The sequence below is a fragment of the Daejeonella sp. JGW-45 genome (assembly GCF_029360805.1).
In the GTDB taxonomy this organism is placed as follows: domain Bacteria; phylum Bacteroidota; class Bacteroidia; order Sphingobacteriales; family Sphingobacteriaceae; genus Daejeonella.
In genome coordinates, this window is the sequence record NZ_JARKNC010000008.1 from 173,015 (window position 1) to 287,206 (window position 114,192).

Annotated in this window: 121 protein-coding genes (2 of these 121 only partly in view); 53 read left to right on the plus strand and 68 right to left on the minus strand. The window is 43.4% G+C overall.

All coding sequences use genetic code 11. The annotated features are described in order from the left end of the window. Positions 1-907 carry the 3' portion of a PAS domain S-box protein gene (locus P2W76_RS10190; RefSeq protein ID WP_276347712.1) on the plus strand. It extends 1,172 nt beyond the left edge of the window, so only the last 907 of its 2,079 coding nucleotides appear in the window; its start codon lies beyond the left edge, outside the window; it ends in the stop codon at positions 905-907. 39 nt (positions 908-946) lie between these two features. Here P2W76_RS10190 and P2W76_RS10195 read toward each other — a convergent pair whose 3' ends face one another. Next, the gene (locus P2W76_RS10195) at positions 947-2,194 is read right to left on the minus strand and encodes an ABC transporter permease (protein WP_276347713.1); all 1,248 of its coding nucleotides are present in this window, start codon (positions 2,192-2,194) and stop codon (positions 947-949) included. A gap of 115 nt (positions 2,195-2,309) precedes the next feature. Between P2W76_RS10195 and queA the strand changes: the two genes are divergently transcribed. After that, positions 2,310-3,359: a tRNA preQ1(34) S-adenosylmethionine ribosyltransferase-isomerase QueA gene (gene queA, locus P2W76_RS10200; RefSeq protein WP_276347714.1), complete on the plus strand. Its 1,050-nt coding sequence runs from the start codon at positions 2,310-2,312 to the stop codon at positions 3,357-3,359. Next, positions 3,359-4,036 carry a 2-C-methyl-D-erythritol 4-phosphate cytidylyltransferase gene (locus P2W76_RS10205; protein ID WP_276347715.1) on the plus strand — a complete coding sequence of 226 codons (678 nt, stop codon included), beginning with the start codon at positions 3,359-3,361 and terminating at the stop codon, positions 4,034-4,036. Before queA ends, P2W76_RS10205 begins: the two co-directional genes overlap by 1 nt. 47 nt (positions 4,037-4,083) lie before the next feature. Here P2W76_RS10205 and P2W76_RS10210 read toward each other — a convergent pair whose 3' ends face one another. The 6 genes from P2W76_RS10210 to P2W76_RS10235 form a co-directional block, all read right to left on the minus strand. After that, positions 4,084-4,239, minus strand: coding sequence for a lmo0937 family membrane protein (locus tag P2W76_RS10210; protein WP_139377382.1), 156 nt, complete (start codon positions 4,237-4,239; stop codon positions 4,084-4,086). A gap of 142 nt (positions 4,240-4,381) precedes the next feature. Beyond that, on the minus strand, positions 4,382-4,603 hold the full coding sequence (locus P2W76_RS10215; protein ID WP_002996718.1) for a DUF2795 domain-containing protein: 222 nt from the start codon (positions 4,601-4,603) through the stop codon (positions 4,382-4,384). An 80-nt stretch (positions 4,604-4,683) separates the two neighbouring features. After that, a complete protein-coding gene (locus P2W76_RS10220) occupies positions 4,684-5,232 on the minus strand; it encodes a cob(I)yrinic acid a,c-diamide adenosyltransferase (RefSeq protein ID WP_276347724.1) in 549 nt (182 codons plus the stop codon). Positions 5,233-5,337: 105 nt separating this feature from the next. Next, positions 5,338-6,099 (minus strand): ABC transporter ATP-binding protein, encoded by a 762-nt coding sequence (locus P2W76_RS10225; protein WP_276347725.1) that lies wholly within the window; start codon positions 6,097-6,099, stop codon positions 5,338-5,340. A gap of 51 nt (positions 6,100-6,150) precedes the next feature. Next, a complete protein-coding gene (gene gatC / locus P2W76_RS10230) occupies positions 6,151-6,444 on the minus strand; it encodes an Asp-tRNA(Asn)/Glu-tRNA(Gln) amidotransferase subunit GatC (RefSeq protein ID WP_276347726.1) in 294 nt (97 codons plus the stop codon). 30 nt (positions 6,445-6,474) lie between these two features. Then, a complete protein-coding gene (locus P2W76_RS10235; protein WP_276347727.1) occupies positions 6,475-7,221 on the minus strand; it encodes a lysophospholipid acyltransferase family protein in 747 nt (248 codons plus the stop codon). Between the two features lie 95 nt (positions 7,222-7,316). Here P2W76_RS10235 and trpS point away from each other — a divergent pair, with 95 nt between their 5' ends. The 7 genes from trpS to P2W76_RS10270 all read left to right on the plus strand — a co-directional run bounded on the left by trpS (position 7,317) and on the right by P2W76_RS10270 (position 13,113). Beyond that, entirely contained in the window at positions 7,317-8,312 is a 996-nt protein-coding gene (gene trpS / locus P2W76_RS10240) for a tryptophan--tRNA ligase (RefSeq protein ID WP_276347728.1), read from the plus strand. A gap of 78 nt (positions 8,313-8,390) precedes the next feature. Further along, a complete protein-coding gene (locus P2W76_RS10245) occupies positions 8,391-9,005 on the plus strand; it encodes a deoxynucleoside kinase (RefSeq protein WP_276347729.1) in 615 nt (204 codons plus the stop codon). Positions 9,006-9,025: 20 nt separating this feature from the next. Next, positions 9,026-9,772, plus strand: coding sequence for a 3-deoxy-manno-octulosonate cytidylyltransferase (gene kdsB / locus P2W76_RS10250; RefSeq protein WP_276347730.1), 747 nt, complete (start codon positions 9,026-9,028; stop codon positions 9,770-9,772). 14 nt (positions 9,773-9,786) lie between these two features. Continuing rightward, on the plus strand, positions 9,787-10,878 hold the full coding sequence (locus P2W76_RS10255; RefSeq protein WP_276347731.1) for a serine hydrolase domain-containing protein: 1,092 nt from the start codon (positions 9,787-9,789) through the stop codon (positions 10,876-10,878). A gap of 101 nt (positions 10,879-10,979) precedes the next feature. Beyond that, complete coding sequence (gene epsC, locus P2W76_RS10260; RefSeq protein ID WP_276347732.1) at positions 10,980-11,795, plus strand: serine O-acetyltransferase EpsC; 816 nt, start codon at positions 10,980-10,982, stop codon at positions 11,793-11,795. A 1-nt stretch (position 11,796) separates the two neighbouring features. Continuing rightward, positions 11,797-12,669: a cysteine synthase CysM gene (gene cysM / locus P2W76_RS10265; RefSeq protein ID WP_276347733.1), complete on the plus strand. Its 873-nt coding sequence runs from the start codon at positions 11,797-11,799 to the stop codon at positions 12,667-12,669. Positions 12,670-12,741: 72 nt separating this feature from the next. Beyond that, complete coding sequence (locus P2W76_RS10270; RefSeq protein ID WP_276347734.1) at positions 12,742-13,113, plus strand: VOC family protein; 372 nt, start codon at positions 12,742-12,744, stop codon at positions 13,111-13,113. Between the two features lie 6 nt (positions 13,114-13,119). On the opposite strand, the gene P2W76_RS10275 is transcribed toward P2W76_RS10270, so the two are convergent. After that, a complete protein-coding gene (locus P2W76_RS10275; RefSeq protein ID WP_276347735.1) occupies positions 13,120-14,142 on the minus strand; it encodes a glycosyltransferase family protein in 1,023 nt (340 codons plus the stop codon). A gap of 132 nt (positions 14,143-14,274) precedes the next feature. Here P2W76_RS10275 and P2W76_RS10280 point away from each other — a divergent pair, with 132 nt between their 5' ends. Next, positions 14,275-14,556 carry a pyrimidine/purine nucleoside phosphorylase gene (locus P2W76_RS10280; RefSeq protein WP_276347736.1) on the plus strand — a complete coding sequence of 94 codons (282 nt, stop codon included), beginning with the start codon at positions 14,275-14,277 and terminating at the stop codon, positions 14,554-14,556. A gap of 50 nt (positions 14,557-14,606) precedes the next feature. Here P2W76_RS10280 and P2W76_RS10285 read toward each other — a convergent pair whose 3' ends face one another. From P2W76_RS10285 to P2W76_RS10300, 4 genes are all read right to left on the minus strand, one after another. Then, complete coding sequence (locus tag P2W76_RS10285; RefSeq protein WP_276347737.1) at positions 14,607-14,915, minus strand: hypothetical protein; 309 nt, start codon at positions 14,913-14,915, stop codon at positions 14,607-14,609. Between the two features lie 138 nt (positions 14,916-15,053). Further along, the gene (locus P2W76_RS10290) at positions 15,054-16,448 is read right to left on the minus strand and encodes an exonuclease domain-containing protein (RefSeq protein WP_276347738.1); all 1,395 of its coding nucleotides are present in this window, start codon (positions 16,446-16,448) and stop codon (positions 15,054-15,056) included. Between the two features lie 70 nt (positions 16,449-16,518). Continuing rightward, entirely contained in the window at positions 16,519-16,695 is a 177-nt protein-coding gene (locus P2W76_RS10295) for a DUF3820 family protein (RefSeq protein ID WP_276348370.1), read from the minus strand. A gap of 19 nt (positions 16,696-16,714) precedes the next feature. Further along, positions 16,715-17,914, minus strand: a complete 1,200-nt coding sequence (locus P2W76_RS10300) for an MFS transporter (RefSeq protein WP_276347739.1) — start codon at positions 17,912-17,914, stop codon at positions 16,715-16,717. Positions 17,915-18,051: 137 nt separating this feature from the next. Between P2W76_RS10300 and P2W76_RS10305 the strand changes: the two genes are divergently transcribed. After that, a complete protein-coding gene (locus tag P2W76_RS10305; protein WP_276347740.1) occupies positions 18,052-19,308 on the plus strand; it encodes a peptidoglycan DD-metalloendopeptidase family protein in 1,257 nt (418 codons plus the stop codon). Positions 19,309-19,406: 98 nt separating this feature from the next. Then, entirely contained in the window at positions 19,407-20,042 is a 636-nt protein-coding gene (locus P2W76_RS10310) for a phosphatase PAP2-related protein (RefSeq protein ID WP_276347741.1), read from the plus strand. A 4-nt stretch (positions 20,043-20,046) separates the two neighbouring features. Here P2W76_RS10310 and P2W76_RS10315 read toward each other — a convergent pair whose 3' ends face one another. The 3 genes from P2W76_RS10315 to P2W76_RS10325 form a co-directional block, all read right to left on the minus strand. After that, the gene (locus P2W76_RS10315; RefSeq protein ID WP_276347742.1) at positions 20,047-20,928 is read right to left on the minus strand and encodes an ethanolamine ammonia-lyase reactivating factor EutA; all 882 of its coding nucleotides are present in this window, start codon (positions 20,926-20,928) and stop codon (positions 20,047-20,049) included. A 4-nt stretch (positions 20,929-20,932) separates the two neighbouring features. Continuing rightward, complete coding sequence (gene ppk1 / locus P2W76_RS10320; protein ID WP_276347743.1) at positions 20,933-22,987, minus strand: polyphosphate kinase 1; 2,055 nt, start codon at positions 22,985-22,987, stop codon at positions 20,933-20,935. Between the two features lie 111 nt (positions 22,988-23,098). Continuing rightward, entirely contained in the window at positions 23,099-23,755 is a 657-nt protein-coding gene (locus tag P2W76_RS10325) for a hypothetical protein (protein ID WP_276347744.1), read from the minus strand. A 72-nt stretch (positions 23,756-23,827) separates the two neighbouring features. Here P2W76_RS10325 and P2W76_RS10330 point away from each other — a divergent pair, with 72 nt between their 5' ends. Then, on the plus strand, positions 23,828-24,319 hold the full coding sequence (locus P2W76_RS10330; protein WP_276347745.1) for a YajQ family cyclic di-GMP-binding protein: 492 nt from the start codon (positions 23,828-23,830) through the stop codon (positions 24,317-24,319). Between the two features lie 102 nt (positions 24,320-24,421). Here the strand turns inward: P2W76_RS10330 and P2W76_RS10335 are convergent, their stop codons facing one another. After that, positions 24,422-25,732, minus strand: coding sequence for a nicotinamide mononucleotide adenylyltransferase (locus P2W76_RS10335; protein ID WP_276347746.1), 1,311 nt, complete (start codon positions 25,730-25,732; stop codon positions 24,422-24,424). Positions 25,733-25,830: 98 nt separating this feature from the next. Further along, entirely contained in the window at positions 25,831-26,280 is a 450-nt protein-coding gene (locus tag P2W76_RS10340; RefSeq protein WP_276347747.1) for an Hsp20/alpha crystallin family protein, read from the minus strand. Between the two features lie 139 nt (positions 26,281-26,419). On the opposite strand from P2W76_RS10340, the gene P2W76_RS10345 reads away from it, so the two are divergent. Continuing rightward, a complete protein-coding gene (locus tag P2W76_RS10345; protein WP_276347748.1) occupies positions 26,420-26,869 on the plus strand; it encodes an acyl-CoA thioesterase in 450 nt (149 codons plus the stop codon). Here the strand turns inward: P2W76_RS10345 and P2W76_RS10350 are convergent. Genes P2W76_RS10350 through folB form a run of 3 tightly spaced genes read right to left on the minus strand, consistent with a single transcriptional unit; the run spans position 26,838 to position 29,238 of the window. Beyond that, a complete protein-coding gene (locus P2W76_RS10350; protein WP_276347749.1) occupies positions 26,838-27,470 on the minus strand; it encodes an MgtC/SapB family protein in 633 nt (210 codons plus the stop codon). The genes P2W76_RS10345 and P2W76_RS10350 overlap by 32 nt on opposite strands. Before the next feature lie 2 nt (positions 27,471-27,472). Then, positions 27,473-28,870, minus strand: coding sequence for an FAD-linked oxidase C-terminal domain-containing protein (locus P2W76_RS10355; RefSeq protein WP_276347750.1), 1,398 nt, complete (start codon positions 28,868-28,870; stop codon positions 27,473-27,475). A gap of 2 nt (positions 28,871-28,872) precedes the next feature. After that, the gene (gene folB, locus P2W76_RS10360; RefSeq protein WP_276347751.1) at positions 28,873-29,238 is read right to left on the minus strand and encodes a dihydroneopterin aldolase; all 366 of its coding nucleotides are present in this window, start codon (positions 29,236-29,238) and stop codon (positions 28,873-28,875) included. A 70-nt stretch (positions 29,239-29,308) separates the two neighbouring features. Between folB and P2W76_RS10365 the strand changes: the two genes are divergently transcribed. The 3 genes from P2W76_RS10365 to P2W76_RS10375 all read left to right on the plus strand — a co-directional run bounded on the left by P2W76_RS10365 (position 29,309) and on the right by P2W76_RS10375 (position 32,439). After that, complete coding sequence (locus tag P2W76_RS10365) at positions 29,309-30,073, plus strand: DUF1080 domain-containing protein (protein ID WP_276347752.1); 765 nt, start codon at positions 29,309-29,311, stop codon at positions 30,071-30,073. A gap of 51 nt (positions 30,074-30,124) precedes the next feature. Continuing rightward, positions 30,125-30,895: a Ku protein gene (locus P2W76_RS10370; RefSeq protein WP_276347753.1), complete on the plus strand. Its 771-nt coding sequence runs from the start codon at positions 30,125-30,127 to the stop codon at positions 30,893-30,895. 92 nt (positions 30,896-30,987) lie between these two features. Next, a complete protein-coding gene (locus P2W76_RS10375; protein WP_276347754.1) occupies positions 30,988-32,439 on the plus strand; it encodes a M48 family metalloprotease in 1,452 nt (483 codons plus the stop codon). A 95-nt stretch (positions 32,440-32,534) separates the two neighbouring features. Here P2W76_RS10375 and P2W76_RS10380 read toward each other — a convergent pair whose 3' ends face one another. Then, positions 32,535-32,831: a hypothetical protein gene (locus tag P2W76_RS10380; protein ID WP_276347755.1), complete on the minus strand. Its 297-nt coding sequence runs from the start codon at positions 32,829-32,831 to the stop codon at positions 32,535-32,537. 135 nt (positions 32,832-32,966) lie between these two features. Between P2W76_RS10380 and P2W76_RS10385 the strand changes: the two genes are divergently transcribed. Beyond that, a complete protein-coding gene (locus P2W76_RS10385) occupies positions 32,967-34,244 on the plus strand; it encodes a HAMP domain-containing sensor histidine kinase (RefSeq protein ID WP_276347756.1) in 1,278 nt (425 codons plus the stop codon). Between the two features lie 16 nt (positions 34,245-34,260). On the opposite strand, the gene P2W76_RS10390 is transcribed toward P2W76_RS10385, so the two are convergent. From P2W76_RS10390 to P2W76_RS10400, 3 genes are all read right to left on the minus strand, one after another. After that, positions 34,261-35,178, minus strand: coding sequence for an SdiA-regulated domain-containing protein (locus P2W76_RS10390; protein WP_276347757.1), 918 nt, complete (start codon positions 35,176-35,178; stop codon positions 34,261-34,263). A gap of 20 nt (positions 35,179-35,198) precedes the next feature. Continuing rightward, a complete protein-coding gene (locus P2W76_RS10395) occupies positions 35,199-35,639 on the minus strand; it encodes a DUF2147 domain-containing protein (RefSeq protein WP_276347758.1) in 441 nt (146 codons plus the stop codon). A gap of 126 nt (positions 35,640-35,765) precedes the next feature. Next, the gene (locus P2W76_RS10400; protein ID WP_276347759.1) at positions 35,766-35,954 is read right to left on the minus strand and encodes a DUF551 domain-containing protein; all 189 of its coding nucleotides are present in this window, start codon (positions 35,952-35,954) and stop codon (positions 35,766-35,768) included. A 228-nt stretch (positions 35,955-36,182) separates the two neighbouring features. On the opposite strand from P2W76_RS10400, the gene P2W76_RS10405 reads away from it, so the two are divergent. Further along, positions 36,183-36,596, plus strand: a complete 414-nt coding sequence (locus P2W76_RS10405; protein ID WP_276347760.1) for a hypothetical protein — start codon at positions 36,183-36,185, stop codon at positions 36,594-36,596. Positions 36,597-36,648: 52 nt separating this feature from the next. Here the strand turns inward: P2W76_RS10405 and P2W76_RS10410 are convergent, their stop codons facing one another. Continuing rightward, positions 36,649-37,047: a hypothetical protein gene (locus P2W76_RS10410; protein ID WP_276347761.1), complete on the minus strand. Its 399-nt coding sequence runs from the start codon at positions 37,045-37,047 to the stop codon at positions 36,649-36,651. A gap of 222 nt (positions 37,048-37,269) precedes the next feature. Between P2W76_RS10410 and P2W76_RS10415 the strand changes: the two genes are divergently transcribed. Then, positions 37,270-38,490, plus strand: coding sequence for an acyl-CoA dehydrogenase family protein (locus P2W76_RS10415; RefSeq protein WP_276347762.1), 1,221 nt, complete (start codon positions 37,270-37,272; stop codon positions 38,488-38,490). Between the two features lie 310 nt (positions 38,491-38,800). Here the strand turns inward: P2W76_RS10415 and P2W76_RS10420 are convergent, their stop codons facing one another. The 3 genes from P2W76_RS10420 to P2W76_RS10430 all read right to left on the minus strand — a co-directional run bounded on the left by P2W76_RS10420 (position 38,801) and on the right by P2W76_RS10430 (position 42,003). Next, positions 38,801-39,115, minus strand: a complete 315-nt coding sequence (locus P2W76_RS10420) for a hypothetical protein (RefSeq protein WP_276347763.1) — start codon at positions 39,113-39,115, stop codon at positions 38,801-38,803. Positions 39,116-39,502: 387 nt separating this feature from the next. Next, positions 39,503-40,657: a diaminopimelate decarboxylase gene (gene lysA, locus P2W76_RS10425; RefSeq protein ID WP_276347764.1), complete on the minus strand. Its 1,155-nt coding sequence runs from the start codon at positions 40,655-40,657 to the stop codon at positions 39,503-39,505. Positions 40,658-40,689: 32 nt separating this feature from the next. After that, positions 40,690-42,003, minus strand: coding sequence for an aspartate kinase (locus P2W76_RS10430; protein ID WP_276347765.1), 1,314 nt, complete (start codon positions 42,001-42,003; stop codon positions 40,690-40,692). Positions 42,004-42,172: 169 nt separating this feature from the next. Between P2W76_RS10430 and P2W76_RS10435 the strand changes: the two genes are divergently transcribed. From P2W76_RS10435 to asnS, 4 genes are all read left to right on the plus strand, one after another. Then, the gene (locus P2W76_RS10435; RefSeq protein ID WP_276347766.1) at positions 42,173-43,909 is read left to right on the plus strand and encodes a phospho-sugar mutase; all 1,737 of its coding nucleotides are present in this window, start codon (positions 42,173-42,175) and stop codon (positions 43,907-43,909) included. A gap of 39 nt (positions 43,910-43,948) precedes the next feature. Then, on the plus strand, positions 43,949-44,599 hold the full coding sequence (locus tag P2W76_RS10440) for an SCO family protein (RefSeq protein ID WP_276347767.1): 651 nt from the start codon (positions 43,949-43,951) through the stop codon (positions 44,597-44,599). Further along, positions 44,589-44,978, plus strand: a complete 390-nt coding sequence (locus P2W76_RS10445) for a cytochrome c (protein WP_276347768.1) — start codon at positions 44,589-44,591, stop codon at positions 44,976-44,978. The genes P2W76_RS10440 and P2W76_RS10445 overlap by 11 nt, the downstream gene beginning before the upstream one ends. Positions 44,979-45,106: 128 nt before the next feature. Continuing rightward, on the plus strand, positions 45,107-46,555 hold the full coding sequence (gene asnS / locus P2W76_RS10450) for an asparagine--tRNA ligase (RefSeq protein ID WP_276347769.1): 1,449 nt from the start codon (positions 45,107-45,109) through the stop codon (positions 46,553-46,555). A gap of 73 nt (positions 46,556-46,628) precedes the next feature. On the opposite strand, the gene P2W76_RS10455 is transcribed toward asnS, so the two are convergent. Together P2W76_RS10455 and P2W76_RS10460 are read right to left on the minus strand one after the other, a co-directional pair. Continuing rightward, positions 46,629-47,156 carry an ORF6N domain-containing protein gene (locus P2W76_RS10455; protein WP_276347770.1) on the minus strand — a complete coding sequence of 176 codons (528 nt, stop codon included), beginning with the start codon at positions 47,154-47,156 and terminating at the stop codon, positions 46,629-46,631. Between the two features lie 103 nt (positions 47,157-47,259). Further along, positions 47,260-47,742, minus strand: coding sequence for a VOC family protein (locus P2W76_RS10460; protein ID WP_276347771.1), 483 nt, complete (start codon positions 47,740-47,742; stop codon positions 47,260-47,262). A 75-nt stretch (positions 47,743-47,817) separates the two neighbouring features. On the opposite strand from P2W76_RS10460, the gene P2W76_RS10465 reads away from it, so the two are divergent. Both P2W76_RS10465 and nhaA read left to right on the plus strand, forming a co-directional pair. Continuing rightward, positions 47,818-48,438: an L-threonylcarbamoyladenylate synthase gene (locus P2W76_RS10465; protein ID WP_276347772.1), complete on the plus strand. Its 621-nt coding sequence runs from the start codon at positions 47,818-47,820 to the stop codon at positions 48,436-48,438. Positions 48,439-48,516: 78 nt separating this feature from the next. Next, on the plus strand, positions 48,517-49,689 hold the full coding sequence (nhaA, locus tag P2W76_RS10470) for a Na+/H+ antiporter NhaA (protein WP_276347773.1): 1,173 nt from the start codon (positions 48,517-48,519) through the stop codon (positions 49,687-49,689). A 34-nt stretch (positions 49,690-49,723) separates the two neighbouring features. Here the strand turns inward: nhaA and trpA are convergent, their stop codons facing one another. From trpA to trpD, 4 genes are read right to left on the minus strand one after another with little or no spacing between them, the layout of a single operon-like run. Further along, entirely contained in the window at positions 49,724-50,494 is a 771-nt protein-coding gene (gene trpA, locus P2W76_RS10475; RefSeq protein WP_276347774.1) for a tryptophan synthase subunit alpha, read from the minus strand. A gap of 17 nt (positions 50,495-50,511) precedes the next feature. Further along, positions 50,512-51,720 (minus strand): tryptophan synthase subunit beta, encoded by a 1,209-nt coding sequence (gene trpB, locus P2W76_RS10480; protein WP_276347775.1) that lies wholly within the window; start codon positions 51,718-51,720, stop codon positions 50,512-50,514. Between the two features lie 38 nt (positions 51,721-51,758). Then, positions 51,759-52,409, minus strand: coding sequence for a phosphoribosylanthranilate isomerase (locus P2W76_RS10485; RefSeq protein ID WP_276347776.1), 651 nt, complete (start codon positions 52,407-52,409; stop codon positions 51,759-51,761). Then, positions 52,406-53,392 carry an anthranilate phosphoribosyltransferase gene (trpD, locus tag P2W76_RS10490; RefSeq protein ID WP_276347777.1) on the minus strand — a complete coding sequence of 329 codons (987 nt, stop codon included), beginning with the start codon at positions 53,390-53,392 and terminating at the stop codon, positions 52,406-52,408. The genes P2W76_RS10485 and trpD overlap by 4 nt, the downstream gene beginning before the upstream one ends. Before the next feature lie 212 nt (positions 53,393-53,604). Here trpD and P2W76_RS10495 point away from each other — a divergent pair, with 212 nt between their 5' ends. After that, on the plus strand, positions 53,605-54,504 hold the full coding sequence (locus tag P2W76_RS10495; RefSeq protein ID WP_276347778.1) for a YitT family protein: 900 nt from the start codon (positions 53,605-53,607) through the stop codon (positions 54,502-54,504). A 98-nt stretch (positions 54,505-54,602) separates the two neighbouring features. Here the strand turns inward: P2W76_RS10495 and P2W76_RS10500 are convergent, their stop codons facing one another. After that, a complete protein-coding gene (locus P2W76_RS10500; protein WP_276347779.1) occupies positions 54,603-54,893 on the minus strand; it encodes a DUF3817 domain-containing protein in 291 nt (96 codons plus the stop codon). 120 nt (positions 54,894-55,013) lie between these two features. Between P2W76_RS10500 and P2W76_RS10505 the strand changes: the two genes are divergently transcribed. Continuing rightward, a complete protein-coding gene (locus tag P2W76_RS10505; RefSeq protein WP_276347780.1) occupies positions 55,014-55,877 on the plus strand; it encodes an SDR family oxidoreductase in 864 nt (287 codons plus the stop codon). Between the two features lie 56 nt (positions 55,878-55,933). Here P2W76_RS10505 and P2W76_RS10510 read toward each other — a convergent pair whose 3' ends face one another. Together P2W76_RS10510 and recR are read right to left on the minus strand one after the other, a co-directional pair. After that, on the minus strand, positions 55,934-56,749 hold the full coding sequence (locus P2W76_RS10510) for an SDR family oxidoreductase (RefSeq protein WP_276347781.1): 816 nt from the start codon (positions 56,747-56,749) through the stop codon (positions 55,934-55,936). 17 nt (positions 56,750-56,766) lie between these two features. Continuing rightward, positions 56,767-57,384: a recombination mediator RecR gene (recR, locus tag P2W76_RS10515; RefSeq protein WP_276347782.1), complete on the minus strand. Its 618-nt coding sequence runs from the start codon at positions 57,382-57,384 to the stop codon at positions 56,767-56,769. Between the two features lie 139 nt (positions 57,385-57,523). Here recR and P2W76_RS10520 point away from each other — a divergent pair, with 139 nt between their 5' ends. Together P2W76_RS10520 and P2W76_RS10525 are read left to right on the plus strand one after the other, a co-directional pair. After that, a complete protein-coding gene (locus P2W76_RS10520) occupies positions 57,524-59,032 on the plus strand; it encodes a sodium:solute symporter (RefSeq protein ID WP_276347783.1) in 1,509 nt (502 codons plus the stop codon). 15 nt (positions 59,033-59,047) lie between these two features. Beyond that, positions 59,048-59,755 carry a TIGR00730 family Rossman fold protein gene (locus P2W76_RS10525; protein ID WP_276347784.1) on the plus strand — a complete coding sequence of 236 codons (708 nt, stop codon included), beginning with the start codon at positions 59,048-59,050 and terminating at the stop codon, positions 59,753-59,755. Between the two features lie 128 nt (positions 59,756-59,883). Here P2W76_RS10525 and P2W76_RS10530 read toward each other — a convergent pair whose 3' ends face one another. From P2W76_RS10530 to P2W76_RS10555, 6 genes are all read right to left on the minus strand, one after another. Further along, complete coding sequence (locus tag P2W76_RS10530; protein WP_276347785.1) at positions 59,884-60,666, minus strand: PhzF family phenazine biosynthesis protein; 783 nt, start codon at positions 60,664-60,666, stop codon at positions 59,884-59,886. 154 nt (positions 60,667-60,820) lie between these two features. Beyond that, complete coding sequence (locus P2W76_RS10535; RefSeq protein WP_079701860.1) at positions 60,821-61,681, minus strand: RNA polymerase sigma factor RpoD/SigA; 861 nt, start codon at positions 61,679-61,681, stop codon at positions 60,821-60,823. A 391-nt stretch (positions 61,682-62,072) separates the two neighbouring features. Beyond that, positions 62,073-62,657, minus strand: a complete 585-nt coding sequence (locus P2W76_RS10540; RefSeq protein ID WP_276347787.1) for a TIGR00730 family Rossman fold protein — start codon at positions 62,655-62,657, stop codon at positions 62,073-62,075. A gap of 8 nt (positions 62,658-62,665) precedes the next feature. Continuing rightward, positions 62,666-64,135 (minus strand): IMP dehydrogenase, encoded by a 1,470-nt coding sequence (gene guaB, locus P2W76_RS10545; protein ID WP_276347788.1) that lies wholly within the window; start codon positions 64,133-64,135, stop codon positions 62,666-62,668. A gap of 129 nt (positions 64,136-64,264) precedes the next feature. Further along, positions 64,265-65,542 (minus strand): pitrilysin family protein, encoded by a 1,278-nt coding sequence (locus P2W76_RS10550; protein WP_276347789.1) that lies wholly within the window; start codon positions 65,540-65,542, stop codon positions 64,265-64,267. 1 nt (position 65,543) lies between these two features. Continuing rightward, on the minus strand, positions 65,544-66,779 hold the full coding sequence (locus P2W76_RS10555; RefSeq protein WP_276347790.1) for a pitrilysin family protein: 1,236 nt from the start codon (positions 66,777-66,779) through the stop codon (positions 65,544-65,546). Positions 66,780-66,989: 210 nt separating this feature from the next. Here P2W76_RS10555 and mqnC point away from each other — a divergent pair, with 210 nt between their 5' ends. Beyond that, positions 66,990-68,114, plus strand: a complete 1,125-nt coding sequence (gene mqnC / locus P2W76_RS10560; protein WP_276347791.1) for a cyclic dehypoxanthinyl futalosine synthase — start codon at positions 66,990-66,992, stop codon at positions 68,112-68,114. A 91-nt stretch (positions 68,115-68,205) separates the two neighbouring features. Then, entirely contained in the window at positions 68,206-68,982 is a 777-nt protein-coding gene (locus P2W76_RS10565; protein WP_276347792.1) for a LytTR family DNA-binding domain-containing protein, read from the plus strand. Positions 68,983-69,079: 97 nt separating this feature from the next. On the opposite strand, the gene P2W76_RS10570 is transcribed toward P2W76_RS10565, so the two are convergent. From P2W76_RS10570 to P2W76_RS10585, 4 genes are all read right to left on the minus strand, one after another. Beyond that, the gene (locus tag P2W76_RS10570) at positions 69,080-70,987 is read right to left on the minus strand and encodes a long-chain fatty acid--CoA ligase (RefSeq protein WP_276347793.1); all 1,908 of its coding nucleotides are present in this window, start codon (positions 70,985-70,987) and stop codon (positions 69,080-69,082) included. A 155-nt stretch (positions 70,988-71,142) separates the two neighbouring features. After that, complete coding sequence (locus tag P2W76_RS10575) at positions 71,143-71,469, minus strand: iron-sulfur cluster assembly accessory protein (protein ID WP_276347794.1); 327 nt, start codon at positions 71,467-71,469, stop codon at positions 71,143-71,145. A 27-nt stretch (positions 71,470-71,496) separates the two neighbouring features. Next, positions 71,497-71,910: a Fe-S cluster assembly scaffold IscU gene (gene iscU, locus P2W76_RS10580; protein ID WP_276347795.1), complete on the minus strand. Its 414-nt coding sequence runs from the start codon at positions 71,908-71,910 to the stop codon at positions 71,497-71,499. 71 nt (positions 71,911-71,981) lie between these two features. Then, complete coding sequence (locus tag P2W76_RS10585; protein WP_276347796.1) at positions 71,982-73,193, minus strand: IscS subfamily cysteine desulfurase; 1,212 nt, start codon at positions 73,191-73,193, stop codon at positions 71,982-71,984. A gap of 124 nt (positions 73,194-73,317) precedes the next feature. On the opposite strand from P2W76_RS10585, the gene mce reads away from it, so the two are divergent. The 8 genes from mce (at position 73,318) to P2W76_RS10625 (ending at position 79,172) form a co-directional block, all read left to right on the plus strand. Next, complete coding sequence (gene mce / locus P2W76_RS10590; protein ID WP_276347797.1) at positions 73,318-73,740, plus strand: methylmalonyl-CoA epimerase; 423 nt, start codon at positions 73,318-73,320, stop codon at positions 73,738-73,740. Positions 73,741-73,770: 30 nt separating this feature from the next. After that, a complete protein-coding gene (locus P2W76_RS10595; RefSeq protein ID WP_276347798.1) occupies positions 73,771-74,457 on the plus strand; it encodes a hypothetical protein in 687 nt (228 codons plus the stop codon). Continuing rightward, positions 74,454-75,089 (plus strand): HAD family hydrolase, encoded by a 636-nt coding sequence (locus tag P2W76_RS10600; RefSeq protein WP_276347799.1) that lies wholly within the window; start codon positions 74,454-74,456, stop codon positions 75,087-75,089. The genes P2W76_RS10595 and P2W76_RS10600 overlap by 4 nt, the downstream gene beginning before the upstream one ends. A gap of 99 nt (positions 75,090-75,188) precedes the next feature. Beyond that, the gene (locus P2W76_RS10605) at positions 75,189-75,437 is read left to right on the plus strand and encodes a type B 50S ribosomal protein L31 (protein WP_079701873.1); all 249 of its coding nucleotides are present in this window, start codon (positions 75,189-75,191) and stop codon (positions 75,435-75,437) included. A gap of 65 nt (positions 75,438-75,502) precedes the next feature. After that, positions 75,503-76,687, plus strand: coding sequence for a GlmU family protein (locus tag P2W76_RS10610; RefSeq protein WP_276347801.1), 1,185 nt, complete (start codon positions 75,503-75,505; stop codon positions 76,685-76,687). Positions 76,688-76,779: 92 nt separating this feature from the next. Then, positions 76,780-77,547, plus strand: a complete 768-nt coding sequence (gene tpiA, locus P2W76_RS10615) for a triose-phosphate isomerase (RefSeq protein WP_276347802.1) — start codon at positions 76,780-76,782, stop codon at positions 77,545-77,547. Between the two features lie 37 nt (positions 77,548-77,584). Next, positions 77,585-78,427 (plus strand): 50S ribosomal protein L11 methyltransferase, encoded by an 843-nt coding sequence (prmA, locus tag P2W76_RS10620; protein ID WP_276347803.1) that lies wholly within the window; start codon positions 77,585-77,587, stop codon positions 78,425-78,427. Positions 78,428-78,836: 409 nt separating this feature from the next. Continuing rightward, positions 78,837-79,172: a helix-turn-helix transcriptional regulator gene (locus tag P2W76_RS10625; protein WP_276347805.1), complete on the plus strand. Its 336-nt coding sequence runs from the start codon at positions 78,837-78,839 to the stop codon at positions 79,170-79,172. A gap of 98 nt (positions 79,173-79,270) precedes the next feature. Here the strand turns inward: P2W76_RS10625 and P2W76_RS10630 are convergent, their stop codons facing one another. The 4 genes from P2W76_RS10630 to P2W76_RS10645 form a co-directional block, all read right to left on the minus strand. Beyond that, positions 79,271-80,392 (minus strand): GNAT family N-acetyltransferase, encoded by a 1,122-nt coding sequence (locus P2W76_RS10630; RefSeq protein WP_276347807.1) that lies wholly within the window; start codon positions 80,390-80,392, stop codon positions 79,271-79,273. 62 nt (positions 80,393-80,454) lie between these two features. Then, the gene (locus P2W76_RS10635; protein ID WP_276347808.1) at positions 80,455-80,676 is read right to left on the minus strand and encodes a hypothetical protein; all 222 of its coding nucleotides are present in this window, start codon (positions 80,674-80,676) and stop codon (positions 80,455-80,457) included. A gap of 94 nt (positions 80,677-80,770) precedes the next feature. Continuing rightward, the gene (gene scpB, locus P2W76_RS10640) at positions 80,771-81,337 is read right to left on the minus strand and encodes an SMC-Scp complex subunit ScpB (protein ID WP_276347809.1); all 567 of its coding nucleotides are present in this window, start codon (positions 81,335-81,337) and stop codon (positions 80,771-80,773) included. A gap of 138 nt (positions 81,338-81,475) precedes the next feature. Then, complete coding sequence (locus P2W76_RS10645) at positions 81,476-83,296, minus strand: tetratricopeptide repeat protein (protein ID WP_276347810.1); 1,821 nt, start codon at positions 83,294-83,296, stop codon at positions 81,476-81,478. A 336-nt stretch (positions 83,297-83,632) separates the two neighbouring features. Between P2W76_RS10645 and lysS the strand changes: the two genes are divergently transcribed. Both lysS and P2W76_RS10655 read left to right on the plus strand, forming a co-directional pair. Next, positions 83,633-85,354, plus strand: coding sequence for a lysine--tRNA ligase (gene lysS, locus P2W76_RS10650; protein ID WP_276347812.1), 1,722 nt, complete (start codon positions 83,633-83,635; stop codon positions 85,352-85,354). A gap of 174 nt (positions 85,355-85,528) precedes the next feature. Beyond that, entirely contained in the window at positions 85,529-85,744 is a 216-nt protein-coding gene (locus P2W76_RS10655) for a hypothetical protein (RefSeq protein WP_276347813.1), read from the plus strand. Positions 85,745-85,811: 67 nt separating this feature from the next. Here the strand turns inward: P2W76_RS10655 and P2W76_RS10660 are convergent, their stop codons facing one another. Then, a complete protein-coding gene (locus P2W76_RS10660) occupies positions 85,812-86,366 on the minus strand; it encodes a DUF2892 domain-containing protein (RefSeq protein WP_276347814.1) in 555 nt (184 codons plus the stop codon). A 74-nt stretch (positions 86,367-86,440) separates the two neighbouring features. Here P2W76_RS10660 and ung point away from each other — a divergent pair, with 74 nt between their 5' ends. Beyond that, a complete protein-coding gene (ung, locus tag P2W76_RS10665) occupies positions 86,441-87,118 on the plus strand; it encodes a uracil-DNA glycosylase (RefSeq protein WP_276347815.1) in 678 nt (225 codons plus the stop codon). A gap of 16 nt (positions 87,119-87,134) precedes the next feature. On the opposite strand, the gene P2W76_RS10670 is transcribed toward ung, so the two are convergent. Further along, positions 87,135-87,605 carry an Lrp/AsnC family transcriptional regulator gene (locus tag P2W76_RS10670; RefSeq protein WP_276347816.1) on the minus strand — a complete coding sequence of 157 codons (471 nt, stop codon included), beginning with the start codon at positions 87,603-87,605 and terminating at the stop codon, positions 87,135-87,137. 133 nt (positions 87,606-87,738) lie between these two features. Between P2W76_RS10670 and P2W76_RS10675 the strand changes: the two genes are divergently transcribed. Both P2W76_RS10675 and P2W76_RS10680 read left to right on the plus strand, forming a co-directional pair. Further along, positions 87,739-88,395: a metal-dependent transcriptional regulator gene (locus P2W76_RS10675; RefSeq protein WP_276347818.1), complete on the plus strand. Its 657-nt coding sequence runs from the start codon at positions 87,739-87,741 to the stop codon at positions 88,393-88,395. Continuing rightward, entirely contained in the window at positions 88,392-90,260 is a 1,869-nt protein-coding gene (locus P2W76_RS10680; protein ID WP_276347819.1) for an Nramp family divalent metal transporter, read from the plus strand. The genes P2W76_RS10675 and P2W76_RS10680 overlap by 4 nt, the downstream gene beginning before the upstream one ends. Positions 90,261-90,343: 83 nt before the next feature. Here the strand turns inward: P2W76_RS10680 and P2W76_RS10685 are convergent, their stop codons facing one another. Both P2W76_RS10685 and P2W76_RS10690 read right to left on the minus strand, forming a co-directional pair. Next, positions 90,344-90,799 (minus strand): thioredoxin family protein, encoded by a 456-nt coding sequence (locus P2W76_RS10685; RefSeq protein WP_276347820.1) that lies wholly within the window; start codon positions 90,797-90,799, stop codon positions 90,344-90,346. Position 90,800: 1 nt separating this feature from the next. After that, positions 90,801-93,086: a TonB-dependent receptor gene (locus P2W76_RS10690; protein ID WP_276347821.1), complete on the minus strand. Its 2,286-nt coding sequence runs from the start codon at positions 93,084-93,086 to the stop codon at positions 90,801-90,803. Between the two features lie 157 nt (positions 93,087-93,243). On the opposite strand from P2W76_RS10690, the gene smpB reads away from it, so the two are divergent. Further along, the gene (gene smpB, locus P2W76_RS10695; RefSeq protein WP_276347822.1) at positions 93,244-93,693 is read left to right on the plus strand and encodes an SsrA-binding protein SmpB; all 450 of its coding nucleotides are present in this window, start codon (positions 93,244-93,246) and stop codon (positions 93,691-93,693) included. 10 nt (positions 93,694-93,703) lie between these two features. Here the strand turns inward: smpB and P2W76_RS10700 are convergent, their stop codons facing one another. From P2W76_RS10700 to P2W76_RS10710, 3 genes are all read right to left on the minus strand, one after another. Further along, positions 93,704-94,360, minus strand: coding sequence for a protein-L-isoaspartate(D-aspartate) O-methyltransferase (locus P2W76_RS10700; protein ID WP_276347823.1), 657 nt, complete (start codon positions 94,358-94,360; stop codon positions 93,704-93,706). 166 nt (positions 94,361-94,526) lie between these two features. Beyond that, positions 94,527-97,010: a primosomal protein N' gene (gene priA, locus P2W76_RS10705; RefSeq protein WP_276347824.1), complete on the minus strand. Its 2,484-nt coding sequence runs from the start codon at positions 97,008-97,010 to the stop codon at positions 94,527-94,529. After that, positions 97,010-97,396, minus strand: a complete 387-nt coding sequence (locus P2W76_RS10710) for a DUF423 domain-containing protein (protein WP_276347825.1) — start codon at positions 97,394-97,396, stop codon at positions 97,010-97,012. The genes priA and P2W76_RS10710 overlap by 1 nt, the downstream gene beginning before the upstream one ends. Before the next feature lie 89 nt (positions 97,397-97,485). Here P2W76_RS10710 and P2W76_RS10715 point away from each other — a divergent pair, with 89 nt between their 5' ends. Further along, the gene (locus tag P2W76_RS10715) at positions 97,486-99,111 is read left to right on the plus strand and encodes a hypothetical protein (protein ID WP_276347826.1); all 1,626 of its coding nucleotides are present in this window, start codon (positions 97,486-97,488) and stop codon (positions 99,109-99,111) included. 51 nt (positions 99,112-99,162) lie between these two features. Beyond that, a complete protein-coding gene (locus P2W76_RS10720) occupies positions 99,163-100,548 on the plus strand; it encodes a DUF5723 family protein (RefSeq protein ID WP_276347827.1) in 1,386 nt (461 codons plus the stop codon). 34 nt (positions 100,549-100,582) lie between these two features. On the opposite strand, the gene tsaB is transcribed toward P2W76_RS10720, so the two are convergent. From tsaB to mscL, 5 genes are all read right to left on the minus strand, one after another. Continuing rightward, the gene (tsaB, locus tag P2W76_RS10725; protein WP_276347828.1) at positions 100,583-101,278 is read right to left on the minus strand and encodes a tRNA (adenosine(37)-N6)-threonylcarbamoyltransferase complex dimerization subunit type 1 TsaB; all 696 of its coding nucleotides are present in this window, start codon (positions 101,276-101,278) and stop codon (positions 100,583-100,585) included. A 15-nt stretch (positions 101,279-101,293) separates the two neighbouring features. Beyond that, positions 101,294-101,530 carry a membrane protein insertion efficiency factor YidD gene (gene yidD, locus P2W76_RS10730; protein WP_276347829.1) on the minus strand — a complete coding sequence of 79 codons (237 nt, stop codon included), beginning with the start codon at positions 101,528-101,530 and terminating at the stop codon, positions 101,294-101,296. Then, on the minus strand, positions 101,520-101,915 hold the full coding sequence (locus tag P2W76_RS10735; RefSeq protein WP_276347830.1) for a ribonuclease P protein component: 396 nt from the start codon (positions 101,913-101,915) through the stop codon (positions 101,520-101,522). The genes yidD and P2W76_RS10735 overlap by 11 nt, the downstream gene beginning before the upstream one ends. Before the next feature lie 76 nt (positions 101,916-101,991). Next, positions 101,992-102,150: a 50S ribosomal protein L34 gene (rpmH, locus tag P2W76_RS10740; RefSeq protein ID WP_079701901.1), complete on the minus strand. Its 159-nt coding sequence runs from the start codon at positions 102,148-102,150 to the stop codon at positions 101,992-101,994. Between the two features lie 113 nt (positions 102,151-102,263). Further along, entirely contained in the window at positions 102,264-102,677 is a 414-nt protein-coding gene (gene mscL, locus P2W76_RS10745) for a large-conductance mechanosensitive channel protein MscL (protein ID WP_276347831.1), read from the minus strand. Between the two features lie 164 nt (positions 102,678-102,841). On the opposite strand from mscL, the gene rpoN reads away from it, so the two are divergent. Then, positions 102,842-104,314 carry an RNA polymerase factor sigma-54 gene (gene rpoN, locus P2W76_RS10750; protein ID WP_276347832.1) on the plus strand — a complete coding sequence of 491 codons (1,473 nt, stop codon included), beginning with the start codon at positions 102,842-102,844 and terminating at the stop codon, positions 104,312-104,314. Between the two features lie 131 nt (positions 104,315-104,445). On the opposite strand, the gene P2W76_RS10755 is transcribed toward rpoN, so the two are convergent. From P2W76_RS10755 to P2W76_RS10765, 3 genes are all read right to left on the minus strand, one after another. Then, the gene (locus tag P2W76_RS10755) at positions 104,446-105,462 is read right to left on the minus strand and encodes a type IX secretion system membrane protein PorP/SprF (protein WP_346429831.1); all 1,017 of its coding nucleotides are present in this window, start codon (positions 105,460-105,462) and stop codon (positions 104,446-104,448) included. 166 nt (positions 105,463-105,628) lie between these two features. Then, entirely contained in the window at positions 105,629-108,400 is a 2,772-nt protein-coding gene (locus P2W76_RS10760) for a PKD domain-containing protein (protein ID WP_276347833.1), read from the minus strand. A 150-nt stretch (positions 108,401-108,550) separates the two neighbouring features. After that, complete coding sequence (locus tag P2W76_RS10765) at positions 108,551-109,213, minus strand: bifunctional 4-hydroxy-2-oxoglutarate aldolase/2-dehydro-3-deoxy-phosphogluconate aldolase (RefSeq protein WP_276347834.1); 663 nt, start codon at positions 109,211-109,213, stop codon at positions 108,551-108,553. 217 nt (positions 109,214-109,430) lie between these two features. On the opposite strand from P2W76_RS10765, the gene P2W76_RS10770 reads away from it, so the two are divergent. Together P2W76_RS10770 and P2W76_RS10775 are read left to right on the plus strand one after the other, a co-directional pair. Continuing rightward, the gene (locus tag P2W76_RS10770) at positions 109,431-110,456 is read left to right on the plus strand and encodes a sugar kinase (RefSeq protein ID WP_276347835.1); all 1,026 of its coding nucleotides are present in this window, start codon (positions 109,431-109,433) and stop codon (positions 110,454-110,456) included. Between the two features lie 69 nt (positions 110,457-110,525). After that, positions 110,526-110,975, plus strand: coding sequence for a YhcH/YjgK/YiaL family protein (locus tag P2W76_RS10775; RefSeq protein WP_276347836.1), 450 nt, complete (start codon positions 110,526-110,528; stop codon positions 110,973-110,975). A gap of 86 nt (positions 110,976-111,061) precedes the next feature. On the opposite strand, the gene P2W76_RS10780 is transcribed toward P2W76_RS10775, so the two are convergent. Beyond that, the gene (locus P2W76_RS10780) at positions 111,062-111,877 is read right to left on the minus strand and encodes an aminotransferase class IV (RefSeq protein WP_276347837.1); all 816 of its coding nucleotides are present in this window, start codon (positions 111,875-111,877) and stop codon (positions 111,062-111,064) included. An 8-nt stretch (positions 111,878-111,885) separates the two neighbouring features. Further along, positions 111,886-113,016, minus strand: a complete 1,131-nt coding sequence (locus P2W76_RS10785; RefSeq protein ID WP_276347838.1) for a P1 family peptidase — start codon at positions 113,014-113,016, stop codon at positions 111,886-111,888. 122 nt (positions 113,017-113,138) lie between these two features. Here P2W76_RS10785 and P2W76_RS10790 point away from each other — a divergent pair, with 122 nt between their 5' ends. Beyond that, positions 113,139-114,192, plus strand: the 5' portion of a protein-coding gene (locus P2W76_RS10790) for a D-alanyl-D-alanine carboxypeptidase (RefSeq protein ID WP_276347839.1). It continues 242 nt past the right edge of the window; only the first 1,054 of its 1,296 coding nucleotides appear in the window; the start codon lies at positions 113,139-113,141; its stop codon lies off the right edge, out of view.

Genomic DNA, 114,192 nt, shown 5'->3' on the forward strand with positions numbered 1-114,192 from the left:
CTACTCCTACGTGAGTCCGACTTCAAAATCAGTACTGGGCATTGAATACAGCGCCCTCATTAACCGAAATATCCTGTCATTTATTCACGAGGAAGACAAAAAGCTATTCGCCGGAAAACTGTTGCACATCAAACCTGGACAGCATGTTAAGATACCTCCTCTAAGATTTAAGGATGAAGATGGGAATTATCGCTGGATAGAAACCATTATTACCGATATGTCTGATGACCCGGCGATCTCAGGGATCATCGCCAACTCGCGGGATGTTACGCAGCGTATCGTAGATAACATGAAAACGAAAGAGAGTATTGACAGGCTTGACGTCCTCTCTAAAGCTACTACAGATGCTATCTGGGATTGGAGTTTTCTTACTGATGACCTAATATGGAACAACGCGCTTGCTACCAATTATGGCTACCCGGAACTTCGTTACTCTATGCAGTGGTGGTACGATAATTTGCATCCGGACGATAGCACGCAAGTGATTGAGCAGCTGGATACGATGATAAAAAACCGTGAGACAAATATGACATTCGAATATCGGTTCAGATGTTACGACGGAACATATAAAGATGTGCTCGACCGGGCATTTGTGATTTTCAATAATGAAGGCGAACCAATCCGCATGATCGGTTCCCTCCAGGATATTTCTGAGCGAAACAACTATATCAGGTCCATTGAAGATCAAAACCGCAGGCTGCGCGAAATAGCATGGGTCCAGTCCCACGTTGTGCGTGCGCCCTTGTCGCGTATTATGGGGCTCACTAAATTAATTTTCGATAAGAACACAAGTGACGAGTTGAAAAAGGAACTACTTACCCACTTGGATACTTCAGCAGAAGAGTTGGATGAGATCATCCGGGATATTATTAAAAAATCTGAAGAGATCAATTTACTTGAGTCCTGAAACTTCTCTTTCCCTGCTGGTAATCCCGCTGGTCCTAATTTATTTACTTCGGATGGCCTCTACAGGATCTAACCGGGAGGCATTATAAGCAGGTATAAAACCCGAAATCAAGCCTATAGCTGTCGACAGGATAATGGTGAGTATTACCTTACCGATATCCACAATAATAGTCAAGTCGAAGAATGTTTTAGAGACATAAGCTAGGATAAATACAATCCCCAGGCCGATCGCCCCACCCATAAGACACAGCATGACAGATTCGATGAGGAACTGAAGCATGATGAAATAATTCTTAGCTCCCAGTGATTTCTGGATACCAATGATATTAGTACGTTCTTTTACCGATACAAACATAATATTGGCAATTCCGAAACCTCCCACGAGTATAGAGAAACCTCCGATAAAAGCACCGGCAAAGTCTATAATACCGAAAAGCTGGTCAAGCTGAGCAGTCAGAATAGTAGTTTTATTCAGCGAAAAATCATCGTCCTCACCAGGCCCGAGGCGGTGAATGGACCGTAATGTACCCTTTAGCTCTGCTTCAAGTTCATTGACCGAAATATGTTCCTTGCCCTTTACAGTTATCTGCGGGTTATAACGCTCGTCCTCAACTTTGATAACTCCTTTTGCGAAATTAAGTGGCACGAGGACTGTCTTATCAGCAGATACACCGAGCATATCTTCACCCTCTTCTTTGAACACTCCCACAATCGTCACCTTTCTACCCAGAACAGTTATAACCTTACCAACAGGATCTATATTGGGGAATAAACCTTCTGCAATCTGGAAACCAATAATAGCCAGAGGTCTTCCGGCTTTTGATTCGCTGTCGGTAAAATACCGCCCGCTTTCGAAATCAAACTTCCAGACCTTGTAGTAATCATGAGCAGCGGCCGATATCTGCGCACCTTCTATACTATTATTCTTATACTTGATGGTGCGGTTACCTATGCCGATCTCATAAGAAATACCTTCGGCGCCCTGCAGGCGTTCGCTAAGCTTATCATAATCGCGCAGGGAAGGCTGCGGGCGGCTGATGTATTTCCACCAGGGAAAATCCGGTCCGCCTGTCCATGGCCATTTTTGAATATAAATGGTGTTACTCCCCAGCTTCTCAACACTGCTCTGGATATTATTTCGCAGCGTATCCACCGCCGAGAAAACACTCACAATGGTCATAATACCAATGGTAATGCCTAAGAGCGACAAGATAGTCCTGAGCTTATTTTGTCTTAATGCCTCGAAAGCAAAAAGAAAGCTCTCCTTAAGAAGTTTAAGAAAGATCATAGTCCGGTTTAGACCAAATTTAGGTAAAAACGTTACAGGTGATGCACGATTTAGGAATTTTCTCTTTCCCATTTTATTTATGTAAATTTGCGCCCTTAAATCCACACCAAAAAATATGAAATTATCACAGTTCAAGTTTGATTTACCCGAATCTTTAATAGCTCACAATCCATCGGAACAACGTGACGAAGCACGCCTGATGGTACTGGATAGAAAGACGGGAGCTATTGAGCACAAAATATTTAAAGATATTTTGGGATATTTTGGTGATAAAGACGTGATGATCTTGAATAATACCAAGGTTTTTCCAGCTCGTTTATATGGAAATAAAGAAAAAACCGGGGCTACTATTGAAGTGTTCTTGCTGCGCGAATTGAACAGGGAACTCCGTTTATGGGATGTCCTGGTGGATCCGGCACGCAAAATCCGCGTTGGAAACAAGCTGTACTTTGGCGATGATGATCTATTAGTAGCAGAAGTTGTGGACAATACCACCTCACGCGGACGTACGATCCGTTTTCTTTTTGACGGTACCGATGAGGAATTCCGTCGTAACATAGAGATCCTGGGTGAAACACCGCTGCCGAAATATATCAAGCGTAAAGCAACTGCCGAAGATAAAGAACGTTATCAAACGATCTTCGCCAAGAAAGAAGGTGCCGTAGCAGCCCCTACTGCCGGCCTGCACTTCAGCCGTGAGCTGATGAAACGCCTTGAATTAAAAGGAGTTGATTTTGCCGAAGTTACCCTGCACGTAGGGCTGGGAACGTTCAGGGCTGTAGAAGTAGAAGACCTGACCAAACACAAAATGGATTCTGAACAGTTCATCATTGAGCAAAAAGATGTGAACCTTGTAAATAGGGCCATTGAAAATAAACAAAAGGTCTGCGCTGTAGGCACCACCTCTATGCGCGCTATTGAATCAGCTGTATCAGCTGGCAGGGAACTAAAGGCAGCTAATGACTGGACAAGCAAATTCATTTTCCCTCCGTATGAGTTCAGCATTGCTAACTCTATGATCACCAACTTCCACACTCCTGAATCAACTCTACTGATGATGGTCGCAGCATTCGGGGGTTACGACCATGTAATGAAGGCATATGAAGTGGCTGTAAAAGAAAAATATCGCTTCTACAGCTATGGAGATGCCATGCTGATTATTTAATGCCTGAAAAAAAATACTTCGCTCTGATTGTTGGTGGCGGGTCGGGAAGCCGGATGCAGTCCGACATCCCTAAGCAGTTCATGCTGTTAAACGGAAGGCCTGTCCTGATGCATACCATACAGGCATTCCATACTTCGAGCTCAAATCCAGAAATAATCGTGGTACTTCATTCAGACTTTCATCAGTACTGGAGGGACCTTTGCCAACAATATAACTTCACAATTGCCCATAAGCTGGTAGCTGGCGGCGAACATCGATTTCACTCTGTTCGAAACGGACTTAAGGACATTAGAAGTGAAGCCATCGTTGCCGTACATGATGCCGTTCGGCCCTGTATAAGACCTTCCCTGATTGATGCTGCCTACACGCAGGCTAAAGTAAGCGGCAGCGCGGTTGCCGCCATCAAAAGCCGCGATTCGGTAAGGCAAAAAAGCCCGACCGGCAGTACCAGCTTAAAAAGGGAAAATATTTATTTGGTCCAGACACCCCAGGTTTTCGGCATAGAGGTGCTTAAAAAGGCTTACATGCAGGACTTCAATGAAGAATTCACTGACGATGCGTCGGTAGTAGAGAAGACCGGTGCAGAGATCAGGTTGATAGAAGGGGACGTGACAAATATAAAGATAACCTATCCTGACGATATCGGCATTGCCGGTATGTACCTGCCTCGGTCCTGAAAATTAAAACCGCACCCATTGCAATCAACAGGTGCGGTTAATATGGTTTAGACGGTGCCTCCGCGGATGACACGCAGTAAGATCGCTATGATCGCTATTACAAGAAGAATGTGAATAAGGTTACCGCCCATTGGCGAAATAAATGCTCCGAAGATCCAGAAAATGATCAAAATAACTGCGATCAAATAAAGTAGATTGCCCATAGTTTTAAGTTTTAGTTAATTAATAGCTGATTTAGTTATACCATTAATACTAAAACTGTACCGATTGTTTTAACAATCTGAAAAAACGGGTCCGGTGACTTGGTTCAACGAAAAAAAATCCCGCAATTGCGGGACCAGTTTTTTAGTATTCGTCTTCGTTAAAGAAGAAGTCGTCTTTAGTAGGATAATCAGGCCAGATTTCCTCGATATTCTCATAGGGCTCGCCGTCATCTTCCAAAGCCTGAAGATTTTCGATAACCTCGACAGGAGCACCGGAGCGGATTGCGTAATCAATAAGCTCATCCTTAGTAGCAGGCCATGGTGCGTCCTCTAAATGCGACGCTAATTCTAATGTCCAATACATATTCTTAGAATTTGATTTATACTTTTCTGCAAAAGTATAATAATTTATATAAGATTATTAATTAATTTTTAAGATGTTACCTAAAGCCTCGGTATCCATTTATTCTCTGGTAAATTTCTGTCGTGACAGATTTTCCGGGCAAGCACAAAGAGGAAATCGCTAAGACGGTTTAGATAAACAATAACTTTCTCGTCAACAAAGCTTTCTTCGCTAAGATGAACGGCAATCCGCTCAGCACGGCGGCATACACACCTGGAAATATGGCAGTACGATACTACGGTGTCGCCGCCGGGAAGGATAAAATGTTTCAGCTCAGGCAAGACTTCGTTCATTTCATCTATTTGGTTTTCAATAAATTCTATATCGGAAACGTGAAGATCCGGAACCTTCATCTTCGACTTCTCAGGATCTGATGCAAGCGCCGCGCCAATGGTAAAAAGCCTATCCTGTATTTCTTTTATGATATCCTTCAGTGATACAGGAATATCTTGATCACGAATCATCCCGATATAAGAATTCAGTTCATCGACAGTTCCGTAGCTCTCGATCCTGAGATCATACTTAGGAACCCTCGTACCTCCTATTAAAGACGTAAGGCCTTTATCTCCTGTTTTGGTGTAGATTTTCATCGGCTATGGGCTGGGCTATGGGCTTAGGGTTGTGAGCTCTGTAAATGATTGTTAAAGACTCGCACGGAGCTCATTTCTCAAAACTCAAAGCTCATTAATCACAGTTCATTCAATCTTCTCGAAATCACTTCCTTTCATCTTCATACCCTCCAGTCTTGGTGACACAGTTTTAATATTTTCATTAAGATAGTCGTTCTCTATCAGTCCGTCGCGCATCCTTACAATGCGGTGTGCATGCTGGGCGATATCTTCTTCGTGAGTTACCAGAATAATAGTGTTCCCTTTGGAGTGGATCTCTTCAAGCAGTCCCATAATCTCAACGGAAGTTTTGGTATCGAGGTTCCCTGTAGGTTCATCCGCCAGGATAATAGACGGATTGTTAACCAGCGCACGTGCAACGGCTACCCGCTGGCGCTGCCCTCCTGAGAGCTCGTTCGGCTTATGATGTACCCTGTTTCCAAGGCCTACACTTTCGAGTGCTTTTTGGGCTATATCCTCTCTTGATGACCGTCCCACACCTGCATATACCAACGGCAGGGCTACGTTTTCAAGTGAGGAAGAGCGCGGTAAAAGATTAAAAGTCTGAAAAACGAACCCGATTTCCTGGTTCCTGACTTCGGCGAGCTCGCTGTCGGTCATCTCACTCACGTGTTTACCATTTAAAACGTACACGCCTTTGGTCGGGGTATCCAGGCACCCCAGGATATTCATCAATGTAGATTTACCTGAACCCGAGGGCCCCATTAATGCTACGAACTCTCCCTTATTAATGGATAGCGTAACCGATTTCAAGGCATGGATGGTTTCGGCACCAATCACATATTTTCTACCGATATCTGTTAAAGTAATAAGAGGGTCTTTAGCCATGCGTTTATTTTTAGACTGCCCGTATGGATGTATTGTTACAGCCTGATGAAATTACTGTTTATTGATCACTTTAGCTACCCGGAAAAATTTCCCATCCTGTTTAGGCGCATTCTGCAGAGCTTCGTACCTGCTGATCACCTGCGTAACTTCATCCTCTCTAACTATATTTACCTCATCATTCATGTATACCAGCGGCTCGACGTCATCGGTGTTTACCTCGTTGAGCTTATCCATAAAACTGAGGATATTATTCATATCATCCAGAAGGCCTTGCTTATCTTCTTCTTTAACCTCCAGCCTTGCCAGGTGAGCTACTTTTTCTATGGTTTCGAGGTCTACTTTCATATCTAATCAAATTCTATTTATACGCAGTCTCTACCCCATCGATGAATGATGCCTTTTCAGTCGCCCATGGATCAGGTCATAAACCATCTCCCTGAGGCTTTCGGCATCCTGGGATTGCATCCCGGTTGTTTCGATTGGAGCGTGGATGTAAATATCGCAAATCCCGGGCTTACTTCCATACTTGTTGCCGTCATCCCACATTAATTCCCAGTTATCTACTATCGTAACAGGCAGAATTGCCACTCCCTGATCTATAGCAAGCTTAAACGGGCCGTTCTTAAACGGCTGAAGCACAGGCGGGTAAAACTCACTGATCATTCCTTCTGGAAATATAACCACGCTTTTACCTTCTTTTATGCTTTCTTCGGCTTTTTTAAATGCCCGGAAGGCTGACATCTTGCTTTCACGTTTCACCGGGATATCTATAGTTCGAAAATAGATCCCGGTGATGAAATTTTTAAGCAATTCCTCTTTTCCCATGAAAACGATGTTGTTCCCGGCCAGCAGGATGATGGCCGTAATATCGAGGTTAGAAGTGTGGTTGGCACAGATGATATAAGTTTTGCTCCAGTCGACCTTTTGTTCGTAGGTAAATTTGTAAAAAATACCCGACAGGCTTGTGCTGATGAAACTGAATGCCCAGCGGAGGCTGTTCATGCCTTTGAAGTTGACCGGACGACGCGAGAAGAAATAGATCAGCGGATACAACAGGATAAAAGCCAACGCCAGAACTACCAGGAAATAATACAGGTGCAGCTTTTTGAGAATTCCTTTCATTCTGATCAAAAATAGAAAAATCCGCAAGAATTTACGCGGCTTTTGAGGAGCACGGGTTCACCTGTTAGAGAAAAAATCCTTACTTTCGCCCCATTATGGAAACTGTTGTTAGTGGGATTCGCAGTACCGGAAAACTGCATTTAGGGAACTTTTACGGGGCTGTTAAGAACTTCGTACAGATGCAGCACGAGTACAATTGCTATTTTTTTATAGCAGATTACCACTCGTTAACCACCCATCCTACCCCACAGGATCTGCACGGCAACGTGAAACAGGTTCTGGTAGAGTACCTGGCCGCAGGTATTGACCCTGAACGTGCTACAATCTATGTGCAATCTGATGTTCCTGAAATAACAGAACTATACTTGTACTTAAACATGAACGCTTATATGGGTGAACTGGAAAGAAGTGCGTCGTTCAAAGATAAAGTGCGTGCACATCCCGATAATGTGAACGCCGGCCTTTTAACGTATCCGGTGCTGATGGCTGCAGATATACTGATCCATAAAGCGACCAAGGTCCCTGTTGGCAAAGACCAGGAGCAGCACCTGGAAATGGCGCGTACGTTCGGCAACCGTTTTAACAGGCTCTACAATAATGAATACTTCCCCGAGCCATACGCCTTCAGTTTTAGCGATAAACTGGTAAAGGTACCTGGCCTTGACGGAAAGGGTAAGATGGGAAAATCGGAGGGCGAGGGAAATGCTGTCTACCTTTCTGATGAGCCTGAAATTATCCGGAAGAAAGTGATGCGCGCTGTAACCGACAGCGGCCCGACAGAAGAAAATCAGCCTAAGCCCGAAGCCATTCAAAACTTGTTTGACTTGCTTAAGATAGTTTCGGCTGAAGATACATATTCTCATTTCGACCGGCTCTACAATAGCTGCCAGATCCGTTACGGTGACTTCAAAAAGCAGCTGGCAGAAGATATGATCATTGCTACGGCACCTATCCGTGAGAAGATAAATGCCATTGCCGCGGATGATACTTATTTGAGGGAGGTAGCACGCTTCGGCGCAGTTAAAGCCCGTGAAAGTGCTGCAACAACCATCCGGGAAGTCCGGGAGATCATCGGCTTTAAAACTTTCTAGCTTTTTGCCGGAATAAAAAAACAATTTGTATTTTCAAACTCGCTTTGCGCCTGCCGCTTTGCACTTACCTTATTTCTCATGCATATAGCTATCGTTGGAAACATTGGAGCCGGCAAAACTACTCTTACAGAACTGCTTGCCAAGCATCTCGGCTATGAAGCCCAGTTTGAAGCTGTTGATAATAATCCCTATTTAGAAGACTTTTACAGCGACATGAAAAGGTGGAGTTTCAACCTGCAGATCTATTTCCTTAACAGCCGTTTTCAGCAGATACTTGAGCTTCAGAAAACTAATAAGAACATTATTCAGGACCGTACAATCTACGAAGACGCCTACATCTTTGCTGAGAACCTACACGATATGGGACTGATGACGTCCCGTGATTACGATAATTATACCTCGATCTTCGAGAACATCACGGCGTTTATCAAACCACCCGATCTTTTAATCTTTCTGAAAGCATCGGTTCCTACACTGGTTAATAATATTCAGCGACGCGGAAGGGAATATGAAGCAGGTATCCGTTTGGACTATCTCTCCAAACTGAATGAGAAATACAAAAAGTGGATAGACTCTTATACGCAGGGTAAACTTCTTATTCTTGATAAGGATAAGCTTGATTTTGCGAACAAACCTGAGGATCTGGGTTTTGTAATCAATAGCATCGAACGCGAAATCCACGGCTTATTTTAAAGACAATGCCGGGAGGAAGGATGAAAATAATCGGAATCATACCAGCCCGCTACGCTTCCAGTCGCTTCCCTGGTAAACCCCTTGCCGACATAGCGGGTAAAAGCATGATTCGCAGGGTTTACGAGCAATGTCAAAAGTCCTCACAACTCGATAAAATTGTTGTTGCAACGGATGACAACAGGATATTTGATCACGTAGCAGGTTTTGGGGGAGACGTAATTATGACCTCCGAACGTCATCCCAGCGGAACAGACAGATGCAATGAAGTTGCAACGAAACTTCCGGGCTTCGACGTATGTATTAACATTCAGGGCGATGAACCGCTGATCAATCCCTCACAAATCGACTTGTTGTGTGCTTGCTTTAACGATGATGCCGTAGAACTCGCCACACTCGTTAAAAAGATCCATACGGAAGAAGAACTTTTTAATCAGAATACTCCAAAGGTGGTACTTAATCAGGAGATGGAAGCCGTGTACTTCAGCCGTGCAAGTATCCCTTTTCTTAGGGGCATCCAACAGGCAGACTGGATTCAAACTCACACGTTCTTTAAACATATAGGCATCTATGGATACAGAACAGCAACACTTTCAGCTATAACAACGCTGCAAACTTCAGTTCTTGAAATGGCAGAAGCTCTTGAACAACTACGCTGGATTGAGAACGGATATAAAATCAAAGTTGCCGTCACGGATTCAGAAAGTCAGGCAATAGATACACCCGAAGACCTTCAAAAGTTACTGGCTCACTTCAGCCCCGGTGCATAAACCAAATTCCAGTCATGAAATTATCCGCTCTATTCATTTGCTGCATCATGATCACTAACACAGCGCAGGCCCAGCTAGAGAAAAAACTCGATTCAATAATTGCAAACAGCATCCAACCGGGTGAGCCGGGAGTAGCATTATATGTTGAGAATAATGGCAAAGTTATTTACAAAAATGCGTTCGGTCTTACTGCTATCAATGGAAAAGAATTAGATGCATCTACTAATTTCCGTATGGCATCGGTATCCAAGCAGTTCACAGCGATGTGTATATTACTGTTGGAGAAAGATGGAAAGGTTTCGTTCGACGATCCGATCTCGCGTTTCTTTCCTGAGATCCCCGCGGTCGTTGCAAATAAGGTACTGTTAAGGCACCTGCTTACCCACTCATCAGGTGTGATCGACTATGAAAGCCTTATGGATGCTTCCGAAACAAGCCAGTTGCTTGACGCTGATGTGCTGGCCCTGCTTTCGAAGCAAGACACCACCTATTTCGCTCCCGGAAGCCAGTTCAGGTACAGCAATTCGGCATATGCTCTGCTGGCTTTAATAACCGAACGGGTTTCAGGACAATCCTTCCCTCAATTTATGAAAGAAAGGATCTTCAAGCCTCTTAAAATGAAGAATTCTTCGGTTTATGAGGCATCGTCTGATATAAAGAACCGTGCGATGGGTTTTGCAAGGAACCGGAATAAGGAACTTTTTGCAAACGATCAGAGCTCAACCAGTGCTGTCAAGGGTGACGGCGGTGTATATACTTCTCTAAACGATTACCGGAAATGGACGCATGCCCAATGGAGAAACACCCTCGTTGACCTTCCCCCGGTACTGAAGCGGTTAAATTACTCCATTAAAGAAGTTACGGGAAGCTATTACGGTCCGGGATTGTTTTACTTTGATAAGGCAGAGCCGTCCTTATTTCATTCGGGCAGTACCTGCGGATTCAGCACATTTTCGGTTAATATTCCAGGGCAAAAAACGTCTATAGTTTATTATTCAAACATTGCCAACAACGCTGTAACCTTCAAAAAAATATTGGAAATCCTGGCCAGCCACGGGATCGGCGATCCCGTACAAGTGTTTCAGTTGCATGAATTAACCCGCTAAGTGATAAAAAATCTAATCATCAACGACTTTTTACACGCAGCAAACATTCTTTTAGTTAAACTTGCAGTCTAATTAATGGCCCTGCGCCTACGCTTTAAACAATGAACGAGGATTTTTTCAGGCAAATATTTCAAAAACAAAAGGATGCGGAAGAAGTCCCCTCCAATAAGGAGATTGCACGTTGGGCTACCGAACTGATCCGGCTGATCTTTCCTGAACAATCCAAGCGGCCCTTTGCTTCGATCGACGACATTAAGGCTGAGTTCGGACAGCTGGAAAAAGAACTATCGAGGATAATGGTGGCTACAAAAGCCTGCGATCACTGCAATCACGAACAGTTATCACAAGATCTATTTGCACAGATACCCGAATTATACAGGGTATTGAAAACTGACATACAAGCGATATTTAATGGGGACCCGGCGGCAAAAAGCGAGTTTGAAGTCATACGCGCTTATCCGGGGTTCTATGCGATATCTTTTTATCGCCTTGCCCATGCCCTGTCGGTTCTCGATGTGCCGCTGATACCCCGCATTCTGACAGAATATGCCCATTCCAAGACAGGTATTGACATCCACCCCGGCGCAGATATCGACGAATACTTTCACATCGATCATGGAACCGGCATAGTTATCGGCGAGACCTGCAAGATCGGTAAACATGTGAAACTTTACCAGGGGGTTACCATGGGTGCCCTTAGCGTAGATAAGAGCATGGCGAACACAAAACGTCACCCTACTGTAGAGGACCATGTGGTTATCTATTCCGGAGCCACGATCTTAGGTGGAGAGACCGTAATAGGGCATCACAGCATAATAGGGGGCAATGTATGGCTCACCAAAAGTGTTCCCCCGGGATCCTCTGTATACAACACTGCCGATGTGGTAATTTCAACCGGCAGGAAAATTAATTTATAAAATGGCCGACCTTATAGATATTGTTGGTAATACACCGCAGGTTGAGATTAAACGATTGAATCCTAACCCGAACGTAAAGATCTTTGCAAAACTTGAAGGGAATAACCCAGGCGGCAGTGTAAAAGACCGGGCTGCATTGAATATGATCCGCAGTGCTATAGAGCGCGGAGAAATAAAGAAGAATATACCCCTTATTGAAGCTACCAGCGGCAATACCGGCATAGCGCTTGCCATGATGGCCAGGCTATATGATCTGGAAATTGAACTGGTCATGCCCTCCAGCTCGACAAAAGAGCGCACCCTTACGATGGAAGCTTATGGCGCCAAAGTAACGTTACTCGATAACATTGAGCTATGCCGCGATTATGCTGATGAAAAGGCTGCATCAGGAAAGAGTTTTATGCTTAACCAATTTGCTAATGCAGATAACTACCTGGCGCATTATAAGACTACGGCGCCTGAGATATGGAACGACACCCATGGGGCTATTACCCATTTTGTGAGTTCTATGGGTACAACCGGAACGATTATGGGATGCTCCATGTATTTCAAGGAGCAAAACCCTGCAATCACTATTGTGGGATGCCAGCCTACCGAAGACTCTTCAATACCAGGCATTCGCCGCTGGCCTCAGGCTTACCTCCCTAAAATATTTGATCCATCGCGCGTAGACCGGATTATGGATATATCTGAGAGCGAAGCGGTGTCGGTGACCAGGCAACTGGCCAGGAGCGAAGCTATCTTCGCAGGAATGAGCAGCGGAGGCGCCGCTTCTGCCGCAATACGATTAGCCAAGGAACTGGATAAGGGTGTGATCGTTTTCATTGTTTGCGACCGCGGAGACAGGTATTTATCGAGTGAACTGTTTGGTTAGAATTGGCAGCTATTTGACACTTTCGGATTTGGCCTAAAAATCCTATATTGAATTAACCAATTCAAATCGATCATGGATGAAAGCAAACCTGGGCAGATTCTCTGGCACGACCTCACTGTTGACAATGCTGAACTTGTAAGTGATTTTTATCATGGAGTTCTTGGATGGGAAAAGGAAGGCTTGAACATGAGCGGCTACGACGATTTTGTTATAAAAAGCTCTAAAGAAGGCGAAGTAGTTGCCGGCGTATGTCATGCGAAGGGCGTCAATAAAGATATCCCTCCCCAGTGGCTCATGTATGTAAAGGTATCCAACCTGGAAGAAAGCATTGCTAAATGCAGGGAACTCGGAGGAAAAACGCTTGGAAATAGACGAAAAATGGGCGAAGGGCATTACCAGCTTATTCAAGACCCCGCAGGTGCCTATATGATGCTGTGTGAGTAGGAGAAATTAGCTTATGTTCCTTAATCCGATAGCCTCAGGATGATTCATATTATCCTGAACGACGCGGTCAATTATTTCTTGGGTTATGTTAGGATAATCAACCTCAACCCGTCGTTCATTTTCAATCCAGCTGGCTATTACCATATCATATCTGTCTTTCAGGCTTCTAATTACAGGCACACCCATTTCTTTAAGTGCTGCGGCATTAAGCTGCTGTTCGTATTGATTTTTCATCGGAATAACTAACAGCTTCTTTTTCATAAAAAGTGCCTCTGCGGGAGTTTCGAAACCCGCACCGCACAACACGCCAGCGCTACCTGCCATGCTTTTGATAAACTTATCATTATGGATTGGCTGGATGGTGACGTTTTTAGCTCTATATGCCTTCTTATTATGCTTTGAAAATACATCCCAGACAACATTTTTGAACTGACTTAATTTCAAAATCAATCTTTTATCATCGTAAGCTGGCAAATAAACGGTATAGTGCCCACCTTCGGTCACTTTATGCTCCCGTATTTGTTTACGAATAACCGGGGTATAAATATCCTTGCCATAAGGTTTAAAGTGAAAACCATATTGTTTAGTATTGGGGGCATAATTTCTTAAAATAAGCTTCCCCATCATGTCAGTGACGTCAGGCTCAGGCGCTTCCTCTGCAAGTACGGCCGCCTGGTGACTGAGGCCTATGCAGGGAATATTCCTTGTATAGCAGGCCCAGGCAGAAACAGGTTCAAAATCATTGATAACGAGGTCATACTTTTCGATGGGCAATGCTTTGATTTCGCTGACAAGCTTACGGATATTAGACCTCACCAGGGTCTTCCACAGGTCTACGCCCCCACTTTTCCCGAAGATAAAGCTAAGTCCCCGGAATTTATATTTGATCGGATAAGGTATAGTCAAATCACTTTGAATACCGCTAACCAGTATATCAACCTCTCCATGCTGCATTAAACATGGTATCACGTCCATAGCTCGGCTTAGATGGCCATTTCCCGTGCCCTGAATAGCGTAAAGTATCTTCATTCTTGTATTCTTTGCTAAGTTATGTAATTAGAATGCTTATATAACCATTAGACCGGCTGGAAAGTTCTCTTTTACATCGTACAACCACCCTTTACGAAGAATATTTCTATTTTTACAGCCTAACGATTCATTATGATAACAGTAAACGAATATTTTGACGGCAATGTGAAATCTCTGGGATATAACTCGGTAGAAGGAAAATCAACAATAGGAATAATTGAGCAGGGGGAATATGAATTTGGCACATCCCAGCATGAAACTATGACGGTTATTGAAGGCGCCCTTCAAGTTTTACTACCCGGTGAATCCGCATGGGAATTAGTTAAGGCGGGCGAGTCGTTTGAAATCGACGCTGGCAGCTCTTTTAAAGTCCAGGCCGAACGTCAGACCTCATATTTGTGTAAATACAAATAAACCTACATAAAAAAGCCGCCTTTCCAGGCGGCTTTTTTTAGGTTACAACCTTATAAAAGCAATATTAATAATAAAATAATAATGATAATTGCTCCTACGGATAGATAAACTCCCCCGCTCAGTGCTTTAGCTTCTTTTTTCATTTCCTGCAGCTCATTGCGAAGTGCCTTACGTTCTTCCCTGCTTAGTTCAGATCTGTCCATGCTTTTGATCTCGTCAACTCTTCTTGTAATTTCAGCAAAACGGGCTTTTTGAGTCTCCGTCATATCAGGTTTAGACTTAGTGTCTTTCGCCATTACTGAAGGGGCTGATAACATTAACATTAATGCTGTAGCCAGGAGGTAAATTTTCTTTTTCATCGTGCTTGTTTTTAGGTGTTTTTCTTTAAACAGAAAGTTTTATAAAAAGTTTAAGAATTAAGTTACTTAACCCTGATACAAGTATTGTTCCACAAACCTAATTAAATAGAAACAAGAGAAAAAAAATTTCAAGAACAACTAAAATTCGGCTTCCTGAAGTGTTGAATCAAACGTTACAAGTTTTTGGGGGTACCTGAGTGAATGATTAATGACCATATTTCTAATATAATCATTTGATGGGTGTATAGTTAAAAGGTCTTTCAATTGCGAGATGTTATCGACTACCTGATCGTGGGAAACAAAGCCCATACCGTAAAAAATGCCTTTTTCAATGAGAACATAACTTTTTTCATCCGGGTTTCTTCCCTTATCAACAATCGCGAAACTGGGCAGTGTATTCTGGAGGTGGCTAGTTGAATCAATTACCCTTTGATTGTACGCTTCCTTTAGCTCCTTCTGTTCGCATGCGCCATAACATGATTGATCGTGAACCCCTGAGCATTGCTCGCTGTTCCTTTGAATGAAACACAATTTAGGACACAAATTGAATTCTGAAACTAAATGTTTAATTAAGCTGTAGCCCTCAGAGATCATGTTGAATGTATAGACCGGCTTAGAAAACTTGTTCCTTCTGTCGACAGCGAGCCTCAGATAACCGTTTTGGTCTTCAAATAAGTAGAGTCCGTAAGCATGTTCAAAACGCTTCAACGCCCGATTATGGGCCGGCCATAATCTTTTTATTTCTACAGCCTCCATGATAAATGAAATAAGCTCGGTGCCGCACTCCGCAAAAGATATATGATGTATGTCCCGAAGAAAATCCTGCTTCTGTCGCCCGGGTTTATTGTTTGCGAAGTGACTGTTCACACGCTTCCGGATATCAATAGCTTTGCCTACATATACGACCTTCGACTTGCTATTGTGAAAGTAATAAACTCCCGGCGCTGAAGGCAGCTTATCAATATCCTCCTTAGGCAGATGAGGCGGCAGGGATTGCTCTTTTGAACGCTGGCTTAACGCTTTACCTATATGCCCTTCAGCATCCTTATCAAGCAGCATTGAAAATAAACAGGCTGTTGCAGACGCATCCCCCATGGCCCTGTGCCGATCGATTAATTCTATGTTTACCTGGCTGCAGAGCTTTCCGAGACTGTAGGAGCTAAACCCGGGCATTATTTTCCTGCTAAGCCTGACTGTGCATAACTTTTTTGTCTGAAGCTGGTAGCCCGAAGCGGCCAGGTGATATCGCAAAAATGAAAAATCGAAATTCACATTATGTGCGACAAACACTTTGTCATGCAGCAAAGCAAAGATCTCTTCTGCTACATCCTTAAATAAAGGAGCAGTACGAACCATTTCATCACTTATACCCGTTAAAGCCTGGATATAAACCGGGATAGGTATTTGAGGATTTATAAGAGTAGTATACCGCTTAATGACCTCCCGGCCATCGTGGATCAGAATAGCTACCTCGGTAATGCCATTAGCACTGGCATGACCACCCGTAGTTTCAATATCGACAATGGCGTACATAGTTTATGTCTTCGAAGAAATATCAAATATAACGCAAAGTACACAAAGCTAATAATTTTAGCAGAAATGTTTACCTGTTATTTCTTAAAGGCTTTAACAAGTATTCCAGGCCATTTAACCTGATCTCATACATAGTTGAGAGAAGTACGCCTATTTTGCCTTCCGGAAAACCATTGCTTTCATACCAGGCCAGGTAATATTCGGGAATATCACAGATGAGCCTGCCTTTATATTTTCCATAGGGCATGTAGATACTGACCAGGTCATTAAGGATCTGAGGGTTTGCTAACGGATCGGACAAGCGGTTTACTTTTAAAGATGAACTGAAGATAAAGGAATGCCACAAGGGTTAACACTGAGATTAAATAAAGAACCGTTGGGATCATAGTGACGTCGCTAATATAGAGGCTACCCGCAAAGAATGCACCAATACCGATACCTGCCTCGAGGGCGATGTACATCGTCGCGACTGCTTTACCACGGTGGTCGGGATGGCTCATGTCTATTATGAAAGCTGTTAGTGCAGGTGAAAGCATGCCAGTGGCGACACCATATAGTGACGAAGCACACATCAGGTAAAACGGTGAGTTAGCCCGGCCTATCATCATTAGGGAGACAACCAATAAGATCAAAGAAATTTTTATGATCGTGACCCTTCCCATCCGGTCGGACATTTTGCCGGATACAAACCGTATGATCAAAGAAGAAACTGTGAATACCATAAAGAACAGCCCCTTGTTGGCAACACCGAGATGAGTTCCCCAATCGGAGATTACGGTAAGAATAACGCCATAGCTCAAATAGGACAAAAAAGTTATAAAGGAGCCCGAAAGAACCCTTTTCTCAATAATTTCTTTCCTGTTTATTTTCAGTAGGGCAAGTTTAAACCGTTCCTTCTTTACCAGTGTTTCTTTCATGTTCATCAAGATAACTATGGATAAAAGAGCGAAAAGAGAGGAGCAGTAGAAGAGGGCATTGATAGAAAACCGGGTTGAAAGCTCGCTCCCGATCGCAGGTCCAATGGCCAGACCTGTACTGAAGCAAAGCCCATGTATGCCCATTGCTTCCCCCCATCGTCCAGCAGGAACAATGTCGGCTACATATGCGGCAGTGGCTGTTGGTTTGAAACCTGTAGAGAATCCATGAAATAACCTCAGCAACAAAAAGCCAGCAATAGTTGTTAACAGCGGGTATAATAACCCGCATATCACGCAGACAAGGGAACCTACCGCCATAACGGGGACTCGTCCTATCTTATCTGTTAGCTTTCCGCTGAACGGACGGGAAATACCTGCCGTCAGTGTGAATAAGGCAATAATATAACCCTTATATTCCGCTCCGCCCAGGCTTGTGAGGTAAGAGGGAAGCTCCGGTATAAGCATATTAAAGCTCGCTGAGAACAGAAAGGAGCTCATGCACAACAGCCCGAACTGAAGATTGTAGATGGGGTGCTTGGGCTCAGACATAGAAACGGGGGTGTGCTGCAAAAATATAAAAAAGATACCTCTCTATTCGGCTATTGTTGATAGTTTTGCGCCGCTCAATGTTCTTTATGCTACTACCCAGGTTTTTATTAGTTCTCTTATTAGTTCTCAGCGTTCAAGTGTCTTACGGTCAAAGCAGTTCGGAATTAAAAAAACGGAAGAACGCTATTAACCGGGAGATCGAATCATTAAAGAAAACCCGCAGCAAAATTGATAAGAACAAGAAGCTGTCGCTTACACAGATAAATTTGCTAAATGCCCAGATAAAGCTCAGGGAAGAGAAGATCCAAACTATAAACTCTGAAATCAAAATGCTGGACAATAAGATATCAGCCAACACATCAGAGGTGAAAACACTTCAGTCGGACTTAAGCAGATTGAAGAAAGAATATGCAAAAATGATTCTGTTTGCATTCCGAAATCAGGGTGCTTACCATAAAATGATGTTCATTTTTGCTTCTGAAGATTTTAACCAGGCATATATGAGGCTAAAGTATATACAGCAGGTTGGAAGGGTCAGAAAGTCGCAGGCAAAATACATTGAAAACACTCAGGTATCACTCAAAAAGCAGATCACCATTCTGGATGAGAATAAAAAGGAAAAAAGCGACCTTCTTTTCGATCAGCTGAGCGAGAAAGAGACCCTGGGGAAAGACAAAGCACAGCAATCGAAGATTGTGAACAGTCTGACCAAGCAACAAAAAAGCCTGCAACAACAACTCACCAGAAAGCAAAAGGAGGCCACCAGCCTTAACAACGCTATTCAGGCAGCCATCCGTAAAGAAATACTCGCCGAGCAAAAAAGGGCTGCAGAACGGGCTCGCCTGGCCGAGCAGGCGAGGCTTGCAAAAATTGCGGCAGCCGCAAAAGCAAAAGCTAAAAGTTCTCCGGGTACCACAGCGTCAAAACCCGCAGTTGCAAAGCCTGTGGCAAGCGGCTCGTCAATCCTTGCTTCGAGCCCCGAAGATGCCAAGTTATCGTCCGGTTTCGCAGGCAACAGGGGCCGCTTGCAAAAACCAGCCCAAGGCATAATAACTCAGGGCTTCGGACAGTATAAATACAAATCCAACGTGACGCTATTCAATCCGGGAATTAATATAAAAACTGCTCCCGGTACACCGGTCTACGCTGTCTTCGAGGGGCAAGTGAGCCAGGTTTTTATGGTGTTAAACAATTATGCTGTCATGATCAGGCATGGCGAATACTTTTCGATCTACTCGAAACTCAAAAGCGTCAATGTTTCTGCAGGCCAAAAAGTGATTACCCGCCAGGCAATCGGTGTCGTAGCCAATGATCCTTCTGAAGGCATCAGCGAAATGCAGTTCCAGATCTGGAAGGGTAAAAGCCCGGTTAACCCGGCCGGATGGGTGAGGTAGCTAAACCTATGCCGTTAACAATTCGTTAACGTAACTTTCAAATTAATTTAAAGTCTAAACGTTTTAATGTTATTTTTGCGGGATTTTTAACAACTGAGATGCCGATAGAAGAGCGAAGTACCGTTGTAAGTTTATGGAGAAACAACTGGCAATCAACCGATTACAGGAAAAGATTAATTTCCGGACTAATAGTCGTTTCAATTATTCTTACTTCCCTTCCTTTTTTTTACCAGGCTATAGAGCAGCGAAATGGGATAAAGTTTAACGACTACCTGCTCCAATGGTTGCCAGCGTACGATCTTTCTCTATTTATCTTTATTACGATATGGTCGATGGCACTTCTCACCTTTCACCGGTTCAAACAAGACCCGCAGATATTTTTAACGTTCTTATGGGGCTTCATCCTGATAAACCTGTCGCGTTTCGTATCTATTGGCCTGGTTCCTTTGAACCCGCCTGACAGCCTGATTGCCATCCATGACCCGATAGCAAATTATTTCTACGGTCCTAAATTTATCACAAAAGACCTCTTCTTTTCCGGCCACACTGCGGCGATGTTCCTGATGTTCCTTTGCCTGAAAAAACGATCTGACAAGATTCTGGCCTTTATAGCTACTATAGTAATAGGCTTCGCCGTGCTAATCCAGCACGTACACTACACCATGGACGTGTTTATGGCCCCGGTTATCACTTATTTCCTATGGATAGGTGCGAAAAAGATCGCTGAGTCCTGACCGGTCAGGATTTAAAATTCTTGTCTATCAATAGCTGTATCACGCCATCTACGAGCCCTACCCTGGGCACGTAAATTTGTCTTACACCGCCCCATTTCATAACTGTCAGGTAAATTTCTGCGGCGGGAATGATAACATCTGCGCGGTCTGAATTAAGGCCTAAGACATTAATCCGGTCTTTAAGAGAAAAGGAATTGAGATATGTATACAATGACCGGAGTTTAGCGAAGGTTATCGGCGCGCTATCCTTTCCATCAGCCATCCGGAAAAGCTTGTTTATGTTGCCCCCCGTACCAATACCCGAAAGATTCTTATATTTCTGCACCTTATCTTTTACCCATTGTTTCATTTCCAGCCAGGTTTCCTCCTTGTCCTGGTTATCGAGGATACGTATACCGCCCAGATTGAAGGATCTGGAAGCAATGAGCTCACCATCGCTGAAAACCGACAGTTCTGTACTCCCCCCACCTACATCAATATAGAGATAGTTTTTTTTCTTTTCCAGTGTTTGCTCGATATGGCTCGCATAAATGATATTCGCTTCACGCTGGCCCTCAACAATTTCGAGATCAATTGAAGCTTCCGCTTTTATTTGGCGAACAAGGGCCTGACCGTTCGCCGCCTCCCGCATCGCCGAAGTAGCACAAGCCATGTAATCACTCACTTTGTATACATCCATCAAGTGGCGAAACGCAATCATGGTCTTGACTAGTTCCTCAGTCTTTTTCTTAGATAGGCGTTTTTCCAAAAAAGCATCATCGCCAAGACGCAAAGGAACCCGGATCAGGGTGTTTTTCTTGAATGAAACCTCTTTATCATTTTGTATAATGTCTGCTATAAGCAATCTCACAGCATTGGATCCTATATCTATTGCAGCGTATCTCAATGTTCTATTTCTTATATTTAAGGTAGTTATATATATCAAGCTGTGCCCTATACCTTGTCTTAGACCTGCTCCTTTTATACCGGTTATTATTCTGTTGAGTTATTTCCCTTGCCTTTGTATTGTCTCTGAGCTGAATATCAATGATATCCCTGATCTCAGCCTTTACTCCCGGATCAAGGATTGGGAAGCCAACTTCCACCCGGTGGTCGAGATTGCGTGGCATAAGATCGGCTGAAGATATAAAAACCTTTTCATCTCCACCGTTACCAAATATCCACACCCGGGCATGTTCCAGGAAACGGTCAACTATACTTATTACTTCTATATTCTCGCTGAAACCAGCCACACCGGGAACGAGACAGCACATGCCTCTGACAATAAGGTTGATCTTCACCCCTGCATTACTGGCATCATAAAGCTTACCGATAATATCTTCATCAGTTAAACTATTCATTTTGAGAATAATGTACGCCGCTTTGCCGTCTTTCGCGCACTTATTTTCAGCGTCAATCAGGTCATAAAGCTTTTGACGGCTTTCCAGGGGCGACACTACAAGTTCTACAAAACCCCGATAGAAAACCTTTTTCTCGAGCCCGTCGAATAGTTTAACCAGCTCTTTCGTAATTGCCGGATTAGCGGTAAAAACACTGTGGTCGCAATAAAGCGATGCTGTCTTTTCATTGAAGTTTCCGGTAGCGAGGTTTGCATAGTAAACCTTCTTGCCCTTTTCCAGCCTGCTGACAAGGCAAACTTTGGAATGTACCTTATAATCCAAAAGACCGTAGTTTACTTCAATACCTTCATCCTCCAATCTTTTTGTCCAGAATATATTAGCTTGCTCGTCAAAACGCGCCTTTAGCTCGACCAGGCAGTTGACTTTTTTTCCATTCTTTGCTGCATTGATCAAAGCGTGAATGACCCTCGAATTCTCAGCAAGCCTATACAAGGTTATATTGATTTCCCTGACCTTGGGATCTATTGCTGCCTCCCTTAAGAAATGAATAATATAGTCAAATGACTGATAAGGCAGATTAATCAGGTAATCACGGTTGGCAATCTGCGCAAAAATGCTCGTCACGCTCGAAAGCTCCTTAACGGGCAAGGCTGGAACTTTTGGATATTCCAGCTCCGGGCCGCCTACATTGGGAAAGCTAATGAAGTCCTTAAAGTTATGATAGCGGTTCCCGGGTATCAGGCCATCTGCGGAAAGATCAAGCTCTGCCACAAGATGGGTTAACATGTCCAAAGGCATGTCAGTATCGTAAAGAAGACGCATGGGTTTTCCTTTCCCACGCTTTTGAAGACTTTTAGATAGCGCATCAATAAATTTCTCACTAACATGCCGGTCAAGATCTAACTCGGCATCGCGTGTGAGCTGTATGGAGTATGCTTCTATCTTGTCATAATCGAATATAAAGAAGATATCATCCAGGCAATACCTTACTATATCATCAATGAGGGTAACAAATTTCAGGTTGTTCGTTTCCGGAAGAACAATGAAGCGGTTGGAGCCGTCGGTTGGAATTTCAATCAGTGCGAACCGGTGTTTTTCTTTGTTTCTGTTTTTAGTCAGCCTGACGAAAAAATAGATCGCCCTGTCCTTAAGCTCGGGAAAAGGAGCATCTTTATCTATCATCACGGGCACAAGGGTCGACAGCACTCTGTTCCTGAAATAGTCCCGGACAAATTGGCCCCGGGAAACGTTCATCTGCTTTTCGGTAATAATGAATATCTTCCGGCTTTCCAGTTCCTTAATAATATCGTCCTCATAGAGATGGTTAAACTTGCGTTCCTGCCTTACCACAAGGGTCTTAATCTGATTCAGGGTTTTCCGGGGGTTATATCCCAGGATCTCTTTTGACTTGGTGTTGAGATTAGAAAGACGGTTCAAGGTCGCCACCCTGACACGATAAAATTCATCAAGGTTAGATGAAAATATGGCAAGAAAGCGAATACGCTCAACCAGCGGTACTGTTTTATCAGCCGCCTCCTGCAATACGCGGTCGTTAAATGACAGCCAGCTAATCTCACGATTGATAAGCGGAATATTCTTGGGCATTTGATATAAATAAACAGTCCCGGAACAAGGGCCCGGGACTGTAAAAATCTCTATTCTATATTAAGTTAATATTAAAATCACATTAAGTCTGTTTCTAATTAAACAATTAGTTTACAGATTAGTTTGAGATTCAGTTGGCGCAGTAGCGGGGGTAGGCGGGGCTTCTGCAGGCTTGGCTTTAGGCGCTGCAGGCTTCCTTGGTGCCGAGGAAGTTTTAACTGCCGGCTTTTTAGCTGGTGCAGCTTTTTTAGTTGTTACCGACGGAGATGACCCTGCATTTCTAACAGCCGGCTTTGTAGCCGAGGTTCCTGCAGCCGCACTTTTTACCGCTGGCCTTGCAGAAGTCGTTTTGTTTACAGCAGCCCTGGGCGCAGCGCCAGGCTTTGAAGCAGTTTTATTAATTGGGACTTTAGCTCTGGCAGCAGCGCTCGTTGCCTTTGCTACAATTTTCTCAGCTTTAACAACCGCCGAGCTTACATTGCGCTTTGCCGAAGTAATAGGTTTCTTCTCTTTCTTTGCTTTAGGCTTTTTACTTTCAAGCTTTTCTTCGACGGCTGTCTTCACGTCACGATATCTATCTGAAAGCTTTTTCGCCAAAACCTTACTTGTCTTTTTTATTTCTTTAGACAACTTTCCCGCATCGTGTCCCAAGCCCTTTAACGCTTCCAGAAATTTGTCAGCTATAGAAGTCTCAAGTTCCTTTTTAACTGCACGCTTAGAAACTTTTTTTACGGCTTTCTTGGATGTTTTTGCTTTATTTGCTTTCATGACTAAGGTTTCTTTAAAGACTTAAGTTAAATATATTAACAAAAGTTCTATTAACCAATAAGAATAATAATTATGCCAACATTTGATATCGTGAGTAAAATTGACGGACAGACCCTCGATAACGCTATAAATACTGCAAAAAAAGAGATCTTGAACAGGTATGATTTCAACGATTCAAAGAGCAGTGTCGAACTGGATAAAAAGACGAACGAAGTAACTATCATTACAGAAAATGATATGCGTTTGAAAGCCATTCAGGATGCGATCATCTCCAGAATGGTTAAGCATAATCTCGATCCGGGTAGCATGGATCTTGGCAAGGAAGAATATGCTTCAGGAAATATGCTGCGCAAAGAGATTAAGATCCGGGAAGGGATCGATAAAGAGACCGCCAAGAAAATTGTTAAGAGTATCAAAGACAGCGGACTGAAAGTGCAGGCCTCAATTATGGAAGATCAGGTTCGTGTGCAAGGAAAAAAGATCGATGACCTTCAGGCTGTTATAGCACTCTGCCGTAAAGAAGATTTCGGACAACCGCTGCAATATATCAATATGAGGAATTAGTTAGTTGTAAGTTGTACGTTATAAGTTGTACGTTGTACGTTTCTAAACGCTGCATTATACGTTAACACAAGAACTTACAACCTAAAACTTATAACCTACAACTTATACCGTCTTTACGTCCTTCGTATCATACTCATCAATATCCGTTATATAGCCGTTCTGCACTAAGAATTCAAACAAGTGTTTAGCCTCTTTAGAAACAGGCATATTACGCGTAGTGATGATCTCGTTATTGTTCTTATCCAGATACGGGTAAGCATATAATTTAGCTTTTCTGCTGAAGAGATCGCTGATGTAAGCCAACAGCTCATCGGTGTAATTCTCCCCGTAATTACCGGAATTAAAAATATTTTTAAGATTGGCAATATTTGTAGATATCCCTACGCTTTTGGGATTACATCTCGAAAGGTATTGAGCCAGTTTATGATTACGCGCGAAATCCGAGACAATTACATGATTCCCTGTGGCGCATAACTCTTCGGCACGTTTAGCAAACTGTTCAAGGTCCTGGTTATTGAGCTCTGATTTATCGTCCAGAAAATTTGTCATGAGGATCTCAATAAGCACAATGACATTATTATCACTGACTTGCTGCGACCGTTTGAACTGCTCAACGGCCCTGTTAAACAGATCAAAATTAGGCGTGGATTTCTGACCAAATTTGGTTCGCAGGATCATAACATCCTTTTTGTAAAGAACATCCTTAGACTGCCGCGCCTCTCCTCTGGGATCGAATATTGCTGCACCTGAAAAACCCTTCGCAATAAGATATAAATTCACCAGCCTGTCGTTGGCGTTTTTGAACCGGGGGCCGTTTATACTAATTAGATCGATCTCGACAGAACCCACAGAAAGATTGTCTACGAGTGATTCGATCATCGCCTGAACATTATCATTGTAGTAGTAGGCTGCATAAACCAGGTTTACCCCTAATACCCCCAGAACATTCTGCTGCAGGTTAGAATCGCTATCGAGCAGCCGGACGTGAAAAACAATATCATTAGGCTCGCCGCCAGGGGTCAGTTGAAACCTGATACCCAGCCAACCGTGCGGGTCGTTGGTCTTATTAAAGTTGAGAGTAGTAACTGTATCGGCAAAAGCGAAAAAAGTCTTGTTTTCATATTGAGGTCCGTGAAGACGCTCAGATAATAAGCCGAATTCGTGACGGATCATTTTATCAAGCCGGGATTCTGAAACGTAGCGCCCTGACTCTTCAGTACCATAAATTGAATTACTAAATACCATGTCATAAGCCGACATCGTTTTGGCAATGGTACCTGAGGCAGCACCAGCGGTGAAGAAATTCCTGGCAACCTCCTGCCCTGCGCCTATCTCTGCAAAAGTTCCATAAATAGCTTCATCCAAATTTATCTTCAGTGCTTTTCGTTTAGTTTCTAAAATTTCTCTCACCATGCTGCAAATCTACAATTTTTGACTTGGACCAATCAGAAAAAAGAAAAGGCGGCCTGTAAAACAAGCCACCCTTCTAATCAACAAACCTAAACTTAAACTTATTTAACCGCGATCTCTCTAACCTGGATCTTAGCCTCTTCTTTTTTCGCTACTGTAATGAACAGAATTCCATCAGTATACTCCGCCTGGATCTTTGCCTGGTCAGCAGACTCCGGCAAGGTGAATGTCCTGGTAAAAGAATTATAATTAAATTCCCTCCTGTTATACTTTCTTGTATCCGCATTATCCTGATCTTCTTGCTTTTTATCTGCAGAAATACTTAACTGATCTTTTTCTACATTGATCTTGAAGTCGTCCTTCTTCAGACCCGGGACAGCAAGTTCAATACGAAACTCGCTTTCAGTCTCTCCGATATTAACCGCAGGAACTCTTGCCACAATGCTTTTGGCCAGGTAGGGCTCCGGGTTAAATAGTGAATTAAAGATGTCGGTATAAGGTGATTTCAAAGCACCATCTTTCTGTCCGTTTGTGAATTTTACTAAAGTCATTTTTATATCCTCCGTTTATATTTTATTTATTTTTCAGAGTGCAGAACAATAGGTGTACCATCGTGTTATCTGATTAGAAGCGACCGTTTTACAAGGACAAAATGGCATCTAATTTTATTTTAATAAGACAAATTGACACATGTGCACCATCGACGGCTATCACTACAAAACTTCTATCCCTATTCGCTTTGCCGATATCGATGCTTTTGGGCACGTAAATAATGCCATATACCTAACTTATTTCGAGATAGCACGATCGATTTACTGGAAAGAGATCATCAAGTGGGACTGGAATGAAATGGGCATAATCGTCCGGAGATCGGAAATAGAATACCTGAAGCCTATCAGACTTGAGGATGAAGTTTACGCATACGTGAGGACATCACGCATAGGACACAGTAGTTTCGATGTCGAATATATCCTCGTAAAAAAAACAAACGGAAAAGAAGAAATATGTACTACAGGGCTCACGGGCTGCGTAACCTATGATTATATATTGAACAAATCAGCTCCTATACCAATATATCAAAAAAATAAGATGCAGGCTTTCGAAGCACTCAATGTTCGATCCCCAGAATTTCAGGTTTAATCACTAATTGCTCTGTCAAAGCCGGAAAATGTTTCTTGTTTCCCTTCACTTCGAAGTCCACGATCAGTCTGTTATTAGATTTAGAAAGGTGCCTTACTGATGCCTGGAGCTTTTCTTCTTTTGCCAAAGCAACCAGCCGGTCGATGTTCTCCAGGTTATCGTCGGTAAATGTAATCCTGTAAGTTCGCTTATGATTTATAAAATCGATAACAAACTCTAGTTTTGCAAAGCCGCCAAGAACCAAAATCACAATAAATGAAAGGACAAAAGCCAGGTTATACTCCTCGACACCGATTACCATACCAATGGCTGCTGCTATCCAGATCACCGCGGCCGTGGTAAGTCCCTTAACATTGAAATTTTCCTTGAATATTACTCCTGCCCCAATAAAACCTATACCTGTAATTATATTAGCAGCTACACGGTCATCGCCGCCGCCGATACGCAATGAGATCATTGTGAATACAGTAGCTCCAAGACAGATCAGAACAATCGTCCGCAGTCCGGCAGATTTGTTCTGATACTCCCTTTCTATACCGAGCACACCACCACAAAGCACAGAGACCAGCATCGTTATAAGATCGTTCTGAGATATTTCCATAGCTAGAATATTTTACCGGGATTAAGTATTCCTTTAGGATCGAAAACGGCCTTTATACCTCTCATTAGATTGAGGTGAACCTCTGAATACTTGATATTCATAAATTCCCGCTGAACGGAGCCGATCCCATGCTCGCCAGATATTGTACCGCCCAGCGAGACTGTAAGTTCAAAGATCTCCCGGATGCCGTCCTTCAGTTTCGTGTTCCAATCTGCATCACTCATATTTCCCTTGATGATATTCACATGCAGGTTACCATCGCCAGCATGGCCGTAACATACGGAATCAAAACCGAAACGTGCACCTATCTGTTTTATTCCATAAATAAGTTTCGGCAATTCGGCACGGGGTACGACAGTATCCTCTTCCTTATAAATAGAGTTCGATTTGACCGATAGCGGCATCGTCCGCCTCATTCGCCACACTGCCTCCTTTTGGGCCGCCGTATCAGCAAGCAGAACGTCTGTGCACCCATGAGACTCGAGCACATCGTTAATCGTTTCGGCATCGCCCATTAACAGGCCCGGGTCATTGCCATCCAGCTCAATCATTAAAAATGCTTCAATGCCGGGTTTGAGGTCGAACTGGAAATGATCGTACTCCATTACCCATTCTACACCACATCTCTCCATAAATTCAAGCGTTGAAGGCACAACGCCCCGTACGAATATGGACGATACAGCCGCACAAGCCTGCTCGTTTGTACGAAATGAAGCCAACATGACAAGGCTGTGCATTGTCAGCGGTATTAACTTTAACACTATTTTTGTGATGATACCGAGCGTTCCCTCTGAACCGATCATCAACTGAGTAAGATTATATCCTGCAGCATATTTCAGTGTATTCGCCCCTGTCCAGAGAATTTCGCCATCGGGTAGCACCACTTCAAGATTTAATATATACTCCCTTATTGTGCCATATTTCACCACCCTTGGACCACCGCTTCCGTGAGCAATATTACCGCCTATAAAACAGGATCCTTTACTGGAAGGGTCTACAGGGTATTGCAATCCTTTTTCGGCGACTGCATTCATTAACTCCTCAGTAATTACCCCAGGCTCCAGAGTTGCCTGCAGGTTCCGTTCGTCAATTTCAATGATTTTATTGAACCTATCCAAGGATATAACAAGCCCCTCGTGCACGGCAAGAGCACCGCCACTTAATCCCGTACCTGCCCCGCGGGGAGTGACAGGAATCATATTTTCATTGCAGAGCTTCATGAGTGCCGAGATCTGAGAGGTATTCGCCGGCCTAACGACTGCTTGAGGGTAATAAACCAGGTCCTCCGTCTCGTCATGCGAGTACTTCTCTAACTGATCGCGGCTGGTGAGCAGGTTTTCTGCACCCACAATCTCTGACAAGCGTTCTAATACCGGTCCTGATATTCTATTGAATGACATCACTAACGGCTATAATTTACTTCAATTGCTGAATTTCTAACATCGCCTCCAAGAGGTGGATGCATTTTACGGATAAGCACCCGGATATTTTTAACCGCAAGAAACTCATGCCTTATTTCCGCGAGAATTGCATGAGCCACCGTTTCAAGTAACTTCCTGGGATTCTTCATTTCGGCAGCAACTATTTGAAACAGCCTTTCATAATTCACGGTATTGGATATTTCATCGTCTCCGGCCGAGAACACCTCCAGTTCTGTAACCACATCAACTATGAATTCGGTTCCCAGGACTTGCTCTTCGGGATAAAATCCGTGATATGCAAAGAATCGTATGCCCTCCAGGCTCACCTTTTGCTTGATCGTTCCCATAAAACAAAAATAAAGTATTTTGAGCAGAGTCTTCCCTTTCCTTATCTTGGGATGAATTAAATCTGAGATCATGAAACAAACCGTCTATATTTTAACAGTTATTCTATTATCAAGCCTAACTGCAAATGCACAGCGCCCCCAACCCAAAGACACCGAAGTATGGACACCTGTTCCCAAAGTCGTTGCTCCCCCGGCAAGCGCTGTATCTGCGCCTGCAGATGCGATTGTGTTGTTTGGCGGCAAGAATCTAGATGAATGGGTTTCGGTGAAAGATCAATCCCCTGCCCGGTGGACCGTTGCTGATAACATATTCACCGTGAAGAAAGGAACCGGAAATATCCAGACGAAAAGGTTATTTACTAATTACCAGTTACATATTGAGTGGAGAATACCCTCAGACATTAACGGCGAGGGACAGGGCCGTGGAAATAGCGGATTATTCCTGGCATCGACAGGCGGGGGAGACGACGGTTATGAATTACAGATCCTGGATTCATATAAAAACGCTACCTACAGCAATGGTCAGGCTGGCAGTATTTACAAACAATTTATCCCCCTCGTGAACGCTTCGAGAAAACCAGGCGAATGGCAGTCTTATGACGTAGTATGGACCGCGCCGCAATTTAACGATGACGGCTCGCTTAAATCAGCGGCAAGGCTAACGGCGTTCCACAACGGCATTCTCGTCCAAAACAATATAGCTCTAACGGGCGAAACCGTTTATATTGGCCCGCCTTCATACAAAAAGCATGGTCCAAGTCCCATTAAGCTGCAAGACCATGGCGACCCTAGTCCGGCAATCAGCTTTCGCAACATTTGGGTACGGGAGCTCTGATACCAAACCATTTCATTGCTGAAATGTTGATAGAATCTAAGGGTCTGAATTATGAGAGCGATCTGGAAAGGTTCAATAGGATTTGGTTTGGTAAATATTCCTGTGAAGTTATACTCGGCAGTACAGAACAGCACCCTCGATATGGACATGCTGGATGGCCGGGACCACTCGAGGATTAAGTTCCAGCGAATTAACGAGAAAACACGGAAGGAAGTACCTTACGAAAAGATCGTGAAGGGTTATGCTATAAATGATGATTACGTAATTCTGGATGATCAGGACTTTGAAGACGCCAGTCCCAAAAAATCCAAAATGATCGAATTGGAGAATTTCGTCAGTATGGATGAGATCAATCCAATCTATTATGAAACCTCCTACTATTCGGAACCGGAGACACAGGGCAGAAAGGCCTATGCCCTTTTGCATCAGGCCCTGACCAAATCCAAAAAGGCGGGTATAGGAAGATTTGTGCTACGTACCAGTGAAAATCTTTGTGTGCTGCATGCACTGGAGAAACTGATAGTTGTCAGCAAGATCCGTTTTGCTGAGGAGATCCGCTCGGCAGAAGAAATTTTAATACCCTCAGATATCAGCATTAACAAGAAGGAGCTTGATGTGGGTCTGGCATTAATCGACCAGTACACTTCCAAATTTAAGATAGATCAGTTCAAAGACGAGTACACAAGCGACCTGCTCAAGATCATCAAAGCAAAAGCAAAAGGCAAGCGGCCTTCAATTAAGAAGCTAAAACCCGAGAAAGCTTCAAGCGACGACCTGTATGCCCAACTTATGGAAAGCCTGAGTGCGCGTAAAGGCGCCTGATGCATGAGGCAGAAAATTTCAGCCGGGCACGCATGGCCAATTTGTAAGGTTAAGAATTTACATTTGTATTAACTAAATCACCCAAAACAAAGATGAAAGGTTTCGTTTTATTAAGTCTTTTTAGCACGTCGATATTCCTTATGAATGCCTGTGCTGTCAATCCCGTTACCGGGAAAAAGCAGATCGTTTTAATGTCTGAAGAGCAGGAAATTGCCATGGGAAAAGAATCAGACCCCCAGATAATTGCCCAGTATGGATTGTATGAGGATAAGGACCTTCAAGACTTCATCACTCAGAAAGGTAAGGCTATGGCGGCGGTATCTCACCGACCAAACCTTCAGTATGAGTTTAAAATTGTTGATTCGGATGTTGTAAATGCTTTTGCGGTTCCCGGAGGCTATGTTTATTTTACCAGGGGGATCATGGCACATTTTAATAATGAAGCCGAATTTGCAGGAGTGCTTGGCCATGAGATAGGTCATATCACTGCCAGGCATACGGTTTCTCAGCAAACAAAAGCGGTTCTCGGGCAAGTCGGCCTGATCGGGAGCATGATCCTGGTGCCGCAATTAGGTGAGTTTGCTGAACCTTTATCACAGGGTCTTGGAGTATTATTTTTGAAATTTGGCAGGGATGCTGAACGGCAGTCGGACGACCTGGGTGTTGAATATTCTTCCAGGATTGGCTATGATGCTCATGAAATGGCAGGTTTCTTTAATACGCTACAACGAAAAAGTGCAGGAACACAAGGCGGCGAGCTTCCCGACTTTCTTTCTACCCACCCCAACCCTGCAGACAGGAATGTTGCAGTTAACAACTTATCCATCGAATGGAAGAAAAAGTTAAATCTCACAAATCCGCAGATAAACAGGAATAGCTACCTGAAAAGGATCGATGGAATTATCTATGGCGAAGATCCTAAGGGTGGATACCTGGAAAGCAATGTATTCTACCATCCGGTATTAAAGCTCCAGTTCCCTGTACCGCAGAACTGGAACTACGAGAACACTCCGCAACGTGTGCAAATGGCTCCGAAAGATGGGAAAGCCTTAATGATGATGACTTTCGCACCAGGCAAAACACTGGACGAGGCCGCTAACTCGGTTGTACAGCAAAACAATCTTCAGGTAATTGAATCAGGCAGGGTTACTGTTAATGGCTTTAATGCTATTGCTATGACCGCGGATGTTAAGCCTCAACAACAAGGACAGGCATCTACAGCAAGAACCCTTACCTATCTGATCGAATATGGCGGCAACATTTATATGTTACTTGGCGCCTCGTCGCCTGCCGACTTCAACAATTACTCTCCGGCTTTCCTGCAAACGATGAGGAATTTCAGACAGCTGACCGACGCCCAGAAGATTAACAAGCTACCTGAGCGCGTCAGAATAAAGACCGTTAAGCAAACAGGCACCTTACGGCAAGCACTTGCCAACTATAAGGTTCCGGAGAAACGTATGGAAGAAACGTCTATATTGAATGGAATGAATTTAACAGACCAGGTTGCCCAAGGCTCACTTATCAAGGTACTGGAACAATAAACACAGACCACTGCTTATTGGCAGGCGCGTTCAGCGCACATAAAAAAGCTCAGCTATCCATTAACAGCTGAGCTTTTTGTATCCTGTGACGAGGGTTATTCCTTCTCGCTTTCTACCTTCTTTGTGTAGGTAACCCGGTCGGTAGTTCCTGCAGCAGACTTTGTGCTACTGCCACCGCGAACAAGTGCAACGATTATAATAATAAGCACGGCTGCACCTACTATCCATACCCATGGCTCAACTGTGGTGGTTTCTGTTGTAACAGAGCTGCTTGATCTGGTTGTTGTGGAAGTTGCGGTCGTATCCTGCGCATTGGCCATAAGCGTAGTTATGCTAAGGAACAATACTGCGTACAAATGTTTCAGGTTAATTTGTCTGTTTAGAGTTTTCATTGTTCGTTTGGTTAGTGATTAATAGTTATTAGCTGAACATCTATTTCAAAAAAATGTTTCCCTTCGTTTACATTCATATTCAATTATGAATTTTTTATCGCTTAATGCTTTTTATGCGATATATTTAAATCCTAAATGCCTCTCAAAAAAACCTTATACAATTTAACAGGAAGCTATTCTGACTTTTCGCTCGAGCACAGGATCTTCCATTCTTTCTGCATTGTCGCTATAATAACCCTGGCATATTGCATTCCCTTGAACTTCGCTTTGGACCTGCCTGTTTCAGCCTGGCTTTCCTTTGCGGGCATGCTGATTCAATGTCTTCTTTTTTACCTGTCGAGATACAGAAACAGGTCCAGGCTCAGCCTGATCCTCTCCCTGCTGATAATTCATGTGATCCTCATAGCTAATTATTATTATAACTCCGGGATCAGCGGACCATCTCTTTTACTTCTGCTTGCTGTTTTCTTCCTCGTAGCAGCGGTTTCTAAACCTGAATCGTACAAATACTGGCTGAGCCTTAACATCTTGATAGCCGTCGGTCTCCCCCTGTTCGAATACCTTAACCCTCCGGCAATTGAAATTGCATACGTAAGCAGGTTGTCCAGGTTTGGCGACATAGTGACAACCTATTGCCTCTGTGCGATGATCATATTAATCGGCCTGCACTACGTAAAACGCAACTACTACAGGTCGCAGGAGCTGTTGAAGGCAAAAGCGGAGGATCTGGAAAGGATCAATCAGACCAAGAACAAGATGTTCTCCATCGTATCGCATGATCTGCGTGCACCTATCGCATCTATCCAGAGCTACCTGGAGATCCTGACTGAGATGGACATAGATCATGAAGACAGCGAAAAAGTGAGGTGCAACCTGATGCAACTCACCCAGAATACCGACATGATGTTATCCAACCTGCTGATGTGGTCAAAGTCGCAGATGGAGGGTATAGTGATAAACAACAAATTGATAAACCTTGCCGAAGCGATAACTCCCGTGATCACTGTCTTCCAGCCTATCGCCGAACGTAAAGGCATTACGATGACCTATACCATAGACCCGGAAGCCATGTTGCTTGCTGATAAAAACATGCTTCAGCTTGTGATCCGTAATATATTGAGCAATGCCATCAAATTTACACATTCGGGAAATATGGTAAGCTTGGAGGCCAGACGCCATGATTCTGCCTGTGAAATTGTTATCAAAGATAATGGTGTCGGCATGGATGACAGAACTAAAGCAGCTGTGTTCAGTATCCGGGCCGAATCATCCTACGGTACAAATAATGAAAAAGGCGTGGGACTTGGGCTAAGCCTCAGTAAGGAATTTACCGAGCTGCAGAACGGAAAGATCAGGTTTGAAAGCACACCGGGCGCGGGGACTACTTTTTACATCATCATGCCCCTGTCCTAACCAGATACAGAACCTGTTATTTGCCTTTTTCTACTATTTCGACCTGCAGGATGTTCCCGGTGCCTTTATTCCCCTCGTTGGAGATATACATTTTACCATCCGGGCTAAACGCCAGCCCTTCCGGCTGAGAAAAGTCGCCGCCCTTAAGCTTATGCAGAGACAGCATCGCTCCTTTCTGATTCATTACCAGCAGCTTGGGCTTCGTACCTTCCAGGATGTAAATATCGCCGGTTTGCGGATGTATGTCTATGTCAGACGGGCTGATAGCATCTTTTGACTTTCCAGTATTTACTTCATTAAAGATCGGGTCGTTAAGCATTATCTTATAAACGGGCTGCGCAGACATGGTCTTGCTTCTTAAGTCGAAAGCATAAATTCCTTTATAATCATCGCTGCGCTTGTCGCGTGCCTTAACCGCTATCAGCAGCCTGTTGTTTTTTTTATCGAATGCGAGGCTCTCGCTATCTTCTTTCTTCGTTAACAGAGTTTTATACTGCCTTACTTTAGGCTTGGCGGCCGTAAAGTTGCTGATCTCGAAAATTACTCCATCCGCCCTTAAAACGTACATGGCATTACCAGCCACGGCAACGCCTTCATAGTCGCCGGTAGGACCAAATGGAATTCCTTTTTCTATCTTATTCAACCTGGTATTGAAGATGAATACTTTTCCAAGTTCATCCTGCACACAGGCAAAGCGGTCGCGGTCAAACCAGCTTATACCGGAAACCTCGAGCAATTCATCAGGCAGCAGCCAGCTAGTCAGAACCCTGACCTTAACATCATCATCCACACCCAATAATCCAATCTGATCCTCCTTATCGCCTTTCTTCTCTTTCTTATCCCGATCGTTAAAGTTGCTGAACTTAACCGCAACTGCCAGAGCTATGGGAATCACGATCAACGCAATAATTTTAATAGGTGTCTTATCTCTCATTCTGTTAACATTAGTTCAAATTATTTTACCCTGGACCATACCTGGGTTTTACCAATAAGGCTAATTCCCTTGAATGCCCGGATCTCAAGCTGGCCATTCCCGCTAAGGGAAAGTTTGCAACTGTACTTCTTACCTGACCTGGGATCGTACACGGTTCCGCCCTCCCATTCGCCATTATCACTATATGTGAAATCACTGAGCACTTCAAGCCCTTTAATCGGTTGCGACTTTAACGCCTCTGACGGATTATTTATATCCGTTTTAGGTTTCCCTGATTCATCCTTTTCATCCTTTAGCCAGACGATCCTGCCGTTGTAGCTTTCGCCTTCTTTGAAGACCTGGATCCTTCCGCTGCCGTGCTCACTTTGCCAGATACCCAATATAACGTCTGCAGACTGTGCGTAGGAATAACTTCCACGAGCAAAAATGGTCAGTAGTGTAAATATAATTTTAAATTTCATGGTTGATATAGTTAATTGCCGACCCCTCCCGAGCGCGGGCAAAAGCGGCGTTGGGCTGTTTATACAAAAACAATGCCGGGCAAATTAACTATCTCTATGAACCACCCTTAACCGGGTAACAGGGCGTCAGCCCTTGGGAGGGAATGGAGGCAAAGTCATCCAGTGGGTGAAGTCCTCAAGCGACACTTTATCATTAGCTACCACGAACTTGTGATATTTTTCACTGTAGTATCCAAAGTAAATCTGTCCGCCGTCAAACAAGAGCACATCTTTTGCCTGTTCAGGTAATTCGTCTTTTACTAATTTCCAAACCATATGTAAATATATAAACTATTTTGGGCTTTCAGTATAATGGGCTGTGAGCTTTGAGCTGTGAGCTATGGGCGGTCAGCTTTGGGTTGTGGGCTTTGGGCGTGTATAGAACAAATTCCGCTCGGTTTATTTGATTATCAATAGGTTAAGCACCTACAAAAGAGATAAATTCTTTGGATATCTCATACTTTAAGTCTAAATTTCTGTAACTAAACTCTTAACCACAAACGCATGAACACAAAAACTTTAATTAGCGGGATCGTAGCAGGAATTGTTACTTTCTTCGTGGGGTATCTGATCTACGGGATCATCATGGCCGATTATTTCATGTCTTCCATGCCTTCTTACCCCGGACTGACCAAAGAGCCTATGGAAATCTGGGCTATTGGTGTGGGAAACCTGATCTGGGGTATCCTGCTGGCCTGGAGCCTGAATGCTGCCGGCGCAATAACTGCGTCTAAAGGCGCTGTCTATGCAGCCACCGCATTCTTCCTCTACACCCTTGGGTCGGGCTTTATCGTATACGGCCAGATGAATATGTACACCATCCAGGGGATCTTCGTAGAAGGCCTGTGCACTGCAATCATGATGGGTATTGGCGGTGCTGCCGCGGGATGGATGCTGGGGAGAGGGCAGAAAAGCTGAAGGAACTGAAAGCTGAAAACTGAGAGCTTCAACTTTCAGTTTTCAGTTTCACCTATTTACGCGTCACAACCTCTGATGGCAGATCATCATCAGCATCTCCAAACTCGAAAGATGCTACCGGCACATCTGCATTTACGGCCTTAATGAATTGTAGACGGTAAGGTACATCACTTTCCGGTTCTCCATAAACGAAAGGCGCTAGAGGCACGATCATCTTAATGCTTACTTCTTCTTCCGGCGATCCCCATTCGAAAGGTGCTGCCGGAACTAAAGCGTTCTTAGCTTTCAGGTTACTTAACCACAACGGAGCAGTGGCTTCAGGTTCTCCCCAGGTAAATGGTGCCACCGCAACCGCTGTCGATTTTTCTTTGCTTTTTACCTTATCGTCGGCTGATGCGTTTAATGATAAAGCCAGAAGCAGTACTGTCGAAAGAGTGTATAAAGTTTTCATAATTGTATGTTTTTATTTTCTGTTTGTTTGATTTGTTGATCAAAAGTACCATTGAATTCAAGGCCGGCCTATCCTTAATTGGCAGGGTGAGGGAAGTATTCGGTGAAAGCAGGGATTTGTTCGGTAAAAGCGGAGAGCGGAAAGACACATCGCTCCCAGCTCATTGCTCAAAGCTCATTGCCCGTTATCCTAATTTTACTAGTTTTGAAAAAACGATTCCTTATGTCACTTGAAACTCAAAAGCAGAATGATATACACCGGTCGGCAAAGAAGGACCTGTATGAGGCGCCTGATTACTACCTGATCGATGAATTACTGAGTGATGAACATAAATTAATCCGCGACAGCGTCAGGAACTGGGTAAAAAAAGAAGTAAGTCCTATCATAGAAGACGCCGCTCAAAAAGCGCAGTTCCCTAAGCAGCTTATTCCCGGGCTGGCTGATATAGGTGCTTTCGGGCCTACCATCCCTGCCGAGTACGGCGGCGCGGGCCTCGACTATATCGCTTACGGCCTGATCATGCAGGAAATAGAACGCGGCGATTCAGGCATCCGCTCGACAGCATCGGTCCAAGGCTCCCTGGTCATGTATCCTATATATGCCTATGGCTCTGAGGAACAGAAGAAGAAATACCTGCCTAAACTTGCTGCGGGCGAGATGATCGGCTGCTTCGGACTGACCGAGCCGGATCATGGCTCCGATCCGGGAAGCATGATCACCAATATCAAGGATAAGGGCGATCACTATTTGCTAAACGGTGCCAAGATGTGGATCTCCAATTCGCCCTTTGCAGATATTGCCATTGTATGGGCAAAGAACGAGGAAGGCGTTATTAAAGGCCTGATCGTTGAAAAGGGAATGGAAGGCTTCTCAGCGCCGGAGATCCATGGAAAGTGGAGCTTAAGGGCTTCTGCCAGCGGTGAACTGGTATTCGATAATGTTAAAGTACCTAAGGAAAACCTGCTGCCAAATGCCTCGGGCTTAAAAGGCCCGCTGGGATGCCTTAACCAGGCACGTTATGGAATAGCCTGGGGAGCGCTGGGTGCCGCTATGGACTGCTATGACACTGCACTGCGTTATTCAAAAGAACGTAAGCAGTTCGGCCGCCCTATAGGGGGCTTCCAGCTGCAGCAAAAGAAGCTTGCCGAGATGATCACCGAGATCACCAAGGGGCAATTACTGGTATGGCGCCTGGGGGTTCTTAAGAATGAGAACCGGGCCACGCCAGCGCAGATCTCCATGGCCAAACGTAACAGCGTGGAGACCGCCATGAACATAGCACGCGAAGCACGCCAGATGCTAGGTGGGATGGGTATAACCGGCGAATACCCGGTAATGCGCCACATGATGAACTTAGAGTCGGTTGTTACCTACGAAGGAACGCATGATATTCACCTGCTGATCACGGGAATGGATGTTACGGGGATCAGTTCTTTTGAATAGCTATTTGGATCAGGAGCCAAGAATCAAGAGTTACTAGTGTCCGGTTAAAGATTTTACTTTTCGACCCCCGAAGGCGGTCGCATATTTATAGTACTCGATATTTCCGACAAATCGACCCCGAAGGTGGTCGCATGTGGAGTTTTCAAACACATACGACCACGACTTCTTATTTACACCCTCTTAAAGACAGGCCCTAAAGACCTCACAAAGTTATTCGACAGCCTCCACAACGCGGACCAGCGACAGGTACGATTCCGGTCTTAATTCTTTGCTCCTGAATCTTGGTTCTTGTCTCCCGCCTCTTTGCTCCTCACAACTCCTGGTCCTTTTTATTTTTGTGTTCTTTAAGGTAAGCGGAGATGGCGGCGTTGTAAACCCGACGCCCGGGCTCAAGGCTTGCCTGGAAAGCGGCTTTCTTTTCCGGGTCGCTGATAATTGAGCGGGCATAGGCAATAGCATCGGCAAACAAACCCTGCTCCGTCTTCTGGGATTCCGTAAATTTCACCTTGCTCATATCCGGGTATCGCGATATATAGGTCTTACCCCCATAATTCTTGAGCACCAGTTGCTGATTCAACTGACCGCTGGTACCCTTCATTAACAGATTAGTCTTAAAACGTGCCATAATAGATGATCTAATATCAAGGAAACCATTAAGCCATAGCTAAGGATGCCCCATCCTACGTTTATCCTACGTTTATCTTACGATTATCCTACGTTTATCCTACGTTCGATCATTAGCTAAGCGAGTGCTTCGGATATACTAATCCAATACATCTGAAGGCTAACGAATTAGATCTAATATAACGGCCTGAAGCGAGATTTACAAGAAATTTAAGGGAGAAAAAACGTGCATCAGAGGTCAGCTTCACTGATGATACACAAGACGATAGCTACGAAAGGTTCCAGCTTTCGCTGGATCCGATAGCTATCGGATGACACGCCTCCATAAGGTAATTATGGAGATTCCGGCCAGCCTGCGGTAGGTAGGCCTTCGCCCGGAATCTGAATTCTATTCTGAATACTCCGACCCCACAATATCCCTCAAATTATACCCCGACGCCATCACTTCCCCGTAAGCCCCCGCCGTACGGATGGCAATGAGATCGCCACGCTTTGAAAGGGGCAGCTCTACTTCCTTGCCCAGCCAGTCTGTGCTTTCGCAGATAGGTCCTACCACGTCGTATTTAACGAGGTCGCCGCTGGCATCAGCGCTGATATTCTCTATTTTATGGTATGCCTGGTACAGCGCCGGGCGCATCAGCTCGGTCATGCCCGCATCCAGGATAAGGAAATTCTTTTTCAGGCCGTTCTTGACATACAATACGCGGCTGATGAGATTGCCGCTTTGCGCCACAAGGGCCCTGCCAAGCTCGAAATGCACTTCCTGTCCGGGTTTACGCTCCAGGAACTTATCGAACACCTCGAAATAACTCGCGAAATCATTCACAGCCGAACCTTCCGGATCCTGATAATTAACTCCAAAGCCACCGCCCACGTTCAGGATCTGCAGCTGAAAACCATGGTCTTCGAACCACTGGCTTAGCTCATTAGCTCTTACACACAAACTGCGGAAGATCTCCAGGTTGGTGATCTGCGAACCGATATGAAAATGGATACCGATGAGCTTAAGGTTGGCCGATCTTCTCAGCTCTTCAGCGCAGGCCTTCAACTCCCACTGGTTTACACCGAACTTATTCTCCTCCAGTCCGGTAGTAATATAATGGTGGGTATGAGCATCCACGTTAGGGTTGATCCTGATAGCCACCCTGGCAATTTTACCGCGTTCGGCAGCGAGGCCGTTGATCACACCTAACTCCTGGACCGATTCGACATTAAAGCAATAAATATCATTATCCAGCGCCTGAATGATCTCTCTGTCTGATTTTCCCACGCCGGCAAACACCACTTTCTCGGGTGCAAACCCGATCTCGATGGCCTTTTTAACCTCATTACCGCTTACGCAGTCGGCACCAAAACCCACAGCCTGGATAGCCTGCAGTACGCGCTCGTTAAAATTGGCCTTAAAGGCATAGTGCACGTGGAAACCATACTTATCTGCGGCCGATTTGCACGACTGCAGTGTCTCACCAAGCAGCGCCAGGTCATAGTAATAAAACGGTGTTTCCAGATCCTGGAAACGCGCTAATGTGTTGTTATCAAACATATACAAAGATCTGCCAGCGGGGCTGAAGAATGTTATTCAAATAAACGGTTGTGCAATGAACGGAGAGCCTCTACCTTATGCTTATCGTCAAGCAATAAAGAGATATTATAGCTGCTTCCGCCGTAGGATATCATCCTGATCGGGATGTGCTTCAGCGCTTCGAACACACGGGCAGCGTACCCATGCTTATCCGCACCAAAATCGCCCACAACACATACGATGGTTTGGCTATTATCCACTTCCACTGACCCGAAGCTGTTCAACTCCTGCAGGATATCGTCCAGGTTGCGTGTCTCGTCGATAGTAACCGATACCGCCACCTCCGAAGTGGTGATCATATCTATCGGGGTTTTATATCGCTCAAAGACCTCAAATACACGCCGCAGAAATCCATAGGCAAGCAGCATACGGCTCGATTGTATCTTAATGGCCGTAATTCCATCCTTTGCAGCAATAGACTTGATCTTACCGCGTTCGCTATCATTGGTAATAAGCGTGCCGTGCGCTTCAGGTTCCATGGTGTTCAGCAAACGAACAGGAACCTTGTACTTCTGTGCCGGGAACACACTCTGCGGGTGCAGGATCTTTGCACCAAAGTAAGCCAGCTCGGCTGCTTCGTCGAACGACAGCTGCGCGATCGGTTTAGTGCCCTTTACGATCCGCGGGTCATTGTTATGCATCCCGTCAATGTCAGTCCAGATCTGAACCTCATCGGCGCCGATGGCCGCACCGATCAGTGAAGCGGTATAATCGCTTCCCCCGCGGCGCAGGTTATCTACCTCGCCAAAAGAATTCCGGCAGATATAACCCTGGGTGATGAAGAACGTCTCAGTAGGATCCTCATCGATCAGCGGCTTAAGGTGCTCGGTAATATATTCTACCACAGGCTCGTTATCTTCATCTATCTTCATAAAATCGAGTGCAGGAAGCAAGCGCGACCTCACCCCAATCTCTTTCAGGTAAATGTGATACAGGGTAGTCGAGATCAGTTCGCCCTGCGCCAGGATGATCTTCTCCTCGATAGTTGTAAAATGTTCATTGGCAAAAGAGGAAATGAGGCCAAAATGATAGTCGATCAGGTTTTTGCCATCCTCCAGGCCTTCCGGCGTAGAGAACAGTTCCTTTATAAAAACCTCATACTTGTCGTTAAGCGCCCTGGTTAGATCTGCCGCCTTCTGTTTATCTCCTGCAAGATAAGCCTGCGCTATCTCCAATAAGCTGTTTGTAGTACCCGAAACAGCAGATAACACAACGATCTGCTTCTCTTTCGGTTTAATAATGTCTAATAGTTTTTTAATCCTTTCGGGGCTTCCTACAGATGTTCCTCCGAACTTTAGTACCTTCATTTAATGTTCAATTTTAGATTGCAGCAAATGATTTCTATACTTGTGCAATGAGCTGCTAAAAATAGGAAAAAGTAGCTTAATTTTTGCCCTTGATCCAATTTAATTGCAACAATCAGGCAGATCCAGGGCTGTGTACCTATAACACTAACAGCAGTTTAAACGAATTCTTATGCAAACACTGGAACCTACAGTTTCAAACAAGATAGATCTATGGCTTAATGGCAGCTATGATCCCGACACAAAAGCTAGCATACAGTCGCTGATCGACGCTCAGTCTCACGTCGAGTTAACAGACTCGTTTTACCGCGACCTCGAGTTTGGCACCGGGGGCTTACGCGGAACAATGGGGCCCGGAACTAACCGTGTGAATAAGTATACCATTGGCGCAGCTACCCAGGGACTGTGTAATTACCTGTTGAAGAAGTATCCTGGTGAGGAGATTAAGGTTGCTGTTGCGCACGACAGCCGGAACTTGTCTGATTACCTGGCCAAGGTTACCGCCGAGGTGTTCTCGGCCAATGGTATCCACGTCTATTTTTTTAAGGAGCTGAGGCCTACGCCTGAGCTTTCATTTGCAATCCGGCAGTTGGGCTGCAAAAGCGGGGTAATGCTCACCGCTTCGCACAATCCCAAAGAATATAATGGTTACAAGGCCTACGGGGCAGATGGCGGGCAGTTCACTTCTCCCGACGACCGCATGGTGATGGACGAGGTTGCCGCTGTTGGCAGCATTGATAATGTGAAATTCGAGCGGGTAGATGCCAATATCGAATTGATCGGCGAAGATATAGACCGGCTTTACCTGGATAAGATCACAGAGCTTTCGGTGTCGCAGGATGCGATAAAACGCCAGCATGATCTTAAAATAGTTTATTCGCCGATCCATGGGACAGGCATCACGCTGGTGCCTAAAGCGCTGAAACAGTTCGGCTTTACGAATGTGGCCATCGTAGAGGAACAGGCTACGCCCGACGGTAATTTCCCAACAGTGGTTTACCCCAACCCGGAGGAGAAAGAAGCCCTGACACTGGCGCTTGCCAAGGCAGCTGAAATTGACGCCGACCTGGTTCTTGCCACCGACCCCGATGCCGATCGTGTGGGTATCGCTGTTAAGAATGACAAGGGCGAATTTATTCTTCTTAACGGCAACCAGACCGGCAGCCTGCTGATCAATTATATGCTGAGCGTGTGGGAGGAACAAGGCAAGCTGACCGGCAATGAATACATTGTTTCGACGATCGTAACCACCCCGCTTATCATTGATATAGCAAGATCTAAGAACGTAGAATTCTTTGAAACGCTGACGGGTTTTAAGTGGATTGGGGCTATCATGACGAAACTGCAGGGTAAGAAGACCTTTATTGCCGGCGGGGAAGAGAGTTACGGCTACCTGGTGGGCGACCTGGTGCGGGATAAGGACGCGGTGGTTTCGTGTGCCTTTATTGCCGAGATGACCGCCTATTATAAAGATAAGGGAAGCAGCCTTTACGAAGCGATGCTCAATATGTACCAGGAATACGGGTTCTATAAAGAAAAACTCGTGTCTATTACCATGAAGGGTAAATCCGGAGCAGAAGAGATCAAGGCCATGATGCAGCGGTTCAGAACAAATACTCCGGCAACGCTGGGAGGCTCGCGGGTAGTGGCCCTCAAGGATTACGAACTTGGAAAGCAGACTGATGTGCTCACCGGAACTTCTCAGGTTCTTGATTATCCCAAATCAGATGTCCTGCAGTTCATCACCGAAGATGGCTGCATTATATCCGCGCGCCCGTCGGGAACTGAGCCCAAGATCAAATTCTATTGCAGTGTGAAGACAGACCTGAACGACAAGAATGAGTTCGAAGTCAAAAATAGAATGCAGGACGAGAAAATAGACAAAATTATGGCAGATCTGACTGCCTGATGTAAGGTAATTGCCCGCTAAGCGAGTATATTTGCGGGTATGAAATATCTATTATTATTTGCTACTGCTATATGCTTCCTTCAAGCCTGTTCTAATAAGACTGAAAGTAAACTTCCCATATTAGGAGAGCGCGCACCGGTTGAAAAAATAGTTGATGGCAAGACCGTAGTGGATACAATCTACCAAACTATCGCCCCATTCGCATACCTGAATCAGGACAGCGTGGTTATTAGCGATAAGGACTTTGAGAATAAGATCTACGTGACGGACTTCTTCTTTACAGCCTGTAATACCATTTGCCCGGTAATGCACCGGAACATGATGGAGGTATACAAACAGTATAAGGACAATCCACACGTTAAGATACTCTCACACTCCATCGACGTGAAGTATGATGTGCCGTCGCGCCTGAAGGCTTATGCCGATAAGCTTGGGGTAGAAAGCGATAAATGGGCCTTCGTTCATGGCTCCCGTGATTCCATTTTTAATGTTGCTGCAAAAAGCTACCTGGTAGCGGCCTACGAGGATGCCAGCGATAAACAAGGGCTGGTACACCAGGGCTGGTTTGTTTTGGTCGATACAAAAAAACGGCTTCGCGGGGCATACGACGGTACTAAGCCCGACCAGGTAAAGCTGATGATGGCTGATATGGAGAAACTTCTTAAGGAAGAGAACCTGAATGAGAAATAGGATCATCTATATCCTGATGACCATCACGGCCGGAGCGGCCCTTTTTCAGTCGTGCAGCAGTGAGCAGCAGCTTGATTACCAACGTTATTTTGTGAATGGCAAGGGTATTTACGAGAAGAACTGCCAGAACTGCCACGGTGCGAACGGCGAGGGACTCGGCAAGTTATACCCTCCCCTTACAGATACGCTGAGCCTTACTAAAAACAAACCTGCTCTTGCTTGCATAATCAGGAACGGCCGTAATGAGATGCCAGCAAATCCGGCCCTGGCCGAAATTGATATCGCACAGGTGATTGTCTACATCACCAATTCGTTTGGGAATAAGCAGGGATTTTATGATCAGGAACGAGTTAAGGGGGATATGGAGGGGTGTAAGTGATCCGGACTTGGAGTTCCAGCTTACGCTGAATGACATCGCGCACCAATTGTCATTCCCGCGAAAGCGGGAACACTTTCCCCGTTGTGGTTAACAAACCGATTTGTATTTTTGCAGCTCAATAAAAACACATGGCTAAGCGTACACGGATTAAAGATCTTTTAAACACTACAGAGTTTGGGCAACAGGTAACTGTTATGGGCTGGGTTAAAACCTTCAGGAATAACCAATTTATTTCTATCAATGATGGTTCCAGCATCAATAATATCCAGGCTGTGGTTGATTTTAATTCGACAGACGAAAGTCTTCTTAAGCGGCTCTCTACCGGAGCTGCTGTATCTGTAAGCGGCGAACTGGTGGCTTCCATGGGCAAGGGGCAAAGAGTAGAGATCAAGGTTAGCGGACTGGAGATCCTGGGCGACAGCGATGCTGATAAGTTCCCCCTCCAGCCTAAGAAGCATAGCCTTGAGTTCTTGCGTGAGATAGCGCATCTGCGTTTTCGCACAAATACATTTAACGCCGTATTTAAAGTAAGACATGCACTGGCTTATGCCGTTCACAAGTTCTTTAATGATAGGGGTTTCGTTTATATGCATACCCCGATCATCACCGCTTCGGACGCGGAGGGCGCCGGTGAGATGTTCCGGGTTTCTACTATCGACCCGGATAACATCCCGAGGAATGAAGACGGCAGCATAAACTATAAGGAAGATTTCTTTGGTAAAGCTACCAACCTGACTGTTTCCGGGCAGCTTGAGGGTGAGCTTGCTGCAATGGCTTTCGGCGATATATATACTTTCGGGCCGACGTTCAGGGCAGAGAACTCAAACACTACCCGTCACCTGGCCGAGTTCTGGATGATAGAGCCCGAAATGGCTTTCTATGATCTGAAAGACAATATGGACCTGGCGGAAGAATTGTTAAAATACCTGATCCGCTATGCGATTGACAATTGTTCTGACGAGTTAGAGTTCCTGAGCACACGCCTGCAGGAGGAAGAGAAACAAAAACCGCAGAACGAACGTTCGGAGTTCGACCTCCTGGCTAAGCTCAATTTCTGTCTTGACAATGACTTTGAGCGCCTGACCTACACGGAAGCGATCAATATACTGCGGAACTCGAAGCCTAACCAGAAGAAGCAATTCAAATACCTTATTGAAGGCTGGGGTTCCGACCTGCAGTCGGAACATGAGCGTTACCTTGTTGAGAAACACTTTAAGAAACCGGTTATATTAACTGATTACCCTGCCGGGATCAAATCTTTTTATATGCGCATGAACGAGCCGGATGCTGAAGGTCGCCAGACGGTAGCTGCTATGGATATTCTTTTCCCCGGCATTGGTGAGATCGTCGGCGGATCACAGCGTGAGGAGCGCCTGGACAAATTGGAGGGCCGCATGGCAGACCTCCATATCCCTGCTGAAGAGATGTCGTGGTACCTGGATACCCGCCGTTTCGGTACTGCGCCGCATGCTGGCTTCGGGCTCGGGTTCGAACGCCTGGTGCTGTTTGTTACTGGTATGACGAATATCAGGGATGTGATCCCGTTCCCGAGGACTCCGAAGAATGCGGAGTTTTAAATGAGGTATTAGGGTTTAGGTATTAGGATTTGACGTAACAACCGAATGAATGTATAAATCCTAATACCTACTGCTAGATATCATCTGGCTTAAACCCAATTCGTTTGCGGGGGACATTGCCCTGTTTACTTTTATTAATTAATTCATCCAAATAGCCGAATACGACCTCCATATTCCTGTCATTATGATCGAGCTTGTTTTTGATCTTTGCTATTTCAGCTAGTAACTCTGCATTATTAACCAGCAGATTACGCATCCGTGTAAAAATTCGCATGATCTGAATATTCACACTAACAGCCCTTTCACTGTTAAGAACACTTGATAGCATCAAGACACCATGTTCTGTAAATACATAAGGAAGATATTTACGACCGCCCCTCTTTGAGGTCACATTTTGTGACCTCAAACTAATCCATTCTGTTTCATCGAGCTGGAACATGAAATCGTTTGGAAACCTTTTACTATTACGTGATACAGCCTGATTTAACGCTTTGGTCTCCACACCGTAGAGCTCAGCCAGATCGCTGTCAAGCATAACTTTATGATCTCTGAGGTAGTATATCTTGCTTAATACAATTTCGTCAGGTACTACTAGTTCCATTTTGATACGATTAGCCTGTCATTCTTATATATGGGAAAGCTAATTGTATTTTTCTCAACCCGCTGACCTCGCTTTAATTTGTATCTAACTAGTTAGCATCCGGTTAGATCGTCCCCAGCAACTCCTGCAAATCAAGCGCCTCCGTTACCATCATCAAATTCCCGTCTGAGTCAACCGGCCACTCCTCCTTCGGCCTGTCCCAATAAAGTTCCACGCCGTTTCCGTCGGGATCATCCATATACAAAGCTTCTGAAACACCATGATCAGACGCGCCTGTGAGGGGATAGCCGGCATCCAGCAGCTGTTTCAAAACCAGGGCAAGGTCTCTCCTTTCAGGATATAAAATAGCCGTATGGAACAAACCGGGGGCGTGTTTGGGTGCCGGAGCTGCATCCTTTGAGTACCATGTATTTAATCCGATATGATGATGATAGCCGCCGGCTGAGATAAAGACAGCCTGGCTGCCATAACGCTGCGTGATCTCAAACCCCAGGATGCCCTGGTAGAAGGAAAGCGAGCGCTCAATATCTGAAACCTTCAGATGTACGTGCCCTATGCGGGTCGAATCAGGAATTTTGTAGGTCATGCCTTTTTATATTTATTTGAACAAGTCGCCCTGTCTGCTGTTGTCCCAGCAGAAGTTAATTTAGTACTTTTAATCATGCTTATCAAGATCTACCCTGAGAACCCGAATGAGAAAAGCCTTCAGCAGGTGGTTGAAGTCCTCAGAAAAGGCGGTGTAATTATCTACCCTACCGATACGGTTTATGGACTGGGCTGCGACATCACCAATCAGAAAGCTATTGAACGGATTTGCAGGATACGTGGCATCAAACCCGAAAAAGCGAACTTTTCTTTTATCTGTTATGACCTCCGGCATATCTCAGATTATACCAAACCCATAGATAACGAAACCTACCGCATCCTGAAGAAGGCGTTGCCCGGCCCCTTTACGTTTATCTTTAACGCGAGCAAGAACGTACCTAAACTTCTGAGTTCAAATAAAAAGACGGTGGGTATCCGGGTGCCGGACAATAACATTGCCCGCTGCATCGTGGAGATGCTGGGTAATCCAATCATGTCTACCTCCATCCATGATGATGATGAGATCATCGAGTATTCTACAGACCCGGAGCTGATTCATGAGAAATATGAAAGCCTGGTCGACCTCGTTATTGACGGTGGCTATGGCGATAATCAGCCGTCCACCGTTGTTGACTGCAGTGAAGGTGCTTTCGAGATCATCCGCCAGGGAAAGGGCGACCTGGAGCTGTATCTTTAAGTTGTACGTGATACGTTTTAGCGTATCAAATATGAAGCAATATTTGATTTGTCGGCTTAAAGTGTATTTTTACAGCCAATGGCAAATCGTTTTAACCTAAAGGCATTTCAGGATTTCTTAAGATCCGGACAAATCGGGGGAGTGATCCTTCTTTTATGTGTAATTATCTCTTTAATTATAGCGAACTCGGCAGCGGGTGAATCGTTTCAGAACTTCCTGGATACCCAGATCGGGTTTAGTAACAGTACTCTTAGTCTGCGGTACCCGGTAATCCTCTGGATTAACGATGCCCTGATGGCTGTATTCTTCCTCCTGGTAGGATTAGAGATCAAACGGGAAATAATTGAAGGAGAGCTGTCATCACCACGAAAGGCAGCGATGCCTATATTCGCAGCCCTTGGAGGGATGTTGTTTCCTGCCGGGATCTATGCCGTTTTAAACCTTAATGGCTCCACGTCGGCCGGATGGGGAATCCCAATGGCAACAGATATTGCTTTTGCTCTGTGCGTTATTTCTTTGCTGGGCAAGAGCGTGCCCGCCTCTCTCAAAATATTCCTTGCTGCCCTGGCTATCGCTGATGACCTTGGGGCGATATTGGTGATCGCGGTGTTCTACACTAACGAACTGCACTGGAGCCAGCTCGCCTATTCTGCAGGCATCCTAGCATTACTTATTGCTATGAACCGGGCGGGTGTAACGAGGCTCATATTTTACATTATTCCGGGACTATTCTTGTGGTATTTTGTCCATCATTCAGGCATTCATGCCACTATTTCGGGAGTCCTGCTTGCCCTTACCATTCCGACGAATACAACGGCCAGTGAGTCCCCTCTGGAGAAGCTGGAACATCTCATAGCCCGGCCGGTTAACTTTTTTATCATGCCCATATTTGCCCTGGCGAATACAAATATCCGGTTTGAAAGCGCCATGCTGGACGGCTTAACCAGTCCATTAGGACTGGGTATTATCTGCGGCTTGATGATAGGAAAACCGCTGGGCGTAACTTTATTCTCCTGGCTGTCGGTTAGACTGGGCATGGCTTCTCTGCCTTCCGGAGCGGGGTGGAAGCATATTATAGGACTGGGAATGCTTGCCGGGATCGGATTTACAATGTCTATTTTTATAGCACTGTTGTCTTTCGCAGATCCTCTTTATCAAACTGAGGCAAAGTTTGCTATTCTGACAGCTTCTGTTGCCGCGGGTATACTGGGATTCGTTTACCTGAAAAGCTTAAGCGGAGCTAAGAAATAGGAAACCGGGATGACCGGTAGTTGCCGACTCTTACCTAAGCTCTTATTCCCTTCAAAAATTGCCCTACGTTTTCCAGGGCCTTATCTGTTGCGAGAAACTTCACGAAGGCGCTTCCGACAATAGCGCCTCGGGTATACTCGGCGGCTTTGTTAAAGCTCTTCTGATCAGATATACCAAATCCTATCATTGTAGGGTTTTTCAGGTTCATGTCTTTGATTCTCTTGAAATAGGCGTCAGCCTCATTTGACACTTTCAGGTCCTTGCCCGTAGTCGATGATGAGGACAGCAGGTAAATAAACCCGCTGCTGAGTTCGTCAATTTTCCTGATCCTTTCCTCAGAGGTTTGCGGGGTGACCAGGAAGATGTTACTTAGATTGTTTTCAAGGAAACAGCTCTTATATAAGTTTTCGTACTCATACATAGGGAGGTCAGGAACGATCACGCCATCCACGCCTACGTCGGCTGCCTTATTACAGAAATTTTCAATTCCGTACTGAAGAACAGGGTTTACGTAGCCCATTAACAGGATAGGTATAGAAACCCGCTTCCTGAGATCCTTTAACTGATCAAATAGTATGGACAACGTCATTCCATTATCCAGGGCGTGCTGTGAACTTGCCTGAATTACAGGGCCATCGGCAACCGGATCAGAGTAAGGAAAACCTATCTCTATAAAATCGGCACCACCCTTTTCCAGCGCTTCGGCTATATCCAGTGTACTGTCAAGGTTCGGATATCCGGCAGTATAGTAAATTGATAATATGGGTTCTTTCTTATTCTTAAAGAGTTCGTTAAGTCTGTTCATTCTGATTTGACTGGATTTTAAAGGTTGAAATGTTTCATGTAGTTATCCAGGTCTTTATCACCGCGTCCGGAAAGACAGATCACGACAGTTTCATTCCCTTCAAATTTCATTTTCTCTAAATGGGCAAGTGCATGCGCGCTTTCAATGGCAGGAATGATCCCTTCCAGTTCGGCCAGCAGTTTCCCGGCTTCCATCGCCTCGTCGTCTGTAGCACTTACATACTCCCCGCGCCCTGCTTTGAACAGGTGTGCGTGCTGCGGACCGATACCGGGATAGTCGAGGCCTGCTGAAATTGAGTAAGGCTCTACTACCTGGCCATCATCGGTCTGCATTAGTATAGACCGGCTGCCGTGAAGTACTCCCTCCTTACCAAGTGCTGTCGTCGCAGCTGATTCCCCGCTATCGACGCCCTTACCTGCTGCTTCTACAGCTATCAGTCGCACGTTTTCGTCGTCAAGGAAATGGTAGAACATCCCTATTGCATTGCTTCCTCCACCAACGCAGGCCATTACAATATCCGGATACTCGGATCCTGTTTTTTCTTTCAGCTGCAGTTTCGTTTCTTCAGAGATGATGGATTGGAACCGTGCTACCATGTCGGGATATGGGTGCGGACCTACCACCGATCCGATGATATAATGGGTATCCACCGGGTTGTTGATCCAATCACGCATAGCCTCGTTGGTAGCGTCCTTCAGGGTTTTACTGCCAGACGTAGCCGGAATAACAGTAGCCCCCATCATTTTCATTCTTGCTACATTGGGTGCCTGTCGCTGAATATCGACCTCACCCATATAAACCACGCATTCAAGACCAACAAGGGCACAAACCGTAGCCGTGGCAACTCCATGCTGCCCCGCACCGGTTTCAGCAATGATACGCTTTTTCCCGAGACGCTGCGCCAGAAGGATCTGCCCAACTGTGTTGTTTACCTTGTGGGCACCCGTATGATTAAGGTCTTCGCGCTTAAGGTATATCTTAGCCCCGTATTTGGCAGATAGTCGCTCGGCCGGGAATAATGGCGAAGGCCGCCCGACATAATCTTTGAGCAGGCGGTGAAACTCGTCCTGGAAGGACGGCTCGTAGATGATCTCCAGATATTTCTGCCTTAATTCCTCTACGTTTGGGTATAACATCTCGGGGATATACGCTCCTCCAAAATCACCGTAATAACCCTGGTCATTTACCCCCCAGTTCACTGAGCTCTTTATAAATTCTTTGTTCATATCTGTTGTGTCACTGTATTTATAGTGAATAGGACTTCTTAGTCTTTAATTCTTAATTCCTTAAACACTTCTCTCAAACCCTTTATATCCTTAAACGCCGGTGCTGTTTCAAATTTGCTGTTCAGATCAACGCCGTACAGCCTCGCATCCTTCAGCTTCTTTACTCCGGCTATATTTTCTGCACTAAGCCCTCCGCTTAAAAAATAGCCTTTCTTGCCATGATAATTTTCCAGTACACTCCAGTCGAACGAAATCCCTGAGCCACCATGCTCTGCCGTCCTGGTATCAAACAGGTAATAGTCCACAAAATCTTCATAGCCGGCCAGGATGCTAAAGTCGAAATCAGCTGAAATACCGAACGCCTTTATAATTTCGATGCGCTTGTTCGTCTGCATGTTCTGAATGAACTTCCTGAACGAGCGGCAGAATTCTGCTGTTTCCCTGCCATGCAGCTGAACCGCATCGAGGTTGTATTTTATAACCCGGTCAGCAATCTCATCCATTGCTTCGTCCACAAAAACACCTGTCTTTTTTATGCCGCTATCGATTGAAGCGAGCAGTTCGGCATCAGGCTCACCGACAAACCTTTTTGAATGCGGGTAGAATATAAAGCCCATATAATCAGGCTTAAGCTCCTGAAGTTCCCGGATATTAACCGCTTCCCGCATGCCACACACTTTAATGATCATGCTACCAATTTTTTAAAACTTGTCAGTGCCTTTTTACTTATCAGGGACTCTTCGGCTTCGTAGAAACAGTCGGCAAACGAAGTTTCTGGCTTGATAGTCCGGATGGCGATAGCAGCATTGCAGACCACCACACTATTTTGCTCTGCAGTGCCATCGCCGTTTAGTACGGCTTTGAATATGCCTGCTGAATCTTCTACTGTACTTCCTCCGCTGATCTTTAAAGGATCTATCTTTTCGAATCCAAGTTGCGAGATAGAATGAATGTGCTCCCCTTTTCCTGAGAAAGTCTTAAAATCGCAGGTTAGAGAGATCTCATCGTAACCCTCGAGGGCGTGGAGAATGGTATAATTTAATGATGACTTCTGATACAGATAGGCATATAAGCGTGCCAGTTCCAGGCTGAACACCCCCACCAACTGGTTCCTGGGCTGGGCGGGGTTAACCATAGGGCCCAGCATGTTAAAGAAAGTCTTTACGCCAAGCTCCTTACGTATAGGTGCAACGTTTTTCATCGCGGGGTGGAAGAGCGGTGCGTGCAGGAAGCAAATGCCCGCGTCATCCAGGTTTCGCCTGAGGTCGTCTGGCTTGTTTGTAAATGTATATCCCAGGAATTCCATCACGTTGGAGGATCCGCATCCCGAAGAGACTCCATAATTACCGTGTTTTGCGACATTATACCCCGCACCCGCCACGACAAATGAGGCAAGTGTTGAGATATTGAACGTGTCCTTACCATCGCCGCCGGTCCCGCAGAGATCTATCAGTTCATAGTCCTGAAGGTTAGGTTTCAGGCAGAGATCCAGCATCCCGTCTCTGAAGCCCTCAAGCTCCTCAACGGTTATATTCCTCATGCAGTAAGCTGCCATAAAGGCTGCCATCTGCGATTGATTGTATTTGCCCAACGCAATATTGGTCAGGATTTCTTTAGCTTCCTCCCGTCCAAACGTCTTTTGCTCAAACAAATGATTTAGTATTTTCTTCACTTCTTCAGTATTTTATTAAAAAAAAAGGGCTGCCCTTAGGCAACCCTTCATATTTAGTTTCTTTTATATTGAATACTATATACGCTCTATGATCGCCGATTGATTGTTAATCCGCCACCACCATTTTGTATATAAATTATTTGCGTTCATCTTATAAAGCAAATATGGATAATCTTTTCTTTAGCTGCAAACCTTTTAAGTAATTTTAGAAAATGAAAGCCACAAGAAGATCGAGAAGAAGACTGCAGTATAAGATTAATGCAGGCAAGGCATTTCTAATTTTACTTGGAGTGGCTCTCGCCTGTTTTGGACTAAAAGGCTTTCTGCTGCCGAATCACTTCATAGATGGCGGCATTACGGGCATATCATTATTAACATACCAGCTTACGTATGAGTCTACCGGTATTCCTGTTTCTGTCTGGCTGGTCCTTTTTAACACTCCCTTTATTATCCTGGGAGCCAGGCAGATCGGCAAGCGCTTTGCAATCGGCACCTCTATTGCCATTGTTGTACTCGCTGCAACTATATTTTTCGTAGACTTCCCCGTAATTACGGATGACAAGCTGCTCACTGCTATATTCGGCGGCTTTTTTCTTGGAGCTGGCATTGGACTTGCAATACGGGGCGGCTGTGTAATAGACGGCACAGAGATCCTGGCAGTTTATTTAAACAGGAAGAGTATCCTGAGCATGGGCGACATCATCCTGTTAATAAACGTTGTTATATTTCTTCTTGCAGCGTTCGTCCTGGGAATTGAGAATGCTCTTTACTCCATCCTGACGTACCTGTCAGCATCTAAAACAGTTGATTTTATTATTCAGGGAATCGAGGAGTATACCGGTGTAACTATTGTGTCTGCTAAAAGCGCTCAGATCAGGGAAGCCATAACCAAGAATCTGGGACGTGGAGTCACCGTTTATAAAGGTGAACGCGGATTTGAATCTGCCCAGTTCAAAAGCAAGGACATCGATATTATCTTTACTGTGATCACACGCTTGGAGGTGTCAAAACTAAAGCAGGAGATCGACCAGATCGATCATAAGGCTTTTATTGTAATGAGCACCATCAGTGATACCAAAGGCGGGATAATTAAACCGAGGCCGCTGCATTAGAGAAGTTCTACGTAATTGTTTTACGTTATAAGTTTCTAAACGCTGTTCTATTGCACTAATTGCTCCCCCTTCAACTCTCGTTTCTCACTTCTCACTTCTCATTCCCCGGCTCTAAACAACTTCTTGTCAGCATAAAAGGTTCCAAATGGAACAAGCGAAGCCAGAAAACCTAATGTCACCTTCATGAAGGACCATTTATATACATAGGCTACGTGCAATAACATCCCAACATATAATATGAAGAGAACGCCATGGGCCATACCAACAACATAGTTTGGACCGGGCATAGCGTATTTGTATTTAAGGATCATGGTTAATCCTATAAGAAGAAAAGAACAGCCCTCTAAAAAGGCTACAAGACGAAAACGGCTAAGGGGGGTTTCAAACATGACATTGAATAATAATTTAGGGACAAAAATAGGGATTATACGAGGGCTTAAGATCATGGAAAAGTAAGGATGCTATAGAAAAACACCCAAACAATAACAGGTCAGGTCCGTTTTCTAGGTATGAAAGCAAAGCCAAGATCTTTTTCCGGCAAAGAGAAGCAAAGTAAGCAACCTGGAATAGAGGAAAAAATGTCTCTAAAGCCAGAATATATCAATCCGGGATACAAGGCAGCCGGCAAGCTGATAAATAAGACGGCATTAATAACAGGCGGCGATAGCGGTATCGGCCGGGCTGTAGCGCTTCATTTTGCGATTGAGGGTGCAGATGTTGCTATTGCGTACCTTAACGAAGACACAGACGCCCTAGAAACGCAGAAGCTGGTTGAAGATGCTGGCAGGAAATGTATTCTCTTTAAAGGCGACGTCAGCAAGAAAGAGTTTTGCGACAGGATCATTAAACAGACCATATCAAAATTCGGCGAGCTGAATATACTCGTTAATAATGCCGCCCAGCAGTTTCCGCAGGATGATTTTTTGAAGATCAGTAAGCAACAACTGGAGAAAACATTCAACATTAATATCCTCCCTTATTTCTTTTTATCACAGGCTGCATTGAAGCACATGACAGAAGGAGACAATATCATAAACACCAGTTCAGTGACGGCCTACCGCGGCAGTCCTCACCTTATCGACTATTCCTCCACGAAAGGAGCCATAGTTAGCTTTACGCGCTCACTCAGCGAGAATCTCGCCCCAAAGATGATACGGGTGAACGCTGTCGCTCCCGGGCCGGTATGGACGCCCTTGATCGTTGCCAGTTTTGATGAAAAAGAGATCCGTGAGTTTGGTAAGAAAGTTCCTATGGGACGCGCTGGTCAGCCTTCTGAAATTGCCCCGGCTTATGTATTTCTTGCAAGTGAAGATGCATCCTATATAACCGGCCAGGTTGTACATGTTAACGGTGGAGAACTTATCAATGGGTAAATGAGGTATTAGGCAATAGGCTTTAGGGAAACTGCAGCTAAAAATGTAATTCTTAATTATCCTATCAACGGATCCTTCTCCTTAGTGAAGTGATTATAAACTAATCGATCAAGAAATGAAGGAAGGAATTTACTCAGGAACACGGTTAGTTTGCCCTGGCTGGTCATAATCAGTGAACGTTTCCTCTTTTCCACTCCATCAGCAATAATTACAGCGACTTCGCCGGACGTCATCATCTTCCCCTCTTCCATGCTGGTGTCGCCTTGCGCGCTTCCATCTTTTACCAGGGCCGAATAACGAATATTGGAGGCTGTAAATCCTGGTGATGCTACCATAACATGCAGGCCTGTTTTAAGGTTCTCCACTCTTAATGACTCCAAAAATCCGTTCAGAGCAAACTTGGAAGAGGAGTACCCGGTTCTGCCGGGCAAACCTTTATAACCAGCAATAGACGAAACCCCTACAACCGAGCCTCTATTCTTCAGCAACTCAGGCAGGGCATATTTAGTGCAATAAACCGCTCCCCAGAAGTTCACGTCCATCAGGTTACGTAAAACCCCGAGATCTACATCGGCAAAAAGCGCACGCATGGAAATTCCCGCATTATTGATCAGCACATCGATCCGCCCGAAGGTGGCCAGAGCTTGCGCAATTAGAGCTTTACAATCATCTTCCTTGGAAACATCACACTGGAGTGCAACCGCTTTTACACCATAACGCTTTTCGAGATCCTGCGCAATCTCACACAGGGTGACATACTGCCTGGCGCCCAGCATCAGGTTTGCGCCACGGCGGGCGAACTCTTCCGCACATGATTTTCCTATACCGGATGAAGCTCCGGTGATTATAACTGTTTTGTTTTTCAAATCCATCAGGGGGAGTTTACATACTATTTTGCAAGCGTATTTTCGTATGGGACACGGGTCGCGATAGACCTCCCGAGCGTTATTTCATCAACATATTCTAATTCGCCGCCAAAAGCGATGCCCCTGGCGATTGCGCTGATCTGGACGCCGCTATCTTTCAGCTTCTTATACAGATAAAATATTGTGGTGTCGCCTTCCATCGTCGTACTTAAAGCAAGTATCACTTCGGTAACTTCACCTTTCCGCACCCTGTCTGCGAGGCTTTCAATTTTAAGATCCGAGGGGCCGATGCCGTCCATTGGCGAAATTAGTCCGCCGAGCACATGATAAACACCATGATATTGACCAGTGTTTTCTATAGCCATCACATCCCTGGTATCTTCTACAATACAAATAAGCGATTTATCCCGCTTCACTGCGCTGCATATCTCGCAGATCTTCTGGTCTGAAATATTGTGGCAGACTTCGCAAAAACGGATCTCGTTTCTGAGTCGTAAAAGAGTGTCGCTGAATTTTTCGACTTCGGCTTGAGGCTGATTTAGAAGGTGTAGTACTAATCTTAATGCAGTCTTCTGTCCGATACCTGGTAATGTTGTAAATTCATTAACTGCATTCTCCAGCAGCTTTGAGGAAAAATTCATTTACAAATTTAATTCTAAAAAATAATCTTTCCGGATATTTAGCTCATAAATTTGCCACGCTAAACCAGTGAAACAATACCAGTCAATTAATTCGTATTAAGAACTTAATTATTAATTTAGCCCCTTATCTAAAATTAACATGGAGCCATCAATCTTATTAAGCTTTCTTGTAGCATACTTCCTGATGCTGATAGGTATATCGTATTTTACCTCTAAAAAGTCTTCGGATAATTCTACCTTTTTTACAGCCAACAGGAATTCCAAATGGTACCTGGTAGCTTTTGGAATGATTGGAACCGCGCTTTCGGGCGTTACATTTATTTCCGTCCCCGGGGAGGTTGGAAACCCGGCAGGTAATGAGTTCAAGTACTTTCAGTTCGTCCTTGGTAATGCTATTGGCTTCATAATTATCGCTACGGTCCTCCTGCCGCTTTATTACAGGATGAAACTGACCTCGATATATACCTATATTGAAGAAAGGCTGGGAACGTATAGTTATAAAACAGCTGCCAGTATATTCCTTTTGAGCCGCACGATCGGATCTGCATTCCGTTTGTACCTGGTCGTAATCGTATTACAGCGCTTTATTTTTGATTCCTATGGCGTACCATTCTGGGCTACGGTACTGATATCCCTTGGTTTAATATGGTCTTATACGTTCAAGGGAGGTCTGAAAACTATCATCATCACCGATACTTTGCAAACCTTATTCCTGGTCTCATCAGTAATACTAACTATTTATTTTATTTGCAGCAGCCTCGGATTGAACATTGCTGAGGCGTTTGAAACTATAAAGAACAGCGGATACTCCAAAATATTCTTCTATGAAGACTTTGTGACGAGTAAGTTCCACGTCAGCAAGCAATTGCTAGGGGGTATTTTCGTAACCATCGCCATGACCGGGCTCGACCAGGATCTGATGCAAAAGAATCTGAGCTGCAAGAACATCGGGGAAGCCCAAAAGAACATGTTCACCTTTACCGCCGTATTCGTAGTTATAAATATATTCTTCTTAAGTGTTGGGGCTTTGCTATATGTATATGCGACAACAAACGGTATTGAAATTCCGGTAGATGCTGTTACAGGCAAACCAAGAACCGATTTCCTGTTTCCTGAAATTGCATTTAATCATCTCACACTAATACCAGGAGTGGTCTTTATGCTGGGCCTTACTGCCGCAACCTTTGCAACAACTGATTCTGCGCTTACAGCACTAACAACGTCCTTTTGTGTGGACTTTCTTGGATTTGCGAAGAAAAAAGATCTGAATGCACCTTCTGTGGTGCGGACACGGCATTTGGTGCACATAGGCTTTTCCATACTGATGTTCCTTGTAATAATCCTGTTTAATGCGGTCAATAACGCCGCCGTAGTAAGTGCGATCTTCACGGTTGCATCCTACACATACGGTCCGCTCCTCGGTCTGTACGGTTTTGGCTTGTTTATGAAGAACCGGGGCGTCGATGATAAGGTAGTTCCTATCATTTGCCTCGCTTCGCCTGCAATTTGCTTCCTGCTGAATAAATATTCAGCTACCCTGATGGGCGGCTATGCCTTTGATAACGAACTTATCGTGGTGAATGGATTGATCACCTTTATTGGCCTGCTGCTGATCAGCAGACCTACAACCGCTAAAACCCAATTTTAATACTGTACAGTGCGTATGACAAGTGACGATAAAATAAGAAGTGCCTTTGAGAATAAAAACTGGCAGGAAATAAAAGTTACAGACTCCTGGCAGATCTTTAAGATCATGGCCGAATTCGTAGACGGGTTTGAAAAGCTTGCTAAGATTGGGCCCTGCGTCTCCATATTCGGTTCGGCCAGAACTTCTACCGAGAACCATTACTACAAGTTAGCCGAAGATTGCGCCCGCCTTCTAACAGAAAGAGGCTATGGAGTAATCTCCGGTGGCGGCCCCGGAATTATGGAAGCAGCAAATAAAGGAGCCTATGAAGCCGGCGGCAAATCTGTGGGACTGAACATTGAATTGCCTTTTGAGCAGTTCCATAATAAATATATCGACCGCGATAAGATCCTTGAGTTTGATTACTTCTTTATCCGTAAGGTGATGTTTATGAAGTACTCTCAGGGCTTTATTGTGCTCCCGGGAGGATTTGGAACAATGGACGAGATGTTTGAAGCGCTGACCCTTATTCAAACCGGAAAGGTCGCCCGTTTTCCGATAGTAATGGTAGGGAAATCTTACTGGTCTGGTCTGATGGATTGGGTGAAGACAACTATGCTGCAGGATCAGAAAAACATTAATGAAGATGATCTTAACTTATTCAGGCTGGTCGATACCGCAGAAGAGGCGACAGAACACATCTTCAGGTTCTATGACAAGTATGTATTGAAACCGAATTTTTAACAGGATCAAGGAACAAAGATTAAAGAATAAAGACAAGCCCCCATTCATCCTTACTCTTTTCAACTGTATCAGCAATCAACTTAATTGCTCGCCCCCTATGTCCTTGCTCCTTGTTCTTTGCTCTTTAGTCAGATGAAAATCTCCCCCTTCAAATAGGTAACAGCCCTTCCGGACATAAGGACCCTATCACCTTTAAGCCGGCACCACAACTCTCCACGCCGCGCAGAGATCTGATACGCATGCATATCATTCTTCCCTAAACGCTCGGCCCAATATGGGATAAGGTTACAGTGGGCAGAACCCGTTACGGGATCTTCATTAATTCCCGCGGCTGGGGCGAAGAAGCGGGATACAAAATCACTATTATCGCCCGGAGCGGTAGCAATAAAGCCAATTGAGTCGATCTTACTTAAAGCAAGGAAGTCGGGGTCAAGCGATGTTACATCAGCTTCCTTCTCGTAAACTATAAAGTAATCCCTGGAACGCAAGATTTCAACAGGATTGCCGCCAAGCGCTTCAATCAGCCCCGGGGGCGCCTGGGAAGCGTTAGGAACTCTTGCTGGAAAGTCCATCATATACTTATCGCCATTTCTGTGAACCGTTAACGTGCCTGCTTTCAGCGTATGGAAATGAATCACCTCCCGTTCATAAGCTAATAAGGTAAAAAGTACATGAGCAGTGGCGAGCGTCGCATGTCCGCAAAGATCGATTTCAACTTCAGGTGTAAACCATCTTAACTCAAAGTCATTTCCCTGTGGGATAAAAAATGCGGTTTCCGCCAGATTGTTCTCAGCTGCGATCTTCTGCATTTCCGGCGCAGGCAACCATTCAGTCAGCGGGCATATTGCTGCAGGATTACCGCCGAATAAAATATCGGTAAATGCATCGACCTGGTAGATCGGAATTATCATCTTCTTATTTTTTCCAAATATAACGATTTCACAAATGCCTCATTAGTGGAAGAATACGATGTTCCATCCTTGCAGTACCGCCACAAAAAAGCACAAAAAAAAGACCAGACATATGTCCGGTCTCTATATTTACTACCGCGATATCGGATACTGATTATCCCAGATAAGATTTTAAAATTTTACTTCTTGAAGTATGTCTCAGCCGCTGAAGCGCTTTATCCTTGATCTGACGCACACGCTCCCGGGTAAGATTAAACTTCTCACCTATCTCCTCTAAGGACAGAGGATGGTTTGTACTTAATCCAAAGAATAGGACGATAATTTCCCGCTCCCTTTCAGTCAGGGTCGACAAAGACCGTTTAATTTCTTCGGACAATGACTCATTGATCAGGTTGCTATCCGTATTTGGATCGCTATTCTCCAGAACGTCAAGAAGCGTATTTTCTTCTCCCTGCACAAATGGTGCATCCATAGAAACGTGGCGACCTGAGTTGCTTAAAGTATCAGAAATCTTTTCAACTGTTGTCTCGAGATTATCCGCAAGCTCTTCCGGTGACGGCTCGCGTTCATACTCCTGCTCAAGCCGTGAGAAAGCCTTGCTGATTTTACTTAATGAGCCCACCTGATTCAGGGGAAGGCGCACAATTCTCGATTGCTCGGCTATTGCTTGCAGAATAGACTGACGGATCCACCAAACCGCGTAAGAAATGAATTTAAATCCTTTAGTCTCATCAAAACGTTTTGCTGCTTTGATCAGACCGAGGTTGCCTTCATTGATCAGGTCACCAAGGGTCAGCCCCTGGTTCTGGTACTGTTTTGCAACTGATACAACGAAACGTAAATTGGTTTTGGTTAGTCTTTCCAAAGCGGCCTGATCGCCTTCTCTGATCTTCTGTGCAAGAATTACTTCTTCTTCGGCTGTAATTAAATCTACTTTACCAATTTCGTGTAAATACTTGTCTAGCGACTGGGATTCACGGTTGGTAATGGATTGGGTTATTTTGAGTTGTCTCATTTATGAATAAATACTCCCTTTAAAAGTCTGCAAAGTTAAACAAATATGCCATTTTAACGACAAGTTAAGTGAAAATTTAGCTGATTTTTAAGGATTTACGTGGAAATTAGTATGTTTTTTATAGTACAAAAATCATTCCATATTAACGCAAAAAGCCGCATAAAATTTTAATATACTATGAGCCAAGGCACCATATTTTAATTTACTGCAGTGTTACGACATTTAACAATGAACAAACCCACAAAGAAATGATCCTAAACCAGGTGTCCAATATACACTATCGTCTTGGAAAAGAATTTTACTCTGAGGAATTTTTACTCATATTGAGAATTAATCGCCTCCTTTAGGTTGAAGCCTCTACAACACCAGATCTTTTAAGATTATAATCGAACTAGGTTAAGTTTCTAACCTGAAACCAAACCTCATCCGGGTCTCCATCAAAATCTTCCATCATATTCACCAGGGTTTGGGGATCTGAATGATTTAATACGAGGTTCCTATTAAGTGGCTTTAAGAATTTTCTCTCGACCATAATATCCATTTGTGCCAGAAGCGGATCATAGAAACCATCAATATTTAATAACCCGATAGGATTATTGTGGAGCCCTAATTGCAGCCAGGTTAAAACCTCAAAGAATTCCTCGAGGGTTCCGAAGCCGCCCGGCAGTGTGATGACACCGTCAGATAAGTCGGCCATCTTCTGCTTGCGTTCATGCATATTCGTCGTGATGATCAGCTCAGTCAATCCAGAATGACCAACTTCCTTATCCATCAAAAATTGCGGGATTACGCCGATGGCCCTCCCTCCGCGTTCCAAAACTGCATCAGCAATAAGACCCATCACTCCTACCCGGCCGCCGCCAAATATTAATGTAATATTCCTGTCAGCAAATACGTCGGCCAGATCATTTACTGCTTTGAGAAGCGCTGGATCACCGTTAAAATTGGCACCACAGAAAACAGAAATAGAGTTCATGGTTAATTTTACCGGCTGTAATTAGGAGCTTCCTTGGTAATGGTAATATCATGAGGGTGGCTTTCACGCATTCCCGCAGCGGTAATTTTAACAAATTTTGCGTTCTGCAGATCTTCAATGGTGGCCGATCCGCAATAGCCCATGCTGGCACGTAAACCGCCAATCAACTGGTACATTACTTCAGCTAACGAACCTTTGAACGGAACCCTGCCGACAATGCCCTCAGGGACTAACTTCTTGATATCATCTTCCACGTCCTGGAAATAACGGTCCTTTGAGCCTTGTTCCATTGCTTCGATAGAACCCATACCACGATAAGACTTAAACTTACGGCCTTCATAGATAATGGTTTCACCGGGAGACTCTTCCACACCTGCGAACAATGAACCAGCCATAATTGTACTTGCTCCCGCTGCTATTGCCTTCGCTATATCACCTGTTTGCTTAATTCCACCATCCGCAATTACGGGAACTCCGCGTCCTTCCAGGGCCTTTGCACATTCATAAACGGCATATAATTGGGGAACCCCAACACCTGCAATAATCCGCGTGGTACAGATGGAACCAGGCCCGATGCCAACCTTTACTGCATCTGCTCCGGCATCAGCCAGCGCGATAGCAGCTTCACCTGTGGCGATATTTCCAACTACAACCTGGAGATTGGGGTATTTGGACTTCACCTCTTTTAGCTTTTCTATAACGCCTCTTGAATGACCGTGTGCTGTATCGATCGTTATAACGTCCACACCAGCTTTAACAAGAGCGCCGACACGTTCCATTGTATCGGGAGTAACGCCAACAGCTGCTCCAACCCGGAGACGACCGTGCTCATCCTTGCAAGCCTTAGGATAATTTTTAAACTTTTGAATATCCTTAAAGGTAATCAGTCCGATCAAATGCCCATTATTATCAACAACGGGTAGCTTCTCTATTTTATAATCCTGAAGGATAAGTTCGGCCTGCGATAATGTGGTACCTTGCGGAGCTGTAATGAGGCTCTCTTTTGTCATTACATCACGAACAGGTCGTTTGAGATCCTTTTGGAAACGCAGATCACGATTAGTAATGATCCCCACCAGCTTATGGTCAGCGTCTACAACCGGAATACCCCCAATTTTGTATTCTTTTATAATAACGAACGCATCTGAAAGCAAGGCATCCTCGTTCAAGGTTACCGGATCCTGAATCATACCGCTTTCCGACCGCTTTACCTTACGCACTTCATCAGCTTGTGCGGCAATGCTCATATTTTTATGAAGCATTCCTATCCCACCTGCCTGGGCAATAGCTATCGCCAGGCCGGATTCGGTAACTGTATCCATTGCGGCAGAAACTATAGGCACATTCAGCCTGATATTGCGGGTAAAATAGGTGCTTGTATCCACGTCACGTGGCAGTACTTCTGAATAAGCAGGAATTAAAAGGACGTCGTCGTACGTTAGACCTTCAGATACGAATTTATTTGGATCGAGTTGCATGGGCAAATAATTGTGGGTTATTACTTGCCGGGCAAAGATAAGATATTTTATTGTGAATTGGAAGAATTATCACGATGCATCCGATACAGCATTGTGATCTGACGAGAATTTAAAGCATTATATCTGATCTTACACCTTTTTTCCTACGATTACTTTTTCAAACCCTTCCCAATCCAAGTATTTATTAGCTAATTCCGACAGCTCGCCAGGGGTAATACTCCTCACCGTTCTGATGTATTTTTCGTAATAATCATATCCGAGGCCGGAGAAATATATGTTTTTAAATTTGTCGGCGTGAGACATAGCATTCTCGAGACTACCCAGCATTGAACCAAGCATATAATTTCGTACTAAAGCTAATTCTTCTTCAGGTACAGGCTCCTTCTTTAATAGCTCGATCTCTTTGTAAATTTCATCGAGCGCCAGAGAACAGACATCTGCCCCTACCTCTGAAGCTATAAAGAAATAGCCAGCGTTTTTCATCGACACCAAGGCCGATCCGATTCCATAGGTATAGCCCTTGTCTTCCCGGATATTGGCCATCAGACGCGACCCGAAATACCCACCAAGCACCGTGTTTAATACCTGCATCCCTGGAAAGTCAAAGTGGGACCGGTTGATCGCAATTTTACCCAGGCGAATCGCTGATTGTAAAGCATCCGCCTTTTCCACGTAGTGCTCCTGGCCGCTCCCGGGGAAAAAATCAAATTTGTTTTGAGAAATGTTCCTTCCTCCTGACCAGTCTTTCCCGAAAAGATCATCGATGAGGCTTAAAGTTTTGTCGTTTACTTTTCCTGACACTATTACCGTGCAATTTTCCGGCTGATAAGCAAGGCTGAAATAGTCCTGCAAATGAACGCGAGTCAATTTGTCATAGTCTTCAGAACGGATATCATATCCATATAGACTATTTCCAAACAGGACGGAATTAAAGATCTTCCGGCTAAGAAAATCGTTCTTTTCCAGATTTACGCTTAGCTTTTGCTTCTGGTTACGAATCAAAGTATCGATTTCTTCTTGGGGAAATATTGAATCAGAAACGATTGCTTTAACAATGGGGAGCGTGGCAGACAAGTGCTTGTTAAGTGAATAAAGCGTAACGGTGGACTGGTCATTACTGTAATCTGTCTGTAAAAACGCCCCGTAGTAATCTATTTTATCTGCTATTTCTGAAGAGCTCAGTTCACTAGTACCGTCGTTAAGCATTGCATTTGTAGCGTATGACTGCAAAGGCTTTTTAGGGTCATAGTTTACATTTTCGAATATAAATTCGATGCGAACCAAATCCTGCTCTCCCCCGCTAATACTAAAGACCTTTAAACCGTTGCTAAGAACAAATGGTTCCGCCTTTATTAACTCTATCTTTTCAACCTGTCCGAAAACCGGAGCCACTGTTCTATCGGTCATATTAATTCGCTAAATAATATAAGGTAGAGGAATTTTCCTTTCTAAAAATGTTACGGGACTGCTGTTGTACCTCCTCACCGCTTACAGCAAGATATTTATTTGTTTCAGTATTGAGTTGCCCGGCATCCCCAAGAAGCTCAAAGTAAGCAAGATTCATTGCTTTATCCAGCAGGCTCATCTCGGAAAATACCATAGTTGATTCGATCTTGTTCTTAACCTTGGTTAACTCCTGTTCCGGCACTGTTTCGTTCTTCAGACGATCTAATTCAACCCAGATAGCATTTTCTGCTGTATCCATCGAAACCCCCGGTAAAGGCTTCCCCTCAACCACAAATAAACCTGCGTCCAAACTACCCGTATGATACGCATTGATCTCGCTAAAAAGCTTCTTTTCTTTTACCAGGTCCCTGAATAAACGAGAAGAGTTTCCCCTTGATAAAATATCTGAAATCAAGTCGACTGCATAATAACCCTTATCCGTTCGTGCAGGCATATGAAACACTTTGTAAAGCGCGTCAAGAGGCACGTTCGCCTTAACAGTTTCGGTACGTTCCTCCGTCTGTGGCTGTTCGACCGGAAGTTTGCGGTCGACTTTTTTATACGCCGGGATATTTGCAAACCATTTCTCGGAAAGCCTTTTAACCTCTTTCATATTTACGTTACCGCCAACTACCATAATTGCATTAGCTGGATTATAAAATTTCTGAAAAAAAGCTTTGACATCATCTATGGTAGCATCCTCAATGTGCTTCAGTGATTTTCCTATTGTTGCCCATTGATAAGGGTGTTCTTTATAAGCCAGCGGCCGGAGCTTTAACCAGACATCACCGTAGGGCTGGTTTAAATAACGTTGTTTGAACTCTTCGCTTACTACATTCCTTTGGACTTCGAGGCTCCTTTCAGAAAAAGCCAGCTTAAGCATCCGGTCACTTTCAAGCCAAAAAGCTGTTTCCAGATTTACGGCGGGGAGTGTGATATAATAATTGGTAATATCATTACTTGTAAACGCATTATTTTCTCCGCCAACTCGTTGCAAAGGCTCATCATATGATGGTATGTTGACTGATCCGCCGAACATCAGATGTTCAAACAAATGTGCAAAGCCGGTTTGTTCCGGATCTTCATCCCTCGCTCCCACATCGTACAATATATTTAGCACCGCCATTGGTGTAGTAGAGTCTTCATGGACCAAAACTCTCAGCCCATTATCAAGTGTAAAGCGTTCAAAAGAAACCATAGGATTCAAATAGTATCAGCTGCTAAATTAGGGAAATTAGAGGGAATGGAGAATCAAAGAGTGAATGAATTCTCAATCAATTCGTTAGGCTTAAGCATAGATCTTTAATAGCGATAGGCAAAACTTGATAAAATTTCACACGAAAGTCAGATTGCGCGCTTCAACTCCCGCTCATTCTTCAATTTATTATTTGCGACGTATCTTTGCTGTGTGAATACTTCAGACCTACTTACCCGCGCTTTGAACTTTGAGTTTCTTTCTGCTGAAGAGGGTGTGTTTCTCTTTAAACATGCGGGTACGCCGGAATTGATGTACGTTGCTAATGAGCTTCGTAAGAAACAGGTGCCTCATGGTAAGGTCACGTGGATAATCGATCGCAATGTAAATACCACGAATGTGTGTATAGCTAATTGTAAATTCTGCAATTTTTTCAGAAGGCCGGGCCACGATGAGAGTTACATCACCGACATTGCAACCTACAAACAAAAGATTGAAGAAACTTTCCGATACGGGGGCGAACAATTATTGCTTCAGGGGGGACATCATCCTGAACTTGGACTTCAATTTTATGTGGACCTGTTCAAAGAACTAAAACAACTATATCCTACTTTAAAACTTCATTCCCTTGGGCCGCCGGAAATTGCACATATCGCAAAGTTGGAAGGGATAAGTCATACAGAAGTCCTAGCGGCGTTAATAGAGGCCGGACTCGATTCATTACCGGGCGCGGGGGCAGAAATATTAAACGACCGGGTACGCCGGTTAATTTCTAAGGGAAAATGTGGTGGAAAGGAATGGCTGGATGTAATGCGTGCTGCTCATCAATTAGGTCTCACAACTTCTGCTACCATGATGTTTGGCCATGTAGAAACTTTGGAAGAGCGTTTTGAACATTTAGTTTGGCTGAGGGAAGTGCAATCTGAGAAACCCACCGGTACCAAAGGCTTTATTGCGTTCATTCCCTGGCCATTTCAGGATGATGGAACTTTGCTGAAAAAAGTGCGCGGGATCACTAATCAGGTTACGCCGGATGAATATATTCGTACGATTGCTCTGAGCCGCATTATGCTTCCAAACATAAAAAACATTCAGGCCTCCTGGCTTACGGTAGGAAAGCGGGTCGCACAGGTATGTCTGCAAGCGGGAGCAAACGATTTTGGATCGATTATGATCGAGGAGAATGTTGTTTCCGCAGCAGGGGCGCCGCATCGGTTCACTTCTCAGGGAATTCAGGAGTCTATCCGTGAAGCAGGTTTCGAACCCCAGTTACGCACCCAGCAATATGAATTTCGCGATCTTCCGGAACTAACTGAACAACAGATAATTACATACTAGCATACCGTTCCCTGACCGTTCCCTCAGTCAAATTTATTTTTCAGTGAAAATAATTTTACTTTGGTGTAATATAAACCAAACCATTACACCTATGAACGCAATTATTGTAGACGATGAGGAATATGCAAGACAAGCTCTGTTTTTTCTTATCAAACAGCAGTGCCCGCAGGTAACTGTCAAAGGTATCGCCCGGTCTGTTGCCGAGGCTAGAAAAATTTTAAAGTCCGAAAAAATCGACCTCGTGTTTCTGGACATCTCCATGCCTCTGGAAGACGGCTTTAGTCTTTTCCCCGATCTAGAGAAAAACACGACTTCAGTGATAATTACTACTGCGTACAATCAACACGCGGTGAAAGCTATCCGGGCAAGTGCAGTTGACTATCTTTTAAAACCAATAGATAAAGACGAGCTACACACTGCTATAAAAAAGGCAGACGAATGGAGAACGCTTAGATCAATGAGCGCGGCACAGTTTAACAATCATGCGATGGTTTACAACAGCCTTCATGAAAACATGAATGAGATCAAAGCGATTAGAAAAATCAATCTGCCTCACACCCATGGATTTCATGTGGTAGACGTCTCTAGTATAATGTATATACTGGCGGACAGTAATTATTCAACATTTCATACCGAACCTGGTGACAAAATAGTGGTTTCAAAACACCTGAAAGAGTATGAAAGTATACTGGAAGATTGTGACTTTTGTCGCATCCATAAATCCAGAATAATTAACCTTAGACATATGATTAGTTATTCCAATAAAAATGGATTAGTAGTGAAGATGTCAGACGGTTCTGAACATACTGTATCAAGACGTAAATCACCTAAATTTATGGAAACAGCCAGGCGAATATTCAGGAAATAGTTTGCCTATGACGAATGATTATTGATTTGAGACCAAGGCAATATTTATGGCCGAATGATATTCGAGCATTTGCTTGACGGATTTTAGTTGGTCAATTCTACTCCGTTTCTTGTAAATACATATCGTCTATCTTCTCTGCATATTTTTTTTCAATTACCTTGCGTTTTGCCTTCATCGTGGGAGTTATCTCGCCAGCTTCAATGCTAAACGGATTTCTCTTTACGATGAAGGATTTCAAACGTTCGAACTTAGCCAGTTCAGTTGAGTATTTTTTGACGTCTTCTTCCAGCCAGTCAATGATCTTCTGATCCTCAATAAACTGGCCACTTTCGTTAAAAAACTCTTCGTTCAAATTAAACGCTTCCTGGAGCGTTTCTTTCGACGGGGTAATGATCGCTGTTACATATTCACGTTTATCGCCGATAAGGAAAATCTGCTCTATCTTGGGGCTTTTAAGATATGTATTCTCTACGGGCGTAGGATAGATATTTTTGCCATATGCATTTACAAGCATATTTTTAATTCGGTCTGTGATTTGAAGATTACCTTTATAGAAACGTCCGACGTCGCCTGTGTGGAACCAGCCATCTTTGTCGATCACGTCAGCTGTTTCTTGTGGCTTTTTCCAATAACCTTTCATCACACAATGACCTCTTACGATGACCTCCCCTTCAGTGCATTCAAAGCTTTCATCAAACGTCTCGTGTGTCTGTATACTGATCATTTCTTTAGTCTCTACATCCTGTATGGCGATTTCAATCCCAGGGATAACACGACCTACCGTACCGTAAACCTGGCGGTGATATTCGGTTACAGACATCACCGGCGAGGTTTCTGTTAAGCCAAATCCCTCCAGGATCTTTATCCCGAGGTTTCCAAAGAACTCACCCACATTTTTGGGAAGAGCGGCGCCTCCTGAAATCATAAACTTCAATCTCCCCCCCGTTTTCTCTTTTATCTTTCCAAAAACAAGCTTCTCTGCGAGACTTTGTTGAAGGGAAAGAAAAATTCCAGGCGAGTTTCCTGCTTCTTTAACTTCCCGGTACTTCTGACCTATCGCTATCGCCCATAAAAATATCTTCGCCTTAGTGCCTCCTCCCGATGTGCCCGTTTTCATAGCTTTGTCATGAATGCGCTCTAGCAGCCTGGGCACACAGCTCATTACAGTCGGACGGACTTCAGCCATATTTTTTGCTAACAACTCGAGGCTTTGTGCAAAAGCTATCTTTGATCCAACCGCACAACAAACATGATAAGTTGCTGTCCGTTCAAACACATGAGACAAAGGCAGAAAGGAAAGAAAAGTGTCGGTTTCATCTATTACCGGGATTTGATCCAGACAAACTTTAACATTCTGTACAAAGTTCGAATGAGTAAGCATTACTCCTTTTGGCGTGCCCGTGGTGCCAGATGTATAAATTAAAGATGCTATATCTGAGGGGAAGATGGCGCTCCTAAGCCGTTCAATGTCATTTTTGTAAGTTGGTATACATCTTTCTCCCTCCTTTATAAGATCGCTAAATTTAATCACTCCGGCATTAAGCTCAATCCCGGAAATGCTTTTTTCATAATCGTTAAACACGGGTATGATGCGCTGTAAGTCAGGACAATTATTGGCGATCTTAATTATCTTCTTGAAAAGAAAAGGACTGCCGGTAAGTAGAGTCTTTACTCCCGAATCTTTAAGAATATATTCGATTTCCTGTTCCGATAACGTGGGGTAAATTGACACGTTAACGCCTCCAATCTGTTGGATTCCCTGATCGTAATATACCCAGTCAACAGAATTTTCGATAATAAGTCCAAGCCGGTCACCTTTTTGAATTCCCATCTCTAGAAAATAGCTTGAAACGGCATCGGCAGTATGTAAAACGTCTTTATAACTGACCTCCACCCACTGATCCTTTACCTTATGCACTAAAAATGTATGGTTTTCATTATGAACGTAACTGACCACATCTCTTAATAACATTGGAATAGTAGAGGTTTCGGTTATTGGATTCATTAGCGTATAATTTGGCTGGTAAATATTGTACAATTAACAAGTATACAGAATAGCACTAAAATACGAAAGCCCTGGATCAATCCAGGGCTTGGTATTATTAAGCGTCGATCTTTCAGTACCAAATACGGTAAACTTCGTTATGTCATTGAAGAGGATTAGACCGAAAAACTTTCTCCGCATCCACAGGTTCTCGTCGCATTTGGGTTGTGGAAATTAAACCCCTTCCCATTTAATCCGTCCGAAAAGTCTAGTTCGGTCCCCGCAAGGTACAGGAAAGACTTCATATCCAGGGCAAGTCGAATTCCCTGATCCTCAAAAAACTGGTCTCCAGGCTTCTCTTCGTTGTCGAAATCCATTTTATAGGACAGGCCTGAACACCCCCCTCCCTGAACAGAAACTCGAAGAAAATAACCTTTATCGAGGCCATTCTCGTCCATTAGCTGTTCAACCTTACTTTTTGCTTTCTCGGTTACAGTTACCATTTTATTATTCCTTTGGGAACGGCGCTCTTAATGATGTGATTTAGCCACTTCTAACGCTTCCATTCCATTTTTTACACGATAATCGTTGATCGCGGCTTTGATTGCATCTTCCGCCAAAACCGAACAGTGGATTTTAACGGGGGGAAGAGCGAGTTCTTCAACAATATCCATGTTGTCAATTTTCATTGCATCATCGATAGATTTTCCCTTAAGCCATTCTGTAGCAAGTGAAGAGGAAGCAATTGCCGAGCCACATCCAAAAGTTTTGAATTTAGCATCAGTTATCATATGATTATCGTCTACCTCGATTTGCAGGCGCATTACATCGCCGCATTCAGGTGCACCAACCAATCCGGTACCAACAGCATTACTGCTTTTGTCAAGCGTACCAACGTTGCGCGGATGAGTGTAGTGATCTATTACTTTTTCTGAGTATGCCATTGTTTTTTGTTTAGTCTTCTTAAGAAAGAAGTGTGTTTTGTTTTAATGTTCTGTTACCAAATGTCAACTAATCAGTGTTCTGCCCATTCAATCTTATCCAAATCAACTCCTTCTTTAAACATTTCCCATAGCGGAGAAAGGTCGCGAAGGTGATTGACTGCCTTTTTCGTTTGTTCTATCGCAAAATCAACCTCTTCTTCTGTAGTAAAGCGACCCAGGCCAAAACGGATAGAAGAATGAGCCAGATCATCAGACAAGCCCAAGCTCTTTAATACGTAGGATGGTTCTAATGACGCAGAAGTACACGCCGATCCGGAAGATACGGCAAGATCTTTCATCGCCATCATAAGCCCCTCACCTTCAACATATTTAAAGGAGATATTCGCTACATGCGGTAAGCGGTGTTCTGTATTACCATTTACATAGCTTTCTTCCATAGTAGTCAGAGAAGCCTGTAATTTATCGCGTAAAGCAGAAAGGCGTACTGCTTCAGATTCCATCTCAAGTCGGCAAAGCTCGCAAGCCTTACCTAAGCCAACGATACCAGGAACGTTTAAGGTACCTGAACGCATTCCGCGCTCATGGCCGCCTCCGTCCATCTGGGCCGTAACCTTAACTCTTGGATTCTTACGGCGAACGTAGAGTGCCCCAACACCTTTCGGCCCATACATCTTATGAGCAGAAAAAGCCATCAGGTCAATACCATCAGCAATCACATCTACGGGGATCTTTCCTACGGCCTGGGTTGCATCAGTCATGAACAATGCACCATGTTTATGGGCAATAGCGGCTATTTCTTTTACGGGTTGAATAACACCGATCTCATTATTGCCATACATGATCGCAACAAGAATAGTCCTTTCGGTAATTGCAGCCTCAAGTTCAGCCAGGTCTATCAAGCCATCAGCTTTAACGCCAAGATACGTAACCTCCCCGCCCAGCTTCTCAACATGCTTGCATGCATCGATCACTGCTTTATGTTCAGTAACACAGGTTATAATGTGGTTACCCTTCTCTTTGTACATCTCGAATACACCTTTGATTGCCAGGTTGTCAGATTCGGTAGCTCCGGATGTGAAAATAATTTCCTTCTCACTGGCGCCAATTAGTTTTGCAACCTGCTCACGTGCATAATCAACTCCTTCTTCCGCCGCCCATCCAAAAGCATGATTCCTGCTTGCTGCATTACCAAATTTGGCATTAAAATATGGCAGCATCGCATCCAGAACCCGTGGATCCATAGGGGTTGTCGCATTGTTATCTAGGTATATCGGCAAATTCATTTTTGTATATTTAATTATATCATTACAATGAGACAAAGATACGAAATATTTTTCGCAGTAAATATCAAAAATCACTACCTACATATACATAAAATGGTCATTTTTATGCCATAATAAGGTAATCATGGACAAGATAGAGCACATCGGTATAGCCGTTAAAGACCTCGCCCATTCGTCGGATTTGTACAAGCGGCTTCTCGGCTATCAAAGCTATAAGACCGAAGAGGTTAAATCTGAAAATGTGATAACCGAATTCTTCAAGATTGGCGAAAGTAAGATCGAATTACTTCAGGCCAGTTCCGATGAAAGCGCCATAGCAAGCTTTATTGAGAAGAAAGGTGAAGGCATCCATCATATCGCCTTTGCAGTAGAAAACATTGTAGATGAAATGACAAGACTAAAGACAGAAGGATTCCAACTGCTAAGTGATGAACCAAAAAGGGGAGCAGATAACAAACTTGTTTGCTTCGTACATCCGAAAACAGCGGGGGGTGTTTTAATAGAGCTTTGTCAGGAAATCGCCAGAAATCCAGGGGACAATCCATAAACACTTAACAAGTTTATTTAATTTAGAATAATGCAGCAGTTTACATTAGATTATGATGGAATAGACAAGCTTATTAGAGCCCGTCAATTAAGGGTGGGGGAGATATTAGTTCTTTTGGCGATATGCTGGCCCTTGGTTTCATCATTAAGATCTCAAAGCATTTTCAACTTGCAAACGTTCCTGATTATGTCCGGAGCAATGGTTCTTATTGTTGCTTTCATAATTTATGCGGGTTCCAATCAATACAGGAGATTGCTTGAAAGCTACACGATAACATTTGAAGACAACATTATTACACGGGAACAATACAACACGTCAACCATAACCTTTCCGATTGCCGAAATAGTTGAAATAGCCCGTGACAAAAAGGGATTCTATCGAATCAAAGCTGAATCATGGGACAGTTACATAGAAATTCCTGCACACATTGATGATGCGGACAAGCTTTACACATTACTAAATAATATCAGGCCTGTTATAGAAAAGAACTCGCACACTTCTACTTTAAAAAAAATCGCCTTTATCGTTGCGGCAGTATCATTTTTAATGCTTTGGACCTCAACCGATAAGATCGTTATAGCATCATGCGGATTAGTCTGGATAGTTGGAATGATCTATTCCTACATAAATACACAGCGGAATCATAATATAGACTATGGTGCAAAGAGCAAATGGTCGGCAGTTATTATTTTCGCTCTCACGTTAAATTCCACATGACTTCCACAAGCACTGACAGCCTTATCTTCGATCTTGACGGCACCCTTTGGGATGCTTCTGAAACCTGCGCCAATGCCTGGACTGAATTATTGCAAGACTTAAATATTTCTGAATACACCATTGATGCGGCAGCTATCCGTGCGGTTTCAGGCTTGAGCGTTCACAAGGTCTTTAAAGAGCATTTTACTTTTATCCCGGAAGACAGGCGTGCGGAACTTCTGGAAGCATATAAGCCTATGGAATTAAAATACATGAAGGAATTCGGGGGAAGGCTTTATCCTGAGGTCAGAGAAGTGCTGCAAAAACTAAGCGAAAGCTACAAACTTTTTGTGGTCAGCAACTGCCTGAGCGGATACATTGAAAACTTTATGCAGTTTCATGGACTTAAAGATGTTTTTATTGATTTTGAGTGCTCTGGCAATACCGGCCAGCCTAAAAGTGAAAACATAAAAATGATTATACAACGAAATGCCCTCCAGAACCCCATTTATATCGGCGATACTATCTGGGACTTTGAGGCTGCAACGGCTGCAGACATTCCATTCATTTATGCTGCTTACGGATTCGGCACAGTGGAGAATGCTGAACAGCGTGTCGATCATTTTGAAGATTTAACGTTCCTGCTGAAATAGGGCTCTTGCTGTTGGTGCCTTCTCATTTCAAATATTTTCAATTTCCTTTTAACTAATTATATTTTTTCCTATATTTGCACCTCTTAAAAAGTATTGAAGATGAAAGCTGAATTGCATCCCAAAAATTATAGGTTAGTTGTGTTTAAGGACATGTCTAACGAATATTCTTTCTTAACTAAATCGTGTATTGATACCAAAGAAAGCATCAAATGGGAAGATGGTAATGAATACCCACTTGTAAAACTAGAGATATCTCACACTTCTCACCCGTTTTATACCGGTAAAATGAAACTTGTTGATACTGCAGGTCGTATCGATAAATTTCGTTCACGTTACGAGAAGAAATAATAGTATATTCAGATATTATATAGAAGTCCCGCCTTGTAAGGTCGGGACTTTTTTTATTTTTGTCCATGACCGTAATACTATTCGATGATCAGTTTCGACACAACTTACTGCCTCTCACTTTCACAAGGCCAGTATCTGAGATTCGCGTTGGCATTCTGACTATTGCTGAAAAATGGGGATTATATTTAAAAAGCGCCCCATATTATCTAACCGAAGATTACCTGCAGGATAAATACCCTTTTCGCACAGGTGATATAAACATTCTTATCAATGCCGCTATATGCCCTGATGAGGAGTTGGTAGAGAGTTTGGACAGGCTACAAGAGGGTGAGGCATTAGTATCTGGCGATGTTCTTATAGCCGTCAAATTAAACGAGTGGGCAGCACGCGAATTTATTCCCGAGCAAACGGTACAATATCGCCGTATAGAATACACCGGCCCACTGTTGAAAATACTTTATCCTGAAGATATATTCCGAAACAATGGCCAGGAAATCATTATGGACTTTAGTCTGCTTACCGAAGGACGTTCATCAGCATCTTTAAGCAATACAAATACGATTATTGGTGACAACATTTTTGTAGAAGAAGGCGCGAGCGCCGACTGTGCCACATTTAATTCAACAAACGGCCCTATTTATCTTGGCGTCAACTCGCAGGTCTGGGAAGGTTCTCATATCCGCGGGCCCTTTGCATTGGGTCAGGAGTCTATAGTTAAAATGGGAACGAAAATATACGGCATGACAACCATTGGCCCAAATTCAAAAGCTGGTGGTGAGATAAACAACTCTGTGATCTTCGGCAACTCGGCAAAAGGCCACGACGGTTACCTTGGCAACTCAGTTTTAGGCGAATGGTGCAATATAGGTGCTGATACCAACAGTTCAAACATGAAGAACAATTATGCGGAAGTCAGACTTTGGGATTACTCGCAAGAATCTTTCCGGCGTACTGGATTGCAGTTCTGTGGTTTAATTATGGCGGATCATGCTAAGTGCGGGATAAATACGATGTTTAATACCGGAACTGTTGTAGGTGTAAGTGCAAATGTTTTCGGCGCAGGGTTTCCGCGAAATTTTATACCTGATTTCGCCTGGGGGGGCCATCATGGTTTTGAAACTTATGGGCTGGAGAAAATGTTCGAGACTGCTTCCAGGGTTTATGAGCGCAGGAAATTAGTTTTTGATGAAAGGGAAAGGGAGATTTTAAAAAGAGTGTTTGAAATCACGGTAAAATACAGGAATTTTTAATAAGGCCACGGTGGATAGTAAATAGCAAACCCTCTTACACTGCTCGAATCGATATAAAATTAACATAGTAATAGAATATTAAGTCTGATTAAATGAGAAATAAAATAGTTGCCGGTAACTGGAAAATGAATCTGGACCATGCTGCTGGTCTTCAGCTTTTTTCCGAGATGATCAATTTGATCAGCGAAGAAGTAACAGGATCACAGAAAATTGTAGTTTGCCCGCCGTTTGTCCACATCAGCAGTTTGGCACAATTGGTTAAAGTGCAGTCGAACATTTCTATTGGCGCACAAAACTGTCATCAGGCAGAATCCGGTGCCTTTACCGGCGAAATCTCTGCTTCTATGCTTAAGTCTGTAGGCGCAACATATGTTATTATCGGCCATTCAGAACGACGGGCATATTTTGCCGAGGACGGCCCGCAGCTAGCGAGAAAACTTGATATTGTATTGCATAATGGGCTGACTCCTATTTTCTGTATCGGTGAAACACTTGAGCAACGGAACGCGGGAACTCATTTTGATGTAATTGAAAGCCAATTGAGGGAAGCTGCATTTCATTTAAAAGAGGAGCAGTTTAAAAAACTTGTTCTGGCTTATGAGCCGGTATGGGCGATTGGTACCGGATTAACGGCTACACCTGCACAAGCTCAGGAGATACATTCATTTATCCGGTCAAAGGTCGTGGAAAATTACGGGGTCGATATCGGCAAAGATCTTACCATCCTATACGGCGGAAGCTGCAACCCTACGAATGCAACAGAGTTGTTTTCCCAGGAGGACATCGATGGAGGTTTGATTGGCGGAGCTTCTCTAAAAGCACGGGATTTTGTTGATATTATAAAGGTGTTTAACTCTTAGATACGATGCACCGACTTTTAGTGTCTTTTGAACAATTATGAACTATAGCGAGTATTCTTTCAAACTTGAAGGTCATGAGGATTTCCATCAGGATATCCTCATCGATGCGCTTTCCAGGGTAGGATTTGATACATTCGAGGATATCGAGGGTGGCTTTAGAGCTTACGCGCCAGAAAATGAAAGAACCGAGGAAAAAGTAGCAGAAATTGCGCTGGAATATTCCAGTCTGTTCACATTCAGCTATGATGTAAAGACTATAGCCCACCAGAACTGGAACGAGGTCTGGGAAAGTAATTTTGAGCCGCTCAAAATTAACGAACGATGTTACGTCCGCGCAACCTTCCATGAGCCCCACCCAGAATACGAATTCGAAATTATCGTGGATCCCAAAATGGCCTTTGGAACCGGTCATCATCAAACCACCGAGTTAATGATGAATCTTATGATGAAGACAAATTTCAGCGGGAAAAAAGTACTTGATATGGGTTGCGGTACAGGGATCCTTGCCATACTCGCTTCCCATCTTGGTGCAGAAAATATTGTTGCAATAGACAATGACCAGATTTGCTTTGAAAGCACTGTTGAAAATGCTGCTCTAAATAAAATACATAATATCACACCCTTATGCGGCTCCAAAGAATCTATACCTGATGAGAAATTTGATATCATCCTTGCAAATATTAACCGCAATATTCTCATCGATCAAATTGACAGCTATTCAGCCGTGCTTTCACCAAAGGGAAGTATTTTTCTCAGCGGCTTCTACCAGGATCCGGATCTGAAAATTATCATTGATAAATCAATTGATTTTGCACTCGAATATATTACCCATGAAAAAAAAGACAATTGGGTAGCCGCGGAGTTCCAGTCTCGACTTTGATGTTTTTTGCATTGTATATTATAATAGACGAAATATTTATTCGTTTTAAACAAAATAATATACACTAAGAATTTTTGCCCACATTTGGCCAGGGATAGTCGTTTAATTTCAAATGAGATTTAAATTCACGACAAATTATATGCTTGTGATGCTGTAACAGCACTTCTGATAAATACTAAATGCTTTCCATCCTAAGCAAGCGGCACTGCCTTATCAGTCAGTAAGACCCTTAAAATATTAATCGGCCGGGGGTGTTTGTACCTATTTCGTTAATTAATTTAAACTATAACTATAATTCGCGTCGTATTGGAAAGGTTTTTGAATTACTTTAATTATAAAGTAATGCGGTGTAACTACCCTCCTAAACACAAGCTAAATCTATTTAGGTGAGATGATTAAATAAATTACGATGAAGACACTAGGCAAAAAAATCAGATTATTAAGGCATCAGAAAAGCTGGAGCCAGGAAGATGTAGCTAAGCGCCTGGAAATATCAATTCCCGCATTTTCAAAGATTGAAACGGGAATTACAGATGTTAACCTTTCGCGTCTTGAACAGATATCCAAGCTTTTTGATATGAGCGTGGTCCAACTACTTACATTCAACGATGCAGAAAGCCAGGAGAAACATACGACTGAACTGGAAGAGCTCACAAAAAAGGTTATGGAACGTGAAAAAGAGGTCATTGATCTTCAGAAACGGATTATCGAGCTCTATGAGGAACTAAGAAAAGCTAAAAACTAGCTGGCGATCAACGTATATCGCCGAACTAAAAAAGCCGGCTAAGCCGGCCTTTTTTATGCATACTGATAGCGAACAACATTCTCTGAAACTGGCGTTTCCTATTCAAATATTTTCCTCATTGTCGCATGCTTTTTTCCAAGCGTAGCACCAGTAGCCTCATGCAGGGCAAGCATTTTATCATTAAAATCGCCAACCCATGATAGTTCCAACTCCCTATACTGGTTGAGCGGCAGAACATATTCCTTAAGTTTTATGAATAATGCCGATTCCAATCCATGTTTTTGAAAAGCTTGTTTGGTTCCCATTACCACTGCTCTCATTCGATCGACGCCCACCCAGCGCCTATAAACAAACTTTATCTTTTCAACAATACCAAGCTTACCATTAAGACCTCTGATCATTTGATTAGCGTCGGGAAGTATGACGATAACCGAAGCCGGTTCGCTATTGATGTAAGCAAACCAAATCAGCTTTTCATCCATAACCGTCTTCATTTTGCTAAATGATCCAAGCACATTCTTCAGATTCAGCGGAACAAAGTTTTTGAAATCTCTCCAGGCATCGTTATATATTTCCACAAAATCTGCCGCATATTGATCCAGTTTGGATTCCTCAAGATGCTTAAAAGTGTATCCTGGCTTATTGGCAACCCAATTAGCTATTTTTGTAAAACGTTCCGGAAAAGGTTTGGTTACCTCGAGATGATTGGTAATCTGCTCGTATAAAGTTACAAATCCATAACCCTTGAACAGCTCCTGATAATATTGATGATTATAGTTCATACCATAGGATGGAGTGGTAAATCCCTCAATCAGCAATCCCCAGAAGCTGTCGTTCTCTCCGAAATTAATCGGTCCGTCCATGGCTTTCATGCCCCGGGCCAGCAGCCAAGACTGGGCAGTATCAAACAGCAATCCTGCAGCTTCATTATCATTTATACATTCGAAAAAACCGATTCCTCCAGTAGGTTGTTCTGCCTGAAATGCTTTTTTCTCATTAATAAAAGCTGCAATTCGTCCTATTAACTTTCCGTCACCCGATTTCAACACCCAACGGGTAATTACGCCGTGACTATGAAATACATTTTGCTTTGGATCGAAAACCGCATTTACATCCTTATCAAGTGGACACACCCAGTTCGTATCATTTTTGTATATCTGCCTTGCTACGTCTAAAAACTCACGTGCTTCCTTCTTGCTTTGTACTTCTTTTATAGTCATCAGGAATTAAATAAAAAAAGCATTCAGTAAACTGAATGCCTTAATTCTAAATTATTGCATTTTTAATAATCATCTTCGTCCTCATCATCGTATTCGTCAAACCCTTTAATATCATCATCAAGGGAAAGATCAAAGTCGTCATCATCCTCATCGTCGGCGATGACCCGTTTTGATTCTTTGGGATCGTCATCATCCTCGTCTTCGTCATCCTGATTTCTCCTTCTCGGATCATGGGAACTTTTAAAAGTATCCCTAGCTATTGGTGCTTTTATTGACGTCATCATCTCTAGCAAATTACACTTCCTTTATTCTTGATTTAGAATATAAAATTAGCAAGAATTTACTTTTTATAAACTTCTTTTTTATTTTTTCTCGCATTCACTCCGACTCCTGGCCAATTGAACTGCTTTCGGTCTGAAGGTCTTTTAATTGTGGAAGATCTTCAGTAGAATTAATCCCAAAGTAGTCCATAAAACGATTACTGGTTCCATACAGTAACGGCTTACCAACGGCGTTAGATTTACCGGTAATATTGATCAGTTCTTTCTCCAATAGTTTTTGAACGGTATAGTCACAATTCACACCTCGGATCTGTTCGATCTCCGCTTTAGTTATCGGCTGCTTATAGGCAATAATTGCAAGTGTTTCCAAAGCTGATTGGCTAAGTTTTTTCTTCGATCGCTGAATTTGAAGCTGCCCTATGACCGGATAATATTCCTTCCTTGTTAGGAACTGATACCCCCCATTTACATATACAAGCTCAAGCGCCAGATCCAATGCATCATATTTGGTCCGGATATCTTCGATTAGTCTTTGAACCCTTTCAGCATTTATATTCCTGAGTTGAACATCTTTCAAAACTTGAATTATTTCATCAACTCCGATACTCTTTTCAGAAGCGAATATTAATGCTTCGATAAAATTCGCCGTCCTTTCCAAACTCATAAACAAAAATAACACAAAGCGCTTTTATCAAAAAACAATCGGGTACAATTATTTATTCACGCTCAATCACATTCCGTCCGCCTGGTCAGACAACCAGGCTTCGGACCCTTAATCAGATTGCGCGCTGAACAACATCGCCTACACCGGGATCCGGATCAAAATAGTCGTTCCGAAATTTCCGGTTTGACGCTTATCGATAATAATAGGTAGCTCATTCAATTTGTTTAAAAGGTCTACTCTCTCGGTAATCAGGGCCATGCCGTGACTAGTATGTCCGGCTCTTTTATTTTTTCCGGAATTCGTGATTCCTATACCATCATCTATAATACTGACAAGCAGATCCGTTTCTACGAGTTCAAAATTCAATTTAATAGAGCCTCCTTCTTCTTTGGGCATAATACCATGCCATATGGCATTTTCAACAAATGGTTGTATCAGCATAGATGGGATCAATATTTCCTCTGGATCAAGGTTATCATCAACGTTAAATTCATAGTTCATCTTGCCGGCAGATCTGATCTTTTCTAAGGCCAGGTAAAGCTCCAAATAAGCCAACTCTTCCTCAACAGTGATGGTGGAGCTCATGCATATATCAAGATGCTTTCGCGCAAGTCTGGAAAATTTCGAAAGCATCTCTGTGGCAGATTTTGTATCAGCCTGGTTCACAAAATGTTGTACCGCAGTTATTACGTTAAAAACAAAGTGCGGATTCATCATTGCTTGCAGGGCCTTTTGCTGCAATGTCGCAATTTGACTTTGGACAAGCAGGTCCTGTCTTTTCCGCCTGCTCTTCCTGAGCCAATAAATTACAGATATGGCGCCGGCGCATAGCAAGAATATTAAAATGCCCAAGGTAATGATCCATTTGAAAGTGGCCTCTTTGGACTTTTGCTTCTCAATAAGCAGCTCCCTCTCTTGAAGTTTTTGTTGCTGGACATAATGCTGGGTAGATATTCCGATGTTTTGAGATGATTTTTGATTAAGTTCTAAACTGTCTTTTTTATATAAGCGAGCCAAAGTATTAATTGCTCCCTTATAATCTCCAAGGGCGTTCTGAAGTTCGTATTGCCTATAGCTAAACTCGTCCTTTACATCCTCATCTTTGAATATATCGGCATAATATTTTCCTTCATTAAGTGTTTGACTCACTAATTGATAATTTCGATCGTGTATGTATATCTTAGAAAGCGTCAAATAACACCCAGCAATAGTCTTATATAATTTTAGCTTTTTTGCGCGGTCAACTGCAACCTTTAAGAATGATTTTGCCTGTTTAAAATCTCCCTGTTTAAAATAAACCACTCCGATGTTTTGAAAATACATTGTTATATAATACTCATCCTTCGTTCTTTTGAAAAACTCGTAACTTTTATCGAAAAATAGGATGGCTTTCTTATAACTACCTTGCTGTTCATAAGCACGTGCCATGTTAAAATATAATCCGGCTGTTAGCTCCTGATCATTCAGACCTTTAGATATATATAAAGATCTGGTAAAATAAAACATAGATTGCTTTGTATCCTCTATAGTGCTGTATAAATTCCCTATATTATTATAAATCCTCGCCTGCTTTCGAATATCGCCTACAATCTCGTAATACCTTAGAGCATCCATGTAATTTTTAATGGCAGACTGAATCTTATTTTGGTAATATAAACCAAGTCCAATTATTCTATGCGAATCAGCTATCCCCTTTATGTAGTTAATATTTTTAGCTATTCGCAGGGCATTATCTCCAAGCGCAGTAGTCTTTTGCGGATCCGTCAGCCTTAGATCAAAGGCTTCCTTATTAAGTTTTATTACTCGCAAGGAATCTTCGAGACTTGTTTCTGTCTCTTCCCTTTTAAGATGGAAACCGGAAGGAGATGACAAAGCAAAATTCTTAAGATACAATATAGCGACTCCGAATGCGAGCGCTAGCAGGCAATACACCATGTATCTGTAATATTTTCTCTTCAAGGCAGAATAATTAGGCAAGTATCAGACGCGGTTAGCAGAAAGTTAAGATATTCATTTTTGTAATAAAAAGCGGTGAAACGCCCCAATCGCTTCAACCGCTTTATCAACAGATAATATCGCATAACATTATGGAGAATCATGCAAATTATCTTGCTGACTACTCAAATCTGCTCAATTTTATTTTTAACATATTACCAAATAAATTAACGGTAGATAATAATTAGTTAACGGTAAAAAACATGTTATTCAGGGAGGCGGAAGCATCTGCACGATAGGAACTTTACTGCTTCATAAATCCCTTTGAAATTTCTACTTTTGTGCAAATTCTAACAAAAAATGAGCACCGGATTATCTGAACAGGAAATTTTACGTCGTGAGGCGATGACTGAACTTCGCAGGATGGGAATCGATCCCTACCCACCTGAAGCATTTGAAGTAAATGTCAATGCACAGGATATCAAAGAAAACTACGAGCGCGATAAGACCTCCTATAAAAGCGTCAGTTTCGCTGGCCGCATCATGAGTCGCCGCATCATGGGCAGCGCATCCTTTGTGGAATTACAGGACTCAACCGGGCGCATCCAGGCTTACCTGAACAGGGATGAAATTTGCCCGAACGAAGACAAATCACTTTATAATACAGTTTTTAAAAAGCTTCTTGACATAGGTGATTTTATCGGCGTTACCGGATATGTTTTTACTACAAAAACCGGTGAGATTTCAATCCATGTAACCGGAATGAAGATCTTGTCGAAATCTTTGAAACCACTACCTATTGTAAAGAGGGATGACGACGGGAATATTTACGATGGCTTTACTGACCCTGAGCTTCGCTATCGGCAACGTTATGTAGATCTAACAGTCAATCCTGAATACAAAAAAATATTTCAGAACCGTTCAAAGGTCATCAACACGATGCGTAGCTATTTTGATGATCAGGGTTGGATGGAAGTAGAAACTCCTATTTTACAGCCGATCCATGGCGGTGCTGCGGCACGTCCGTTCTCCACCCACCATAATGCGTTAGACATGCCGCTCTATCTGCGTATTGCCAATGAGCTGTATCTTAAACGACTAATTGTAGCAGGCTTTGAGGGCGTTTATGAGTTCGGTAAGATGTTCCGTAATGAGGGAATGGACCGTACTCATAACCCGGAATTCACCTCAATGGAGATCTATGTAGCTTATAAGGACTATATTTGGATGATGTCCATGGTTGAGGAATGCCTTGAAAAAATCGCAATCGCAATCCATGGCAAAGCCCTTGTTAAGGTCGGTGAACATGAAATCGATTTTGCCGGTCCTTACGAAAAGCTTTCCATGTATGATTCTATTAAGAAATTTACAGGAATCGATGTGTCCAAAATGGACGAAGAAACCCTGCGGGCCACATGCAAAGAGTTGACAATTGAAATCGATTCAACCATGGGAAGAGGCAAGTTAATTGATGAGATATTCAGTGAAAAAGTAGAGGCCCACCTTATCCAGCCAACCTATATTACTGATTACCCGATCGAAATGACACCGCTGGCGAAAAAGCACCGTAGTGAAGAAGGACTCGTTGAGCGTTTTGAGCTTTTTGTTTTGGGCAAAGAAATTGGTAACGCATATACAGAATTAAACGATCCTATTGATCAGCGGGAGCGGCTTGAAGAACAACTTTTGCTGGCAGGACGCGGGGACGAAGAAGCAATGGCAATGGATGAAGACTTCCTCCGTGCCTTGGAATACGGTATGCCTCCTACCTCCGGACTTGGAATTGGAATCGACCGGCTGGTGATGCTCATGACCGATCAAAGTACAATTCAGGAAGTATTATTCTTCCCTCAGATGAGACCTGAAAAAAAGGTGAAGGCTATTTCTTCGGATGAATTTACGGCTTTAGGTATCCCGGCTGAATGGGTTCCTGTATTAATTAAAATGGGATTCAGAACACCGGAAGAATTAAAAACTGCCAATCCAAACAAAGTGTTCAACGACCTGGGCGGGATGCGCAAGAAAATGAAACTCGACATTACACTGCCCGGCAAGGAAAGCGTAATGCAATGGTTTAATTAGCCATCTTGACCCTCACCAGGCACCTTATAAAGGTTGAATTAACGTAATCATAACATATTAATAAAGGGCATTTTACACAGCGTAAAATGCCCTTTATTATTTTTGTTTGAATCGATTAGCTAAAGAAATACTGAGTCGTTAAATATAAGGGTCAAAATCTGCAATCTGCATCATATGAAAAACTCAAGCATTGAAATTACCGATCAGGAATATTTGATCAAGTTGTCAAGGGAAGATTTTAATCTTTCATTTATTCACCAGCTTCTAAAGCGCATCCAGGCGGAGCAGTTCTTCTTCAGTTATAATTCCCAGGAAGATACGGGAGACCTGCTTAGTCGAAACCTGGGTCACGACCGGGAAATGCGATATGATGATTTAAGGGATAAGTAGGCGCAGGTGCGTAGGACGAAAGCTATGTGAATAAACAAAGCTTTAACCGCGTATAATACGCTTCAACTTAAAATCGCTTCGCATTCCCCCTCTGTTGTATCACTACCCTATCCATTTGGCCCATTTGATCCTTCATCATTTTAATCTGATCTGCCAGCAATTTATTCTTATCAGCTTTTTTTGCTTCCTGAAGATATAGTATAGCTTCACGCTTGTTACGTTTTGCCATTGCAATTCCGGCCAGACTAAGCTTTGCCAACGCAACGTTATGATCCATGGTCATGCCCATACTAAGGGCTCTCTTAAAGTATTTTTCCGCCTGAAGAGGTGCCTTTCGGGATTCGATAAGCCCTATCAGCAAATTGTAATACCCGTGCTGGCCTTTGTACAGCTGCGTTTCATAGTTGCCGATTTTTGCCAGCCATACCGCTGCTCCGTCCATATTATCTTTCCGCAGATAATATTGCGCTATAAGCATCTTCTCGTTAAAAAGAAATGTAACACCGATAAGTATAGCAACGAAAACCAGCGGGATTCCCCAGCCCCAGTATCCAAAAACCATTAATGTTACCGCTGCACCCAGCACGATAGCTGCGAGAATCAATCTGATGAAATTAGGCATTGTCTTATTATCTAGTAATTTTGCTGCAAATATCCGTTTATTTAAGCGTTTAACCAATATCTATATAAGAAATTATGGAGCTGCAACTTGAAGAAAGCTGGAAAGAACTCCTGCATGGCGAGTTTGAAAAAGAATATATGATACATCTCCGCAACTTCCTGCGCAAGGCAAAAGCAGAGGGTAAAACTCTATATCCTTCCGGCAAGAATATCTTCAATGCATTTCAACACACGCCTTTTGACAAAGTCAAGGTTGTAATCCTCGGGCAGGATCCATATCATGGACCAAACCAGGCTCATGGATTGTCCTTCTCAGTACAACGCGGGGTTCAATTCCCTCCGTCACTACAAAATATTTTTAAAGAACTAATGGCAGAATTTAACGATTTTAGATATCCTGATCATGGTGATTTAACCCAATGGGCCGATCAGGGCGTACTCCTCCTTAATGCCACTCTCACCGTGGAAGCACATTCGGCCGGCTCACATCAAAAACAGGGGTGGGAAATTTTCACAGACAAGGTTATCCAACTCTTATCTGAGAGACGATCTGGAATTGTATTCCTTCTGTGGGGTCGATATGCACAGGCTAAGGGCGATTTAGTTGACAAGAATAAACATTATGTACTTACTTCAGCCCACCCATCGCCTTTCTCGGCACACAGCGGATTTTTTGGCAATAACCACTTCAGAAAAACGAATGAAATTCTAAAAAATGCAGGTAAAACGCCGATTGACTGGCAAATCAAGTAAAGCGGTATCTCCAAACTTAATATTCAAGCGGTACGGCCGGCTCCTTCTTGTTCGTCGACATGATCATCATCGTCTGAAAAGTCTTCACCACAGATATCTTGCTGATCTTATCCATAATTACCCGTTCGTAAGATTTAATATCTTTTACGTATACTTTTAGTAAAAAGTCGCATTGTCCGGTAACATGATGACATTCAGTAATCTCTTTAATAGCAGCTATTTCCTCAAGAAATACCTGAATCGTATTATTCTTATGAAAATCGAGTTGGATCTGGATAAAAGTTTTAATTCCCAGGCCAAGCAATTCCTCATCGACCAGCGCATGATAACTCTTTATATAATGGGCCTGTTCGAGTTTCCGTACGCGTTCAAGAGTCGGCGCAGGCGATAAACCCACTTCGTGAGATAATTGCAAGTTTGTAATGCGACCGTTTTCCTGAAGGATTTTTAGGATTTTGAAATCTATCTTATCAAGTTCTAAAGCCATATTCAGTCAAAAATAGGGTTTTCATTAGTACAACCAAATTTTATTTTAAAAAATGATGCTAAATATACTATATATTTTTACCAAAATTTTAGATTAACCTAAACTTATAATTAGATTTGCTTAATTTAAGTGTATGCATTCATTTACAGAAGAAAATTACCTCAAAGCCATATATCATCTAAGCGAAGGCAACAGTGTTGCCGTAAGTACAAACAGCATTGCTGAAGTAACAAATACGAAAGCGGCTTCTGTAACGGATATGCTGAGAAAATTGGCAGATAAGAAGCTCATCAATTATGTAAAATATCAGGGAGTTACTCTAACTGGTATTGGAATAAAGGCTGCTGTAAATATCATCCGTAAACATCGCTTATGGGAAGTATTTCTGGTTGAGAAACTTGGCTTTAAATGGGATGAAGTGCACGATATTGCAGAAGAGCTCGAACATATCAATTCAATTTCGCTGATCGACAGGCTCGACGATTTTCTTGGAAACCCAATTGCCGACCCACACGGCGACCCTATCCCGGACAGGACGGGAAACTTCAAGCATAAAACACTGATAAAAGTGTCTGATATGAAACAGGGACAAGGCGGTATTATTTCTGGCGTGAGTGAACATTCTTCTATATTCCTCAAGCATTTGGAAAAGCTGTCTTTAACGCTTGGGACTAAGATCATCATTACGGATGTGATCGAATTTGACGGATCCATAATATTGACTGTTGATGAAACTAAAGAAAGAACCATTAGCAGGGAGGTGGCTAAAAATATCCTCGTAATCCTATGAGCAAAAATGACGAGTCGCTAAGCGAAGTTCACAGTTCAGTAAGCACTGCCGGCAAAACAGGTTGGAGAAAATTAATGGCCTTCATTGGCCCCGCTTATCTTGTAAGTGTAGGTTATATGGATCCAGGCAATTGGGCAACCGATATTGCAGGGGGCAGCCAGTTTGGGTATCAGTTGATTTGGGTGCTGTTAATGTCCAATCTTATAGCTCTCCTATTACAATCTTTAAGTGCACGTTTAGGAATTGTCAGGGGACTTGACCTGGCACAGGCTTCACGAAATGCTTATCCTAAATATGTCAACTATCCCCTATACGTACTGGCCCAGATCGCCATCATAGCCTGCGATCTTGCAGAGATTATTGGTATGGCTATCGGACTGAACCTGCTTTTCGGATTACCACTCATCTGGGGAATTTCAATCACGATACTTGATACCTTCCTCTTGCTTTTCCTGATGAATAAAGGAATGCGAATGATGGAAGTATTTATTGTTTCCATGGTCTTCATTGTTGGTATATCGTTTCTGACAGAGATGTTTATAGTAAAACCTATGCTTGGTGAAGTCTTGTCAGGATTCAAACCCTCCGTACTATCAGGGAATGCACTTTATATAGCTATCGGTATTATCGGAGCAACGGTAATGCCACATAACTTGTACCTCCACTCATCACTTGTTCAAACAAGGAAGATCGACCGAACTGGCAAGGGGATCAGGGAAGCTCTAAAATTTAATCTGATTGATACAACAATAGCACTGAACCTGGCTTTCTTTGTCAACGCGGCAATTCTAATTCTGGCGGCAACGGCATTTTATAAAAATGGCCTTCATGAGGTAGCTGAAATACAGGATGCCCACAGGCTTTTGGATAATATCTTCGGGCCCCTTGCTCCAACATTATTCGCCATAGCACTGATTGCTTCCGGGCAAAGTTCAACCATTACCGGTACGCTTGCAGGGCAGATCGTGATGGAGGGCCATTTGAACCTTCGGATCCAGCCTTGGATAAGACGGCTCTTAACCCGTTTACTAGCCATTATCCCTGCTTTTTTTACCATCCTTTATTTTGGCGAAGATGCATTAGGCGGACTTCTTGTATTGAGTCAGGTGGTATTGAGCCTGCAGCTTGGTTTTGCTATTATCCCCTTAATCCATTTTAACTCCGACAGGAGAAAAATGAAAGAATATTCAATCAAAACCTGGGTACAGATCCTGGCCTGGTTAAGCGCTCTAATCATTGTGGGATTAAACGTCAAGCTAGTTTTTCAGGAAGTGACAGAATGGATAAGCGCCGGCAGCGATGTATGGCTTATTTATGCCACAGTTATACCGGTGATAATCATCGTAAGCCTGCTATTGCTATACGTAACATTTGCTCCTTTTTTCAGAAAACACAGTGGAAGCTTATCGAATGTCCCACATGGCCCCGCGTTGGAGATCGATACGATCGGAAATATACAGTATAAGATGATTGGGATCACCGTCGACTTTTCGAAAAACGACCGTAATACCATCCGGCATGCACTTATTCAAGGAGGTAAAGACGCCAAGTACACGCTGATCCACATCGTTGAAACTGCTGGAGCCCGTTTTCATGGCGAGAAAGTACTGGATCACGAAACCCAAAGCGATACTGACAACCTGGAAAAATACAAGATCAATTTAAAAGATCTTGGCTATGAAGCTGAGGTATCTATAGGTTATGGAACTGCTGCAAAGGCTATTTCACAAATCGTCAAAACAAATAGCCTGGACCTGCTTGTAATGGGTGCCCACGGCCACAAAGGTATCAGCGATCTGATCTTTGGAACCACGGTGGATACAGTAAGGCATAATGTAAATATTCCGATCCTGATTATAAAGTAGTCCTTGCCCGGCGGTCTTAATACAGTTGCTGCTTCAGAATAGCTCCCTGAATTCACGTTCTAAAAACACTGTAGATTAAGATTTTAGTCCCAAAGCAGTTTGGCTAACACCTGAGTGATAGCGTCAGGTGACAAGTAACCATCTTGCTGGTAAATGATTTCATTCTGTTTATTAAGAATGCATAGAGTGGGATAGGAAACCTGCCCATTAATTGTTCCCAATTCTTTTGCCAGGCCGTTTACTCCCTGCTCATACCTGAAAGTCCGGCCGGCAAAAGTAATGCTGTCTTTTTCCTCAGCATCAAGGAAAACGGTTCGGTATTTATCAGCCAAAATCGTTGAGATCTTCTTGCTCCTGAGCATACTGTTCTTCATCGCGTGACAAAACTTACACCAGCTAGTCGATATAAGCACGACCACAGGCCTCGCTTCCTGTGCCTGTAAAACATTGAGCTCATCAAATTTAAGGGCCCTATTCTGCCCACAAACATTAAAGGCTAAGAGCAGGATGACTGAAGCTATTATATATCCCTTAAACATTTTATTTGATCGTTAGTCTCAAGCCCAGGAAACCGCGAATCCCCTGGTTAGGCGCGTAAACGTATCCCGGATCAAAAGTTAATCCATAGGGATTTGAAGGAGTAGGAATAACGTTGCCTGACGCATCGGTTTGCACGCCTTTATCAAACGGGTCTTGACTTCTCGCAATCAGGAAAGGTTCCGATCTGCCGGGCGTCCAGTTAAGGAGATTTTTAATTCCCCCATATATTTCAAGTTGATTCATGCCGGAGTAAGTAAACTGAATGTTTTGCAGGCTCCAAACGGGAGACAATCCCTTCCTGGGATCATTATTACTTAACCGCGGCAGACGCATCGGTCCGTAGATGTTACCAGTGTAATCTATTCCTAGATTTAACTTCTCCAGCTTATAAGAAATGCCCCAGGTTCCGGTCCATTTTTCGGTAAGCATTGGCCTCATTCTTTGCCTTGCTATATTATCCTTTGAGAAAACATCCAACAAGGAACCACCGGCAAGAATTTTCAAACCGTTGGCAAATACCATGTCAAAATTAGAGCTGATACCGCGTGAAACCGCGTACCCACTCAGATTACTGTAAATGATCTGGTTTGCATTGCTTAAGTAATCTGGGATAATTTGATTGTTAAAGTGAGTATACCATGCCGATAGGTCTACGTTTATAAAACTTCCGCTGGTAAAATAGATCTTCTTAATGAAGTTGAGGTTGGCATTATAACTTCTTTCGGGCTCCAGCTTTTCTGTCACAATCACTTCGCGTGAACCTGTGAGAGCGGCATGCTCTTCAGTAAAAAGACTAACGACCCTAAAGCCTGTTCCAGCGTTAAGACGAAGTATATTGTTATCATTCAGAACCCATTTGTACGCAATTCTCGGCGTCAGAATGTTTCCGTGGACAGAATTGTAGTCATAACGCATACCAAGCAATACTTTATGCTGCCCGCTCAAAGCTATTTCGTCCTGAACAAAAACTCCCGGCAGCCAAACTTTATCAACGTTATTGACGCCGTTGGGCAAAGCCGTGGCTGGCGTATTATCGTCATACATCGTATAACGAAGGGCCGTTCCAAAAAGCAGGTCGTGGCTTTTTATCTTCTTATCCCAGCTTAACTGGCCGAATGCGATCTTCTGCCGGGCGCCGTAGATAGTACTCCCGTAAACCGAGTTTTGGGCGTGGTCATTTAAGGAAAAAGCCAGAGTCATCGATTCCCGCACTGGAAGCTGGTAAGACCCCAGAAGTTCCCAGCGGTTTGTATAGATGCTCTCAGCATAACGGTCCGAACCTCCCCGGTAGGATGGATTCCATGTGACATCCCCGCCCCATCTGTCTTCGTAATTATACCTGGCAGCAAGGCTAAACTGGCGGTTCTCAGGACGGGCAAAATTCCATTTTTGAAAAAGCGAAATCCGGTCCTGCTGGGTTACATCCGTGAAATTATCGCCATTCTTATCTATACGATTACCGTATTTAAAATAGTTAATTCCCGTCAGAACTTCTGTCTTTTTACCAGCCTGAAATCTAAACCCAAGGTCCGTGTTCATTTCTCCCCAGGAGGTAGTGAAAACATCTCCCGAAAATGCCGGGGCATTCCGAGGCTTACGGGTGATGATATTAATCAGGCCGCCTACTGCCTCCGATCCATACAAAGAAGACGCGGGTCCTTTTACTATTTCCACACGTTCTATAAGCGCATTTGGTATGCCAGACAGCCCATAAACAGAAGACAACCCACTGACGATTGGCATACCATCAATTAGTATCATCGTGTAGGGACCTTCTAGGCCGTTAATATGTATATCGCCGGTATTGCAGATATTACAGTTTAATTGCGGTCGCACACCATTAACATTCTGCAGCGCATCGAATACCGAAGGTGTCGGATTTTTCCTGAAAAATGCCGGGCTGTAAACTTCCACAGGCACCGGACTGGCAAGGCGGCTGACCTCCTTCATCGTACCTGTTACAACCACTTCGTCCAGGGACGAGGCATCCTGCTTTACAAGAAGAAAATCTGCTCGTAAAACCTGACCGGCCTGCACTTCAACAGATTTGCTCTGTATTTTGTATCCGAGATATGATACCGAGATAACATATTTGCCTGGTACTATCTCCTCCAGCCTGTACCTCCCGGCCGAGTCTGTTGACGTCCCATATTTTGAGTTATTGACAGAAATAGTGGCAAAAGAAATAGGCTCCGAAGAGGAAACAGTACCATAAACACCGCCGTTCTGCCCGGCGGCCGATAATGAGTGAAACAGCGCAAATACAAGTAAGATTTGAAACCTCATAAATTAGATCAATAAAAAAAACTCATCAGCTAATTTAATATCATGAATTAGATTAACAAAAATACAATTTTAGATTAATCTAAAAAAATAAATATATTGATTTAATCATGTCAATTCGACTTGTCAGAATTCTTTCTGATATTTGTGTTTAAACACAATGGGAAGCGGGATAAACATAAAGAACAAAAGAGCGCATTTTGAGTATCATATACTCGAAACTTATACTGCGGGAATGAAGCTTCTGGGTACCGAAATAAAATCTATTCGCGAGGGCAAAGCGGATATCAATGACGCCTTCTGCGCATTTCTTGACGGCCATTTATATGTTCGTAACATGCAGATAGCAGAATATTCGCATGGATCTTTTTATAACCATGAAGCAAAGCGCGACCGGGCATTGTTGCTTAACAAGAAGGAAATCTCAAAGCTGCGATCGAAAATCGAAGAGAAAGGTTTTACGATAATACCGTTAAAGATATTTACGAGCGAACGTGGTTTTGCCAAACTGGAGATCGGTCTGGCGCAGGGTAAAAAGATCTATGACAAACGCGAGACGCTAAAAGACAGGGATGCTAAAGTAGAAATGGCGAGAGCCATGAAGCGTTAACCGAAAGGTTTTACCATGCCTGTTCCCCCACCAACGGAACAAACCTAAAGGTGTCCAGAACGATCTTCTCGTAATCATTCTCCCCTGCTCTTAATACAGTGATCATTTTTTGAGATTTTTCATCGCCGACAGGAATTACAAGAATACCACCTATTTTCAATTGCTTAAGCAATACTTGCGGCACCAGAGGCGCTCCGGCAGTAACAATTATCTTATCATAAGGTGCATGTTCTGCAATACCTTTGGAACCATCTCCAAAAAAGAATTCGGCCTTGTAACCTATATGGGGCAACACCTGGCTTGTCCGGTTATAAAGATTTTCCTGGCGTTCGATTGTATAAACTTTGGCACCCAGTTCAAGCAGGATACATGTTTGATAACCCGACCCCGTTCCTATTTCGAGGACTTTATCCCCCTTCTTTACATGAAGTAATTCCGTCTGGTAAGCTACGGTATACGGCTGCGATATGGTTTGCCCGTCGCCTATTGGAAAAGCAATATCCTTATAAGCTTGTTCCCAGAACGTTTCATCGAAAAAATAATGACGAGGGACTTTACCTATCGCTTTCAGTACTCTTTCATCATTTATTCCCCGGTCTCTCAGCTTTTCGACCAACTTCTTACGGGCTCCCCTTTCTCGGTAATTATCGACTAACTTATGTGCCATTCCGGTGTAAAAGTAGGTTTAAGGTTGGATATTGGGAATTAATTTTGAAAAGGATTGAGCCTGGAAATCCGGGCCGGAGAGTGAAGTCTGAGATTCACAGCCTAAGGTATAATTACATATTGCCAGTTAACGATCAATTTATTCAGCCACAGATAGGGCCACTATCTCAATAGGGATCCACATCTGTCTGAATATACACACCTTTATTAGCAGGATCCGCGTCAAATGCAGAAAGTATGTCGCGCAGTGCATCCTTTATCTTCTGTATAGATATACCTTCTTTCTCGACTTTTATAAGAATGGTTTGAATATAATAATTCCTGATCCGACCTATCAGTGGTGTTTCGGGCCCAAGTACCCGGTCGGCAAACTGCGCTCGGAGTATGCCTGCGAGCGAGGCCGCAATAATTACCAACTTTGAAGAATCTTTATGTTTAACGTCCAGTTGGATAAGACGGTATAAAGGCGGGTAATGGAAGTTTCTTCTCTCCAGTATTTCTGTGTCAAACATTTCCTCATAATCACTTTTAATAACCTGGCTTATCACCCTATGAGTGGTATCGTATGCCTGAATGATCACTTTGCCCTGCTTCACCCGTCGGCCAGCACGGCCGGAAACCTGCGACAATAATTGAAAGCTTCTTTCGAAGGCCCGGAAATCAGGATAGTTTAACATGCTGTCTGCGCTGATAATCCCAATAGTCGTTACGTTTCCAAAGTCAAGCCCCTTAGCTACCATTTGAGTTCCCACAAGAATGTCTATCCGCCCCTCTTCAAAATCATTCAGCAGTACCTGAAAGCTATTACGGGAACGTGTAGAATCAAGATCCATCCGGGCAATACGCGCGTTCTCGAACAGCATTTGAAGTTCATCTTCGATCTTCTCAGTGCCAAATCCTCTCTGTTCGATTTTTGCCGACCCGCAGGCAGGACATAGGTTTAAAACCTCCTGCCTGTAGCCGCAATAATGACAATGAAGTTTAGCGCTGCTTTTATGAAAGGTCAGGCTTACATCACAGTTGATGCATTTTGGCGTATAACCACAGGTAGCGCACAACAAAACAGGTGTATAACCCCGCCGATTCTGAAACAGTATAATCTGTTCCTTTCTGAATAAAGCCTCACGGATCTCTTTTATGAGCACAGAAGTGAAATGAGACTGCATCGTTTTGCGCTTCGTCTCTTCGGCAATACTTACTACTTCAATTAGAGGTGACTGCACTCCTCCATATCTTCCCTTCAGGCTTACTATGCCATACTTTTTGATTTTTGCATTATAAAAGCTCTCCAGGCTGGGCGTTGCTGATCCAAGAATTATTTTTGCTTTGTGCAGGTGAGCAAGATACACTGCTGTGTCCCGTGCATGATATCTGGGAGCCGGGTCATACTGTTTATAAGAAGACTCGTGCTCCTCATCAACAATAATCAAACCCAGGTTTTGAAAGGGAAGGAATATCGAGGATCTGGCGCCCAAAACTATCTTATATTCACCCTTAAGCACTTTCTGCCAGACCTCGGCCCGCTCGGCATCGCTAAATTTAGAATGATATATACCAATCTGATTGCCGAAATATTGGCGAAGTCTTTCAATAACCTGGGTGGTGAGAGCTATTTCCGGCAACAGATAGAGCGTTTGCCGCTCATCTAATATCATTTGTTCAATTAAACGAATATAGATGAGCGTTTTCCCCGAGGAGGTTTCGCCGTGGAGCAATACCACATCTTTATCCGACAATTCCTTTTGAACCTGCTCTAATGCAATCTGCTGCGCTTCATTAAGTTTAAACTGCAAAAACGTCTCAATTTCTTCACTGCTTAAACGGCTTACTACCTTATTTTCCTGTACAAAGATTTCCTTATCAATCAAAGACTTTAAAATTGCCGCACTACTCCCGCTTGCCTCTATCAGATCTGTCTTAGAGATCGTTTCCTGCTGTCTTTCCAGCTTATAATACGCTAAAAGAAGTTCAAGCTGCTTAGGTGCCCGTTCCAGAATTTCGAATAAACCCCTGCGATTATCCGGCTCATTATAAAAGGAATTCAGAGTTATAAAGGCCTTCTTCCGGGGCTTAAACTTCTCAGTGATCTCCTCCGAAATGATGATAATATTTCTTTCAAACAACGCCCGAAGAAGTGGAAAAACAGTTTTTTGACCGAGAAGCTTACTGATCTCGCTGACCCGCAGCTCTGAATGTAATTCCAACGCATCAAGTATCAGGAATTCCTTATCTGAAAGAAGTGTTTTGTCGACTTCAGCAGATTGATTTAACCTCACTCTTGTTTCACTGGCGAGCTTTAAAGCCGCGGGCAAAGCTGCCTGCATTACTTCTCCTAAATGACATAGATAATATTCCGAAATCCATTTCCACATCACCAGTTGAAACTCATTAACAACCGGCTCCTCGTCAAGAACATCAATTATATATTTTGCCTCGTATAGTGACGGCGGCGTTTCTGATATCAGAAAAACAATGGCTGTGTATATCTTGCTTTTTCCAAACTGAACAACCACACGTTTCCCAACACCAACCTGCTCTGACATCTCAACTGGAACCCGGTATGTATATGTTTTAGAGATAGCAAGTGGTAAGATAACTTCCACAAAAATCGTTTTCCGCGCGTTACCTTGCGTTTCGAAAAATTCGAGCATTATTTATTCTTAACCGTAGCTACAAGAAGACTGACCCAGCCCAGGATAAAGAACACTCCACCAATTGGGGTTACAGGACCAAGAACGGCTGTGTCAGTTATATTTAGGTAATCCTTTAGCGACAAGAGATAAAGGGATCCCGAGAACAGCAGGATACCAAACGTAAAAAACCATGAAGCTGCGTTAATTGCCCTGCTTTTAAACCGGGAAAAAGTTGCCAGGAAAAGTAAGGCTAATGTATGATAGAACTGATATTGAACAGCTGTCTCCCAGGTATTTAATTGTGCTTCAGAAATTATGGTCTTTAATCCATGAGCGCCGAATGCTCCTAATACAACCGCCAGGATTCCGAATATAGAAGCGATAATAATTATCCGTTTGTTCATATTGTTGGATTAGATTGCTAATTTAACAAACCTGTTAGCAATTCTTCTGCAAAGGCTGAAAAATATAATTTTGCATAAAGGCCATATTAATGAAAATTATACTTGGAGTTACAACAATCCTATTGCTCGCTGTATTTTCTGTAGCCTATCTCTATTTCTCCAATTTATCCGTTGACAGCCGCAGTAATGATAAAGCCCTCTCCGGAATACCATCAAATGCTTCGGTAGTCTTTCACTTTGTCAACGACAAAGGGCTCTATGATATTTTCAAGGACTATCCGGTATTTAATGATATTATCGGCGACAAAAGAAAGCTGGAGCTCTCCTGGTTGAAAGATCTTTTACTAAATAACGAAGACCTGTACATTTCTACCCAGGGTTTAAAAGTCTTTCTATCATTTCACCCTGATCAGGATGACAACTTTAACTTTCTTTGGTCTATGCCACAAAAAGCCAGCATGGAAGTTACCGAGATCAGCGATCTGATTAAAAAAGGAAATAACAATCAAACCAGAATAATATTACCGGGGTCATTGATTGAGGTTAGGAATAAACTGCTGGACAGACCATTTTATCTGGGTATCGACGGGAATATTATAAGAGGCAGTTTTGAGCAATCCTTGTTGACTGCCAGCATTGATCTGAAGTCAAAAAAACTAACACCTGAGTTTATCGAAGAGATTAATAATTCTCTAAATAAAGATAATGATGCGCTATCAAGCTTGTTTATCAACCACCAGGAGCCTGGATTTTTAGAACCCATATTCAAGCAAAAACCTATTAGCAACTTCGGCTTATTCAGCAGTTTTTCGGCGTACTCAAGCCTCAATTTAAACTACAAAAGCGATGCTTTGATGTTCAACGGAATTTCCAGGATAACTGAAAAGCACGATGGATATTTAAATCTGTTTCTTCATCAAAAACCGGTACAAAACACTATAAAACGGATTATTCCCACTAATCTATCAAATGCAATATGCTATGGATTATCCAGCTATGATCTTTTCAACAAAGACTTGAACCGCTTGTTCCGGAACAGAAAAGAGGATAAAGCATTGGAAGAAAAAATACAAGTGATCGTTAGCGAAACCGGCATAAACCCAGATAGGGATATTAAAAAACTATGGGGCAACGAATTCAGTAATATCCAGCTATCCACCTACGAAAATCTGGCTGTAATGAGAATTTCCAACGGCCGCCAGTTACAATTCTACCTTGAGCCGTTGAGCTCATTCTATTCGGAATCTGTCCGAAAGATGAACTATGAAAGTCTCTTTTATTATTATTTTGGGGATCCATTGAAGAAATATGATAAACCATTTTTTGCTGTAACAGACAATCTGGTGATCATTTCCAATTCTCCGGGCACCGTACAACGGTTCCTCTCTGGTTACAATTCCAACAAGCTATTATTCGACAACGAGTCTTTTATACAATTCGATCAACTCGTAGCGGATCAAAGTAACATTTCGTTCCTGTTTCAATTCGACAATTCCAAAAGCCTCCTGGGAAGCTTGTTGAAAAAACAATATTCTCAACTATTAACAAGCAAAGAACATGGCTTCAGAAATTTCTATGGTCTTTCATTTCAGCTTACCAGCAATACAACTCATTTCTTTACAAATTTCTATCTTGGATACAAAAACTCTTCAGCAGCTAAGTCTGATTCCCTCGTATATAGGGATAATGTTGCTGGTTTGGGTTCAACAAACTGAATTTAACACCCTGATCTTATTTTCTTGAAACGCACGTTTTTACTTCTTTTTTTGATCGCCTGCCAAGGGCCGGCCTGGGCGCAACAGTACAGCCTGTATAATAGCCGCACACTCTATGATGTATTCGAAAACCCATCGCAAAGTGCCTACCAGATTGATACCAGCCGGAGATTTGCTTTCAATTTCTTTATACCGAACATCGGCATAAACGCCACCTTTAGCGGAGATGGAGAGTCTTCATTTAAATCGCTCATCTATGATGGAGTGTTTAAGGGAACGGGACTGGAACTGGGGAAAGGGTCACGCAATAACAGGCTGGCATTGAATACCAACAATTACCTGGCAATGTTTAGAATGCTAAAAACGGTGAAGAAAAGCCGGGAAATCGGCTTATCGTGGCAGGTCAGAAATGATGCCAGGGTAAGAGCAACGAACGAGACATTTGCACTGTTTGACGACTTTGACCTGTTCGCTGAAGATTCATACAAAGATATTGTCAATGATTACCTGCTGAACCAATCTTATCATCAATTTAGTCTCAGCTATAGGGAGAATGTAACAAGACGATTGTCCGTTGGAGTTAAAGCCAGCTTACTAAGCGGCATAAGCTATAACGAGCTAAAAGTGAGAAACTCTGAATTAAATATCTATCCCGAAGACGATGAAATTGATATCATGGTTGCCGGACGGTTCCGTTCAAGTTTCATGCTGGATAATTTCGAAGCCTCAAGCATTAAGCCGAATTTCAGGAATCCAGGACTTTCTATTACTGCCGGGGCGGGATATAAATTCAAATATGGCTGGTCAGTTTTTGGCAACCTGAAGGACCTGGGGATAATAAGATGGAGTAAATCTTCGTATGAATATGCCTTCAATACGGGACAGATAATTATAAACAATGCCTCCAACTCGACTTCCGATGACCGGTTGGCCGACAGCCTTGACAAGAGGATCAGCAACAGCAGAACGAATAAATCATTTATAAGTACTATTAATGGTAAAATTGAATTCCTGGTAAACAAAGACTTCGGTAATTATCAGCCAAATCTCATTGTTGCAAAAAGTTTATTTAATAATGCCGGCGATATAGCGCTTATTAACAATTATCGTTTTAGAAATTATGTATTTACGTTATCAACCGCATATAATACAAACATGTTCATGCAGGTTGGCGGGCAGTTTATGATAAAGACTCCAAATAAGGAATTCTTTATTGGAAGCGACCAACTGTTTAAAACGATACAATTTGCAAAAGGATTTAACGATAGCAGCCCTCCCTATCCGGCTGGCTATACTGGTGCTTCGTTCTACCTCGGCGCAGGTTTCAAGTTCGGACGGGTTCTGGAGCATCCGGCAAACGCCAATTATATCCCCGGTATGGAAGAATCAAACGGGGGCGGATTCATAAAAAGGATATTCAGGAAGAAAAGCAATTGATTTATTCAGAATTTTAACCGATCACTTTTCAAATTCAGGAAATAATCGCAGGCTTCCCAGCCACGAAATCCTTTAAATAGAATGGCTCGAAGTACGCCATGTTCTCGGTTATATTCTTAATTAATTTTTCGTGGGCGGGGACAGCGAGGTGAGATGCTGAGTTTACGAAATTTACAATCCTGATATTATCCCTCCCTGCGAAAAGGCTTCTGAACTTTTCGGATCCATCCCCAAATAAAATCAACTCCCGGTCATCAAATTGGTCAAATGAAGTCTGATCGATGATCTTAGCATTCACATCCTCAATAACACTCAGATCGATATCATAAATTCCAGTATAAACTTCCATTCTCCTGGCATCTATCATAGGAATCAAATATGCCTCCGGATCAATATCAACCTCCTGCTTCACCAAGCCATAGACCATTGAATCCAGGGTATTTACGCTGATCAGTGGGATATCAAGAGCATAACAAAGACCTTTTGCAGTAGAAACTCCTATCCTCAAACCCGTATAGGAACCAGGACCTTTGCTTACAGCAATAGCCCCCAGATCTTTATATTGCTTTTCAGCGCTTTCCATCACCTCTTCGATGAAAAGAGTTATGTGGGTTGCATGGATATTTCGCTCGTTGGCTTCCTTTACAGCCAGTACTGTATCGCCTTCACTCAAAGCCACAGAGCACGATGTAGTCGCGGTCTCGATAAGCAAGATAAGCTCCTTATTCATAGAATTATTTTATAGTCAGGGGACAGGATCATAACCGTGCCCGCCCCAGGGGTTACATCTGCCGATTCGCTTTAATGTTAACCAACCTCCTTTAAATGGGCCATGCTTTTTTATGGCCTCAATCCCATAGTGGGAACAGGTTGGTGTGAACCGGCACTGCCTGCCCAGAATCGGCGACAACAAATATTGGTATGTCTTTATTATAAACAGGAAGAAACCTGCCACCGCTGGTTTGATCACTTTATTCCACATTGCTTTCGAGATAAACCTTTTTGAACTTCACGATAGCAGCATTGAATTTCTTTTCCATAAATGCGTATTCGCCTATCTCGTTCCCAATATAATTGATACCCAGAAGTATAGCAGAAGAATGCTCGTTAAGAAAAGGGTAAAGGCTTTGGGATTTCTGAAGTCTGTATATTTCTCTGATCCGGCGTTTAAGCAGATTTCTGTCGACAGCCCGCTTAAACTTCTTCTTAGGAACGCTGATCAGCACCTGGACAGGTCTTTCTTCCGGCAGAGCTTCAGAAAGCCAAATGATACGAAAAGGATACAACAAAAAAGAAGAACCGTTATGAAAAAGCTTATCAATAAGCTTCTTACTACATAACCGTTCTTCTTTAGTAAAACTAGACATTCAAATTGTTATTTAGCCCGGCAGACAAGCAGATTTTGATCTGCAACATTCGCAAGGCTACGAATAACAATCAAAATTATGCTTTGTGGCGACGCTCGTCAGATACAGATAATCTTTTTCTGCCCTTAGCTCTTCTTGATGCTAATACTCTTCTTCCGTTCGCACTGCTCATACGCTCTCTAAATCCGTGCTTATTTCTTCTTTTTCTTTGAGAAGGCTGGAATGTTCTTTTCATGACTTTTAATCTATTGTTGCTCTAAAAAACAGGAGTGCAAATATAAGGTTGATTTTTCACAAATCAAACAACAGATTTAAAATATGAGACCAAGAGACTTATTATTTAAAAAATTAACTTCTCTGGCTTTTAAGAATGTCCCTAATATCAGTCAGAAGAGCCTCTTCTTTGCTTGGAGCAGCCGGAGCAGCCGGAGCCTCGACCTCTTTACGCTTAAGCGAATTAATTACCTTAATAAGTGCGAAAATACAAATAGCCACGATGAAGAACTGGATAAGCGTATTGATAAAGTTTCCGTATCGAATAGCCACCTCTTCTACCTTATTAACAGCATCAGCAGCTACCAATACAACTTTCTTGTCTGCAAAATCGACGCCACCGGTTAAATATCCGATTGGCGGCATTATAACGTCGTCAACAAGTGAAGTAATGATCTTGCCGAAGGATGCTCCGATTATCACACCCACTGCAAGATCGACAACATTCCCTTTTGAGATAAATTCTTTAAATTCTTTTACAACTGACATAAGTTTAGGATTAAATATTATCGGTTAAATCTAAATTAGCTTTTAAATGTTTATAAACAAAATTTATTCTAACGACATAGAACAAGGGTATTAACGCAGATATTTTTGAGTAAGTTTTATTTCATACCACCATTATTGTGTAATTTTACCCCATATTCCAAACCATGCTAAGACAAAATCTTCAACAAAAGCTTCTTCAAAAACTCTCTCCCCAGCAGATACAGTTCATTAAGCTTTTACAGGTGCCTACTGTCTCCCTGGATACACGCATTAAAGAAGAGCTGGAAGACAATCCCGCACTGGAAGATCTAAGCCTGGCAAACATGAATGAGCCAACTGAAGAATATCCAGACCGCGACCCTGAAGATGATAATTTCAACTCTGAGGAGGGACAGGACACCATGGACGAGTTTAACGTGGATGATTACCTTCAGGATGATAGCTTAAACGATTATGGTTCAAAATATGATCAGAATGGAGACGACGATGATGATCGCAAAGAAATCCCAATAGCAATACAAAGCTCATTTTTTGAAAGTCTTCAGGCTCAGCTTGACCTTGTGCCCCTGTCGGACAAGGATTTCCGAATTGGCCAGCAACTTATCGGGAGCCTTGATGACGACGGCTATTTACGTCGGCCCATAGCTTCCCTTATTGATGATCTTGCCTTTTCGCAGAACGTTTTTGCGGAAGAGGATGAAGTGCTGGAAATGCTGAAAGTGATCCAGTCCTTTGATCCTGCCGGGGTGGGTGCCCGCGATCTCCAGGAGTGCTTGCTCATCCAGCTAAGAAAAAGAGACCAGACTCCTGTAATTCAGAAAGCAACGACAGTTGTTGAGGAGTATCTCGATGAGTTTACCAAAAAGCATTACGACAAACTGGAACGTTCACTAAACATGGATTCCGAAGAGCTCAAAGATGTGGTGAACGAAATCCTTAAGCTAAATCCAAAACCGGGAGATTCAAATGCGGTAACAACCAAGCAATTGCAAATCATTCCCGATTTTCATATCAGCAACAACGACGGTGTTTTGTTTTTGACTTTGAACTCTCAGAATGCCCCTGAACTCCGTGTAAGCCGTTCTTATCAGGAAATGTTTGAACATTACGACAAGACATCCCAGAAAGACAAGAAACTTAAAGAAGCCGTGCAGTTCGTTAAACAGAAACTGGATTCGGCCAAATGGTTTATTGATGCAATTAAACAGCGTCAGCAAACTCTACTGAAGACCATGAATTCAATCATGAATTATCAGTATGAATATTTTCTTACCGGCGATGATAAAAATCTGCGGCCTATGATACTTAAGGATATTGCAGACAGGATAGGAATGGATATTTCTACCGTTTCACGGGTAGCCAATTCCAAATACGTGCAGACCGAGTTCGGTACATTTCTTTTAAAATCATTCTTCTCAGAAGCTATCCAAATGGACAGTGGTGAAGAAGTTTCAAATAAAGAGGTTAAGAAGATACTTGAAGAGTGCATTGGGAAAGAGGATAAACGGCGTCCGCTGGCTGATGAAAAACTTACTGAGATCCTGAAAGAAAAAGGATATAATATTGCTAGACGAACCGTTGCCAAGTACCGCGAAGCGATGAATATTCCGGTGGCGAGGTTAAGGAAGGAGTTATAAGTTTTACGTTATAAGTTTTAAGTCTGGACGGAACCACCAGCCGCCGAAAGTTACGAATTTCAGTTTTCAGCTTTCACCTTTCCACTTTCACCTCTCCACTTTCAACTTTTCACTTTCAACTTTCAACTTTATTACCAACTCTTCTGCGGGCAGCTAACCTTATACCGGTTATTTAGAAACACGCCTAACACGATCTCATGTGACCCATTACTCACCGTATTTAGACCAGAAGTAGTAAAATCATAAGAATATCCGATATTCATAAAAGAACCCACATTAAACCCTGCCATCGCTGCGAATGCATCATCTTTACGATAGCTGCCCCCCATCCAGAATTTATCCCGATAGGCCATTTTTAGATTTACATCGACAGATGCGGGAACCGGAGAAACAATTTTGACCATGACTGATGGCATAACAGCAAAATCATCCCCGAGGTAAACTTTATATCCGGCCGAGATAAACATGTGCGGCACTTTCTTACCCTGGTCGTAAGTTTCATCATCACTGAAACTGATAGGAGTAGACAATAATTGCTGAGCGGCAGCTCCCACAAAATACCTGGGACCATATAGCCAAACCCCGGCACTTATATCGGGCCTCAACTGGTTGTAGTCGCCAGTTCCTATTGCTATATCACTGGGATCTTCAAGAACAATCCTGGACCTGTCCAGATATATCTTAGAAACCCCGGCAGCTACACCAAGCGACAAATTAACATTTGAACTCAGCCCCATATGGTAGGCATAGGTGGCATTTATATCCGTCCTCGTAATTGGTCCTGCTTTATCCGACACGACATGAAAGCCCACCCCGTGATGAGGCTCAGAAGCCATGTAGGTCTGTACATAACTCCTACTATTGGGATTAGTGCCTCCAGACTGCGGTACCGAAGTCGAAGTGCCGTAAAGAAAGTTCTTTCCTAAAGGCGCATGAACCGATATATATGAGGTCTCAGGAGCACCGTCGAGACCCTGCCATTGACTTCTGTACCCGGCTTTAACATCGATGTAATTCTCGATACCGGATATTGCCGGGTTTAAAATATAGTTATTAAAGATATATTGAGTATACTGAGGCCGCTGCTGTGCGCCAGCAAATTGAAGCAAGCCCATAAGTAGTAATACCGATATAAATCTCTTCATCATTGCTATTTAACCGCCAGCCCTACCTTCTAATTAATAAGTTTAGTAATGTACAAACCTATGTTTAACATTATATACTGCTTTTATCGTTTATGTAAATACTAATGTACAAATTATTGCTCCAGCCCCTTCAAACAGACATACGTAATAAAATGTTCTGCAGGTTGTTCTATCTTAAAATAGTAACCCACCCCGTATAAGCCGGCAGGCCCATTTTAGGATCAATCACATAATAATAAGTTCCTACAGGTAATTGGCTGCCATTTGAATTTCCATCCCAAGGTGTTGTATATCCGATTGAAGCATATACTTTGACACCGAACCTATTAAATATATCAACCCGTACCTCAGGATAACTCTCAAGATAATCGATAAGCCACAGGTCGTTAACCCCATCCCCATTAGGCGTGAACGTGTTACGAATGATCGGTTTTTCAACGACTTTGATAAAAATATCGTCTGTGATCACGCAGCCCTCCTCTGTTGTGATGGTAAGGGTATATGGAGTATCCTGCGTAGGAGTAGCTGTCGGATTCCTGATATCATCCCGGTCCAATCCGGCGGAAGGGCTCCATTTATACCTCAGGTTGGTTCCCGTCGCGCTGATATTAAAGGTAAAGGAACCACCTTGCAATATTGTCAAATCCTCCCCTATGTCCAATGAAGGAGCCGGAACGGTAACGGTTTGAGTAATGCTATTTTCACAACCCGTTGCACTTGTAACTGTTAGCGACACAAGGTAATCCCCACCTTTCACATACTCATGCCTGATGCCTGAGTTACTTGTATTATCAACTTTGGGGCTTCCATCACCGAAGCTCCAACTCCATTTAACAATATTGCCGGCATCTATTGTCGACATGTCGGTAAAAGTTACCTCGTATTCCGTACACCCCGGCTTCGTAAAGGCAAATGCCGCTTTAGGTACAGTGCCGATAGTCAGCGTTTGTTCAAAAGCCACCGCCTGGCAGCCAATGGAATTTTCAACAAGAAGTTTTACAACGTAATTACCGGGTGCAGCAAAAACATGAACAGGATTTTGCTCTTCGGAGGTTCCATTGTCACCAAAATCCCAACGCCATTTGGTGATGGGATCTCCCTTATCCTCGCTTTGATCGGTAAATTGTATTTCCGTCAATGCACAGAAATTAGTTGACGTCTTAAACCGAGGTACTGGCGGGTCATACACTTCCAGACTCAGATCTATTTGCTGCTCCCCTAGTGCACAGCCACCCATCGATGGGTACTTGGCAATGACTTTTATGATTTTAACTCCGGCTGTGGGATATGAAACAGGCCTGGGGAAATAGTAATCATAATAAGTTGTTCCATTTCGCACTACCCCCGCTACCGGCGTGGTAATTGTCTGTTCCTCAAAACTTCCACCTTCCGCGAATTGCCATGAAAGGCTCAGCGCCGGGGATGTCAGCGTCACTTTCACGTTAAAGTCCTGATTACTGCACGCAGCGATAATTTCCTCTTTGGTATCTGTTTTTACTGCAATCACGGACTGAGACGAAGCCAGGTTGGTTCCCGCTGAATAAGCATAAGATTCCGCATATCCAAAGCCGTAGGCTATTGCATTAAAACCTTCACTGGCCGATAGATTAAAACTATTTGTGTTATATGAATTAAGATTCAGCTGCAAATAAGAATAGCCTGGAGCACCTTTTAACGGTGTAAATTTTTGTGCAGGTGTTACACCGTTCACTTTGAACGACGAAACAGCGATCGTTTTGATCAATACATTAATATACTGTTCCGTTATTGCCTCCTTGGGAGAAGAATAAAGTGTTATATTTTTAATATTATATTCAATAGGATTCATAATAACCATGTCGGCATCGCTATTTTGGCCGACACCACCGGCACAGGTTACGCTGAGAGCGTATTGCGCGGCAGCTATCGGGTTATTAGCAGTTATATATGCTGGTTCGGTTACCGGCCCCGGGGTAGTATACATCTGCCCTGCATTGAGCGTTGCAACCTCAGTTCCATTATACACCACTTTTGTATTATCCTCTTTAGCCACCACCCGGACATAATTACCATTAGTCCTTACATTACTTCCACCGGCGCTGATCGAACTGAAGGGAATGAACCCATAACTTTTTCCCCAGCTTTCAACAGGATAATTTTGTTGATACAGGGGATCCGATGAGGCGAAACCATTCCCGGCGTCTACACACGACGTTGGCAACACAACACTAGAGTTGGTAGTACCAGAGAATAAAGCGAATTTGTTACATGCAGAGGTTAAAGGGTCGACGAACACTTTAGTTCCTGTAAGGTCGTTGGGAGATAAAAATTCGTAGACATCGCCGGCATTAGGCAAAAACACTCCTCCCGGAACCAGATCCGTACCATTTCTATCCTGAAAAAAGATTCGTGTATTGGGATCCACAGCAGCGACAACAATATGATTCTGGCTTAAGGATCCGCCCGCCGCAGGGCCTATTTGGTAGTTCATAGAGAAATACTGCTGGCCCAATGCTTCCCGCGGAAGAATAAGTGAGGCCGCCGAGCGCCGGCCGGCAAATATGTGACCATAAACCACCACCTTTGGTTTCCCAGGATCTACTATAATTCTGATAGCCCTGTTGGTAAGTACCGTTTTTTGATCATTGTGATCGATATAAGCTGCGGCACGTGGCACTTTTACTTCAACCACAGAATTACCCTGGAGCAAATTAAACGGGATTATAGTCCCATTTACAGATACAACACCCGAAGAAGGCTGTTTCCCTGTAATAAAAATTGAATATTCGGCGAAGTTATTTCTCACCAGCACATTATTGACGTAATCCGGTGCATTGACATGCGAGGGAAAAACCGCATAAAATTCTGTCCCTTCATTTGAAATACCCTGGGCCCGAACATATTGAAAGGCAGCTATAAAACTGATTAACAGTATAAATTTGTGTGTAATCCTAATGCGCATCTAAATTGTTTCGGTAGATCATCCTGTCGTTATATGTAAGATACGTTCTTCAACCTAAGAGCTGTTAGTATTATTTAAAAATCTCCAGGTTAATCAAAAAAAAATACCGGACAGTAAGCTGCCCGGTATTTTCCTATCTGTTAGCAAAGACTATTTTCTCAGAGATGCTATAATTCCCAACGCTTCCTTGGTTGAAGCTGTCAGCTCAGTATATTTTTTATTTTCCATTACATCTTTACTGACCAATTTGCTCCCCATTCCAACGGCACAAACTCCCGCTTTAAACCAGCCTTCAATATTAGCCTTATCGAGCTCCACGCCTCCTGTTGGCATAAACAACAGTCCGGGAAATAACTCTTTGATCGCCGACATGAATCCTGGCCCCAGAATGTTTCCCGGGAATAGTTTTACCATTTTAGCCCCTAAAGTTTCAGCCTTAATGATCTCGCTTGGAGTCATACAGCCCGGGACCCAAAGAATGTCATGTCTATTAGACACCTCGGCTACACTTTCAACCAACCCCGGGCATATAATATAATCAGCTCCGGCGTCAATAAAAGTCTGCGCCATCGCACCATCTTTGATCGTGCCCACGCCCAGGTACATTCCCGGCATTTCAGCGTCAATCACAGAACGCATCTTCTTAAAATTCGCCAGCGCGGCCTCACCCCTGTTGGTGTATTCAACGGTACGTATCCCTGCACTGTACAATGCTCTTAGTATTTCTACGCTTGTATCTTCGTCTTTAAAAAAATATAAAGGTAAAATCCCTTGTTCAGGTATTAATTTTAAAAGTTCTGCTTTCTTACTCATGTGACATTTATGTTTGAGCCACTAAAGTAGCGAATTTATGAAAAGATTTGTGTAAAATGTCTATCACCTGACCTGACATCTCCATTAAAGTAACAATTTTCAAGTTATTACATGAATTGATATCTGAAACTTTCAAATACCGTCCTTTAATGTATTTTTGTTAAATCCTTAGGGATATTAACAAACCTTCTTTTCAACTTAAAATATCAGAATAACAATGGCCAAAAAAGTCGTAACCCTTGGAGAAATAATGCTTCGCTTATCGACTCCTGATTTCAAAAGATTCGTACAAAGTGACAATTTTGATGTAACGTATGGTGGCGGTGAAGCAAACGTTGCTGCCGCGCTTTGTAATTATGGTTTAAACGGATCATTTGTTTCTAAAGTGCCCGACAATGCAATAGGCCAGTCAGCGATCAACCACCTTCGTCGTTATGGTGTGGATACCCAGCATGTTGCCAGAGGTGGTAAGAGGTTAGGTATCTATTTCCTGGAAACCGGTGCTTCCATGCGTGCTTCTCAGGTCATTTATGATCGTGCTGATGCTTCAATCTCTGAAGCCGATGCTTCTGAGTTTGATTTTGACGCTATTTTCGAAGGAGCCGACTGGTTCCATACAACCGGTATCACACCGGCTTTGAGCGATAGAGCCGCTGCACTAACTGAAGCAGCACTAAAGGCCGCAAAAGCTAAAGGAATTACCACAAGTATAGACCTTAACTACCGCAAAAAGCTTTGGAGCAAAGAAAAAGCAAGAGAGGTAATGACCCGGCTTTGCCAGTATGTTGATGTTTGTATCGGTAATGAGGAAGATGCGCACGACAGTTTAGGCTTTACCAGCAAAGGTACTGATGTTACTAAGGGAGAATTAAACCTTGACGGTTATAAAGATGTTTGCCGGCAGCTTAAAGAAAAATTTGGCTTCAAATACGTTGCTTCAAGTTTACGGGAAAGCCACAGCGCATCCGATAACGGATGGTCTGCTTTGGTTTATGATGGCTCTGAATTCTACAGAACCAAGAAATACGAAGTTCGTATCGTTGACCGTGTAGGTAGCGGAGATTCATTTGCCAGTGGTTTCATTTACGGATTGGTAACCGGCATGAAAATGTCTGATGCTGCTGAATTCGGCGTTGCTGCATCAGCCTTGAAACACACCATTCCTGGCGACCTTAACCATGCCACACTATCCGATGTAAAAGCGTTGGTTGGAGGCGACGGCTCCGGACGTGTTCAGAGATAATTTATAAAAGAGCCCACCTACCTAAAATAGGTGGGTTTTTACTTAAGCATGTAGTTAAACACAAATAAAATGATCATAGATACCCTTGATAACGCTGCCAGGTACTATAGCGTTCACCCTCTTTTTCAGAAGGCATTCGAATACATCAAAACCCAGGACCTCAAATCAATCGAAGTAAGCAAATTCGATATCAGCGAAGGATTGAAAGGCGTAATTGCGGAAAAAGAAGGTATGACTGCTGAAGAATCAGCATCGAAATTTGAATGCCACAATAACAACATTGATATTCAGCTCTGTATAACAGGCCCTGAAATCATCGGATGGCGCCCCCGGAGCACGTGTTCAAACCCAAAAGAGGAATATAATATAGAAAAAGACGTGTTATTTTTCAATGACGCGCCTGATATGCACTTCACGCTAAACGATAATCAATTTGCGATCTTCTTTCCTGAAGATGTTCATGCTCCTATGATTGCTGACGGAGTGGTTAAAAAGATGATCATTAAGGTTAAAGCCTAGTCGGATAAAGGAATAAAGAGCAAGGAATAGGGAACAAAGACAAATCCCCGGTTAACCGGAAGTTCGGTCCTTATTCCTTGTTCTTTTCATCCATACACATATTGGTCGAACTCGGCCATCAGTGCCCTGGTAACTGGGCCGGGTGTACCGTCACCGAGAACCCTACCGTCAACTTTAGTAACAGGCAAAATATTTTTTGTTGTGCTGCTGATGAATGCTTCCTTCGCATGACGGAGGTCGTCCATTGTTAATTCGCGCTCTTCTATTTTAAAATTTCCTGTTTTAAGCTGGAGAATATGCTTACGGGTAACGCCTTTCAAAATATTGGTTTTCGAAGTTAGGATCTCGTCTTTTTCATTAATAAGAAAAAAGTTAGCCCGCGGACATTCCCGCAGCATACCATTATCATGATAAAGAATATCATCAGCACCGGCCTCCTTTAACACAGGTTGCAGCCATATTGCTTTTAAATAGTCAAGCGTCTTTGCCAAAGCAAACTGCCTTTGGTAGTCATATGTCATCAGATGGATTGACTTCTCAAAGTCCCGGTTGACCTCAAATTCCTGCTGTGTAATGATAATATTTGACGAAGACGCTATATTAAAACCGTCGGGCGAGTACCCACCGGTTAATGTGATCCTTACCCCGGAGTCTGACAACTTGTTTTTATCCAGAAGTGCGGTAATCTGAGCAGTCAGATCATTCCTACTGAGCTTAACCGGCAAGCGCATCTGTTCAGCCGAACTATAAAACCGGTCCAGGTGATCCTCAAGAAAAACTGGCTTTCCGGCAACTGTTTTTAAGAAATCGAAAATCCCGTAGCCTCTCTGAATGGATAGGTCGGTGATCTTTAAGGTAGCTTCCTCCTGTGAAATTATTGAATCATTTACCAGAACGTACATGGTCAGATTTATAAACGTTTATATTTTTTTAATATAGGAACAACTTTATCCAGCGGCAATGCCTCAACAAAATTACCCGACCGGCCGGACATAGACGTAGCAGCGAACAATGAGTTAATAATAGCCTCTTCCGTTGCTTCTATGGCAGCCATGAATAACTGGGAAGTAAAATCATTATGTAAATACTCCGCTTTTAACAAGGGCGACTGAGGCTGATGCGGAATACGGATGGGAGCTGCGGTTGAAAATGCGATTACATAATCTCCACTCCCGTTGGATGCGATACCGCCGGTTTTTGCCATGCCCATAAAAGCTCTTTTGGCCAATCGCTCGAGGTTACGTGCGTCAAGTGGCGCATCAGTAGCAACTACCATCATGCAAGAGCCGTCAGCATTATTCAGAAGTTTATCACTGAATGAAAATTTTCCTAACTCCTCTCCTACAGGAACACCATCGATCTGCAAGACGCCTCCAAAATTGGTCTGGGTCAGAACACCGACAGTGTACCCGCCCAAACCCTGAGGCAGCTTTCTTGAGGATGTACCAATACCACCTTTAAAACCGAAACAAACGGTACCTGTACCGGCTCCAACATTCCCCTGTGATACCGGGCCTTCGCTGGCTTTCTGAATCGCCCTGAGTACGTCCGACTTTGTCACATGTCTTCCGCGAATATCGTTCAGATAGCTGTCGTTGGTCTCGCCAACAAGGGCATTTACCGACCGTACATTTTCATTGCCCGGCTGAAATAATGTATAGTCTACTATAGCTTCCATCGCCGCAGCAACACTCAGGGTATTCGTCAGAATAATCGGAGTCTCGAGGTTACCTAATTCGTCCACTTGCGTACTACCGGCAAGCTTACCAAATCCGTTGCCGCTGAATATTGCAGCAGGCAGTTTCATTTGAAAAATATTTCCCGGTTGAGGTATTATAGCTGTTACACCGGTTCGTATGGAATCGCCTTTGATAATCGTTTCCTGCCCCACCTTCACACCCGGAACATCAGTTATGGCGTTCAGTTTACCCGCACTTAAAACTCCCATTCTTAGACCGAGAGTACGTGGAAGTACTCTTTCCTGCGAAAAACCGCAAAGAGACGCAAGTAAAAGCAGTGCACAAAAGAAACATCTTTGCATCACACAATATTAATGAATAATCCGGACTCTGAAAGGAAATCTAAAACCTCTTTGTTACCCGTCGGACAGGGTATTTTATTTTAGCAGATAGAAAAGTATATTGCATCTTAAAACAACCGAAATTGAAACCCGGAACCCTAAACAAACTTCTAATCCTGACTTTCTGCGCTACTGCGTTCAGCCAGGTAAATGCTCAAAGTAAAAGGAAGATCGAAAAGATATTCAAAGCTTCTGAGATCGTCAACAACCATTATACAGGCTTTGCTTTGTATGATCCTGCAAAAGACAAGATGATATATGAACTGGACGCGAATAAACCCGCGATACCAGCGTCCAACACTAAAATTATAACGTTATATACGGCCTTAAACATGCTCGGTGACTCCATTCCGGGATTACGCTACATCACAAACGGAGATTCCCTGATATTCTGGGGTACGGGCGACCCTTCGATGCTTCACCCCGACCTTAAATCCACCAGGGTATATGATTTTTTAAAGAACTCTGATAAGAAGCTCTTCTATTCACACAGCAATGCAAGTACAGATTTTGCCGGTTCGGCGATCTATACGATAGCAATGGTGTCACTGCCTGTTGGTGAAAACACTGCCCAGGCTTATGCTGGCCCTGATGGAAAAGTTCGGCTGAAACCTGAATTCTTAAACGAATTTCTGAGGCTCGATACGTCCTATCATCCGCGTGCATTCTCCGTGCGACGGGATGAGAGAACAAATACATTCAGCTATCCGGCCATGCCAGTGCCTGCGAATTTCAAGCAGACTGTTTATTTGGTACCAGGCGCAAAATTAACCCAGCAAACTTTAACTGAGGTTCTTGGCAAACCCGTCAATATAACTGGTATGGCCCTTCCTGCTGAGGCTAAGACGATCTACAGCATTCGCGCTGACTCACTTTACAAAAGGATGATGTTGCCCAGCGACAACTATCTTGCAGAACAAATACTTTATTTATGCTCCTCCACCCTTCCCGGTAAATTAAGCGTGGAAGCGGCTATACAGCACAGTTCAAAAAACTATCTGACCGATCTGCCCGACCTGTTTCAGTGGCGCGATGGCTCGGGACTGTCAAGGAGCAACTATTTCAGTCCGAGATCCATTGTAAAAATGCTGATCAAGACCCGTGACAAAGTTAACGATGAGCAAAGATTACTTAACA

Bases quoted from the DNA above. Each gene is read 5' to 3' on its own strand.
- P2W76_RS10195 (WP_276347713.1), bottom strand. From the start codon at position 2,194: ATGATCTTTCTTAAACTTCTTAAGGAGAGCTTTCTTTTTGCTTTCGAG.
- queA (WP_276347714.1), top strand. From the start codon at position 2,310: ATGAAATTATCACAGTTCAAGTTTGATTTACCCGAATCTTTAATAGCT.
- P2W76_RS10205 (WP_276347715.1), top strand. From the start codon at position 3,359: ATGCCTGAAAAAAAATACTTCGCTCTGATTGTTGGTGGCGGGTCGGGA.
- P2W76_RS10210 (WP_139377382.1), bottom strand. From the start codon at position 4,239: ATGGGCAATCTACTTTATTTGATCGCAGTTATTTTGATCATTTTCTGG.
- P2W76_RS10215 (WP_002996718.1), bottom strand. From the start codon at position 4,603: ATGTATTGGACATTAGAATTAGCGTCGCATTTAGAGGACGCACCATGG.
- P2W76_RS10220 (WP_276347724.1), bottom strand. From the start codon at position 5,232: ATGAAAATCTACACCAAAACAGGAGATAAAGGCCTTACGTCTTTAATA.
- P2W76_RS10225 (WP_276347725.1), bottom strand. From the start codon at position 6,099: ATGGCTAAAGACCCTCTTATTACTTTAACAGATATCGGTAGAAAATAT.
- gatC (WP_276347726.1), bottom strand. From the start codon at position 6,444: ATGAAAGTAGACCTCGAAACCATAGAAAAAGTAGCTCACCTGGCAAGG.
- P2W76_RS10235 (WP_276347727.1), bottom strand. From the start codon at position 7,221: ATGAAAGGAATTCTCAAAAAGCTGCACCTGTATTATTTCCTGGTAGTT.
- trpS (WP_276347728.1), top strand. From the start codon at position 7,317: ATGGAAACTGTTGTTAGTGGGATTCGCAGTACCGGAAAACTGCATTTA.
- P2W76_RS10245 (WP_276347729.1), top strand. From the start codon at position 8,391: ATGCATATAGCTATCGTTGGAAACATTGGAGCCGGCAAAACTACTCTT.
- kdsB (WP_276347730.1), top strand. From the start codon at position 9,026: ATGAAAATAATCGGAATCATACCAGCCCGCTACGCTTCCAGTCGCTTC.
- P2W76_RS10255 (WP_276347731.1), top strand. From the start codon at position 9,787: ATGAAATTATCCGCTCTATTCATTTGCTGCATCATGATCACTAACACA.
- epsC (WP_276347732.1), top strand. From the start codon at position 10,980: ATGAACGAGGATTTTTTCAGGCAAATATTTCAAAAACAAAAGGATGCG.
- cysM (WP_276347733.1), top strand. From the start codon at position 11,797: ATGGCCGACCTTATAGATATTGTTGGTAATACACCGCAGGTTGAGATT.
- P2W76_RS10270 (WP_276347734.1), top strand. From the start codon at position 12,742: ATGGATGAAAGCAAACCTGGGCAGATTCTCTGGCACGACCTCACTGTT.
- P2W76_RS10275 (WP_276347735.1), bottom strand. From the start codon at position 14,142: ATGAAGATACTTTACGCTATTCAGGGCACGGGAAATGGCCATCTAAGC.
- P2W76_RS10280 (WP_276347736.1), top strand. From the start codon at position 14,275: ATGATAACAGTAAACGAATATTTTGACGGCAATGTGAAATCTCTGGGA.
- P2W76_RS10285 (WP_276347737.1), bottom strand. From the start codon at position 14,915: ATGAAAAAGAAAATTTACCTCCTGGCTACAGCATTAATGTTAATGTTA.
- P2W76_RS10290 (WP_276347738.1), bottom strand. From the start codon at position 16,448: ATGTACGCCATTGTCGATATTGAAACTACGGGTGGTCATGCCAGTGCT.
- P2W76_RS10295 (WP_276348370.1), bottom strand. From the start codon at position 16,695: ATGCCCTATGGAAAATATAAAGGCAGGCTCATCTGTGATATTCCCGAA.
- P2W76_RS10300 (WP_276347739.1), bottom strand. From the start codon at position 17,914: ATGTCTGAGCCCAAGCACCCCATCTACAATCTTCAGTTCGGGCTGTTG.
- P2W76_RS10310 (WP_276347741.1), top strand. From the start codon at position 19,407: ATGCCGATAGAAGAGCGAAGTACCGTTGTAAGTTTATGGAGAAACAAC.
- ppk1 (WP_276347743.1), bottom strand. From the start codon at position 22,987: ATGCCCAAGAATATTCCGCTTATCAATCGTGAGATTAGCTGGCTGTCA.
- P2W76_RS10325 (WP_276347744.1), bottom strand. From the start codon at position 23,755: ATGAAAGCAAATAAAGCAAAAACATCCAAGAAAGCCGTAAAAAAAGTT.
- P2W76_RS10330 (WP_276347745.1), top strand. From the start codon at position 23,828: ATGCCAACATTTGATATCGTGAGTAAAATTGACGGACAGACCCTCGAT.
- P2W76_RS10335 (WP_276347746.1), bottom strand. From the start codon at position 25,732: ATGGTGAGAGAAATTTTAGAAACTAAACGAAAAGCACTGAAGATAAAT.
- P2W76_RS10340 (WP_276347747.1), bottom strand. From the start codon at position 26,280: ATGACTTTAGTAAAATTCACAAACGGACAGAAAGATGGTGCTTTGAAA.
- P2W76_RS10345 (WP_276347748.1), top strand. From the start codon at position 26,420: ATGTGCACCATCGACGGCTATCACTACAAAACTTCTATCCCTATTCGC.
- P2W76_RS10350 (WP_276347749.1), bottom strand. From the start codon at position 27,470: ATGGAAATATCTCAGAACGATCTTATAACGATGCTGGTCTCTGTGCTT.
- P2W76_RS10355 (WP_276347750.1), bottom strand. From the start codon at position 28,870: ATGTCATTCAATAGAATATCAGGACCGGTATTAGAACGCTTGTCAGAG.
- folB (WP_276347751.1), bottom strand. From the start codon at position 29,238: ATGGGAACGATCAAGCAAAAGGTGAGCCTGGAGGGCATACGATTCTTT.
- P2W76_RS10365 (WP_276347752.1), top strand. From the start codon at position 29,309: ATGAAACAAACCGTCTATATTTTAACAGTTATTCTATTATCAAGCCTA.
- P2W76_RS10370 (WP_276347753.1), top strand. From the start codon at position 30,125: ATGAGAGCGATCTGGAAAGGTTCAATAGGATTTGGTTTGGTAAATATT.
- P2W76_RS10375 (WP_276347754.1), top strand. From the start codon at position 30,988: ATGAAAGGTTTCGTTTTATTAAGTCTTTTTAGCACGTCGATATTCCTT.
- P2W76_RS10380 (WP_276347755.1), bottom strand. From the start codon at position 32,831: ATGAAAACTCTAAACAGACAAATTAACCTGAAACATTTGTACGCAGTA.
- P2W76_RS10385 (WP_276347756.1), top strand. From the start codon at position 32,967: ATGCCTCTCAAAAAAACCTTATACAATTTAACAGGAAGCTATTCTGAC.
- P2W76_RS10390 (WP_276347757.1), bottom strand. From the start codon at position 35,178: ATGAGAGATAAGACACCTATTAAAATTATTGCGTTGATCGTGATTCCC.
- P2W76_RS10395 (WP_276347758.1), bottom strand. From the start codon at position 35,639: ATGAAATTTAAAATTATATTTACACTACTGACCATTTTTGCTCGTGGA.
- P2W76_RS10400 (WP_276347759.1), bottom strand. From the start codon at position 35,954: ATGGTTTGGAAATTAGTAAAAGACGAATTACCTGAACAGGCAAAAGAT.
- P2W76_RS10405 (WP_276347760.1), top strand. From the start codon at position 36,183: ATGAACACAAAAACTTTAATTAGCGGGATCGTAGCAGGAATTGTTACT.
- P2W76_RS10410 (WP_276347761.1), bottom strand. From the start codon at position 37,047: ATGAAAACTTTATACACTCTTTCGACAGTACTGCTTCTGGCTTTATCA.
- P2W76_RS10415 (WP_276347762.1), top strand. From the start codon at position 37,270: ATGTCACTTGAAACTCAAAAGCAGAATGATATACACCGGTCGGCAAAG.
- P2W76_RS10420 (WP_276347763.1), bottom strand. From the start codon at position 39,115: ATGGCACGTTTTAAGACTAATCTGTTAATGAAGGGTACCAGCGGTCAG.
- lysA (WP_276347764.1), bottom strand. From the start codon at position 40,657: ATGTTTGATAACAACACATTAGCGCGTTTCCAGGATCTGGAAACACCG.
- P2W76_RS10430 (WP_276347765.1), bottom strand. From the start codon at position 42,003: ATGAAGGTACTAAAGTTCGGAGGAACATCTGTAGGAAGCCCCGAAAGG.
- P2W76_RS10435 (WP_276347766.1), top strand. From the start codon at position 42,173: ATGCAAACACTGGAACCTACAGTTTCAAACAAGATAGATCTATGGCTT.
- P2W76_RS10440 (WP_276347767.1), top strand. From the start codon at position 43,949: ATGAAATATCTATTATTATTTGCTACTGCTATATGCTTCCTTCAAGCC.
- P2W76_RS10445 (WP_276347768.1), top strand. From the start codon at position 44,589: ATGAGAAATAGGATCATCTATATCCTGATGACCATCACGGCCGGAGCG.
- asnS (WP_276347769.1), top strand. From the start codon at position 45,107: ATGGCTAAGCGTACACGGATTAAAGATCTTTTAAACACTACAGAGTTT.
- P2W76_RS10455 (WP_276347770.1), bottom strand. From the start codon at position 47,156: ATGGAACTAGTAGTACCTGACGAAATTGTATTAAGCAAGATATACTAC.
- P2W76_RS10460 (WP_276347771.1), bottom strand. From the start codon at position 47,742: ATGACCTACAAAATTCCTGATTCGACCCGCATAGGGCACGTACATCTG.
- P2W76_RS10465 (WP_276347772.1), top strand. From the start codon at position 47,818: ATGCTTATCAAGATCTACCCTGAGAACCCGAATGAGAAAAGCCTTCAG.
- nhaA (WP_276347773.1), top strand. From the start codon at position 48,517: ATGGCAAATCGTTTTAACCTAAAGGCATTTCAGGATTTCTTAAGATCC.
- trpA (WP_276347774.1), bottom strand. From the start codon at position 50,494: ATGAACAGACTTAACGAACTCTTTAAGAATAAGAAAGAACCCATATTA.
- trpB (WP_276347775.1), bottom strand. From the start codon at position 51,720: ATGAACAAAGAATTTATAAAGAGCTCAGTGAACTGGGGGGTAAATGAC.
- P2W76_RS10485 (WP_276347776.1), bottom strand. From the start codon at position 52,409: ATGATCATTAAAGTGTGTGGCATGCGGGAAGCGGTTAATATCCGGGAA.
- P2W76_RS10495 (WP_276347778.1), top strand. From the start codon at position 53,605: ATGAAAGCCACAAGAAGATCGAGAAGAAGACTGCAGTATAAGATTAAT.
- P2W76_RS10500 (WP_276347779.1), bottom strand. From the start codon at position 54,893: ATGTTTGAAACCCCCCTTAGCCGTTTTCGTCTTGTAGCCTTTTTAGAG.
- P2W76_RS10505 (WP_276347780.1), top strand. From the start codon at position 55,014: ATGAAAGCAAAGCCAAGATCTTTTTCCGGCAAAGAGAAGCAAAGTAAG.
- P2W76_RS10510 (WP_276347781.1), bottom strand. From the start codon at position 56,749: ATGGATTTGAAAAACAAAACAGTTATAATCACCGGAGCTTCATCCGGT.
- recR (WP_276347782.1), bottom strand. From the start codon at position 57,384: ATGAATTTTTCCTCAAAGCTGCTGGAGAATGCAGTTAATGAATTTACA.
- P2W76_RS10520 (WP_276347783.1), top strand. From the start codon at position 57,524: ATGGAGCCATCAATCTTATTAAGCTTTCTTGTAGCATACTTCCTGATG.
- P2W76_RS10525 (WP_276347784.1), top strand. From the start codon at position 59,048: ATGACAAGTGACGATAAAATAAGAAGTGCCTTTGAGAATAAAAACTGG.
- P2W76_RS10530 (WP_276347785.1), bottom strand. From the start codon at position 60,666: ATGATAATTCCGATCTACCAGGTCGATGCATTTACCGATATTTTATTC.
- P2W76_RS10535 (WP_079701860.1), bottom strand. From the start codon at position 61,681: ATGAGACAACTCAAAATAACCCAATCCATTACCAACCGTGAATCCCAG.
- P2W76_RS10540 (WP_276347787.1), bottom strand. From the start codon at position 62,657: ATGAACTCTATTTCTGTTTTCTGTGGTGCCAATTTTAACGGTGATCCA.
- guaB (WP_276347788.1), bottom strand. From the start codon at position 64,135: ATGCAACTCGATCCAAATAAATTCGTATCTGAAGGTCTAACGTACGAC.
- P2W76_RS10550 (WP_276347789.1), bottom strand. From the start codon at position 65,542: ATGACCGATAGAACAGTGGCTCCGGTTTTCGGACAGGTTGAAAAGATA.
- P2W76_RS10555 (WP_276347790.1), bottom strand. From the start codon at position 66,779: ATGGTTTCTTTTGAACGCTTTACACTTGATAATGGGCTGAGAGTTTTG.
- P2W76_RS10565 (WP_276347792.1), top strand. From the start codon at position 68,206: ATGAACGCAATTATTGTAGACGATGAGGAATATGCAAGACAAGCTCTG.
- P2W76_RS10570 (WP_276347793.1), bottom strand. From the start codon at position 70,987: ATGAATCCAATAACCGAAACCTCTACTATTCCAATGTTATTAAGAGAT.
- P2W76_RS10575 (WP_276347794.1), bottom strand. From the start codon at position 71,469: ATGGTAACTGTAACCGAGAAAGCAAAAAGTAAGGTTGAACAGCTAATG.
- iscU (WP_276347795.1), bottom strand. From the start codon at position 71,910: ATGGCATACTCAGAAAAAGTAATAGATCACTACACTCATCCGCGCAAC.
- P2W76_RS10585 (WP_276347796.1), bottom strand. From the start codon at position 73,193: ATGAATTTGCCGATATACCTAGATAACAATGCGACAACCCCTATGGAT.
- mce (WP_276347797.1), top strand. From the start codon at position 73,318: ATGGACAAGATAGAGCACATCGGTATAGCCGTTAAAGACCTCGCCCAT.
- P2W76_RS10595 (WP_276347798.1), top strand. From the start codon at position 73,771: ATGCAGCAGTTTACATTAGATTATGATGGAATAGACAAGCTTATTAGA.
- P2W76_RS10600 (WP_276347799.1), top strand. From the start codon at position 74,454: ATGACTTCCACAAGCACTGACAGCCTTATCTTCGATCTTGACGGCACC.
- P2W76_RS10605 (WP_079701873.1), top strand. From the start codon at position 75,189: ATGAAAGCTGAATTGCATCCCAAAAATTATAGGTTAGTTGTGTTTAAG.
- P2W76_RS10610 (WP_276347801.1), top strand. From the start codon at position 75,503: ATGACCGTAATACTATTCGATGATCAGTTTCGACACAACTTACTGCCT.
- tpiA (WP_276347802.1), top strand. From the start codon at position 76,780: ATGAGAAATAAAATAGTTGCCGGTAACTGGAAAATGAATCTGGACCAT.
- prmA (WP_276347803.1), top strand. From the start codon at position 77,585: ATGAACTATAGCGAGTATTCTTTCAAACTTGAAGGTCATGAGGATTTC.
- P2W76_RS10625 (WP_276347805.1), top strand. From the start codon at position 78,837: ATGAAGACACTAGGCAAAAAAATCAGATTATTAAGGCATCAGAAAAGC.
- P2W76_RS10630 (WP_276347807.1), bottom strand. From the start codon at position 80,392: ATGACTATAAAAGAAGTACAAAGCAAGAAGGAAGCACGTGAGTTTTTA.
- P2W76_RS10635 (WP_276347808.1), bottom strand. From the start codon at position 80,676: ATGATGACGTCAATAAAAGCACCAATAGCTAGGGATACTTTTAAAAGT.
- scpB (WP_276347809.1), bottom strand. From the start codon at position 81,337: ATGAGTTTGGAAAGGACGGCGAATTTTATCGAAGCATTAATATTCGCT.
- lysS (WP_276347812.1), top strand. From the start codon at position 83,633: ATGAGCACCGGATTATCTGAACAGGAAATTTTACGTCGTGAGGCGATG.
- P2W76_RS10655 (WP_276347813.1), top strand. From the start codon at position 85,529: ATGAAAAACTCAAGCATTGAAATTACCGATCAGGAATATTTGATCAAG.
- P2W76_RS10660 (WP_276347814.1), bottom strand. From the start codon at position 86,366: ATGCCTAATTTCATCAGATTGATTCTCGCAGCTATCGTGCTGGGTGCA.
- ung (WP_276347815.1), top strand. From the start codon at position 86,441: ATGGAGCTGCAACTTGAAGAAAGCTGGAAAGAACTCCTGCATGGCGAG.
- P2W76_RS10670 (WP_276347816.1), bottom strand. From the start codon at position 87,605: ATGGCTTTAGAACTTGATAAGATAGATTTCAAAATCCTAAAAATCCTT.
- P2W76_RS10675 (WP_276347818.1), top strand. From the start codon at position 87,739: ATGCATTCATTTACAGAAGAAAATTACCTCAAAGCCATATATCATCTA.
- P2W76_RS10680 (WP_276347819.1), top strand. From the start codon at position 88,392: ATGAGCAAAAATGACGAGTCGCTAAGCGAAGTTCACAGTTCAGTAAGC.
- P2W76_RS10685 (WP_276347820.1), bottom strand. From the start codon at position 90,799: ATGTTTAAGGGATATATAATAGCTTCAGTCATCCTGCTCTTAGCCTTT.
- P2W76_RS10690 (WP_276347821.1), bottom strand. From the start codon at position 93,086: ATGAGGTTTCAAATCTTACTTGTATTTGCGCTGTTTCACTCATTATCG.
- smpB (WP_276347822.1), top strand. From the start codon at position 93,244: ATGGGAAGCGGGATAAACATAAAGAACAAAAGAGCGCATTTTGAGTAT.
- P2W76_RS10700 (WP_276347823.1), bottom strand. From the start codon at position 94,360: ATGGCACATAAGTTAGTCGATAATTACCGAGAAAGGGGAGCCCGTAAG.
- priA (WP_276347824.1), bottom strand. From the start codon at position 97,010: ATGCTCGAATTTTTCGAAACGCAAGGTAACGCGCGGAAAACGATTTTT.
- P2W76_RS10710 (WP_276347825.1), bottom strand. From the start codon at position 97,396: ATGAACAAACGGATAATTATTATCGCTTCTATATTCGGAATCCTGGCG.
- P2W76_RS10715 (WP_276347826.1), top strand. From the start codon at position 97,486: ATGAAAATTATACTTGGAGTTACAACAATCCTATTGCTCGCTGTATTT.
- tsaB (WP_276347828.1), bottom strand. From the start codon at position 101,278: ATGAATAAGGAGCTTATCTTGCTTATCGAGACCGCGACTACATCGTGC.
- yidD (WP_276347829.1), bottom strand. From the start codon at position 101,530: ATGTGGAATAAAGTGATCAAACCAGCGGTGGCAGGTTTCTTCCTGTTT.
- P2W76_RS10735 (WP_276347830.1), bottom strand. From the start codon at position 101,915: ATGTCTAGTTTTACTAAAGAAGAACGGTTATGTAGTAAGAAGCTTATT.
- rpmH (WP_079701901.1), bottom strand. From the start codon at position 102,150: ATGAAAAGAACATTCCAGCCTTCTCAAAGAAAAAGAAGAAATAAGCAC.
- mscL (WP_276347831.1), bottom strand. From the start codon at position 102,677: ATGTCAGTTGTAAAAGAATTTAAAGAATTTATCTCAAAAGGGAATGTT.
- rpoN (WP_276347832.1), top strand. From the start codon at position 102,842: ATGCTAAGACAAAATCTTCAACAAAAGCTTCTTCAAAAACTCTCTCCC.
- P2W76_RS10755 (WP_346429831.1), bottom strand. From the start codon at position 105,462: ATGATGAAGAGATTTATATCGGTATTACTACTTATGGGCTTGCTTCAA.
- P2W76_RS10760 (WP_276347833.1), bottom strand. From the start codon at position 108,400: ATGCGCATTAGGATTACACACAAATTTATACTGTTAATCAGTTTTATA.
- P2W76_RS10765 (WP_276347834.1), bottom strand. From the start codon at position 109,213: ATGAGTAAGAAAGCAGAACTTTTAAAATTAATACCTGAACAAGGGATT.
- P2W76_RS10770 (WP_276347835.1), top strand. From the start codon at position 109,431: ATGGCCAAAAAAGTCGTAACCCTTGGAGAAATAATGCTTCGCTTATCG.
- P2W76_RS10775 (WP_276347836.1), top strand. From the start codon at position 110,526: ATGATCATAGATACCCTTGATAACGCTGCCAGGTACTATAGCGTTCAC.
- P2W76_RS10780 (WP_276347837.1), bottom strand. From the start codon at position 111,877: ATGTACGTTCTGGTAAATGATTCAATAATTTCACAGGAGGAAGCTACC.
- P2W76_RS10785 (WP_276347838.1), bottom strand. From the start codon at position 113,016: ATGCAAAGATGTTTCTTTTGTGCACTGCTTTTACTTGCGTCTCTTTGC.